Genomic DNA, 115,343 nt, shown 5'->3' on the forward strand with positions numbered 1-115,343 from the left:
CAAATGACCAGTGCCCTGAATCAAGCTATCCAATGACCTTGCTATGGGTGGTGCGAGCACGTGTAATAACCAGAGAAAAGTAATGAGAGACCGAATTCAATCAACCTCCGCCTTCCTGATGCTGTTTGCATTGACGATGTTAAGCGCTTTACTGAGCTTCTCAGTTCAGGCAAGTGTCGAAACTGGCTGGATGAGCAGCCCAGAACATCCCCCCGTGCGTACTCGGTTTGTGATCACAGGACAGGTCGATGAAACCAAACAACAGGTTGAGGGATTCCTTGAAGTCGAGCTGAGTGATGGTTGGAAAACCTACTGGCGCAGTCCTGGTGAAGGAGGTGTTGCTCCCAGTATTGACTGGCATGATTCAGAGAACTTAGGCAACGTTGATTGGCATTGGCCTTACCCTCAGCAATTTGATCTACTTGGCATCCATACCCTGGGTTACCAAGGGGACACCGTGATCCCGATGACCTTGACGATTGAGGATTGGTCACAGCCCGTTGACCTAAAGGCGACTCTACGACTCTCTTCCTGCACCACCATTTGTGTATTGACCGACTATCCATTCGAGCTTTCATTTCGCCCAGAACAGCTCACTTTGTCCGAAGACGCGGTGTATCAGTACGCGCAAGCCATCAGTAGGGTACCTAAAGCCTCTCCTTTGATTCAAAGCACTCAAGCCACTTGGGACCGAGATCAGCAGCGATTGGAGGTTCGAGTTGCCAAGTCGTTAGGTTGGCATCTGCCTGAGATGGTCGTAGATGGGGCGACTGAGTCATCTCAAGAGTACGGATTTAAACCTCTTGGTTTGGTCGTCGAGCAGAATACGGCCGTTGCAACATTTGTGGTAAAAAGCTGGTTGGGGGAGGTACATCTTGACGGTCGCGAGTTACGTATCTCCATGAAAGACGAGCATTTTTTAGCCGAGCAGTCGGTCATCGCAAGGAGCGGGCGGGTTGAACAAAGTGCCTCAGTCGTTGCGATGCTCGGTTTCGCGTTTTTAGGCGGTTTGATACTCAATATCATGCCTTGCGTGTTACCAGTACTTGGTATGAAGTTGAGTAGCGTATTGTCCACTCAAGGTTTGCAGCGTCGTGAGGTAAGGCGCCAATTCTTAGCTTCTTCTGCGGGGATCTTGGTTTCATTTTGGCTACTGGCTGCGATGTTAGTGGGGTTGAAACTGACAGGCAGTGTGGTCGGGTGGGGCATTCAATTTCAGAGTCCATGGTTTATCGGCTTGATGGTATTGGTGACTTTGCTGTTTGGTAGCAATATGTTGGGCTTATTTGAGATTCGTCTTTCCGCCAATACCACCACTTGGCTTGCGACCAGAGGAGGCGGTCGTTACTGGGGGCACTTTAGCCAAGGTGCATTTGCAACCTTACTGGCAACCCCGTGCTCCGCGCCTTTTTTGGGGACAGCCGTGGCTTTCGCCTTAGCAGCCAGCAACGTGGAACTATTGGTGATATTTACCGCGTTGGCGGCGGGTATGGCGATGCCTTGGCTTTTGGTCGCAATGTGGCCAAACCTCGCTCGAGCGCTGCCAAAGCCGGGCCGCTGGATGAATAAAGTCAGAGCGCTGTTTGGGCTTATGCTACTGGCGACGAGTTGTTGGTTACTCTACTTACTTGCCAACCATTTACCCATATTCTGGATTATCTTATTGGCAGTGACTGCCATCGTGGTGTTGCTCGCACGCATCAAACGCGTATATGGAGACAAAGCCATGGCGCTCTCCGGCGCTATTTTGCTGTTTTCACTTGCGGGCTCGCTGCTGGTTGCCAGTGTGACGACGGAGCATTGGGCTACACCATTACCCCAAGATCCAAACTGGAAGCCGCTTTCTAATCGCCTGATTGAACAGTCGGTTGCACAGGGTAAAACCGTGTTTGTCAACGTTACCGCAGATTGGTGTATCACCTGCCAAGCCAACAAAATTGGTGTCATCTTACAAGATCCTGTCTATTCAACGCTGTTGGCAGAAAACGTGGTCACTATTCAAGGCGATTGGACTCACCCAGACAGTGCAGTGACGGACTATTTGCGTGCCAATGGTCGCTACGGAGTGCCATTTAACATCGTTTATGGCCCTTATGCCCCCGATGGCATTCCACTGCCTGTTATCTTGACCGAGCAAGTGGTTATGGATGCGTTGAACATGGCAAGCAAAGGAGTACGGTAATGAAAAAACGCCTATTAGGTTGGAGTAAAGACCTCGCTATCTATGGAGCGCTGGCAATTGTGATTGCCGTTTCCGTTGATTGGTATCGCACTAAAGATCTGCCAAGAGATAATGCCCCGAACATTACCGGAGAGCTGATCAGTGGAGAATACTTTGATGTGGTTGCTCAAAGTCATCAGCAGCCTGTTGTGGTCTACTTTTGGGCGACATGGTGTGGCGCTTGTCGATTTGTCACACCGACGATTGATTGGCTAAGTGAGTACTATCCGGTTGTGGCTGTGTCTGGAGCCTCAGGTGCTGATGGGCGTGTTCAACGCTACATGGCACACAGAGAATATCAATTTGATAATCTTAATGATCCAAAAAGTGACATTTTCCGCAGTTGGGGAATATCGGTCACGCCCACCATCGCAATCGTCAAAAATGGGCAAGTGGTATCAATGACCACAGGTATTACGACGCCGCCCGGTTTGTTGGCGAGAGTCATGTTTCACCAATAGTAAAAAGCCTCCCGAGATGGGAGGCTTGGTTTATTTAGAGCGTGTGTTGGTGCTCGGCGATAAGCATGTCCATCGCAAGGTCTGCTTTTTCGTAGGCTTGCTCAAAAGACTCTTGGCTCGAGAACTCTTCCACCACTTCGTAGTAACACTTAAGTTTTGGCTCGGTTCCTGAAGGTCGAACAATCACTCGAGCACCGCCAGAAAGATGGTAGATAAGCACGTCACTGGCGGGTAAATCGATGCTCTCAACCGTGCAGTCTGAGTGAGTACGGGTTAGTGTTTTAAGATCTTCTAATACTTCGACCTGTCGACCGGCAATTTGAGTCGGTTGATTGGCGCGCAGTTTGTCGCCCACTGGCGGCGCTTTCGGATCTAAAGCGGCGCTGTGCTGGGCATTGATGACCATACCATGTTGACGATAAATCGACTCTAGCTGATCCCAAATCGTTTTGCCTTGCGCTTTTAGTTCCGCTGTCAGTTGAGCAAACGCCACTAAAGCAGAAAGACCATCTTTATCCCAAACCTTGTTACCCACGGTATAGCCCAATGCTTCCTCATAGGCGAACAAGAACTGCTTGTCTTGTGTTTGCTTTTGCATCGCGATATTGGTCAGCCATTTAAAGCCAGTGAGCGTTTGATAGTATTCGGCGCCAAAAGAGTGAGCGATCTTTTGCAAAAGTGTTGATGAAACAATCGTGTTGCCCACCAGTTGCCCGCTTGCCTCTGTTTTAGACAGCAAGTAGTGGCCGAACAGTGAACCGACTTGATCGCCTGTCAGCATTTGATACTCGCCATTTGGCTTTTTCACCGAGACAGCAAAGCGGTCCGCATCAGGGTCGTTGGCGCAGGCAATATCGGCATCGTTGGCTTTTGCCAGCGCGACAACCATGTCCATTGCACCGGCTTCCTCTGGGTTCGGAAAGTTGACCGTTGGGAAAGAACCGTCCGGTTCACGTTGCTCTTTTACACTGTAAACCTTGGTGAAGCCTGCATCAGCGAGCAGTGTTTCTGCCATCTCAGCACCGACGCCATGCATCGCAGTATAAGCGATACCGACTGCTTCAGGGGCATTGTGGTTAGACAGCAGTGCATTGCTGTTCATGGTCTGGCGATAGGTTTGGTAGTATTCCTCTTTGAGCCAAACGAGCAGTTGATGCGCTTGTGCATCGTCAAGACTCATCAGAGGCACGGGTTTTGTCGCGGCAATATCAATCTCTTTTGCGATACCAGAGTCGTGAGGCGGAATAATCTGCGCGCCATTCTCCCAGTAAACCTTAAAGCCGTTGTACTCAGGAGGGTTGTGACTGGCCGTTACCACCACGGCCGCTGCCGCGTTAAAGTGACGAACGCCAAATGCAACGATAGGGGTAGCGGCAACATCGTGAGTCAAGTAAACCTTGATACCTAGCGAGGTCAAAACGGCAGCGGTATCATGAGAAAACTGTTTTGAGTCAGGGCGACCGTCGTAACCGATCACAACGCCGCGCTCCTTTGCATTCTCAACTTGTTCAATCAAGTAATGACCAAGTCCGGTTGCAGTTTCTTGAATGACTAAGCGGTTCATCCGATTTGGTCCACACCCGACTTTGCCGCGTAGACCTGCCGTTCCGAACTCTAAACGTTGGCTGAAGCGATCATCAAGCTCATCAAACTGCTTTTCATCAATCAGGAGTTGAAGCTCTTCTCGGGTACGAGGATCAGGATCTTTTTCTAACCAATGCGTGACTTGTTCCATCATAGTTTCTTTACCTTTCTTAATCGTTATCCCAAGTGTATGACATTTGGGAGATTATGAGTGATAACGATTATCATTTGTGATAGCGCAATCGCTAAACTGCACAGAAGTCCTATTAAAAGGGATTAGCACTTTCTTGCACAATCGAAAAACGCCAACTAGCTTTTATTAACATAAATATAACAAATTACGTCAATTTTGCTGTTTAAACGGAATTTTCAAAGCCCGCAGGCTCAGTTGGACTTTTTTGCTACGGAGCCTCAAAGCAGCCATCTAACGGGTGGTTAAGGCAGAGGAGAGGTCTTTTGAAAGGAATACAGGTTACAGTGTGGCGATTGTGCAAATCGGTCTGTATTGGCCTTGCTACATACATGAGCTTCGTGGCAACGACCCTGGCTGAAGAAAACACCTTCAACATGACGCAAGGTGTGACGGACATTAGCGGCCAAGTTTACGATTTGCATATGCTGATTTTTTACATCTGCGTTGCGATTGCTGTCGTTGTGTTTGGCGTTATGTTCTATTCCATGTATCACCATCGTAAATCGAAAGGAGCGGTGGCGGCTAATTTCCATGAAAGCACCAAGGTGGAAGTGATTTGGACGGTGATTCCGATCATCATTTTGGTCCTGATGGCTATCCCCGCAACGAAGACTCTCGTTGCGATGGAAGATACCTCGCAATCGGACCTAACGGTGAAGATTACCGGCTCACAATGGAAGTGGCATTACAGCTACTTTAATGAAGATGTCGAATTTTTTAGCCTGTTGGCAACCAGTCAAAAGTCGATCGACGGACTCGAAGAGAAGGGCGCCCATTACCTTCTGGAAGTCGATAACCCCTTAGTCCTCCCTATCAATCGTAAAGTCCGTTTTTTGATGACGTCGGACGATGTTATCCACTCTTGGTGGGTGCCCGATTTCGCAGTCAAAAAAGACACCATTCCCGGTTTTATTAATGAAGCATGGACGCGAATTGATGAGCCCGGCATTTATCGGGGCCAGTGCGCAGAGCTTTGTGGTCGAGCGCATGGCTTTATGCCCATCGTGGTGCACGCTATGGAAGAAACGCAGTACGACCAATGGCTTGCAGATAAGAAAGCGCAAATCGAACAAGCGAAACAAGAGGCTGCGGCGTCATTGACCGCGACGCTCTCAAAGCAAGAACTGATCGACATTGGTATGCAGGTCTATCTTGACCGTTGTGCTGTGTGTCACCAAGCAGATGGTGCAGGCATTCCGGGCGCGTTTCCTGCGATTACCGGCAGTGCAGTCGCTACTGGAGACATCAGCGAACACATTGATGTGATTGTTAATGGCCGCGCAGGCACGGCGATGCAGGCGTTTGCCAATCAGTTGACGGACAAAGAAATCGCTGCGGTTGTTACTTACCAAAGAAACGGTTTGGGTAACGACACAGGTGATGTGGTTCAAGCTGCTGACGTAAACGCATTCAAAGCGGCGCAATCTGGCGCATCTGAGGAGGCACAATGAAAACGCCCAAACCTGAGTTATCAGAACAGATCAAATCTGCTCCAGCAGCCGACGCGGAGATCAGCCGAGCGAACAGTGCGATTGTCGTTGAAGAGCATGATCATCATGGGCCTGCGAAAGGGATAACGCGCTGGCTCTATTCCACAAACCACAAAGACATCGGGACGCTTTACCTGTGGTTTAGCTTCATCATGTTTTTGACCGGAGGCGCGATGGCGATGATCATTCGTGCCGAACTGTTCCAGCCGGGCTTGCAATTGGTGGATCCTCAGTTCTTCAATCAGATGACGACCGTTCACGGCCTAATCATGGTATTTGGTGCCGTTATGCCTGCGTTTACTGGTTTGGCAAACTGGATGATTCCAATGATGATTGGGGCGCCAGATATGGCACTGCCTCGCATGAACAACCTCAGCTTTTGGATTCTTCCCTTTGCGTTTTTGATTCTTATTGCCTCGCTGTTTACCGAAGGCGGAGGTCCTGATTTTGGTTGGACTTTCTATGCGCCACTGTCCACCACGTATGGTCCAGACAGCACCGCACTATTTGTATTCTCGGTACACATCATGGGGATCAGCTCGATTATGGGGGCGATTAATGTGATTGTTACCATCGTCAACATGCGCGCCCCTGGGATGACTTGGTTCAAAATGCCAATGTTCGTTTGGACTTGGCTGATCACCGCGTTTTTGCTTATTGCGGTGATGCCCGTGCTCGCAGGCGCAGTGACCATGGTATTGACCGACAAATACTTCGGCACTTCGTTTTTTGATGCGGCTGGCGGGGGCGATCCTGTGATGTTCCAGCACATTTTCTGGTTCTTCGGTCATCCTGAGGTTTACATCATGATCTTGCCATCGTTTGGCATTATCTCCGCGATTATTCCTGCATTTAGCGGCAAAAAATTGTTTGGCTATCATTCGATGGTCTACGCGACTTGCAGCATCGCGCTGCTCTCTTTCTTAGTCTGGGCGCACCATATGTTTACCACGGGTATGCCGGTGTTTGCAGAGCTGTTCTTTATGTACTGCACCATGTTGATTGCGGTGCCGACAGGCGTGAAAGTGTTCAACTGGGTGGCCACCATGTGGCGAGGGGCGATGACGTTTGAGACCCCGATGCTGTTTGCCATTGCGTTCATTATCTTGTTTACCATCGGTGGATTCTCTGGGCTTATGTTGGCGATTGTCCCTGCGGACTTCCAATACCACGATACCTATTTTGTGGTGGCCCATTTCCATTATGTGTTGGTCTCTGGGGCTGTATTCTCGATTATGGCGGCCGCTTACTACTGGTTGCCAAAGTGGACCGGACACATGTATGACCATAAGCTGAGTTTGTGGCATTTCTGGTGCTCGGTTATTTCGGTCAATGTGCTGTTTTTCCCGATGCATTTCTTGGGTTTGGCGGGGATGCCACGGCGAATTCCGGACTATGCGATTCAGTTCGCTGACGTAAACCAGATTGTCTCCATCGGCGGTTTTGCTTTTGGTCTATCGCAGTTGATCTTCCTCTGGTTGGTGATCAAATGCATTCGCGGCGGAGAAAAAGCGCCGGCTAAAGTGTGGGAAAGGGCGGAAGGACTTGAATGGACTGTGCCAAGCCCTGCGCCTCATCATACCTTTGATACGCCACCAAAAGTGGATTAGGGGGGCGTTATGAGCCAAGCAAAGTCGAATCAGAAACTGACGCTGAAGCTGCTCGTGGCAACCATGGCGATGTTTGGCTTCGGCTTTGCGCTGGTGCCTCTTTATGATGTGATGTGTGATGCGCTTGGCATCAACGGCAAAACCAACACAGAATCTGTTCTTCAGCCTCAAGGGATGGTTGCGGATACCTCTCGTGTTGTCCGCGTGGAGTTTATGGCTCATTTAAATCAAGGGATCCCATGGCAGTTTGGGCCAAAGCAAGCCTACATGGATGTCCACCCTGGTGAAGTCATACAAACAGCGTTTGTGGCAAAAAATCTCGCCGCGAAAGAGATTGTTGGCCAAGCGGTACCTTCCGTGTCCCCAGGGTTAGGCGCAACCTATTTCAATAAGATCGAGTGTTTTTGTTTTAATCAGCAACCACTGGCAAGTCAAGACAGCGCCGAAATGCCACTGATCTTTTATATCGAGCCTGATATTCCCGATTCGATCCACACCCTTACTCTCTCTTATACCTTGTATGACATTACTCAGTCTGTAGACGCTTCGTTAGAAGTGGCGTCATTAACTGACACGTCCTCAATACCTTCAAGACCAAAGCAAGGAGCAGCCCAATGAGCTCAAAACATCAACCTTACTATGTTCCCGCTCAGAGTAGTTGGCCCATTGTCGGCGCGGTTGCCCTATTTCTAATCGCGGTTGGGGCGGGGCTAACGGTGCAAAACATGGCCGAGGGTGGCGATGGCAGCGTGTTTGGCAAACTTATCTTGTTGGCGGGATTTCTTTTCTTGCTGTACATGTTTGCGGGCTGGTTTAGCAATGTGATTACCGAGTCGATGAGCGGTCAATACTCAGAGCAAATCTCGCGCTCATTTCGACAAGGCATGAGCTGGTTTATTTTCTCTGAGATTATGTTCTTTGGGGCATTTTTTGGTGCTTTGTTGTATGCCCGCGTGATAGCCGTCCCGTGGTTAGGTGGTGCCAGTAACAATGCGATGACCCATGAAGTGCTTTGGCCAACCTTTGAAGCGCTTTGGCCATTAACGACAACGCCAGGGGGCACCGAAACGCAGGCCATGGGCTGGCAAGGGATCCCTCTTATTAATACGCTAATTCTGCTGACTTCTTCGATTACCCTGCACCTTGCGCATACCAGCTTGGAGCAAAATAAACGGATGGCGCTGATTGTGTGGCTTGAGATCACCATAGTGTTGGCGTGCTTCTTTTTGTATTACCAAGGTGTCGAATATGCTCATGCCTATCAAGATCTAGGTCTCACGCTTCAATCGGGGATCTACGGTAATACCTTTTTCTTGCTGACGGGTTTTCATGGCATGCACGTGCTGCTTGGTACCACCTTCCTTATTGTTTTACTTGCTCGGATTGCGAAAGACCACTTTACGCCGAAAGATCACTTTGCGTTCCAAGCGGGCAGCTGGTACTGGCACTTTGTTGATGTGGTTTGGTTATGCCTGTTTGTCTTTGTTTACGTGCTGTAGACCGCTAGTAGGGGCGCACGTTTGGGTCGATAAAACCGCTAAGCAATGCGGCAACCATAAGGACGACGGCCAATGCAGAAAGAAACACACGACGACCAAGGTAGAAGCTCATTGGTTTGTCGGGCTGCTGATTATCTTCGTCGTCTTGTTGTGGTCCTTTGACCATCTCGATCATTGCGCGAGCTAGGTTGAAAATAATGAACAGCAATAACACCACAAGCAGCAATTTGAAAAGAAATACCATGAGGTTGTCCTTAGGCTTTTTAGTAAAGAGACCAACTTTTTGGTTAGCTTTGATATTAACTTTGGTTGTCTTTTCGCTATTGATCAACTTGGGTTTGTGGCAGTTAGGGCGAGCAGACGAGAAACTGGCGATGGAGCAATACCTTAGCAGCCGAGAATTTTCTCAGCCGATATCGATGAGTGAGTTGGAATCCCAGACGAAGGGGTATTTGACTGGCGTTAAGGTCAAGGCTCGTCTTACGCCAGTGAGCGGGAAGTATCTGCTACTGGATAACCAAACCTATCAGGGACAAGTTGGCTATCTGGCGATGCAGTTGATGATAAATGAGCAGGGGAAAGGGGTGTTACTCGAACGAGGATTTGTACCAGCAGCGGAGCGCCGCTCAGTGTTGCCTAGGGTTGAATGGTTAAATCAGCCCATAGAGGTGGTAGGACGCTTATATCAACGTTCGAACAACCCTTTGAGTGACCACCTGCTTGCTGAGTCAGGACCAGTGATAAGGATTCAAAATCTCAACTTGGCACGATTGGCCGAAGAGTGGCAGCAGCCGTTAGAGCCTTATGTATTTCAGCCCCAAGTTGAAGATTGGACGTATCCTCAACCATGGCAGCCCGTACCAATGACATCATCAAAGCACATTGGCTATGCAGTGCAGTGGTTTGCGATGGCAGCGGCACTGCTTGGGTTAAGTGGTTGGGTGTTCGTGAGAGCGATAAACAAAGGAGTGGCGCATGAGTAATCCAGTGTGGCGAGGAAGAATCATATTTCTCACATTAGTGCTGATGTTCGCATTGCCTGCAATTTTGGCCAAGACAGTGTTAACCAATCATTGGTATCAGTCTGGGGTGACCAATCGAGGCGTGTTGATTGAGCCAAGTGTCAGTTACCAAACTCTCGGCATCGACAACCCCTATGCTGGAAGTCAGTGGCAGTTGGCCTATGTGATGCCGAGTCGCTGTGAGGCATTTTGCCAGCAGCAACTCTATCTATTGGGGCAAAGTCATACCGCGCTTGGCAAGTACCAAGGTCGGGTTTCTCCAGTATTGCTGGTTCGCTCGGACAATGAGGTGATGCCAAAGGTAGCCGAGCAATTTAGCGTGGTTAATGTAAGCGGTAATTTGGACCACTTGGTCTCAGGATTCGAGGTCGTGATTGTTGATCCTCTAGGGCAGTTAGTCATGCGTTATCCAAAAGTGAAAACAGAAAGTGACTTGGTCCAACAAAGCAAGGATGTGTTGGCCGATTTACGCAAGCTACTCAAACTATCGCGAGTAGGGTAAGCGTTCACACGGTTTAAGACAGGGAGCACGTTGATGAAATTGATAAATTTAGTGCGGCTTAGTTTGGCGTTAACCTTTGTCGTGATTATGCTTGGCGCCTATACAAGACTCGCAGATGCTGGATTGGGCTGTCCAGATTGGCCCGGTTGCTATGGTCACTTGACTGTGCCGAATGAGCACCATGAGATCGCATTGGCCAAAACTTTGTACCCCTCACTGACCATTGAAGCCAACAAGGCTTGGCTTGAGATGATTCACCGCTATTTTGCAGGCACGCTTGGGTTGATCATTTTCCTCATTTCGTTTCGGTGTATTCGAGAAAAGAGTTTAGGGATTGGCTTGCCACTGACGCTCTCGTTGGTCGTGGTATTTCAGGCATTGCTCGGTATGTGGACAGTGACTATGAAGTTGATGCCCATTGTTGTGATGGGACACTTGCTTGGCGGTTTCTCGTTATTTTGTTTGCTGGCGATACTCTATTGGCGGCTCAAAGATAAATCGACACCGTCGGCAGCGGTTTTGTCTGTTCCAAAAGGCGCGAAGGGACTGGCAGCACTCGCCCTAGTCGTTGTGGTTTTGCAAATCGCTTTGGGAGGGTGGACGTCGTCAAACTATGCCGCCTTGATGTGTACCAGCTTGCCGATTTGTCAGGGGGACTGGACAAGCTATCTCGATTTCTCTACCGCGTTTGAGCTGATTCAACCCCAACACGAAAGCTACGAGTTTGGCACCCTTGATTACGGAGCCAGAATGACAATTCATGTGACCCATCGATTTGGCGCAATACTGACGACGCTTGTGGTGATTGCCTTGGCGTTTCAACTGCTATCAGCAAAAAGCAAAGTATTGGTTAGAACTGCAGTTTGGCTGGTGGCATTGCTTACGCTGCAACTGCTTCTTGGTATTAGCAACGTGGTGTTTAGCCTGCCGTTGGTCGTGGCTGTTGGGCACAACTTGGGGGCGGCGCTGCTGCTAGTTGCAGTGCTAAGAGCCAACTATGTGTTGTTTGACCGTTCGACCAGTCGAGTGACCCACTCTGAATTGTTAGATAAGGAAGGTGTACGATGAGTAAAACGATTCACTACACACGAGCGTCGTCTCGCGCCAACTGGCATGTGTATCTTACTCTAACTAAACCCAAAGTGGTTGCACTCATGCTTTTGACAACATTGGTTGGAATGTGCCTCGCGGTGCCGGATGCATTGCCTCTTCAACAAGCCTCATTTGGACTGATCGGAATTGCGTTGATGGCGGGGTCAGCCGCCGCCTATAACCATCTCATCGACCGACGAATCGACTCAATCATGGCACGGACCTATAAGCGCCCGTTGCCGTCTGGTGACATCAAAGCCAGTCATGTGATGATGTTTGCAACCAGTATTGGCTTGATTGGCTTCGTGATTCTTTATGCGTTGGTCAATCCACTGACCGCTTGGCTGACGTTTGCCAGTTTGGTTGGCTATGCGGTGATCTATACCATGTACCTAAAAAGAGCGACGCCACAAAATATTGTCATCGCAGGTATTGCCGGTGCGATGCCTCCACTATTGGGCTGGACTGCCGTCACCGGAGAGTTACATGCTCACGCTTGGTTACTGGTGATGATTATTTTCATTTGGACTCCTCCTCACTTTTGGGCGCTCGCCGTTCACCGCAAAGAGGACTATGCAAAAGCTGATATTCCAATGCTGCCAGTCACCCATGGTGTGGAGTACACGAAAACGTCTATCTTGCTGTATACCATTCTTCTGGCGTTGGTCTGTTTGATGCCTGCCTTGGTAGGAATGAGCGGCACGATTTACTGGATAGGATCGGTTTTTCTTAGCCTAGGGTTTATTGGTTACGCTTGGAAACTAAAATTTAACCCGAATGAAGGTTCAGCTATCGAAACTTTCAAATTCTCGATCTACCATTTAATGACACTGTTTGTCTTACTGTTATTTGACCATTATTTAACCTAACTGACTGTTCACACGGTACAACATAGGTTAACCTTTGCTGCCCTTTAGGAGTTGAGTTGAAATCTATGTTGTCGTTGTCAGATTTGTTTGGGAAAAGATTGCTACTGTGGGTAGCGTTAGTCGCTATCGGTGGTTCTGCATCCTTGGCCAAATCGTTTGATATTTACGGTCACATTGTTACTGGTATGGAAACACTGGTGGGCGGCGATTGGGCAATGCACCTTATCGTAGCCACAACGCTGGGCTTTTTTGCATCTTGGGCAACCCCAAAAAGCTTCTATCAATACTCAAGCGTTCCAATCTCACCTTGGGTCGGGTTGCTGCTTATTGCCGTCACGATCGATGAGTTTTCGCAGATGTATTTCCCGCTTCGACAGTTTTCTTATAGTGATTTGGCGATCAATATCAGTGGTGTCACGATTGGTAGCCTTACCTATCTTTGTTACATGAGCTTCCGTTACCCTGCTTACTTGCGCTGATGGCGCAGAATATGACTTTCTAGCTTTTTAAAGAGCATGGAAAGGGCTAAGCAAATCGTCAAATACGTTAGGCCGACAATCAACCAAATTTCAAAAATTAACCCAGACGAGTTCGCCATCTCGGTGCCGACAAACGTCATTTCTTGAATCGAAATCAGGGACACAATCGACGTGTCTTTAATCAGCGAAATCGCCTGTCCTGCCAATGCTGGCGTTATCGTGACAAGCACTTGCGGCGCAATCACATAGCGATACTTCACCCAAGTGGATAAACTCAGTGAGTCTGCGGCCTCCCATTGACCTTTTTCAACGCTGGCTAAACCTGAGCGGACGATCTCTGCGACGTAAGCTGAAGACAGAATACCAATGCAAAGCACGCCAGAAAGCAAGTTTTCCCACAGCGCTGCGGGACCAAACAACAGAGATTGCAGTGAGGTAATGTCACCGGAATGGTTTCTGAGTATTTCTCCTAGACCTAATAAAGGGATTAATTGGTTTGAGATAAAGAAATAGAAAATAAACACAAACACCAATGGCGGAATGTTGCGAACTAACTGGATGAAAATATTGATAGGCTGACGGATGAGGGTAAACCGCGATTGCCTACCGATACCAAGTAATGTCCCTAGGGTGAAGGCGAGTACACCTCCCCAAATACTTAGGCGCAGTGTCGCGACCAAACCTTGAAAAAAGTAGGGCAGTGAGCCATCGGACCGCGCGGTAAAAATGAGGTCAAAGGCTTGTTGCCATCGCCAATGGTAGTTAACGCCAATTGAAGAGCGGTAGTAGAGCCAGCCGACAAGAAGCGCCAAGCCAAACAATAGAGTGACGTCTAGCTTATTGAACTTGAATTTGCTTTCTGCAACAACGGGTGCAGATGCGGATTGTACATTACTCACTTTACTACCACTTCGTTATGTTTATTGACCGTTTGCGACCTGATTTTGCCAATCTAGTGTGGAGAACCAGTACTCATAGCGCTCGCTTAACCAACCATCTTGAGTTCTGGCGTTGATCCACTCATCGAAAAAGGCTTTTTTATCCTCTTCCCCTAAACGAACCGCAAAGGCTTCATTGCCTTTAGACAAACGCTCTGAGAAAGGAATAAACAGTTTATCGGCATGTTTGACCGCTTCATGCTCTGGTTTCGGACTCGAGGCGATTACCGCGTGTGCGTTGCCATTGAGGACTTCTTGGAATGCTTGCGCGTCGTCATCAAATTGAAGGATTTTTGCTTTCGGGAACGTCTCACGAGCCACTTGAACGGTAAATGCTCCGCGTCTGGCGGCTATTTTTACGCGGCGAGAGTCGAAGTCACTGAACTCTGAAAATCCAGCTGCGAGCTCTGTGTTCGCGGCTACTTGAACCCCTGAGTGCGAGTATGGCGTCGAAAACAACACGCTTTTAGAGCGCTCTGGCGTGACGCTCATTCCGCCGATGATGACATCGAATTTCTGTGCCAATAGCGCGGGAATAATGCCATCCCACGCAGTGGGTACGAACTCGACTTTCCAGCCAGAGTCTGCGGCAAGGCGCTTGGCAACATCGATTTCAAAGCCAATCAACTCACCTTGAGTGTTGCGCATAGCCCAAGGGACAAACGTTGACATACCAACGCGCAATGTACCGCGCTCATTGATTTTATTGATGTTGGGCGTGTCACTCGCCATAGAAGGCAGTGCAATCGCCAATCCAAGTAGTGCGGTAATGGCACGCTTGAAGCTCTTTTTCGATACGAACTTTCCTAATGTTTTCATGGTTGTTCCTTATTGTGTTCGCCAACTAGCGCCCAATTTGTGCTCAAGGAGAGCAGACAAAGCGGACAATGACAGGGTGAGCAGCAGATAAATTGCTGCGACGCTGAACCAGATTTCGAATGGCATCGCAGTTTCAGCGACGATATTTCTCCCCTCCGTAGTGAGGTCAAAAATCGCCATCACAGATACAATGGAGGAATTTTTGACCAACGATACCACTTCGTTGGTCAAAGGCGGCAGCGTCCTTTGCAGCAACTGAGGCAAGATAACATCATAGTAGGTATAAAACGGATTGAGCCCCAATGACTTGGCCGCCTCAAACTGGCCTTTCGATATACTATTCAAGCCACCGCGGAAAATCTCGGCCGTGTAAGCACCTTGAAAGAGGGACAAAGCGAGTACCGCTGTTGCAAAGCGGTCTAAGCCAATCACAGGACCAAAGACAAAATAGAGCAGATAGATCTGCACCAGCAACGGAGTGTTGCGGATCAGTTCAATGTAGCCAGTCGCTAGCGCACGCCCGACAACCGAGTTGGACAGTTTTAGCAAAGCGGTGGTTAACCCAATCACTAAGGTAAAGAGTAGGCTGATTAACGATATTTTTATCGTGACAAACAGGCCTTCAATAAGCTCAGCAGGCCACCATTCTCCCTCTTCATAAAAGGCGATGTAGTCAGGTACTCGGTCCCATTGCCATTGGTAGCCCATCGTCTTGGCACCTGAATCCAACAGCCACCATAGCCCCGCAGCGAGCAGCAATATCTGAAAAATGGCGGAAAAAACGGGTTTAAGTATGTTAACCATGATTAATGACTGAGTATTTGGGTGAGAAACTGCTTTGTTCGTGGATGAGACGGCGCGGTGAACAACTGCTCAGGAGGAGCGCTTTCTAGTACTTCACCTTTGTCCATAAAGATCACTCGATGGGCGACTTTTCTCGCGAAACCCATCTCGTGGGTCACGCACATCATTGTGATGCCGTCGTTGGCAAGGTCGATCATTACATCAAGAACTTCCTGAATCGTTTCTGGGTCTAGGGCTGATGTTGGTTCATCGAATAGTAAAATTTCTGGTTGCATGCACAAAGACCGAGCGATAGCGACACGCTGTTGTTGCCCCCCTGAAAGTTGGATTGGGTATTTAGATGCTTGCTCAGCGATGTTGACCCGCTCCAAGTAATGCATTGCTCGTTGTTGGGCTTCGAGCTTAGAGAGCTTGAGAGTTCGAACAGGGGCCAGTGTTAAGTTTTCTAACACAGTTAAATGAGGAAAGAGATTAAAGTGTTGGAACACCATACCCACTTTTCCAGGTGGGACTTGATCAATGGATGAACCAAGAACAGAGATCTCGCCTTCCGATACGCTTTCTAGTCCATTGACTGTTCGTATCAGGGTGGACTTACCCGATCCAGAAGGGCCACAGATGACCAGAATCTCTCCCTTGGATACCGAGAGTTGGATGTTATTTAGGGCTTGGAATTGCCCATACCATTTGCTGACATTCGAAAAATTAATCGCGGTCATGATGATACTGCGTTGTTTTTATAGTGGTATTACCATAGCAATATCAATCGGATATTGCATCACACATAGCGAATATCTGCCGCTAAATCGCGGATTTTAACCGCAAATTACCGGGTGTAATTTTATTTTTACACAAATCGTAAAGTGTAAAATTGGTGGAAATATTGCCTTTTGGTAAAAATAGTGGTTGCAACCTTGGTTTTTGATAGATAAGTTACAAGGAACAGGAAAAACACGTTGAGCAATTATGCATCAACCCGTTGGATGCTGGCGCTCACGCCAAGAGAAATAGGAAGTAGTAGCAATGTTCCAGACAGATGATGTACGAATCAGCAAAGTAAAAGAATTATTACCACCAGTTGCTGTTTTAGAGAAGTTTCCAGCAACAGAAACCGCCTCTTCAACCACGTTTCGCTCCCGCCAAGCGATTTCAAATATTTTAAAAGGTGAGGATGACCGCTTACTCGTTATCGTTGGTCCGTGCTCTATCCACGATCCAGAAGCCGCGATTGAATACGGCAAGCGTTTAAAGGTGCTACGCGATGAATTGGGCGACCGACTTGAAGTTGTAATGCGTGTGTATTTCGAAAAACCACGTACGACAGTGGGCTGGAAAGGGCTCATCAACGACCCTTACCTAAACGATACATTTAAGATCAACGACGGTCTGCGTATGGGCCGTAAGCTGCTTCTCGATTTGACGGATATGGGGCTCCCAACTGCAAGTGAATTTCTCGACATGATCACACCACAGTATGTGGCAGACCTAATCAGTTGGGGGGCAATCGGTGCTCGTACCACAGAATCACAAGTGCACCGTGAACTGGCTTCTGGTATTTCATGCCCAGTGGGTTTCAAAAATGGTACTGACGGTAATATTAAGATTGCCTCGGACGCGATTCGCAGCGCAAGTGCATCTCACCATTTCTTATCTGTTACCAAGTATGGTCACTCTGCGATTGTAGAAACCGCAGGTAACCCAGATTGCCACATTATCCTTCGTGGCGGTAAAGAGCCTAACTACAGTGCAGATCATGTTGGTTCGATCAAGGCTGAGCTTGAAGCTTCTGGCCTGCCTCAAAAAGTGATGATCGACTTTAGCCATGCAAACAGCTCTAAGCAGTACCAACGCCAAATGGTTGTGAGTGATGATGTCGCAGGTCAAATTGCCGGTGGTGAAGAGGCGATCTTTGGCGTGATGATTGAATCTCACTTGGTTGAAGGGCGACAAGACCTAGTGGACGGCGTTGCGCCTAACTACGGTCAATCGATCACTGACGCATGTATTGGCTGGGAAGACACTGAGAAAGTGTTGCGCCAATTGGCCGATTCGGTCCAAGCTCGCCGAGACAATAAGTAAGCCAACCTTTTAGCGATACAAAAGCTCCTTCGGGAGCTTTTTTGCTTTTTATAGGTGTATGGTTATACTGCGCCAGTTAATCATAGAAGGAATGAATTATGTTGATTAGAGTGAGTCTGTTGCTCTTGCTGTCGTTCTCTTCGCTGAGCTGGGCGAACAGTCAAACGTCGCCGCTATTTCTCTACTCGCTGAATAATCCGGTCGAAGAAGATCTTCATCAACCTGAAAAGAGTTATTCAGATGAAATACTCGCAAAAGATGAGACTCTGCCAATCGAATACCGACAGCCGTGTGACGTCAAATGTGGGGTAAGAAACACGAGTTTGTTCGTGCTTCAAATGGTCGCGGAAGCAAAAGCGGATCAGGAATATCGAACCCGTTTGATTTTGCCAAACGACCAACCTTAAAAAACGAGCTCATTTGAGCTCGTTTTCTATTTAGATTATTTTCCCAAGTAACCCACTACGACTTTATCGTTGCCAAGGGTACGAGAAAATACATAGGCGGACTCATTCGGGATGAGCTTGTGTTGACCGGCACCAATGGCAGGGTGTCGTTGTCTAAACTGGCCGAGAGTTTGCCAATGTTCTAAGAGGGCTTTGCGCTCGGTGTCGAGTTTCCACAGCATGTCTGAGCGAGTGCCTTGATGGAAATCATCGGCGTATGGGCCAAGCTCACGAGCGATTTCATCCCCGTAGTACACTTGAACAGCGCCTGGACTTAGCATGAGCGCATTGGCGGCGTTGCGCTGCATTTCAAACGACTTGAAACGGTCGAAAAATAGCTCTGTGTCATGAGATGACATGTAGCTTACCGGAGTAAAATCAGGCGTTTCTTGCATTGAATCAGCATAATTTTGATAGGTATCCTGCATTTGGCTAAAACATGCGGCACCTTTATCCAGTTTTTTCTGCATATCAAAGTTGATCAATGCATCAAAGCCGTCATCCACATAAGGCGAACGATACGCCGAATGGCCCCACACTTCTCCCATCATCCAGAAAGGCTCGCCTTGTTTACCGTTTTCTCTGCGCCACTGTTCAAGGCTCTGGGAGGCGGACGCTTTGAGTCTGCGCCACACATCTCCTTCAACATGCTTGACGGTGTCTACGCGAAAACCGTCAATACCAAAGCGTTTGACCCAGTCAGATTGCCAACTGATTAAGTAATCAGAGACGGTAAAATTGTCTCTTTTGGTGACTCGTGTTCCTGGATTATCGAGTAACCACTGAGGCGGCGTGACGGGCTGGTCGGCTTCGGTGAGAAAGTCGGGTAGGCCTGCTAATGTCATGGTGATGTCACTTGAGCCCGGTTTCGAGTAGCCAGGCAGACCAGTTCGAACCCAATCCGGCCCCCACCAGTTTACCCAATTGTCGCTTTGATAGTTGATCGCTTGGTGGTAACTATGCCAGTTCTCATTGCCATTTGGAGACCATTGTGCCCATTTGCTTGGCAGTGATTGCGGGTTAACAACATCAATGTTGTCGAACTGGAGATCCGCTAATGTGGAATATCCAGAGTGGTTGATCACTGCATCGAGGAAAACTTTTATGCCTCGCTTGTGAGCTTCGTTGACCAAGATTTCTAAATCATTATCGTTGCCAAAGTTTTCATCTATCTTGGTGAAGTCTCGCGTCCAGTAACCGTGGTAGGCATAAAATGGGAAGCTGCCTTTTTCTCCGCCCCCCACGAACCCATGAACTTGCTCAACAATCGGCGACAGCCAGATCACATCGGTCCCTAAGCTTTTTATGTAGTCTAGTTTTGCCGTTACGCCTTTAAGGTCACCACCGTGGAATGTGCCCACCTCTTGTTTACCATCTTTCTGTCGGCCATAGCTTTGGTCGTTGGATGAGTCAGCATTATTAAATCTATCCACCATCACAAAGTAGATATTGGCGTTGCTGTAACTAAATGGAAAGGCGTTAGGTTGGCTTTCTATCGGTTCAAGGAGAACCAGCCCCCCGCTTGTTTGTGCTGGGCTAAGTGTGACCTTCCCATCTTCAACCGTGACAACTTGTCCGCTGAATGCCTCTTTTAACTTCGTGCCATCTGGATAAGTTTCGGCGAGATCCAACGTTGCAGGGTCGGTTGACAATTGTTCACACTGCACATTGGGAATCGGGCGTTTAAATACGGTTTGCTTACTTTTTTTGGCTTCCCTTGCGATTGCGATTGTTTTGTTTTCTTCATCGTAAGAAAAGGAGTAATCACCAGCGAAGCGAACGTTGAGGTCAAGCAGTGTTTCTTTACCGCAGTTCAACTGTAAAGGGCGGCGAAACTTCACTTTTTGTTCGGCAGGCGCCTCGCATTCCCCCTCAACATCTGAGATTTTTAGTTGGTAGAGTTGTTTGGTGAGTGGCAGAACGAGGGGTTCTGAAGCGGTCAAAGGAAAGTCTCTGCTCGTGGTGGTAGTGCTAACCGATAAGCTAGGCGCAGCAAAGGCCGAAGTGCTTGTCGCGAGCAATATACTCGCCGTGATGAGAGTATGGCAATGTTTCACGTAATAGTCCTTATTTTTATGATAGCTAGCTAATCATAAAAGGAACCGATAAGTGCGACATCATTCTCCCCATCTACGCCCTAAAATGGGCGATAGATCACCCATCTTTCACAGAGCAGGAAGCCATATTGAGAGGGGAAATCAGGTAAGGCTGTTCGGGTTAGCCATCCGCGTTCCACCTAGGAACAGGCTGAGCTTGTATGTGTGCGGTGTCGCTCATTTGGTAGAACACTGCAAAGTCTTCAGGCTTAATCGGTCTGGCGTAGTAAAAACCTTGGATGTATTTAACGCCAAGTTGCTCGAGTTGTTCGATTTGATATTCGGTTTCCACGCCTTCCGCAATCACTCTCATCCCCAAGTCTGTCGCGAGTTGAATCATCGATTTCAAAACCGGCTTAATATTGGAATCTGAATGCAAACTTTTGATAAACACTTGGTCGATTTTGACCACATCAAATTTCATTTGCCTAATGAGGTTTAATCCCGAGTAACCAGTGCCAAAATCATCAATGGCAATTTCAAAACCGAGTGATTGGATTTGTGTTAAATGGGTGAGTGCTAAATCAAGTTGCTCGGAAGTGAGATCAACGTTCTCTGTGAGCTCCAACAGTATTCTTGAGACCAGTTTTGGATGGCGCTTGGCGTAGTTTGTCAGATATTCGACGAACTCAGGTTTGACGATTTGGTAACGACTAATGTTGATGCTGATGTAGTTGTGTTCACAATAGTCTGGATTGCGTTTAAGAAAACGTGTGACCTCTCTAAACGCGTATTCTGTTACGCGATCAATGATCCCTAGCTTTTCTGCGAGAGGGATAAATTGCTCCGGAGAAATCTGCCCTTGTACCGGATGGTTCCAACGCACTAGAGCTTCACTTCCCACCACTTTTCTGGAGTGAATATCAACGATAGGTTGCAGGTAGAGTTCGATTTGTTCTTGGTGGATTGCATTAACGAGTGAGTATTCAACGGATCTTTTTACTAATGTTTGGTATCGGATCATCAAGTAGAGCAATGATAAGACTAGGGCGATAGAGACGGTCTCACCCACATGCGACAAATAGTGATTTTGGTATGACTCGCTGGTCAGATAAACGCTGATAGATAAAGGGTAAAGCGAGGACGAAAAACTGTAGAGTTTTAAGCCGGGCTGTGTTTGATTGCTTTGGATGACTTCGTTGAGCACATGAACTTGGTATCCATACTTACGTTCTTCAAACACTGGTGAAATGAGTTCCAAAAACTGCTGAGGATGAAGAAGTGCGTTGATGCCTCGTTTCTTATTTGAAGATGAGTAAATAAAAAAGGTTTTTAGTTTGCTTTTCGATTCGGTAAGAGAAATGGTGATGTGTTTGGGGGAGGCGTCAATACGTTGCAAGGTTGAGTTAAAGAGCCGAATTTGTGATGGGCCTTCATTGCTCGTGCAGTAAACGATGCCATCTTTATACAGGCCGATTTCTTTCAACATTCTCGAGTTGAAAACCTTTGCCCTTAGCGCCAGTTTGTCTTGTTCGCTGCAATCATCCCCAACCTTGATGGCGAGCGTCTGCAAATCATCCGCCATGGTATCGATATAACGTTCTAGTTTATTGATCGAATCGCTTCCATCGTTCAGCGCATGTTTGCGTAATTGGTGGTGATTGAAGATGGCCGCGAGTAAGAAAACGCCCACAAATATCGATGTGACCGGCAATAGCACCGGGAAATGACTCCAAATCTCTTTGAATCTATTTTCAACAATAAAATTGCGTTTTTTCATATCGCGCTCAATCGCTAAATCGATGTAAGTACTATAGGTTTTAATTTTCTTCAGATGTACGAATATTTGCTTTCAATCAGCCAATTTCTTCGATTCTGCTTGTTTTTGTAGTCTAAATTCTCATTTTTGATACGCGTGGTTCAGCGGATGATTTTTGTCAATAACTCAATAAGTTAGAGAAGCTAAAAGAAATATGTCACTGGCTATACTCAAATCAGCCGTTTGATAGTTCTCATATCAGGTTAAATGAGTCGCAAAAATGTCGAAATTTGTTACTTTGGGTGAATGAGTTTATAAAACAAATAATAAACATCGATCGAGTCGCATCGACTAGAAGGTCGGGGGAGAAGGTATGGATATTGAGGTATTGCGCCAAGCTGCTGTTGTAAAAGAAGTTAACGGTGACGTTGTGATTGTGAACGCCGATGGGGATGCCAGAAAGGCAAAAGTCGGCGATACTATTGCAGTCAACGACATCGTATTAACGGCTAGTCACGCCTCTATTGTTTTGGACACCGTATATGTCCCTGATAATTGCCTTGCCTGCTCTGATAATTCTGGCGGTTGGGTAACCGCGGATATTGATGGAGATGTCTCAATTGATGTCGAGCAGATGGAAGAAGCTTCCTTTTCCGGTCTCGATATTGATGCCATACAAGAAGCCATTTTAGCTGGCGCCGATCCAACTGAAATATTGGAAGCGACGGCAGCCGGTGGCGGTGCAGGTTCTGCTAACGCTGGTTTTGTTACGATCGAATACAATGGTGCTGAGGTACTCGCGAGTACGTTTTTCGAAACGAATGGGATTTCAGGAGAAGCGGACGTTGTCGATGAGGAGCAAGCTAGGCCATTGGTATTTGCAGCCGGGGGAAATAATCTTTCAGAAACCTTGGTCGAAGGCTCAATATCTCTTAGTACCTACCCTCAGTCTATAACGTCTTCCGCGACGATTTTTGCTGGCGATTTACCGTTAGACTCTAACACTTTTGTGCCGACGGCGGCCTCGCTTTCAGAACTATTGGCTGAACTTAACAGTGATATCACCTCTGGAGGTCAGGCCGTCTCTTTCAGATATGATTCAGCTTCAAATGCCATTATTGGTGAGCTCGGTGGCCTTGAGGTCGTGAACATCGATATTGATGCGACCAACATTGGTAAAGACGTTAATCTTCAGCTGACAACTACGATATACCAACCCATCGATCATGTGCCGAGTATTGCGGGGGGCTTGGTGTCTATCGCTGATGATCAGGTATCCATCTCAATCGAAATTAGTGGTAGTGATACTGGGGGTAACCCAATTCAGCTTCCCGTATCCGCTCAAGTTACAATCGCTGACGGTGATAATCCTGCTATCGAATCTGTTCCTCAGGTTCAAGTAAGCGAGTCAGCTTTGACTGATGGGGCGATAGCATCAACCAGTGCCGTCGAATCGCAGGGGCAGGTTACCTTTAGCGAAGGTAGCGACACTATCACTAAGTTTGTCGTTGATGTCGATACGTTTAATACTTCGGCAAATTTAACGTCACAGGGATATTCGATTGAACTTCGAGAAGATCCGGCAGATTCGGGGACCTATTTGGGTGTTTATACTGATTCTACGGGTAGTGAAGTTACGGTTTTCACGTTTAGTTTCGATACCAATACCAAAGGCTCCTATACGTTTGCGTTGAGCGAAGCTCTGGATCATCCCGATGGGCAAAATAACAATGAACTGATTTTTTCATTGCCGATTTTCGCGATTGATTCCGACAATGATCGAACACCAACGACCTCTTTAAACGTTGTGGTCACTGACGATGTTCAGCTGATGCAAAATGGCAGTTGGACCATTACGGAGCCGAATCAAGGCGAAAACCCAACCACCGCGACCATCGATGTCATGCCTTCACACAGTGCCGACGGCGCCACCATCATCGAGTTTAAGCTTGGTGACAACCCAACGCAGCAGCTTGACCAGACTGTTACTGGTGAGCAGAAATTTGATTACCCTGAAGGCTCGCTTTATATCACGCTTGACGGTGAGATGCGCTTTGAGCCCAATCGCGATTTAGACCATGAAAATGGCGATATCGTGAAAGACATCGTCGTTACTTCGGGCGATTTCGACAAAGACAGTGTCAGCGCAACGGTTACTTTAACCATTCAAGATGGCGACGATCCGGTGATCAATACTGTTCCGTCGGTGAATCTATCCGAGTCTCAATTAGCCGATGGCTCGGCGCCAAACGGTAGTGCGGTGCAAGCGACGGGCACAATTAGCTACACCGAAGGCAGCGACAACCTAAGTCACTTCCGCCTTGAGCCAACTGAGTTCAATACCGACGGCTCACTCAAGTCGAATGGGCTTGTGGTCGAGCTTCGAGAAGAGCCCGCTGACTCCGGGCAATATATCGGCTTTACCACCGCGACGAATGGCGCAGAGACAATCGTCTTTACCCTTGATTTTAGTAATGCCGATTACACCTTCACACTGATTGAAGCGTTCGACCACGCCAATGCGGATGGCAATAACGACCTGAGTTTTGCGCTGCCCGTTTACATGGTCGACAGCGATGGCGATAACTCCGCCAAAGCCGATTTGGATATCACTATCACCGACGATGTGCAGTTAATGCGAAACGGCAGCTGGACCATCACGGAGCCGAATCAAGGCGAAAACCCAACCACTGCGACCATCGATGTCATGCCTTCGCACAGTGCTGATGGCGCCACCATCACCGAGTTTAAGTTTGGTGATAACCCAGTGCAGCAGCTTGACCAAAACGTCACTGGTGAGCAGAAGTTCGATTACCCAGAAGGCTCGCTCTATATCACGCTTGACGGCGAAATGCGCTTTGAACCTAATCGCGATTTAGACCATGAGAATGGCGATATTGTGAAAGACATCGTGGTGACGTCGGGTGATTTCGACAAAGACACTGTCAGCGCAACGGTCACCTTAACCATTCAAGATGGCGACGATCCGGTTATCAACACTATTCCGTCGGTGACTTTAGCAGAGTCTCAGCTATCGGATGGCTCTATGCCAAGCAGCAGTGCGGTGCAAGCCACGGGCACGATTAGCTATACCGAAGGTAGCGACAATTTAAGTCACTTCCGCCTTGAGCCAACTGAGTTCAATACTGACAGCTCGCTCAAATCGAATGGGCTAGTGGTTGAGCTGCGAGAAGAGCCTGCTGATTCTGGTCAGTACATTGGCTTTACCACGGGGGCGAACGGCGCAGAGACAACCGTCTTTACGCTCAACTTCGATAGCACCAACACAGGCGATTACACCTTCACGCTGATTGAAGCGATCGACCATGCCAATGCGGACGGTAATAACGACCTGAGTTTTGCGCTGCCCGTTTATATGGTCGACAGTGACGGTGATAACTCCGCTAAAGCCAACTTGGATATCACCATCGCCGACGATGTGCAGTTAATGCAAAATGGCAGCTGGACCATCACTGAGCCGAATCAAGGCGAAAACCCAACCACCGCGACCTTCGATGTGATGCCAGCACACAGTGCCGACGGCGCCACCATCGCTGAGTTTAAGTTTGGTGATAACCCCACGCAGCAACTTGACCAGACTGTCACCGGTGAGCAGAAATTCGATTACCCTGAAGGCTCTCTTTATATCACTCTTGACGGTAAGATGCGCTTTGAGCCTAATCGCGATTTAGATCATGAGAATGGCGATATCGTGAAAGACATCGTCGTGACGTCGGGTGATTTCGACAAAGACAGTGTCAGCGCAACGGTCACTTTAACTATTCAAGATGGCGACGATCCGGTGATCAATACAGTGCCATCGGTAAGTCTATCCGAGTCTCAATTAGCCGATGGCTCTGCGCCAAGCGGCAGTGCGGTGCAAGCCACGGGTACAATCAGTTATACCGAAGGCAGCGACAACTTAAGTCATTTCCGCCTTGAGCCAAGTGAGTTCAATTCTGATGGCTCGCTTAAATCGAATGGGCTTGTAATAGAGCTTCGAGAAGATCCCGCAGATTCTGGACAATATATCGGCTTTACTACTGCGGCAAACGGCGCGGAGACAACTGTCTTTACCCTTGATTTTAATAATGCCGATTACACCTTCACGCTAATTGAAGCCATCGACCATGCCAATGCGGACGGGAATAACGATCTCAGTTTTGCGCTGCCCGTTTATATGGTCGACAGCGACGGTGATAATTCCGCCAAAGCCAACTTGGATATCACCATCACCGACGATGTCCAGTTAATGCAAAACGGTGCTTGGATCATTACCGAGCCGAATCAAGGTGAAAACCCAACCACCGCGACCATCGATGTGATGCCAGCGCACAGTGCTGATGGTGCCACCATCACCGAGTTTAAGTTTGGTGATAACCCAACGCAACAGCTTGACCAGACTGTCACTGGTGAGCAGAAGTTTGATTACCCAGAAGGCTCGCTCTATATCACTCTTGATGGTGAGATGCGCTTTGAGCCCAATCGAGATCTAGACCATGAGAATGGCGATATTGTGAAAGACATCGTCGTGACGTCGGGTGATTTCGACAAAGACAGTGTCAGTGCCACGGTCACCTTAACCATCCAAGATGGCGATGATCCGGTGATCAACGCTGTGCCATCGGTAAGTCTATCCGAAGCTCAATTAGCCGATGGCTCTGCGCCAAGCGGCAGTGCGGTGCAAGCCACGGGCACAATTAGTTATACCGAAGGCAGCGACAACTTAAGTCACTTCCGTCTTGAGCCAAGTCAGTTCAATACTGACGGCTCGCTCAAATCGAATGGGCTAGAGGTAGAGCTTCGAGAAGAGCCTGCTGATTCTGGTCAGTACATTGGCTTTACCACGGGGGCGAACGGCGCAGAGACAACCGTCTTTACGCTCAACTTCGATGGCACCAACACAGGCGATTACACCTTTACATTGATTGAAGCGCTCGATCACGCCAATGCGGATGGTAACAACGATCTCAGCTTTACGCTGCCCGTGTATATGGTTGACAGCGATGGCGATAACTCCGCCAAAGCCGATCTCGATATCACCATCACTGATGATGTCCAGTTAATGCAAAACGGCAGTTGGACCATCACTGAGCCGAATCAAGGTGGAAATCCAACCACAGCGACCATCGATGTCATGCCTGCGCACAGTGCCGATGGTGCCACTATCACCGAGTTTAAGTTTGGTGATAACCCGGCGCAGCAGCTTGACGAGACTGTCACTGGCGAGCAGAAGTTTGATTACCCAGAAGGCTCGCTCTACATCACTCTTGACGGTGAGATGCGCTTTGAGCCCAATCGCGATCTAGACCATGAGAATGGCGATATCGTGAAAGACATCGTGGTGACGTCGGGTGACTTTGACAAAGACAGTGTCAGCGCAACGGTCACTCTAACCATTCAAGATGGCGACGATCCGGTGATCAACGCTGTGCCATCATTGAGTCTATCTGAATCTCAGCTAACAGATGGCTCAGTGCCAAGCGGCATTGCAATTCAAGCCACGGGCACGATCAACTACACCGAAGGCAGCGATAACCTAAGTCACTTCCGCCTTGAGCCAAGTGAGTTCAATACTGACGGCTCGCTCAAATCGAATGGGCTAGTAGTAGAGCTGCGAGAAGAGCCCGCAGATTCTGGGCAATATATCGGCTTTACCACCACGGCGAACGGCGTAGAGACCACCGTCTTTACGCTCAACTTCGATGGTACCAACAAAGGCGATTACACCTTTACACTGATTGAAGCGATCGACCATGCCAATGCGGATGGTAATAACGACCTAAGCTTTGTGCTGCCCGTTTATATGGTTGACAGTGACGGTGATAACTCCGCTAAAGCCAACTTGGATATCACCATCGCCGACGATGTCCAGTTAATGCAAAATGGCAGTTGGATCATCACGGAGCCAAACGTCGGAGAGACGCCAACCACAGCGACCATCGATGTGATGCCAGCGCACAGTGCCGATGGCGCGACCATCACCGAATTTAAGTTTGGTGATAACCCAGCGCAGCTGCTTGATCAAAACATCACTGGTGAGCAGAAATTCGATTACCCTGAAGGCTCGCTCTATATCACTCTTGATGGTGAGATGCGCTTTGAGCCTAATCGCGATCTAGACCACTCTGCAGGCGATATCGTGAAAGACATCGTGGTGACCTCGGGCGATTTCGACAAAGACGTTGTCAGCGCAACGGTCACTTTAACCATTCAAGATGGCGACGATCCGGTGATCAATACTGTCCCATCAGTCAGTCTATCCGAAACTCAATTAGCCGATGGCTCAGCGCCAAGCGGCAGTGCGGTGCAAGCCACAGGCACAATCAGTTATACCGAAGGCAGCGACAACTTAAGTCACTTCCGCCTTGAGCCAAGTGAGTTCAATACTGACGGCTCTCTCAAATCGAATGGGCTTGCAATAGAGCTTCGAGAAGATCCCGCAGATTCTGGGCAATATATCGGCTTTACCACCACGGCGAACGATGCGGAGACAACTGTCTTTACCCTTGATTTTAATAATGCCGATTACACCTTTACACTGATTGAAGCGCTCGACCATGCCAATGCGAATGGTAATAACGACCTGAGTTTTGCGCTGCCCGTTTACATGGTTGACAGCGATGGCGATAACTCCGCTAAAGCCGATTTGGATATCACCATCACCGACGATGTCCAACTGATGCAAAACGGCAGCTGGACCATCACGGAGCCAAATTTCGGAGAGACGCCAACCACTGCGACTATCGATGTGATGCCTGCGCACAGTGCTGATGGTGCCACCATCACCGAGTTTAAGTTTGGTGACAACCCTACGCAGCAGCTTGACCAGACTGTAACTGGCGAGCAGAAATTCGATTACCCAGAAGGCTCGCTCTATATCACACTTGGTGGTGAGATGAGCTTTGAGCCCAATCGTGATTTAGACCATAAGAATGGCGATATCGTGACAGACATCGTGGTGACGTCGGGTGATTTCGACAAAGACGGTGTCAGCGCAACGGTCACCTTAACCATTCAAGATGGCGACGATCCGGTGATCAATACTGTTCCGTCGGTGAGTCTATCTGAATCTCAACTAACCGATGGCTCAGCGCCAAGCGGCAGTGCAGTGCAAGCTATAGGCACAATCAGCTACACCGAAGGTAGCGACAACCTAAGTCATTTCCGCCTTGAGCCAAGTGAGTTCAATTCTGATGGCTCGCTCAAATCGAATGGGCTAATGGTAGAGCTTCGAGAAGAGCCCGCTGACTCTGGGCAATATATCGGCTTTACCACGGCGACGAACGGTGTGGAGACCACCGTCTTTACGCTCAACTTCGATGGTACCAACAAAGGCGATTACACCTTCACATTGATTGATGCGTTCGATCACGCCAATGCGGATGGTAACAACGATCTCAGCTTTACGCTGCCCATCTATATGGTTGACAGCGATGGCGACAACTCCGCCAAAGCCGATCTCGATATCACCATCACCGACGATGTCCAACTCATGCAAAACGGCAGCTGGACTATTACCGAGCCGAATCAAGGCGAAAATCCAACCACCGCGACCATCGATGTGATGCCTGCACACAGTGCCGATGGCGCCACCATCACCGAGTTTAAGTTTGGTGATAACCCCACGCAACAGCTTGACCAGACTGTCACTGGCGAGCAGAAATTTGATTACCCAGAAGGCTCGCTTTATATCACTCTTGGTGGTGAGATGCGCTTTGAGCCTAATCGCGATTTAGATCATGAGAATGGCGATATTGTGAAAGATATCGTGGTGGTGTCGGGTGACTTTGACAAAGACAGTGTCAGCGCCACAGTCACCTTAACCATTCAAGATGGTGATGACCCGGTGATTAACGCTGTGCCATCGGTGAGTCTATCCGAGTCTCAATTAATCGATGGCTCTACGCCAAGCGGCAGTGCGGTGCAAGCCACAGGCACAATCAGTTATACCGAAGGCAGCGACAACTTAAGTCACTTCCGCCTTGAGCCAACTGAGTTCAATACCGACGGCTCGCTCAAATCGAATGGGTTAGTGGTCGAGCTTCGAGAAGAGCCTGCAGATTCTGGTCAGTACATTGGCTTTACCACGGCGGCAAACGGAGTGGAGACCACTGTCTTTACCCTTAATTTTAGTAATGCCGATTACACCTTCACATTGGTTGAAGCGATCGACCATGCCAATGCGGACGGTAATAACAATCTTAGCTTTGCGCTGCCCGTGTATATGGTTGACACTGACGGCGATAACTCCGCTAAAGCCGATTTGGATATCACCATCACTGACGATGTCCAGTTAATGCAGAACGGCAGTTGGACCATTACGGAGCCGAATCAAGGCGAAAACCCAACCACCGCGACCTTCGATGTGATGCCTGCACACAGTGCCGATGGCGCCACCATCACCGAGTTTAAGTTTGGTGACAACCCCACGCAGCAGCTTGACCAATCGATAACTGGTGAGCAGAAGTTCGATTACCCAGAAGGCTCGCTTTATATCACCCTTGATGGTGAGATTCGCTTTGAGCCGAATCGCGATTTGGACCATGAAAATGGGGATATTGTGAAAGACATCGTCGTTACTTCGGGTGATTTCGACAAAGACGGTGTCAGCGCCACGGTTACTTTAACCATCCAAGATGGCGACGATCCGGTGATCAATATTGTTCCGTCGGTGAGTCTATCTGAATCTCAACTAACGGATGGCTCAGCGCCAAGCGGCAGTGCGGTGCAAGCCACGGGCACGATCAGTTATACCGAAGGCAGCGACAACCTAAGTCATTTCCGCCTTGAACCAACTGGGTTCAATACTGACGGCTCGCTAAAATCGAATGGGCTTGTCATAGAGCTTCGAGAAGAGCCCGCAGACTCTGGACAATATATCGGCTTTACCACGGCGGCAAACGGCGCAGAGACCATTGTCTTTACCCTTGATTTTAATAGTGCCGATTACACTTTCACACTGATTGAAGCCATCGATCATGCCAATGCGGACGGGAATAACGATCTCAGTTTTGCGCTGCCCGTCTACATGGTTGACAGCGACGGTGATAACTCTGTCCAAGCCGATCTCGATATCACCATCACTGATGATGTCCAGTTAATGCAAAATGGCAGCTGGACCATCACTGAGCCGAATCAAGGCGAAAACCCCACCACCGCGACCATCGATGTGATGCCTGGACACAGTGCCGATGGCGCCACCATCACCGAATTTAAGTTTGGTGATAACCCAACGCAGCAGCTTGACCAAAACGTCACTGGTGAGCAGAAGTTTGACTACCAAGAAGGCTCGCTCTATATCACGCTTGACGGTGAGATGCGTTTTGAGCCTAATCGCGATTTAGACCATGAGAATGGCGACATTGTGAAAAACATCGTCGTGACGTCGGGTGATTTCGACAAAGACAGTGTCAGCGCAACGGTCACTTTAACCATCCAAGATGGCGACGATCCGGTGATCAATACAGTGCCATCGGTGAGTCTATCCGAATCTCAATTAGCCGATGGCTCAGCGCCAAGCGGCAGTGCGGTGCAAGCCACGGGTACAATCAGCTACACCGAAGGCAGCGACAACCTAAGTCACTTCCGTCTTGAGCCAAGTGAGTTCAATACCGATGGCTCACTCAAATCGAATGGGCTTGTGGTTGAGCTGCGAGAAGAGCCTGCAGATTCTGGCCAGTACATCGGCTTTACCACGGCGGCGAACGGTGCGGAGACCACCGTCTTTACACTCAACTTCGATGCCAGCAATAAAGGCGATTATACCTTTACGCTGATTGAAGCGCTCGATCATGCTCTATCTGGAGCAAAAGATGATGTATTGAGCTTTAACTTGCCTGTTTATGCGGTTGATAGTGACAATGACGACTCAGTGATGAAACCTATGGTGGTAACGATTGCGGATGATCTCCCTACCATAGACAGTACTGCCGCTGGAAGCCGTTTCAGTGTCGATGAAAATGATCTCTCCTCTAGCTCGGTCGCGACCGGACAGTTTGAAGTCACGGCAGGTGCCGACGATATTGTCCACTTCGAGCTTGGGAATATCGACAACGCACTGTCAGGTCTTCATTCCGGTGGAGTCGAGTTAACACTCGAAAAATATGACGGTGCAGCGAATACCACGAGTTATCAAGCGGTTGCAGGTAATACGGTCGTGTTTACCCTTGAACTAGGCGACGATGGTTCGTATCGCTTTGAGTTGTTACAACCGTTAGATCATGCCTCTGATTCCGACTCTCTGACTATTCCCTTTGATGTTGTCGCGATAGATGGAGATGGGGATACGTCACCTGCGTACCCGTTGCCTATTTCAGTAGCAGACGACGAGCCGATCATTACAGGTACTCAAGGCGAAACGCGAGTTGATGAGGATGATCTGGTTGGTATTGGGTCCGATCAAACAGAGGATACCCAAATCCACGGCCAGTTTGTGGTTGACGAAGGCGCCGATGGCGTTACCGAGTACCAGCTCATTGCGCCTGCCGATAGCCTCGTTGGTTTGCAAAGTGGGGGCGAGAGCCTCGAGTGGAGAACCGTTGCCGAGAACGGGACGACGTTTACTTATATTGCACAGACGTCTGGCAGTCAGCAAGCTGTGTTCTCCTTGACTTTTGATACCTCTGACAACAGTTACACCTTTAATTTATTGCAGCCGGTCGAACATCCGGATGCCAATGAGCAGAATCAAGTACAAATCGATTTCAACATTCAGGCGCTTGATTTTGATGGTGACAAATCCAACCCAATTAGCCTACCTATTACTATTGTGGATGATGTTCCGACATTAACCCAGCAGGAGATCAGTCGTGTTGAGGGGCAAGGCTTCAATCGGTCGATGGTCAATATGTTTGACAGTGCGACCGACAAAGGCGCAGATGGCGCAGAGCTAACCCGAATTGAAGGGACAACGTCCAGTGGTTCGGACATTCTGTTCAAGCAGGGTGGCAGCTATGTGGATGGTGTCGACCTGAGCTCTGGAAGCCAACGCATTGTCGTGGCGCAGGAGTATCAAGACAGCAATGGCAATACCGCTGTGCGTGATTTGGGCGAGTTAAGAATTAACTCTAACGGAGAAGTTGAATTTAGGGCGTTCGACAACCTCGAACATGACGGTGATAACTTTGTGTTTACCGTAAATCTGACCGCCACCGACGGAGATAAAGATACCTCTGTGGCGCCGCTTGAAATCACCATTGAAGATCGAAGAGCCTCTGCGATCCCTCTTAAAGTGGTCTCGTTTGAAGACTCGGGTAGAGCGCCATCAATTGATTATAGTGCCGCGAATCCTACACCTTTGGAGACAGCCAACTCACAAGACAATCAAGCGGACATTCCGGGTGTTGGCGTTCCTACACAGGTTAAGTTGCAAGCCAACCTATACGATGCCGACAATAACGAATCGATTGGCGGCATGACAATCAAAGCAGGGCAACATCATGGTAAATTCTTCTATTTTGATGGGTCAGAGTATGTAGAGCTCACGGCTGATAATTCAGGCAAAATTTACTTTGCAGGCTCATTGATAGACCAGAGTTCGATTGTGAATGGTAATGGCGATCAGATAACTACAATCAACAACTTGTATTTTGTGCCAGACAGAAACTACTCCACGACTGATCGCGGTTTTCAAATTAAATATCAACTTGAGATCCACAATGATGGTGCGTTAGATCATCGACTCAACTCGCAGTTCACCATGGAAGTGGAAAGCGTGGCGGATATTGCGACATGGGACGATAGCAATAGCACGTATCATTACGTGTTAGATGAAGATTCATCTAATGCAACCCTGAATCTACAGGCGCTGACTCAAGACACGCTCAACCCGGAAACGATAACTTATCAATTAACCGTTTCGCAGGGTGATGGCCACTTCGAGTTACTTGACAAAAACGGCTCACCATTAGTGCCAAACGCAGACGGGAATTTCATTGTTTCATCTGCTGATATCAATACGATTCAAGTCAACCCGAATGAGAACTTCTCCGGCACGATACAGATTGATGCGGTTGCCATTACAACCGAGTCAACCAATGCTGTGACCGACAAGGGGAGTGCCCAGTCTGATGTAAAAGCGCTCATTTTCGATGTTCGACCGGATGCGGATCTTGGCAGTTTTAGTGTCAATCGGATTGCTATTTTCGAAGACAATGCGGCGACCCAAAATACGGTTGATCCCGCGACAGACAAAGACCCGTTTACTTTGGACGAAGTGATTCAAATGTCACCTTCAGTGGACACCGATGGCTCTGAAGTGCTGTTCGTTAGAATCTCAAACATTACAGAGGGCGCTACGCTTTCTTGGCAAGGCGCTGCGCCTAGTCAACTGACAACGGTAACGATCAATGGCGTCGTCTATCAAGAAGTCCCTTATGATCAGATACATAACGTAGAAGTGATACCAGAGTTACACAGCAACGCGGACTTCAAGTTTGATGTGACAGGGGTAGTGAAAGATAGCGCAAGCCTGTCGACGACAACGTTAGTTGACGAAGCGATCATGGGCACGAAAACAGTCAATGTCAGTGTCAAAGGGGTGGCGGATGTTCCTCAGGGCGTTGTTGCCGGAAGCCAGTGGAGCGAGTTTACGGATGGCGCAGTTTCAGGCGTAGAGACAACCATCAATGAGAGTCAAAATGGTGATAGCTTTGCGGTACTTGATTTCTCGATCATCTCTGGCGAGCGCGAAAACAAACCGCTGGACGGTTCAGAGTCGTTAACTGTACTGCTCTCAAATATTCCGCAAGGTGTTGTCATTGAGGACAGTGATGGAACGCAGATTGATCTCAACTTTGTCGGCTATGATGGCAGCGGTCAGCCGATCTATGAAGCCAATATAACGGGTTTAAACACCACGTCAGGCATTATTGTTCGACCGGTTGATTCATCAACGGAGAATATTCACATCAAAGGTACCGTCATCGTGACGGAAAATGATGGACACAGTCGCGAGTTTGAACAAGAGATTCGCATTAAGGTTGCACCCGTTATTGACGCCTCAGCGACTTATACCAATCAGTCTGTTGGCGATGAAGACACACCAATCAACATCAATTGGCACCCTGAAGGGACAGATTACATTGATGATGACGAACACTTTACTTCCATTACGATTACTGGAATTCCAAATGGTGCCGCGGTCAATGTAAACAGTAGCGACGTTGTCGCGGTGTATGACGCGGCATCGGGGACGTTAACCATTACCCCAGGGGCAACCCAATCCGCACAGTCATTCACCCAAGATGCTTTGGCAAATAACTTTATTCAAATTACTCCGCCCAAAGACTCCAGTACGGATTTCAAATTGAATACCGTTGTGGAAGTGGAAGAGCGAGATCATGAATACACGAGTGACTCAATTGTCGGCGAAGGTGGTCGGGTAACCGCTACCATCACGGGCGAACTGACCGTTGTGGTGCGCCCAATCGTTGAGCCACAAGACAGCAACAATACCTTGATCGTGACGGATGAGTCTGGTGCCAGCGTTGTCAATGCAATTACGGCTAACGCGCAAGGGGGGATTCGTTTTACCACTAATGCTGATAACACCGCGACCGACGGAACAGGTGCCGAAGTGTGGGATGGCGAATATGTGGTGAAATATCAAGAAACCGATTTGTCATCACAAGAAGTGGTCAGCGACGTTATTGTTACCCTTACTCACCTTGATGGAAGTGCGTTGAGTGAGGATATTCTCGACCAACTGCTGGTGACAGGTGCCGCTTATGAGGGCAATGGGCGCTGGGTCATTACCAATGAGGATGCGTTCAGTATTCGTGCGCCTTATGGTTTGGATCTGACGCCGAATAGCAGTTCTGATGACGATCCTCTGGCGTTCAACAGTATCAAGATGAACATTCAAACCTTAGTCATTGACCAAGGTGAAGATAGCAATGAAAACTCCAAATCTACGCTTCGCGAAACGACGTTGGATCTCTCCTTCCCTGAAGAGGTAGTGGTAGGCAATGAGGTCGCTGCTGTGGCCAGCATTACACCAGATAGTGTGATTACCGCTACTGAAGACAATCAAGTCGACCTAGGTAAACAGCTGGATTCAGTGATCAGCTTTACCAACCAAGACGGCAGCGCTGACGAAGTGACCATTATCATTGGCAATACCGTGACCGTTGGCGGCGTGACTTATCCGATTTCGATATCCGGTGGCGAGGTCGATTTTGTCAACGGTCAGTTCGTGTTCCAAACGGGTATTTCAGCCTCTGGACAAGTGGAAAGTTTTGATGGTCTGATGCTCAACTTACCTGATGATTATTCAGGAGATTTCAGGTTGCCAATTACCGTCATTACCAAAGATACGACATCCGGTGATGAGAAAGTGGAAAACGGCAATGTGATCGTCAAAGTTGACCCGATTGCGGACGTCACTGGCAGTGAACCGGACATTAGCTTAACGGTGAAAGGCTCGTTAGATGACAACCAAGTGCCAATTGATCAGGACGGCATCGCTGGGCAAGACCTGGTGGGCTATGAAGATAGCTACATTCAACTTGGGTTTGGCTACCAAATCGCAGACCAAGTGACGGGAATTGAAGGTGGCAATGAAGTGCTTTCCTCCATCACCCTAAGTTTGGCGGATCCTTCGGTCGGGGAGTTCTACCAGCTTGTTGATAATGGTGATGGGACGTTCTCGTATCAGGCGCTTGGTTCTACAGTCACCTTCAGCCAAGCGGAGATTGCAGCGGGAGCACTCGATAATGTGCTCTTCAAGCCGCAAGCAAACTACCCAACAGGTAACGACGACAATACTGTGCAAGTCAATGTGACTGGCTCTGTAACGGATACCGCAACGTTTAACGAGCTTGCTCCAACGCAAACCGCGACAGACAGTGGAAGCTTCTCAACGAGTGTGAGCTTTGATGTTGTCCCTGTGGTTGATCCTGTGCTTGTTACAGGTCCAGGTGTGGACCCTAGCCAAACACTTGAAGTGACGGGGGTGGAAGACACAGAAATCTCATTGGCAAGTTCCGGAGACGTATCGATTTCACTAACTGATCTCGATGGCTCTGAGCAATTTGTTTCCATCAAGTTCACTGATGTGCCGGAAGGTTTTCTTTTAACGGCTGATCCGTCAAGCGGTTACACAGTGAAAAACAATGGTGGGGGAGAATGGAGTGTTCAGCTACCTTCTGGCGCGGGAGACTCTCTCAACTTAGGAGCTCTATCTGTTCTACCTCCTAAGCATTTTAGTGGCAGCGCGGAATTTGGTTTGACGGTATTTACCCAAGAATCGCTGCTGGGTGTGCCGACGCAAGCGGCGAATCTCCCTAACTTCAAAATCAACGTGACGCCACAGGGAGACGTGATTGATGTTGATGCAACGAGTGCCATCAGTGGCGTTGAGGGAGAATACATAGATATTGCGATCAATGCGTCTGTCGTGGATAAAGCGCTTTCGGCAACAGGCAATGGAGTCTACAGCGAAAACGCTCCAGAGACTGTCCGTGTTGAAATTCGCGATGTTCCAAGCGATGCAACTATCTATGATGCTGATGGCAATCTAGGTCAATATGATGCAGTGAACAATGTCTGGATTGTTAACGTTGCTGCGCAACAACTTGACAAAATCGTGTTTAATTCTGGTCAGCACAATAGTGATGTGGGCAACGCTTTGGGCATTGACGCGCCTCTCACAATCAGCGTTCAGTCAGTCGATAAAGATGCCTCTGGCAATGAATATCTTGGACCTGCGGTGAGCTTTGAGGTGGCATTGAGCATCGACCCAATTAATGACCGTCCTACCTTTGTTAATGTCACTGATTTAGAGACACAAGAAGACACGGCGATTGCGATTGATAATTTCCAAATCGCGGACATTGATGCTCAATATGATGACCCCAACGCGGTTTATACACTCACATTGAGTCTCGATAAAGGGGAGCTTATTTTCGATCCGAATACGGCTACTCTCTTTGATCTAAGTTTGAACTACGACGCCAATCAGAATTTGGTCATTTCAGGTACTGTCTCCAACATCAATGCGGCGTTGTCTGCAGGCAACATATCGTTTAATCCTGATCTCGACAGCAACGATCTGAATTCAGGTGGGGCGGTAACCGTGACAGCAAGTGTGGATGATGGCGGCAACAATGGCGCAATCATCTCGGGAGACGCCTCGACGTCATCAACCAATCAAACAACCTTCGAGATTCAGGTGACAGAGGTCAATGATGCGCCAAATGCTGCGGATGTTAATTTGGCTCCGATGTTGGAAGAAGGTCAGATTATCATCACCGCCCAGCAGTTGATCGACGCGTCAAGCGATCCAGAAAATCACACACTCACGGTGACGGACCTAACGGTAGCCGAGGGGCAAGGCAGCTTGACGCTCAATCCAGATGGTGTGTCTTGGACGTTTACCGCGGCGCAAGACTTCAATGGCGAGGTGAAACTTGACTACACCATCGAAGACAATGGCACGACGAATGGTGCGAATGACTTTAAGCAAGATGCTGCCAGCGTGCGCTTTGAGGTACAAGGAGTCAATGACAAACCCGAGTTGGACTTGAGCAGTGCGACTGCATTGATCGATGAAGCGGCAGGGCAGTTGATTCGTGGTATTTCCGTGTCGGATGTGGATTACGTTGGCACTAATAGCAACGATCTTATGTCGGTCGAGCTCAGTGTTGACTACGGTACGCTCAGCGTTGTTTTGCCTACGGGTTCTGGGGTTGTCGTCAACCCGCCTACAGGCGCATCCATCACGCTAACGGGCACTATCACAGAACTAAATGCATTGCTGGATAGCCCTGCGAGCGGCAATGGTGTGTTGCTTGATTCAAGTTTTGCCCCAACGGATACCATCAGTTTAACGGTCGTTGCGACTGATTCAGGTAACCCGTCTGGAATGGTGATGCAGGAGACGACTCAACATACGATTACCGTCATGCCTGTCGCCAACTCACCGACGTTAACCATCGACCCTCAGTACAATTATGTGAAAAACATCAGCGCGACCCAGACGGCAAGCTCAAATGGTATCGCATTAGTCGGGATAGTAGCCGCATTGGTTGATAGCAACGAGACTCTGTTCTTGCAGGTTTCTGGCGTACCAGCAGAGGCGACGCTAACCAGTGATGTTGGCACCGTGACACTATCGTCTGGTGTTTGGACGGTGTCTGCCGACGCGATCAGTAGCTTGAAGTTAGAGGGCGCAGATGTGGGGAACCACACGCTCACCGTAACGGCGATATCGCAAGAGTCCAACGGGGATACCGCGAGCTCAACCTCGTTAGACTTAAACTTGGATGTGGTAATTGACGGCTCGACGATAGACCAGTCCACGCAAGCCCAAGATGTCCAGCTTATTGGAGACGGTGGAAACACAGAGCTCCATTCCGGCAGCGGTGATGATTTGCTGCAAGGTGGCTCGGGTAATGACCATCTGATTGGAGGGTCTGGAGACGATCACCTTCAAGGAGGAGAAGGCGATGATATTCTCGAAGGTGGGCTTGGCTCAGACATCCTCACTGGCGGAGGGGGCATGGATACCTTTGTCTGGTTGGATATTGATGACGGCGCGACGGACACCATCACAGATTTTAGTATCGCAGAAGGAGATAAAATCGATCTTCGAGAAGTGCTTCCTGAGCTTAAACAAGCGTCGATAGACATGGATGTTTTGCTCGATCATATTGACGCCAAAGTGATAGATGGGGCAGATATCGAGCTGACACTTCATCCAGGAGGCGGGCAAGGGCAACAGACCATTTTAGTTCAGGATCTGGCGCCGCAGCTGTCGCTTGATGGTATGAGCTCATTGGACATTGTCTCTTCGTTGCTTGATCACGATGTCATTATTCATCATCAATAATCGAAGGTAATGAATATCGGCCCGAATTAGGGCCGAATCAATAAAAACGAGTGAATGTCTTGATTGAGTAGACCAAGGTAACTAGACTGCATGCCATTAAATGGCTGCACAACGGCGTAATCGTCATTAATTATTTGTAAAATTAGTCAGATAGCACCCTTCATAGTCTAATAAAAATGAAGTTGAGCTTACTCTTATGCGGTTTCGTTTGGTCTCATGACGTCGATTGATAAAAATAGAAAGAGAATTCAAATGTTTAATAGAGTTTATTGTCAGCTAAAACTCCTATTCACAGAGTTTAGAGATGATCAGCGTGGAGTGACTGCGATCGAATACGTCCTCATCTTGAGTGTGGTCGCAATCATGATTATAAGCATCTTCGTTACAGACACTGAACTACAATCTTCGCTGATTAACCTGTTCAAACGCCTGACAGATACTATCGATTCAGTCTAAGAGCTGCATTTGATCTCCAAATCTATCGGCCAGTGACGTTAACTCTTTGTTTGATAGGTCGAAACGAACATCTGCGCAGCCGTGTCGACAGCAACTATGAGCTGATCTTGGGTGGCAGGCGGTTGATGAGCCAGTAACTGAGGCCAGAATACAATCGCCTTAATGCTACCAATATACTGCTCCACCGCGAGTGGAATGTTGTCTACCTCGATGGCTTCAGCGGCGACCGCTTGTTTAATCCACTCATGCAAACCATACGAATCGCCAATCGCCTCAAATTTACTCATTAAGAGTTTTGACGTCTCCGGGCAACGAATGCATTCCGCCATCACTAGCCTTGCGGTTACTTGAAAATCTTCCGTGTTGATGTAGCACATTTGCTTAAGTGTCAGCGCCTTCAATTGTTCAAACACTGAGACAGACGGCTCATATCTGAGCTCACAACGGTCATCAAAGCGACATATCAATTTGTCTACGATGACTTCGAACAGCGCGTCTTTGTTCGGGTAGTACTTATACAAAGTGCGTTTAGACACGCCTGCATGCTTGGAAATGCCTTCCATACTCGCTTGTTCAAGCCCTTTTTGAGAAAAAACCTCTATCGCAGATTGGATGATATCTTCTTGTTTTATATCACTTCTTTTGAGCATGAATAGAACCTGTACCGATTTAAAGTTAACGGGCGAGTTAACCTTCAAGAATTTCTATGCCCAAAGTATACATCATCGTTTACTTTCTTGGGTAGTTGCAAATGGCTCTGCGAACATAAGCGAAATGAAGAGTACGGTTGATCACGCCTGCATAGTGTGGAGAGTAGGCGCTCAAAAACGAGATATACGCAACTTTTTAGTGGGAAATTCAAGATAAAATGCTAGAAAACGTACAAGTAAAATTTCAAAAACCACTTATTAAGTAATTAAAATAATTGATAATTTTAACTTGTTACTCGTATTTTCTAGATGTTTGCATGCTAGGGCAAATAACGCTTTTGTTTTTATAAAACCTCCTTATACTCGATCACAATAGTGCAACAATATTGAGTTCAAAGGAGTGCGTATGGAACAAGAACAAAGCCTGTTTCAGTGGGAGCGAGTAAAACGATTTAATCTTCCTGTCTGGACTGTACTCGTGGGCGTTCTTATCGCACGTACAAGCTACTTTATGGCCTGGCCATTCTTGATTGTTTTTCTCTATCAAGATTACGGAGCATCGGCGGTGGAAGTGGGGGGAATGCTTGCACTCTCAGCGGTAACGGGATCGCTCACCGGATTATACTCTGGCTACCTGTCAGACAAGTTCGGGCGCAAATGGCTCATGGTCGCAGGGTGTTTGATAGCGTTCATCGCCTACACGGGGATTGGCTTAGCGACTCAGGTTTGGCACTTTTATGCCTTAATCCTATTGGCTGGATTTATGCGCCCGTTGATCGATGGCCCTGCCAAGGCGGTGATCGGCGATGCATTGAGTGATCTTAAAGATCGGGAACTAGCGCTCAACATTCGCTACTTTTTGTTGAATATTGGCGCTGCGGTCGGTCCACTTATCGGCGTGACACTCGCTTTGGCCCAGCCTCAGTTTCTATTTATTGTTACTGGTGTCACTCACTTGCTCTACAGCGGGTGGATCTTGTTTGGCATTGAACGCAAAGGCAGTTTTACCAAGCCTGACCTCTCTTTACTGCCTAACTTTCGTCAAACGGTCAAAGTGATCAGCAGGGATCGCGTCTTTGTATTACTTTTACTTGCCAACGTGCTTTTGATGTTTGTCTACGCTCAATTGGAATCCTCGGTCCCGCAAGTCATTGTTCGCAGTGGTATTGAAGATGCGGCAAAACTGATTGCGCTCTTGATGATGGTCAATGCGGTGACGATTGTATTGTTGCAGTTTCCGGTGCTTAAGGTAATGGAAAAACTGCCACTGTTTACTCGGACACGAATCGGGATGAGTGCCATCGCACTTGGACAGCTGGCGTTCATTTTTACCCCGGAGCAATCGGCGATTGGATGGGCTGTTGCCTGTTTTATCGTTAGTTTAGGAGAAGTGATCACTTTCCCGACGCTTAACGTGCAAATCGACCGCTTGGCTCCCGCGCATTTACGGGGTTCCTATTTTGGTGCGACAGCTCTGTACTCACTGGGTTTTGCCATTGGACCAGCGTTGGGCGGCGCAATGGTCGAGTGGTTGGGGGCACAATGGCTATTTGGACTCTGCTTTGTTGTCAGCGTGACCATGATTTGGCTTTACTGGATTGCTCAGCACACTGACGATCAAGTGGAGCGCGAGGTGGCTGTCTCAAATACTTGATCTCAAGATTGGGGATTTGAAAAGGCTAGCGTTTTGCTAGCCTTTGTTTTATTTGCTAAACGGGTTCGCCTTGCATCTCGTTGTTTTGTGCGTCCAACTTAATGGTTTGAGTTGGGTAGGCGATATCCGCGCCATTTTGATGGACGATTGCCAATATCTTCAGTAATACGTCTTGCTTAACTTTATGAAATCTCACCCAGTTGACGGTTTTAGTAAAGGTGTAGACCATGATGTCCAGTGATGATGGTCCAAAGCCGTTGAAGTTGACGATCAACGTCTGTTTAGCGTCGATGTCCGGATGGGTTTTCAGCATCGCCTTTATCTCTTCAACGATGGTTTCAACCTGAGTGCTGTCGTCATATCGGACACCAATCGTCTCATTGATGCGTCTGTTTTGCATGCGTGAAGGGTTTTCTACCACAATACTGCTGAAGACGGAGTTAGGGACATACAGCGGTCGTTTGTCAAAGGTGCGGATGATGGTCATGCGCCAGCCAATACGTTCTACGGTACCCTCTATTTGTCTGTCTGGGGAGCGAATCCAGTCGCCGACTTTGAACGGACGATCAAAGTAAATCATCATTCCGCCAAAGAAGTTAGACAACAAGTCCTTAGCAGCCAGACCGACAATTAAACCACCAACACCACCGAAGGTGAGCAAACCGGAAAGGCTTAAACCGAAGGCTTGCATGACCGTCATCCCACCAATGACAATGAAGAACAAACGCGAAACCTTGGCTACCGCTTGTACGGTGGTCTCGTCTCGGTTCGTTTGGTCAAGAACATACTCTTCGATGTTGTTAATTAAGCGTATGGTAATCCAGACGAAGATAGCGATAACGAGCAGGAGCTTGACGGTGCTTAGCCAGTTGAGCTTATCACCCATATGATCTTGGAGTAGAAAGCCAAGTGAAACGGTCGCTGGCCAACACCAAATCAAAGTGCTGACGGGCGTTTTCAACGCAGCAAGTGTGAGATCATCCCAGTGAAAGCGGGTTTTTTCCGCTAGGATCTCCAATCGTCCATAAACGATTCTCCAGATAACCCAAGCAAAAAAGCTGGCAATAGTGATGAGTATGACGTTGGTATCCCATTGCTCTAACAAGCCGGCTATTGAAGGCGGTAAGTAGGAAAGTAGCTGATCCATATAAACGATTCTTATTATGGTGGAGGAGGAGCGATTATAAGCAATCCTCTGTAGTGATACTAGGTCGGGTGATGGAGTGGCGAGTGGTTGTTTCTGTATTGAAACGTCAAGGTGAGGAAACGGTTGGTTTGAACAATAAGCCGAAATAGAGAGCGATCCTATTTGTTACCAAAATGCTCTGACAGTGCAGCGCGTCTTTTGCTTGCGCCACCCCCACCCTCCATATCGACAGTGTCTTCATAACCTGCTTTGACGAAGCGTTGACTCGGGATGCTTGGCTGAAGACGACGCAATTGCGGAGAATTAAACGTTCCTGCAATCTGATAGATGGTGGTACCACTGCCTGTTTCGATAAAGACTTGCTCTCCATCAAACTCAAAGCTGGTGGCTATAAGGCGATTATTACGGAATACCCCCTGTTCGTTCAGGGTAAGCGTCTCGGTGCTGTAAGAGGGGGCTCCGACTTCTATCCAAGTACCGTATACGTGTTTGGGGTGAATATAGTCGTTGTAGCTAAAATAGAGTAGCGATGAAAAGCCAGCCGCCAAAGATAGGAATATGGCAACAAACAACAATTTGATAATTTTGGCTTGGATCATAACAACCTTTGAAGCAATGGATGTGAACTGCCATTCCTAGTGGAACTCGTCAACCAAAGTCAGCTTGAAAGAAATGAATATTTAAATCAATTACCTGACCAAGAAATTTGATATTTACCCCAAATCCATTGAGTGCTCAACGTCGCTAACTCAATGAGAAAACAGAGTAAACTGTCACTGGTTATTGTAAGACTAGCAGTCAACGGTAATGAGATCTTCTTCAACAGCATGAAATCTATGTAGGCACGCTTTGATTTAGACACATACGCTGTCGATATTGGTTAGATTTCAGCATTTTAGATTGCTGTGACCGACAATATCGATTAAAACGTGACAACAATAAATTGATTAAACAGGTTCATGAGGGACATATGATTACAGTAAACAGCTATTTCGATGATGGTGTAAAGTCGTTGGGCTTTACGCAGGGCGAAGAGAACTCGAGTGTTGGAGTCATGCTTGCTGGTGAATATACCTTTGGTACCGCGGCGCCAGAAAAAATGACGGTTGTAAAAGGTGAAATGGCGGTTAAGCGAGATGGTGAAAGCCATTGGAACACTTACAAGGCAGGTGAGTCTTTCGATGTGTCTGGAGACTCTTCATTTGACGTCAAAATACTGGTAACGACTGCTTACCTGTGTGAATACCTCTAAGCAAATCGCTCTATAAATCAAAACGCCGCTAATCAGCGGCGTTTTGTTTTGTCATACTCAGTTAGGGTCAAAGTGCGCTCGTTTACTCCAAGCGCCGATTCGATTTTGCCGAACTGTCCTTCAGTTATTATCAAAGTTATCAAGATAAACCTAGGCTATACTTCTATTATGAGAAATTGTAACTAGGAGGTGAACATGGCTGTTGTCCCCAAGCATAAAGATTCTCACCAACGGTATGACCCGAGCCAAGATTTGACTCAGGACCAGTTGCATCGTTTCGGGAAAGTCGCGTCTTCTGCTCAAAAGAGACGAGAAAAGCTATCGACTCGACAATCTGTGTTGGCAGACGCTAAGGACGCTGCATTCAAGCCAATAATTCAACCTAAGAAGAACAAACCTAATACAGTAAGATATGCCGTTTGGATGATTGTGGTTATGGCAGTCAGCTTATGGTTAATGTATATGTCGGGCTAAACTCTTTTTTGAGTAATAGGTGTTACATTATCTTGCTTCTTTGGCTGTTCTCCCCGATCTTTTCGATAGTAGTGAAACTTATTCTTACCACTGTGTTTAGCTGAATACATCGCTTTATCTGCGCAGCGGGTGAGCTCGGCTAAGGTGTCAGCATCTTCAGGAAACAGTGCAACTCCGAGGCTCACGTTTACTTTGCCGATTTCTTCTTTTCCCTGATAGCAGTCCTCAAATAAGTGCAGGATGCGATTGAGTATGCCTTCAAGATCTGAGCGACTTTTGACACCGTAGAGCAGGAGAACAAACTCATCGCCAGCAAATCGAGCGATGGAATAATCATGCTTGTCGGTTTTCCTGTCTTTGTTTCGGATATTATTCTTCAGCCTGCGTGAAAAGTGCTGCAACACGCGATCACCGACATCGTGCCCATAACAATCATTAATTGCTTTGAAATCATCAATATCTAAAAAAATCATTGCGGTGAGCGTGTTGCTGTGCCTCTCTTCTTCCAACTTCTCTATAGCCCAGTTCTCGAAGCTCCAGCGATTGGCAAGCCCGGTAAGTTGGTCAAAGTAGGCGAGGTCTTCAATCCCCTCACGGTACAAAGATTGGATATAAGAAACGGCTTTGTCATAAAAATAGGACGAAGTGTTACAAAGCAAGCAGAGGGCAAACAAGCTGATCACAAACCGATCAGCTGACAGTGTTTGCAGAGAGACAGAATCTCCAAGTAACGTAACAGCCGCTACAAGTAGACAGAATGTGCTGCTTAGAGTCACCCCGATTTTAAATTCATTAGCAAATATGACCGAGGCAAGAATTGGATATAACCAGACAAGCGTTCCTGGTCCGTGTTCACCATAGAGCAATAAGGTGGTGCCTTGAAGAAGCAAGACCCCGCTCAGGACTATATCGTTAAAGCGTGCTTGTTGATGACGCCCAAACCAAAGGTTGATGAGCAGGACGAAAGCGCACCCAATATCGAAAACAGCAAAGAGCAATGAGCCACTAAGAAAGTGTACGGTACTATAGATTAGCAATATCGCGGTGGAGACGACCGAACATATCTGCACCACCTTATACTTTCTCGATGAGCGCAGGTCTGCCATTTCTTCTAAGTGCCGACCGACAAAATTACCCATTCACCGCAAGTCCTATCTTTGGTATTCCTTGCATAAATTCTAGAAGTAAAATGTGATTTTGCTTCAGTATTGATAGTTGTCTGATTAACGAATACTCTTAATCAATATGAGCGTAGTTTAGTATTTTTGTTCAAGGGGCTCGGTGGAGGTAAAATTGGCGCTTAGGTAACACATTGTATATTAGTAGGATTTTTAGCTTGTGCTAATTTGTTGACGTTTATAAGTCGCTGAATTGAAATCGAAAAATACCGCTATTTATAACTCTATATAATAAAATGGTCTAACGGTACTCTTCGTTTTGTGCATTCCCTCAACAGTTTAGAGTGCGCTACTTCTTCTCTAAACCGTATGGAAGGCGAGAAAAAACCCGTGGATGCTGCTCTATTGTCGGGGCTTTGTTAACGTTTTGCCAATCTAGCAGCATGATTGCTAAAACGTTTCTGTGTTCACCGTAAGCCAAATCAAAATCCCCTGAAACAGATGGAATCATCCCCTTGTCTTTATCAATCGACTTGCGTATTGCGTCGCGTGTCTTTGCCACAACAGGGTCGTCTTCTAGACCTGCCAGCAAAAAGCTGATGCCCACTTCGGCGATGATATCCTCTTTCGCTCTAAGGAGGATAGTGTCGATATTGGCGCGAAAATAGTCATAAATCCATTGGTACTGCTTTTCGCTCACAAGACGTTGGTAATACTGCGAATCGGCGAAGATTATATGCGTCAGACCGTAAAGCTTGTTGCCATACTGCTGTTTGGACAATTTTTTGTCTTCGTTGTCTGGATAAGTGGCTTTAAAGGACTCAATAAACGCTTGGGTGACATCTTGCTCGCCCAGTTGCTTTAGCCAAAAGACTTGGTTTGCGAGCTGAGCTGCCCACGCTCGGATCATTTCTGGATCTGTGGCGTATTTGTTGAAGTTGTAGCGGCGAATCACTTGGCGCAGTTTCGCGTCTTCTTTGTGCTTTAAGCCATATTCATTGGCTCGCGCCATCGCGCCTAGCAAGTCCACACCTAAGTAGAGGTATTCAGGCATGTGTTTTGTCACGGTGTAGCGACGCACGCTGCGTTCGTCTGTCTCGTCTTGATAGCCAGCAATACGCTTCTCTGAGTAGAGCAAGATTTGCTCCGGTGTGTTCACTTCTGCCGCGAAACGATTGAGCCGACTTGCTACACGCGCCATGTCACTCCAAACCGCAGCTGCGTATTTGTCATCTAGCGTTTGTCGGTACATACGCAGCCCGTAATGTCCTTCTTTGAACGCTGGTAAAGTGAACAGTTGGCTTTCGTATGTCTGCTTGATGATGTCTGCTGATTCTTCGTTTAAGTCGGTAGCGTAAACTGTAGGCAGTAGAGCGAGCCCTAAGCAAAGGGCGAGTATTCGTTGGCGCATAAAAATACCATTACCTATCGAAGCCTATCTTGTTGGGTAGGCGAACCATTCCTTGGTGGGGAAGTGATTGAGTTTGAATTGGTGATACAATATCAATTATTGCTTTGCTGGATGTAAAGGGCTTGTCAGATAGCTGCAAAATATTGACTGAATATGAGATGAAAAAATATCCAAATCAATGCGCCTTTTTGTATAATTGATAGAAATGACAAAAAATACAGCACCGAAGAAGTGCTAGAAAAATCAACTAGGCTTTTAGCGCTTTTTAGTTTTGGGGAAGAAATGCAGGATCGCATAAACAGGCGTTGGTCTGTCTACATATTTATTCTCTTGATCAGTAGCTTCGCAATTGGATTGGTCGAAGTCATGGATCGTAGTCAGAAAAATTTTTTGCGAGATAGCTTGCTGGGGCGAGCTAAAGAAGAACTCTCGATTATTCGTTCTGAACTGGAAGCGGCGATTGTTTCAGATATTTTTGCTGCAAACAGTATATCTGTGTTGCTTGCTGCTAACCCTGAATTTGAATTTAATGGCTGGGGGCTTATCGCCTCAAGTATCATGCGCAAAAGTAGCCATATCAAAATCATCGGCCTTGCGCCTAACGATGTCATCAAATACATCTACCCCATTCAAGGCAATGAGGCTGCTTTGGGCTTAGACTATAAGACCGTTCCAAGCCAGTGGCGCACTGTTCGCAAAGCCAATGAAATCCAAGACATTTTCATAGCTGGTCCCGTCAATTTAGTTCAAGGCGGCAAAGGTTTGATTGCCCGTGTTCCCATATATGAAGATCCGCCTTATAACAGCCGCTATTGGGGCGTGTGCAGTGTCGTGCTCGATTTAAACTCTCTGTTTCACGATGTGGGCATCGAAAAGTTTGAGCACAAATACAATATTGCGATGCGTGGGCTAGACAGCACTGGTGCGGACGGAGAGCACTTTTACGGTGATCCCAACGTATTTGACAAAGCTTTTGCCAAAGAAAACGTCTATTTTCCTTATGGTAGCTGGCATATTGCCGCAAGCACAAAGGAAGACCTTTTAAGCAAGAGCGAATGGTATCGTGTCCATGCGGTCAGGCTTATAGGCTATCCGCTGTTAGTGCTACTGGCGCTGGCATTTGTGTTGGTTTATCGGTTGTATTCTGTTGCCAAAAAACGCTCCCTTCAAGATGCTCTTACTCGTTTGCCAAACCGACGTTATTTTTTGTACACCATAGAAAATCAGTTCGATGCTGCTAAAAAACGCGGGGCTGAAGAAGGCTTTGCCATTCTAAACATCGATCTTGATAAATTTAAGGCAATCAATGACAGTTACGGTCATGTTGCTGGCGATAAAGTACTCATTGCAACGGCAGAAAGAATCAAGGGAGTGCTGCGATCCTCGGATGTTGTTGCCCGCATTGGCGGAGACGAGTTTTTAGTGCTGTTGCCACGAGTGACCAAGTCTGAAGACATTGACCACATTAACCTCGAGCTTCAGCGAGCAATTTGTCACAGTCCAGTGATTTACGATCAGCAACTCATCAATATTCACGTCAGTGTTGGTTACGCATTGTACCATCCGGATTTTACGACCATAGAAGATATGCTTAAGCTGGCGGACGAGAGAATGTATTTAGAGAAGCGGCGTCAGTCACAAAGAAATGATGTTAACTCATTGAGCTAGTGGGCAAATACTCTCAAACCATGCTATAGACAATATAAAGAGTCGGTTGTGAGGTCAGTATGCGCAGTTTAGCTCAGTGGTTAGCGGATTACGGCGAGAGCCATCAGCATCCAATCAATCAGAAAATTCATCAAGTCGCGGTACCCGGTATTTTTCTTTCGGTTGTCGGTTTGGTTTGGTCTATTCCGTCGATTAACTTGCTTGGCACAACCGTTAACTGGGTCTGGGTTGCCGCGATGCCGATCTGGGTATTCTACTTTCGGCTTTCGTTGAGTGTCTTTCTTATGATGCTCGGATTCACGTTAGCCTGCATCTCATTGATTTGGTCCCTCGACTTGATGCAGCTTCCCGTCTTCCTTATCTCTTTGACCGGCTTTGCGAGTTTGTGGTTACTGCAGTTTATTGGCCACAAAATAGAAGGGAAAAGACCTTCATTTCTTGACGATCTGGTTTACCTATTGATTGGTCCTATTTGGGTATTTAGGAAGAAGTAACGCAAGTAGTCAACCAGGATTTTGCATTTTGCAAAGATTGTGATTTTTGCATTATGCGAAACTTATCATTTCGAGATTGCTTTATGAGCCTTGTTTTTAAGAAACAGTTTATTAAGTGAACAAAATCAACGATTTTTATTGATAGAAAAAGTTGGCACGTATCATGCTTTAGTTGTAACGACCCTTATTAAGCCGAGGGTCACCTAGCCAACTGACGTTGTTAGTGAACCGAAATTTGTTCACAATCAAATACAGCCAATCACGATTATTGTGATTGGCTTTTTTTCTTTTTGGGCTAGGCGTCTTGGCATCCGCTGTAGCAGCTTGGTTTTCTTGGACAAACTGCACCACGGGAACAAATCACTCGTGCATCCGTTTCAATTCCACGCTCTATCCAATTGATGTTGAGAATCTTCGCGATGGTCGTGAACTCCTTTTGAATATGTCTTGGAATGGGCGCAGAACCACCTTGGCTGACACACAAGGATTTGAGCTCTTCCGCAATGTTTCTCGAGTCACCACCTTGGGCATCGATCGCCGGATTTAAATCAATGCCAGCACAGAGAACGCGATTGTTGCCCGCAGGATCAGTCATATTAATGGACTCGCAGCAGTAAATTCTTGGTTCGTCGCCCACATTCAAAATAGAGATCTGCGCTGAACTGCCACTGCGAGGCTCAGAAAGACGTCTAAACACCGCCCAGTGTTGGCATGGGTCGTTAACTTGTCGCATGTTGCCCCAAGGGAGCGGTATACCATTTCCCCGATAGACTGCTTTAAGTTTGTTCTGCCCATACGCATCAAAGTAGTGCCAGTGCGGATAAGGGGAGACAACGGTCATGCGCCTCATCGCAACTGATGGGGAGACGCCTGCCTTAGCATGAACATCGATCTCGTAGCCATTTCTATCAAGCAACTGACGAAATGGCACCTTAGGACAGAGCAATGCGCCAGCAAAGAAGCTGGACTCAAAGTCTCGCCAGGCTTGGAGTATGTCTTGCGAGTTCAACTCAGACGTTGGGTTCACTTGCTGAGTGTTGTCTTCCCAGCTATTGGCGTGACCGACAGAGAGAACGCTCTTTAGCCCTTCTTTGTTGTGTAACACACAGTGACCTAGATAGACCGCAAGGTCATATTTAAGGCGCGTAGGGTACTGCTTGAGTATTTCATTCAAGTAGATAAAGCCGGGTGGCTCGAAAAAGGAAGTAACGACTTGCTTAGCACTAACGCCAAGTTCATCGACAATGTCTTGTGGCGGGCGAGATGTCCAACGGATGGTAAGCCCCATACTGCGCGCGATATCCATTAAGTCTTCCGCAGAGAGGTTAAGGCGCTTCAGTCCAATCTCTTCGGCTGCGCGTTCCAGATCAGGAAAGTGATTTTGGTTGTTTTCCTGATGTGCTCGAATAAGCAAATGCGCGAACTGGCGTCCGGTGATTCCCGTTTGCGAGAGCATCTCAGGGATCGCGATTTGAAGAATATCGTTAGAGAATAGGAAACTTGGTTCAAGCGCCATACCACTGATCCCGCCACGATTCCCCTTGTCTGGAGTGATGTCCGTTTGCTCTGGCTCATCATCTAGAAACCACGCGGGATCTTTTTGGAACACTTCCGCAATGACTTCTAGCATATCGATACTTGGGACTCGTTTGCCCCGCTCAATCATTGACAGATAAGAAACCGACGGTGCGTATTCTGGATTCACTCGAATGCAACGTGCAGAGAGATCTTCCATGGTTAAGTGGTTGCGTTTTCTAAGATTTCTGATCTTCGTCCCTAAAAAATGGGACTGACGTATAAGACTTTTCGACAGCATAATTTTGTAAAATTCACATTGTAAAATTTTTGTTGTGAAATTGTAGTCAAAAAATCACTAGTATAGAAAGTAAGCAAAGTCACAAAACTTAAAACAACTGAACGCAAGTTTGAAATCTTTGCTCTAGGACATAAAAGTTGTGAAATATCCGCGAGGGAAACGCTATGAACATGCTTACAATCGATAAAACAGACATCCAAAAACAAGACAAGCCATTTATCGCTGAAGCAGTCTTCGCGGTAGAGAAAACAAACTCGAAGCAATCTTCTGAGAAGCAAACAAAAGCAAAACAGCTACTGGATCGTATGTTTCCATTAGAAAATGGCTCTCACCAAGAAGTAACGGCATACATGGTTGATTACCGCCACCTTGTAGCGTATTTCAAAGATGGGTCTCACAGTGGTTTGAAAAGCAACAAGCACTTTGTCGCTTACAGCGGTGAAAAGGAAACGCCAACGTCGATTTTATTCCGTGATGGTAACGGTAGCCACGTTGAGCTGACATTTGGTCGCCATAAAGGGACTGGCTGCGTTGAGCTGATTGAAATTGATGATATCCAACTGGAAACATGCACCATGTTCCCTCAAGAAAGCTCTGAAATTTCAGCAATGCGTCACTGGATTAGTTTGGTTCGAGGCGATGAGAAGGGTAAACCTAAAGCGTGCACAGAATCAAAAGCCTACACAGCTAAAAGCGGTGAGGACTACGACTTGGAATGCTGTTACACCATGAATAAATAGCGCGATTCAGCAGAAACAAAAAAGGATACGCATGCGTATCCTTTTTTTGATCTCTGTTATCGAGCTAGAAATGCAATTGAATGACCGATGTCACTACTGCGCCTGGGCGTCGAACACCGTCGATTTCAACTTTAATTTCGCGCTCAATCTCTAACCCTTTGCGAATAGGCGTTACCTTTGACAAAGTGCTCACTGCGCGAATGCGGTTGTCTGATTTTACTGGGTAAGGAAAACGAACTTGGTTGAGACCGATGTTGACTACCATTTTCGCGGTTGGAAACAGGTTTTGGTCAGGGTCGACGCTGTCTGTTAGTTTTGGCAATAGAGCCAAAGTCAAAAAACCGTGTGCAATCGTTGTCTTGAAAGGCGATTCAGCCGCCGCACGTTCAGGATCGGTATGGATCCACTGCATGTCTTCGGTAACGGCACCAAATTGATTAATTCGCTCTTGCGAGACATCCAGCCAATCACCCACATGAATGACTTCACCAATTTTTGCCTGAAGCTCTTCATACAAGGCTTGGGCTTCTGGCTTGAGTTCGATCGTTTTAGGCTGCTCAGTCGTAATTGGAGCAGGAGACTCAACTTCGTCATTAACAGCAGGTTGTTGAAGATCGCGTAGACGTGTAAAAAGGTGGCGATTGTTTGCCTTCGTCAAAAACTCTCCCCAGTACTCACGCACAGTTGGAGACATCCACTGCATGAATTCTGAATGATGTTTTGAGTGGGATTCACCACGATGTTTAAACAGGTCAGCGACTTTCATAAAAACCTCTGAAATATACAATTTGGTTCGATTAACTCAGTAAGTTTGAATTACTTCACAATATTGTGCAATGACTTTCGAGCGTACATCTGTTGCTTGAAAGTGATTAAATTCAATAAATTCATTGATTTATAAATAAAACACTATTTTATTACAATCTAAAGATTAGAGTTTTTGTACAACAAAAATCGTACACAACAGCGTTATTCCATCTGACTAGAGTTTAGTCAGGTGTGTGAAAACTCACCACTTGAACACGTTGCCTCAAATTATTGCTTTACAAGAGTTGTGCCAAAACCTACTATACATCCCGCAACGGAGAGATGGCTGAGTGGTTGAAAGCACCGGTCTTGAAAACCGGCATACGTTAATAGCGTATCTAGGGTTCAAATCCCTATCTCTCCGCCACATTCAAGAAAAGCCCGCTAATTAGTTAGCGGGCTTTTTCGTTTCTACTTCACTTTCTTTTCTCAATTTCTCTTCTCCTACATAATGTCATATTTCGGTTAATATAGAATTTCGTACCATTTACACAAGACCTCGCCTGTTTACAAGTAAGCAACTGTAAGCACTTAAATTAATTGAAGTTTCATTCCTGATATTAAACGCATGTAATTACGCTTCATTTTTCCAATGTATAGTCATGAGGTTGTCTATAACGGAGAGTAATAATGAAGCTAAAAATAATGGCTCTGCTGTTTCTATCGAGTGGTGCTTTGGCGGCTGAAAATCAGTTGTCCAATATTTCTACCGTCGCGGGCGAGTCGCTGTTGATATCGTCAGAATTCTACGGCTACACACTAAATCAAGGTGATTCTCGCTATGCCGATGTCGTTGATCTCGATGGCTTGGATTGGGCGTTTTGGTACGGTGAACATCGTTTTACTGCGAAACAAGGTGTCGATCTGATCAGTGATGTTCAGATGATTGGTGAATACGAATTAAAGAACGAAAAGCCAGCCCATGGTAACGAGTACTATTGGGAAGGCGGAAGCGCTAAAGACTACTTCGATGAGTCGAATCACGCCATTTATGCCAAGCCGGGTGGTGGTTTTTCTTTTCAGGTTAAGCCAGGTAAATCAGGTGACTTTAGGCTTGATTTGTATACTCACAACTGGTTGTCTGCTTCAGAGTTTACTGCTTGCCTAAACGAAGAGTGCGTCACTATTGATAACTTCTATCCGACCAGCATCGCGACGACCCAAAATAGTGTGCAGTTCACTACCGAATCTGATGCAGACATTTTAACGATTCAACTTGCATTTAAGCCTGATCAATTTGGTTGGTCACAAAACGACGGCTATTTGAGCTTGGAAGCGATCAACCTAAGTGAGGGCAAATAAATGAACAAGTTACTTATTGCTACCGCAGTGTTGGCGTCATTTTCGGCCAACGCAGGCTTAGGTCGTGCTGATCGCTCCGTTCAGCAGCATAAAGAGTTTGCTTTGCAGAGCAAGTTTGACTTCGCTTGTCACATGAACGCGGGCAGCGCGACACTTATCGACCCATTCTGGGTTATTACAGCGGATCATGTGAGTGGCGCAAAATCTGAAAACTATCAAAACCGAGTTACGTGCTCATCGTTCGAAAAAGATGAGGATGGTGTGTTCCATCAGGTAAAAAGCGTCAGTGCGATTACCGATCCGAATGGGGAGTATGGGGAATACGAGTTTACGTCTCCTGATGGTAGAGACTTCGCACTGGTTCGATTGGATACACCGATCACTGGGATTAAGCCTGCCAAGTTGCCAGTTGAAGGTATGTTTGATCCAAAAGAGCACTATAAAGTTAATCAGATTGGCTACGGAAACTATAACGGTCGAAATGGCGGGACAAAATACGTTTACCTTGATCGCCACAACCGTTGGGTGACGCCATTGGTTTTTGACGACGCCTACACCCCGCAAACCGATCTGCAGTGGCATTCGATTCTTGGGGATTCAGGGTCTGGTATCACGGTTGAAAAGGATGGTGAGTTTTACCTTTTGGGCGAGATTGGGATACAGATAGGCGCGCGCTACTGGTTTGACACGTTTGAAAACACGCTCACTCGCCTTGATTTCATCAAACAAACGATGCAGACGCATGGCTTCAGTTATGTAGAGGAAGTAAAACTTGATGAAGTGAAATGGACGCCAGCATCGCCAGAAAATAGCGAGGACTATCATGCGTACTTCAGCTACTGGAAGGCGGAGAGCTTTGATTTCAATGGAACTGGTTGGTATGACAATGGTGGAATCTATGCCACGGCTTATGCCACGCCGGGCGAACGTTATTCGATAGAGTTTGTGGTTCCCAAGCAAGCTGAGATTCCTGCCTTTGACTTGATTGTGGACGGCCGCATCGTCGCTGCGAATGTCGATGTGAACTCATTTGATAGTGATGCGATTAAGGTGACGGTTAACGAATTTGAGTTAAAGGGAGATGCGATCAAAGTGGAAATGCAACCTGTCGGAAACCTAGAAGGCAAAGGGCGCATAGCGCTAGACTACTTTGCGATTAAGTAAGGTATTGTTGGTCAACTAGATTGAGCTTAATAGCGTATTTCAAGTAGTTGGCCACATGGCTCAATCTTCTTTAAGGACGGTTTTTATAAACCGTCCTTTTTGGTTTTGGCAAACAGTGCTTTCAATAATGGGCGATTGTTGGCTACTTTAAAGGAGTACTCTCTTATTCATCCGTGCAAGCGGAAATCACAGTTAACTCATGACCTGGGAAAAGGGTTAGGCAAGCGTGCTTAATCAAGATTCATTAGGTCCACGAAATGGAATTTGTTGATGTCTTCAGAAACAATTGCGCTGACTCTGGCCAGTATTGGATTGTTGGGGTTGTGCTGTCAGTGGGTTGCTTGGCATTTTAAACTGCCAGCGATTCTATTCTTGTTAGTCACAGGGCTCATTGTTGGACCTATCTTAGGTGTACTCCAACCTCAAGATACCTTGGGTGAGCTTTACTTCCCGTTTATCTCCCTTGCCGTTGCTGTGATCCTGTTTGAAGGCAGCCTGACACTGAATTTCAAGCAGATAAGAGGAATAAGCAAAAGCGTTTGGAGTATTGTGACCCTTGGGGCCATCATCTCTTGGGCAATGACATCAGCGGCTACCCACTATCTATTAGGGTTTGATTGGGCCCTCTCTTTACTGTTCGGTAGTTTGACCGTTGTGACGGGGCCTACGGTGATTGTGCCTTTGCTTCGCACCGTGCGACCCAGCAGCAAATTGTCAAACATTCTGCGTTGGGAAGGGATACTGATTGATCCGTTGGGCGCTCTGTTTGTTGTTATGGTCTACGAGTTCATTGTTTCGCAAAGCCAAGTGAACAGTCTGATTGTGTTTGGACTCATACTGCTGATTGGCTTTGCGCTTGGTATTGCGGCAGGCGCTTTAGTCGCAGCAATCATAAGGCGGCATTGGCTACCAGAGTATCTGCAGCCTTTTGCCGTTCTTGTCATATTACTTGGGGTATTTACCGCCTCAAATTATTTAGAGCACGAATCAGGCTTATTGACGGTCACCGTGATGGGGGTGTGGTTAGCCAATGCCAAGGGCGTCAACATCAGTCATATTCTTCATTTTAAAGAGAACTTAACCATCCTGTTTATTTCTGGTTTGTTTATTTTGCTCGCAGCCAGTGTTGAGCTCAGTGATTTTGAACAGCTAGGTCTATCCGCGTTGGTGTTGTTTGCCTTCATCCAGCTTGTATCGCGTCCGGTATCCATTTTTCTCTCAACCCTCAAAAGTAGCCTAGAGCTTCAAGAGAAAGCCTTTCTCGCTTGGGTTGCTCCACGTGGTATTGTAGCCGCCGCGGTGTCCTCGTTGTTTGCCCTAAAATTAACGCACTTAGAAGTTTCACAGGCGAATTTGCTGGTACCTCTGATCTTTATGGTGATCATCGGGACAGTCGTACTGCAGAGTGCAACAGCGCGTCCCGTTGCAAGGTTGCTTGGGGTTGCGGAACCGTCTCCGCGAGGTTTCCTCATTGTTGGCGCAAATGATGTGGCTCGAACGATTGGTACCGCAATAAAAAACTACGATTGCCGTGTACTGATGTCGGATACCAACTGGGATTACGTTAGTAAGGCGCGCATGGCGGGTTTTGAAAGTTATTATGGGAATCCAACGTCGAGCCATGCGGATGAGTATTTAGACTTGATCGGTATAGGGCAGGTGATATCTGTTACTCCCGACCAGCACTTAAACTCTGTGGCGGGCGTGCACTTTTCTCATGAATTTGGCGCCAGAAAAGTGTTTAGCTTGCAAGATAAAAAGAACCAAGATTCATTAGACAAGCTTTCTCATAATGGAGAGCATTCCTACTCGTTGTTGCTTGGAGGAACCATTGGCTATAAACAAATTGCCAGCTTGATCGCTCAGGGGGCGGAGGTTAAGCACACTCGAATAAGCGATAGTTTCACCTTTGAGGATTACCAACTGCAATACCAATCGGCGACGGTGGTGCCTCTATTTGTTGTCAGTACCGCTCAGCATATCAATCTGATCACCCAGCCAGAGAGTTTTAAGCCTGAAAGTGGCGAGATCATGGTCGCGCTAGTGAAAAACGCACCTGAGTAAAAAAAAGCAAAAAAACACTTTACCTAAACCTAACTTGAGGTTTTAGCATGGTCTCCGTTGGCTAAGAAATCAAAGGAGAAAACCATGATTCAACTAGAGCATGTGAACTTAGTAGTAAAAGATATCCCAGAAATGTTGAAGTTCTATCAAGCGGCGTTCCCGCATTGGTATGTTCGCGATGAAGGTCAGGGCGAGTGGAGTGGAAAGCCGAGAAACTGGTTACATTTTGGTGATGAGTATCAATATATTGCGCTGAGTGACCACGGGGAAGGAGAGAACCGTGATTTACCCGGCCATCAGGTTGGATTAGCGCATTTTGCCTATGTCACCAACAATATTGATGCTGTGATCGGCCGCCTACAAGACGCAGGTTTTTCTATCGCCAAACCTGGCGCTGAAGAACCGTATCGTAAGAACATCTATTTTGTTGACCCTGCGGGTTTTGAGGTAGAGTTTGTCGAATATCTTACCGACGATCCAAAGCTGCGTAATCTATCGAGTTAGTGACAGGCAAGCGCAGAGAGTAACTGGTCCTCTCTGCGCGAAATCGGCTCAGTCATAAATGCAACCTTTGGATTCAGATGGTTTAGTCTTGGCTAGGTTGCTACAATCTTGCACCGACGTAACGATAACGTCTCTTTGAGAAACTGTTGGATTGAGATTATGGCTCGCCCGAAAATACACCGAAAAGTCTGCACGCGCGCAGCTTATGCTTTTTACAAACCTAATGGCGTTAGAATGGACGAGCTGCAAGTTGTCGAACTGCTGCCAGATGAGTTAGAAGCGCTGAGGCTCGCCGATCAAGAAGGGCTCAATCAGATTGATGCTGCGGTGCAGATGCAGGTGTCACGTCAAACGTTTGGCAATATCATCAAACGAGCGAGGCAAAAGGTTGCGAGCAGCATCATCCAAGGTCACGCTCTAAAACTTCAATAGCAGGCGCTTAATCAGGCTCTTTAATTTGATAAAGCGTGCGCTTTGTTCCTTCGCAAGTGTCTTTGCAATTACACTCCCGAGCAATACTTAGCTTAGATAGACCGCCACAACTGCCTTGAATCGGTCGGCGAGAGAACATGACCCCAATCGCCATGAGGCTGATAAAACTCACAAATATAAGTACAGTAAGCAGTAATGTCATCGTCTAACCCTCCGGATTGAGTGCCAGCCTGACTGCGGCGGTGCCAAAGAGAGGGCGGCATTCTTGCTGTTGCCACAGGTCTTTTTCTTTGGTGATACACGGCCGTAGTCCAAACTCTCCACTGGCATAAGCTCGGCAAAATGGATGTTGCGTATATCTTGCCTCGTTTTTGCAGCTAGCACCTTAACTTGAGACTGAAACAGTCCCTTGAGCATATTTTGGCCAATGTTCCTCACCACAACAACGTCTACTTTGTAACCAGCTATAACCTGTTGCCACTTTCTCTTTACGCTACAACAAGATGTATCGGGCGCGATAGACAGGTATTGAGTCTGATGAGTGGTTGAATCGATGATGGCGATTTGCTCGCAACGAGAGAAGTGGTTACTGATCAATGTGCTATTGCACGGCACAGCGTAAATCATGCTGACTCCTAGCTTTTTCTGAATTGAACAGTATGACTATATGCTTATTAATAGCATATGCTATTAATAAATTTGAACTCTTAGATATCGAAGATCGAGGGGTAGGAAGGTTGTGTCTGAAATCGTGAGTAAAAAAGCCGCTAGTGTTCAGCGGCTTTTGAATGACTAGCTTTCAAATGAAAGTTTCTCGCCGAACGTCTCTTTCCAGTCTTTATCGAACTGTTCAACCGCCGGTTTTACTGCTGGATGTGCGAACATTTGTGCCGCCACATCAGTTGGTAATGTAATGGCTTCGATACCCAGTTTCATCACCTCCATCGCTTGTTGAGTGTTCTTGAAGCTGGCTGCCAAAATCTTCGCTGGTAATTGGTTTTGATCGAGCAACAATTGAAGATCCGCGACCACTTCAACACCGTTGCCGTTCATCGCATCAATGCGGTTTACGTAAGGTGCTAGGTAGTCTGCACCGCACAGCGCTGCAAGGAAGCCTTGTTGAGCTGAATAGATAGCGGTAGCAAGAACCTGAATTCCCTCTTTTTTCATTAGCTTAATTGCCGCTAAGCCGGTTTCTGTTGCTGGCACTTTTACCACCATATCGTAAGGCAATTCATTCAGTTGGCGCGCTTCTGCCAGCATACCTTCGACGGTTGAACTCACGACTTGAGCGTGAAAGCGAGGTGTACCGCCAAGTGCTTCTTGCATGCCTGCTAGGGTTTCATTTAGTCCCTGTTTTGACTTCGCCAAAATGCTTGGGTTTGTCGTCACGCCTTTTAGCGGTAGGCACTGGTTAAAGCGTTTTACTTCTGCCACATCAGCAGTATCTAAATAAAGTTCAATCATGGTTTCTACCTTAAACAAAATCTTCGTTTTGATGATGGGATCACTATAGATCTGACAATCGAACGAGATCTTGATTTTGATCAATTGAAATTTCATTTGAAACTATAATAATTTCATTAAATGAAAGTTAAGTGAAATTTGTAAACGCTCAAATGAAGCTTTCAGTTCGAACAAAGAAAAGCCGCTCATAAGACTTAACCAGCAAGAAACGGATTAAGTACACAGCGGTAGCACAGACCAAGAGGCAAGCAGAGATGTATTTCAATATTCAACGATTCTCTACCCATGATGGCGATGGCATTCGTTCCATTCTTTTTCTTAAAGGATGCAGCTTGTCTTGCCCTTGGTGTCAAAACCCAGAAAGCCGCAGCGAAAAGCATTCACTCTTATTTGATCAGCGAAGCTGTATGGAAGGTTGCCAGCTGTGCGTTTCTGCGTATCAAGCCACAACTCAATCCACAGCGGGTATTGAAACGGTGGGTGATGGTATTCAACGCATCGACAACCAGATCATCATCAATCGCAAAGCTATCAAAGAAGACCAACTGATCGCGCTGCGAAACGTCTGTCCTACGCAAGCACTGACCGTCTGCGGTGAAGAGGCGAAATCAGACATGCTGTTCGACACCTTGATGAAAGACAAACCTTTCTACGACCAAAGCCAAGGTGGCGTGACCTTCTCCGGTGGTGAGCCACTCATGCAAGCGGATTTGGTGGCAGAACTCGCGCAGCGTCTGCATGACAACCAAGTCTCTACCGCTATTGAATCGTGCATGCATGTGCCGTGGAAGAACGTTGAAAAAGCCGCGCCGTATATTGATTGCTGGTTGGCGGATTTAAAACACACCGATGAAGAGAAGTTTCTTAGCTGGGCGAAAGGTTCACTAAAACGCATCAAAGACAATTTTCGAAAACTGGCACCTATCGCGAAGCGCATTGTGATTCGCGTTCCCGTTGTGCCGGGGTTCAATGACACCATCGAAGAGTTGCAAGACATCATCGATTTTGCGGCTTCACTAGAAAGCTGCCAAGAACTTCACTTGCTGCCGTACCACACGCTCGGCATCAATAAATACCGTTTGCTCGATATGCCTTACGAGTGTTCTGACAAGCCATTAAACAAACCAGAACTGCTAGAAAGCGCCATGCAATACGCAAGCGAAAACACCCAACTTAACGTGATTGTAAGAGGTTAACTATGGACCTGAATTACCTTCCTGAGCGTATCAAAGCGCACAAATTGGCACTGGTAAATATCGTAACGCCACCTGTCTGTACCGAGCGTGCAGAGGCATACACTCGTGCTTATCAAGCAAACGAAGACAAACCTGTGATTGTCCAACGTGCGCTAGCACTGCAAGAGCACTTACGCACTCGTACGATTTGGATTAAACACGATGAGTTGATTGTCGGTAACCAAGCGAGCAAAGTGCGCGCTGCGCCTATTTTCCCAGAATACACTGTACGTTGGATTGAAGCGGAAATTGATGAGCTAGCTGACCGTCCTGGTGCAGGCTTTGCGGTCACTGAAGAAGATAAGCAAAGCATCCACAGCATCACACCGTACTGGCGCGGTAAAACCGTTCAAGACCGTTGTTATGGCTTGTTCACTGATGAGCAGCAAGAAATCTTAGCCAGCTCCATCATTAAAGCTGAAGGCAACATGACTTCGGGTGACGCGCACCTTGCGGTGGATAACGAAAAAATCTTGAAGCTAGGCATGAACGGCTTGCTAGAGGATGTTCGTCAGCACCGTGCTAACAATGATGTTTCGACCTTTGAAGGCTTGAAGAAAGAGCAGTTCTATAAATCAGTCGAAATCGTACTGCTTGCGATTCAAGATCACATGGTGAGCTACGCTGAATTGGCGGCAAAAATGGCGTTAGAAGAGACGCGCCCGCTGCGCAAAGCTGAGTTAGAAAGCGTTGCGGCAAACTGTCGTCATGTCGCGAGTGATGCGCCGGAAAACTTCTGGCAAGCACTGCAATTGAGCTACTTCGTTCAATTGATGCTACAAATCGAATCGAACGGTCACTCGGTTTCTTTCGGTCGTATGGACCAATTCCTCAACGAATTTTATGTTCGCGATATCGAAAACGGCACGATTGAGAAAGACTTCGCACTAGAGCTTTTACAAAGCTGCTGGTTGAAGTTGCTTGAAGTAAACAAGATTCGCTCTGGTGCACACTCAAAAGCATCGGCAGGTTCTCCGCTGTATCAAAACGTGTGTATCGGCGGTCAGAAGTTGAATGAAAAGGGTGAGCCTGAAGATGCAGTGAATCCCCTTTCTTGGGCGATTCTGGAATCTTGTGGTCAGTTACGTTCGACGCAACCTAACTTGAGTGTGCGTTACCATGAAGGTTTAAACCAAGAGTTCTTAATGGGCTGTATTGAAGTGATTAAATGCGGCTTCGGTATGCCAGCGTTCAACAACGATGAGATTGTCATCCCTGAATTCATCAAGCTTGGTGTAGAGAAAGAAGACGCTTACAACTACGCATCTATCGGCTGTATCGAGACGGCGGTTCCGGGCAAATGGGGTTACCGTTGTACGGGCATGAGCTTCATTAACTTCGCTCGTATCCTGCTCGCTTCATTGAACGAAGGTGTGGATGCAACAACGGGTAAAGCCTTCTTGCCGCACGATAAGTCATTAGCGAAAGGTAACTTTGAGAACTTTGAGCAAGTGACGGCTTCTTGGGCAGAGCAAATCCGCTACTATACCCGTAAATCGATTGAGATTGATACGGTAGTCGACAGCGTGCTTGAACAGCAGGCACAAGACATCTTCTGTTCAACGCTGGTGGATGACTGTTTGGCTCGCGGTAAAACCGTGAAAGAAGGCGGCGCGAAATACGATTGGGTATCTGGCTTGCAAGTCGGTATCGCAAACTTGGGTAACAGCCTAGCAGCCATCAAGCACCTTGTTTTCGATGACGCGCAAATCACTCAGCCAGAGCTGGCAAAAGCATTGGCAGAAGATTTCGACGGCATGGAGAACGAACAGCTTCGCCAACGTCTTATCAACTTTGCACCAAAATACGGTAACGATGATGATGCAGTAGACCAACTACTGGCAGACGCTTACCAAGTGTACATTGATGAGCTAGGGCAGTTTGTAAATACGCGTCATGGGCGTGGTCCAATTGGCGGTGGTTACTACGCAGGTACATCAAGTATCTCGGCAAACGTCCCATTCGGTGCTTCAACCATGGCAACGCCAGATGGTCGTAAAGCGAAAACGCCATTGGCAGAAGGTGCAAGCCCGTCATCTGGCTCAGACCGTTTAGGTCCAACGGCTGTGTACAACTCGGTCGGTAAGATCCAAGCGAACAAGATCCTTGGTGGCGTGCTGCTTAATCAGAAGTTAAGCCCAGCAGCGGTTGAGTCTGAAGGGGATAAGCTCAAGCTTTCTATGTTGATTCGCACCTTCTTCAACCACCACAAAGGTTGGCACGTGCAGTACAACATAGTCTCTCGTGAGACCTTGCTAGCTGCGAAGAAGAACCCTGAACAATATCGTGATCTTGTTGTGCGAGTTGCAGGCTACTCAGCCTTCTTCACCGCGCTATCACCAGACGCGCAAGACGACATCATCGCACGTACTGAGCACGAGCTGTAACTGAAGTTTCACTTTAGTTTCAAATGAAAGTAAGAGGCACTATAATAGTGCCTCTTACTTTATTGAGCCAGTACGATGAACCCAAGACAAAATGAAATTCTGCAACTCGTCAATGATCGAAAACGTATACAAGTGACTGAATTGGTAGAGATAATAGGCGTATCTGGAGTAACTATTCGTCAAGACCTGAATTTCTTAGAGCATGAAGGTTACTTGAAGCGTGTTCATGGTGCGGCGATGGCACTGCAAAGCGACGACATCGATAGTCGGCTCGAAGTACGCTTTGATATTAAACAGGCATTAGCCAATAAAGCGGCTGACCTAGTTGCTCCTAATGAAACGGTGTTGATTGAAGGTGGCAGTGCCAACGCCTTGTTGGCTAGGACGTTAGCGGAGCGAGGTGACGTTACCATTATCACCCCCTCTGCTTACATCGCTCACCTAATTCGCAATACCTCTGCAAACATCATATTGCTCGGTGGTGTGTATCAGCATCAAGGTGAAAGCTTAGTTGGACCTCTTACCAAGCTTTGTATTGAAAACATTCATTTTAGTACTGCATTTTTGGGTATTGATGGTTTCCACCAAGATACGGGCTTCACTAGTCGAGATATGATGCGTGCAGACATTGCCGACACTATTTTGGCTAAACAGCGTCGCAATATTATCCTCACTGATTCAAGCAAGTTTGGTCAAATCTTCCCTTCTACTATCGGTGCGACAGACCAGATCTCAATATTGCTTACTGATAAATCGGCACCAAAAGCTGATATCGACTTTCTTAAACGAAAAGGTGTGACTGTCTACTTTGGTTAGCACTGCATTTGAGTGGCCACGGGTAACGGTTCCGTGGCGCACTTTGTTCGGTTACATTTATTGACTCTGCCAATCTAACCGAGTGCCATCGCTAAGCTCTGCGTAAATCGCAAGCGGGTCAATGTGTTTGTCACCGTATTTGACGCGCTGTTGGGTAAAGTTAGCCACAATAATGCTGCCATCAGAGTAGGTCGCTTTTTGCACCGTACCGAGCGGGTTTAGCCAAACAAAGTCGGTCAGCGCCTTATCCCACAGAGCCTTATGGAGTGGTGAATAGCCGGCTTGATAATGTTGAAGAGCTTTAATTCTTGGACTGTTAACACTCAGTGCCTCGTCTCTTGTTAAATGAACCATTGCTGGAGTGTTGTATAGCATTGCTGTGAGATCTCGGTACGCTTTAACGTCACTGAACTTTAGGCTATCACTATGCCAATGATGGTTGTTGATGACCTCATCATGAAACACCGCTTGATAGAGTGGGAGACGATATTGAGGTGAAAACAGCAAGCTGCGATAAGGCTCTTTTACCTGTGCTGATTTGAAGAAATATTCCGGCTTGTGATTGGGGTACCAGCGACCTAAGTAGTACTTAGATTGTTTATTCTTGGTCATATCCGGGTCTACCCAACCAAAGCCCACTGTCTCCAATCCGTGAGCAAACGTCATACCTGTGCTGGTTAATGCATTCCCATCTTCAGAACCTAATACCAATGATGTTTGCTGGCTGATCCAATTTAAACGTTTGTTGTAAGCAGACAGGACCTCAGTTTGGCTACTGTTATCTCGATAGTCTTCTCGAGCCATTGATGTACCGTCAACATCAAGGAACAAGCTATTGAACCCCCCGTAATGAGCAATATCGAGAATACGTTGCTTAACATAATCTAAGTGGCAATTTGGATTCAGATAGAAGCCTTTACCGCGAAAACCTGTTTTTTTATCCCCATTAGCTTTTTCAATCGCACAGTCATTACGCATCTCGTCAGGGAGCAAGGCAGTGAGCCATCCATCATTCACACCTTGTGCAATCGCCGTGTTGTATGAGTCGTAAACCCCGACAAGGTAGCCAAGTTGTTTGGCTTTATTTACGCTTTCCGGTTGATAGAAACTTGGCATCCAATTATCAAAGCCAAGCCACAAATGGGAAAGACCCGCTTGTTGAAAGGTGTTAAGCATATCGCTAGATAACGCCTGGCCCCACTTTGATGGTTTAACTAAGTATTGGCCCGCTTGTTTAATCAGCCACGATTTACGAGCCTGTGCCATTTGGTACTGAGTTGCTATGGTGTTGTCAATTAAGCTTGGGTGAGGAACTGGGAATTTTTTCGTTAACGAGGATTGTAATTCGTCTAGCAGCAACTGCTTGTGAAATGCGCTAAACCAACCTTGATCTTTGCTCAATGAAGACAGTTCTTTTTCTGCCTCACGAGACAGGATTAACCCTGATCTTTTTGTATACCATTCGTTTAGGCCCCACCAGTTTTTGACATCCTGAATGCTAATAGGGCCAGTGCCAAAGAGATAAACGTGGTTGGCTGCGATCAGTTTTTTTATCTCTGGGTTACGGGCAATTTTCGCGCTTAAGGGATCGGCTAGCCGCTGAGTCTGTCGCCACGTTCGGTACTGCTTTGCGCCGCTCAATATGTCGTCACCTATAGAGATGTTTACTCGCAGCGGCTGATTACGGTTCAAAGGAGTGAAGTGATGGTTTAGCGCCATATCAACTCGACCTTTGTGGTTCGAGAAGCTCAACTGGTTGTTCGTGGGTGACAGCAAATGGTAGTTGATAAAGCGCCCTTGTTGTTCCGCACTCCAGAAGGGCATTTTCAAGCCTTGAGTCGTATTTGAGCCTGAGTATTCATCAGCAAGGAAGTTTGCCCAAGTTGCATGCTTCACTGGAATACGCATTCCCTCGCTAAGAGGCAATAACAAGGTATCGACTTTCTGTTCGTTGAGTTCAAACCAACCAATCACTAACGGATGTTTTCGGTCAATCTTCAGGTTGTTTGGCGGAGTCAAGGTGAGTTGCAAAACCTCGCCCTCCAGCGACGCTTGCAATTGGATACCACTTGGTTGAACTTGCCAGCTCGCATACGTTGCACTTTTCTTTATCAGCCGATAACTGGAGCTGGTTTGCTGATTGATCGATAGGGCATTGTCATTGATGGACAAACCGTTCCAGTCTATCTGTAAGGTTTCCGGAACAATTGAGACGTGTTGTTTATTTGCAGTGAGCTCAATTGGTTGGGCTAACGTGCTGACCGCCAAAGTGCTGCCAACCAGTAGCGTTGTTAAAAAAGGTAGATTTAATTTCATTGTGAGACTCCGACATTAAGTTAGGAGTATTTAACGTGAATCTACCTAGAGTTTTGTCACCCATTTGTCTCCATTCGAGAATGAGTGATGCCTATGATTTTACTGGTATGGAATGGCAATGCGTTGAATGTATTCGATGCGAACTCCATGCTGAAACTCGACTCGTTCGACGCTAGCACTAAGGTGTTTTGCTTGTGTTTGATAAGGGCTGTTGGCTGGTATTGGCTGCGGGTTTTGTTGAAACGCGACTTTGTGACCTAACATTCGATAATCGCTATCAAACCACTGCCAACTTGCCGACACACTCGGGCAACCTGGAAGGGTTTGTGGCAGGTTCAATTCGACGGTTGGGATGGCGCGCTGTTGATTAAAGGCGAGCCATTGCGACTGGTCTTCAATAGCAATGACTAATCCAATGGTTTGCTCGTCAATAACAAGATTGAACACCCCAGAGCGTGGTTTCTGTAACAACTCAATACTTTCAAATTCTTGATAGCTTTGCCCTGCGGCAAATTGCCCTGAGACTAATGGCGAACCATCTGGGGTATATAACGTGACATCCATGGCGCTCGGGCTGTTCTCTGTGGAAATTCGCACCTGATAGCCTTTCGCCGTGGTACCAAATCGCTTCACAAAGCTGAGCCGCAGGTTGTTAGCCGAACTACCTGACAGAGCGCTCCCACAATCGGTCTGGTGGAGGACTTCTTGTTTCACAGGTAACCAAAGCTGGTCGTCAAGTTCGTGCTGACTGAGAGCAAGGGTTAGCTCTTGCCAAGCGAGTTGAGGTTGTCGATTGAGTGTTGCTTGATAAGCCGGTTGCAACGGCGTATCAAGGAATAGCTCACTGTGGCTAGGTGTCGAGGCGACGAGCGCGATCAAAAACGTGGCGCCAAACAATGTGGATTTACTCATTGGTTTGCCTCTCTCAATCGGTAGCCTACGCCTCGGTGGGTTTCAATGTTTAAGCTCGGCAGCTTTTGGCGTAAATGCAAAACGTGATTGTCGACCGTACGCGTGTTTGGAAAGGCTTCATAACCCCAAATTTTATTGAGCAACTCATCGCGATGAAATACTCGACCTTGATTTTGTACCAGCAATAATAAGAGTTGAAACTCTTTGGGTTTGAGTGCGACCGACTGCGGCCCAATGCTTGCTTGGCGTTGACCTATATCTATTTGGATGTCGGCATAATTGAGTTGGCCGCCGCCTAAGGGACGAAGCTGAGAAGTGACACGCGCGAGCAACTCATCGGTAGAGAATGGCTTACTTACATAGTCTTTAGCGCCGGCCATCAAGCCTTCCACGCGCTCTTCAACCGTGACTTTGGCCGTTAACACAATGACTGGGAGTGCCTTAAGCAACATCCAATGTGGGAGATGCTGTAAGCTATCGCCGTCGTCCAACTGTCTGTCGAGAATCACCAAATCTGCTTTATACCAGAGCTTTTGGGCTTGTTCGCTGTTTTGCGCCCATAAGCATCGGTAGTGATTATTTTCAAAGACGCTGACGAGGCCTTGCCCTAGGAGTTGATCGTCTTCAATCAGAAGTATTGTGCTCATACGGCAGCTCCAAAATACATCGAGTTGGTTTACGCAGTAAGATTAGCTTGCCATTAGCGAGCTTTATAAGGTGGGCAACGATGTGTAATCCTATGCCCATGTTATCGCTGGACACCTTTCTTCGCCTAAACATGCGCTGCCAAGCATTTGGGAAATGCCCTTGATCTTGAACTTCAATGGTCAGTGTTTTGCCAAGGTGCGCGCTGACATAGACTTCGCCTTGACCGTGTTGTTTCGCATTTTTGATCAAGTTGTCTAAACAAACAGAAAGCCAGTAATAGGGTAGCGTTATCTCTTTATCTTGATTAAGTGAAAACTCGACCTGATGTTTGTCACAGCAATGGGTAAGCCAATCATGTACCGAGGCCGTTTGGGATAGCAGTGCGGTTCCCTTGTTGGCATTTAGGTAGACTTTGCTGTTCTCTGTCAGTTGCGACAGTCTTTGGTAATCGGACAGCAAACGCCAAAACGCTTGCTGAGTCTCTGAATCAAACTGATCGAATTGATCACGAAACAGCTCGATGGTGAGCCCTAAGCTGGTGATAGGCGTTCTCAACTCGTGAGTTAATAATTGTAGAACAAAGCGCTTTTCTCGCTGCTGTTTGTGTTTGAGTACGCTAAGCCGAGCGATAAACACAGCAACTAAAGTGCCGAAAAGCAACAACAACTGCTGCTGACTGAGCCAAGTCGTGTCAGTATGGCTAATACATAAGTTACTGTAAGTTAAGCCGCAACTGTTTCCTGTTAGGGTGATGTTGTAGTGTTTCGCAAGTGGCTGCCAGACATTTTCCGTTACTCGTTTCCAGCCAGACTCTCCACTTAGCCATAAGGCATCACCTTCTAACCAAGCTCGGTAACCGTTAATCAAGGCTTGTTTACCTTCTGCAGAAAGCGTGGAGACTTGTGAATAGAGTGGGTTATTCGGGTTGGATAAGCTGGTGAAGGCAAGAAGCTCGGGTGAGAATACTTGGTTATGCGCTCTACCTTGTTCCAAATAGCGATCTGCGTAGCTGCCACCCGCGGGATGCAACAATGTGTGATTGGCAAACCAAGCGGGATCAAGCGCTTTGTTTTGGCATAACGCCAGCTCAAATTCGATTGCGTCTGAGATTCGCTGCGGTGCATTCGCAGTTGCTCGGCAGAAGGTGGCAACTTGCTCCAGTGTGCGTAAGTCTTGCCAGCTAAAGCGCTCGAAATTTGGGTACTGACTGCTTGATAGCCACAGTGCTTTTGGAAACTGAGCAATATGAGATTGCTTAACGGTGACCTCTGTCTGTTGCCACGCTTCTTGGTACAATGCTTGCCATTGATGTTGTAAATCTTGGCCAAATGCCGCGCAAGAGAAAAGGTAAACCAGCGAGATGAGGTACAAGCGCCCAAGCATCAGAGAGTCCAAAATCAAAACAGTGAACAGATTTTAGAACGAATCAGCAGGGTTTTGTAATCTATCTGTCAACATTTGTCGAAGCGGGATCAGGTATCCCACTTCGAATGAAATAGACAACTCAAAAGAGTGAGTGATATTGGGCCTGCTTGACGTCAAATACAAATCGCGATTGTACCGGCCACCATAAGTGCAATCATCGCATACCAAAAGTACTGAGAAGTGGTATCCGCGACATTGCCTTTAATGTAGTTAATCTCTTCGTTTGCGGTAATTACAAACTCATTGTAGTCGATGTTTAGCTCCGCCTTATTGTTAGACAGCTCTTGCTGTAACTTGCTAAATGCCTGATCAACAAATGTTTTAATGTCATTGACGGTATCATTCGTGAAGTTAAGGTTGTTCCAGATCGCCATACGAGATTGGTATTCACTTTCACCGACGAGGTTAAGAACGCGCAGATCATATTCACGCTTGATACGTTCTTTTCCGATGCGATTCTGGCTGATGCCTTTAAGTTTGTTCACAACGAGTACTCCAATAAAGTCATGTAGATAGTTGAGAGCGTTTACATGTGCTCAAAAGGTTAATAGAACGAGTTCTTTAAAAGGGGGCTATCTAGGGGGAGCGTTGTTGGGTCAACCAGATAGTTTGGTTGCATCGAAGAGTCATCAATATTAAAGAGCATAATAGGCCCACAGCGCTAGGGACGGGCGCAGTGTAGTGACTAGGTGTGAGAGCAGCAACTGATGGATTTTATCTAGACGACAAACGATTTTGTTTGAGAGTAAGAGGCCAGAGCGTAGGCCTCTTGACGTGATGTCTATTGGCTATTGGGGGAGCGGTGTAATGTCACTTTGAGCCGCAAGATGGCGAACGTGTTGAATAATGGCATCCAGCCCTTGTGTTCTTCCCGGAGTAAGGTGAGATTTTAACTCTAGCGAATCAAACCAAGCATGAACGTCAAAGCGCTTCGCGTGCTCGACACTTTGCTTATCGTAGGCAATCGAAATCAACGACAATAACCCCTTAACGATGGAAGAATCGCTGGTGGCGCGTAAAGTGAGAATTCCTTGCTTTGAGCATTGAATATCGACCCAAACCTGACTTTGGCAGCCAGCTACGAGGTAGTCAGCTCGCTGTTTATCCAACGGGTAGGCGGGTAAGCGTTCACCGAGTTCGATGAGATAAAGATATCGCTCTTCCCAATCGGCGCAGCGGCTAAAGTTTTTGAGTACTTTTTCTGGTGTCATGATTAATCACCTTAACAACTGGCTGATTCGTTGCAACGCCTGACACAAGTTGTCGATATCGTTTGAACTGGTGTACAGTCCTATAGACGCGCGACAGACAGAGCTTTGGCCGAGCTTTTTTACCAGTGGCATGGCGCAGTGGTGGCCAGTTCGAATTGCGATCCCGTACCTGTCTAGAAATGCGCCCACGTCAAACGCGTGATGGCCTTTGAGGTTAAATGAGATCAAGCCGCTGCGATTTTTGCTCTCTCCATAGATTTCGATTCCAGCCACGTTGGCTAAAGACTTTTCCATGTAGTGCATAAGCTTGGCTTCGTGAGCCGCGATTGCGTTCAGGCCGATGTTTTCAACATACTCAATCGCAGCCCCTAAACCTAATATACCCGCGATGTTGGGCGTCCCAGCTTCAAACTTCCACGGCGCTTGGCCATAAGATGTGCCGATGGGAAGCGTCACCTGATCGATCATCGCGCCGCCCCCTTCCCATGGCACCATGCTAGTCAAGTGCTCGGTTTTGGCGTAGAGCACCCCAGTACCTGTTGGGCCATAGAGTTTGTGGGCAGAGAAGGTATAAAAGTCGCAGTCTAACTCGCTGACATCCACTTGCTGATGCATAACCGCTTGAGCACCATCGATCAATACCGGCACGTTTGCTTGGTGCGCCAGTTTGACTATATTCTTCACCGGATTTACCTGTCCCAGTACATTGGAAACATGTGTCAACGCGACTAAGCGCGTTTTGTTGTTGAGCAGTTTTTGCAGCTCTGCCACATCGAGTTGGCCTTGGCTGTTCACTTCCCAGACGCGAATCTTTACACCGCAAAGGTCGGATAACAGTTGCCACGGGACAAGGTTGGCATGATGTTCCATCTCAGTGACGATGATTTCGTCTTCTGGTTTTACTTTTGGTCGAAGGTAACTATTGGCCACTAAGTTGATGGCTTCAGTGGTGCCTTTGGTGAACACAATATTGCTGGCTTCGTCGGCATTGATGAAATCAGCAACTTGAGTTCGTACCAGCTCCATGTCTTCGGTCGCCTTGGCGCTGAGATAGTGTGCGCCACGATGAACGCTAGCGTAGTCGCGCTGGTAAAATTGCGTCATTCTCTCGATCACTGGAGTAGGCGTCTGAGCGGTGGCGGCCGTATCAAGATAAACCAGCGGTTTACCATAGACTTGCGTACCTAGCGCTGGAAAGTCCTTTGCCCACGGGCTTACAATGGGAGGTAAATCAGCCATGGTTAACCTCTTTGTGTAACGAGTCTGCAAGTCTGGTATTCACGTAACTTCGCAGGCTTGGATGGCGGATTTTGTCGGCAACCTCGCAAACGAACGCGGACAACAGCATCTGTTCGGCTTGTTGTCGGTTTATTCCTCTGGCACGCATATAGTCAATTTGATTGTTATCCAGTTGCCCCGTGGTTGCGCCGTGGCTACATTTCACATCATCGGCGTAAATTTCTAACTGAGGCTTACAGTTTATTTGTGCATGGTCACTGAGCAATAAGCTATGGGTGTCCATTTGGCCATCAGTTTTCAGGGCGACCGGATCAACGTAAATCATGCCATCGAATACCGCGTTGCCTTTGTCTCGACCGATAATCTTATGCATTTGCTCGCTGCGGCAGTGTGGAGCATTGTGCTTAAGATACGTTCGGCTATCAAACGTCTGCTCATCTCTCGGCATGGCGACGCTGTTCATCGCCAACTCTCCATTATCGCCGCTCAGTTCTGAGCTGGTTTGATGACGCACCAACAGGCCTGATAACAGCACGGCCGTCGAATTCGCTTTGGCATCTCTTTGCAAGCGAATATCGTTGTGGCCAAAGTGATGTTGCTGGTTTGATTCTTCGATCAACTTGGTGTGCTGGTAGTTAGCACCTTCACCAATATAGCTTGTTAATCGTGACAACGTCACTCCACCTCCTTGCTCAAGTGAGATGTGGTGCTCGATCACTTCGAGTTCCGATAGGGGAGCCATCTCAATATGATGGCGATAGCTACACACTTCGCCATTTTGACCCGAGCTGATATGCAGCAGATAAATGGGTTTGGTGACTCGCGTATTGGGCTCGACTTCAATCAGCACGCCCCCTGACGCTGTCGCATCATTTAGGTAGGTAAACGCATCGGCTCGCACTGAGCGCGAGAGCTCATTGGTTTCGACTGCGTTTAACACGTTGAGCGGAGTGACCCGCACTTTAGGAATCCAATCGGAACATCTTGCTGAAAAGTGACCATCAAAGAAAACGAGTCGATAGGCATCGATACCTAGGCTGAGCCCTTCATAGGAGATATTTTCCGCTGACTGCAAGGCCGCAGGTTGCAGTGGCAGAGAATAGAACTGTTCGAGAGGCGTGTACTTCCACCCCTCTTCTTTAGCGCTAGGTAAACCCACAGATTTTGCTTTAACAAATTGATTTTGTTGCCAGTCTTGGCCCTGTACTAGGTGCTGTAAGGTATCCACTGAAGGACAGTTACTCTTCACCAGTAATCCACCCATAGCCTTTCTCCTCTAGCTCGTGTGCCAGTGTGTGATCGCCTGATCGCACGATTTTTCCTTTGTACAAGACATGCACATAATCTGGTTTGATGTAATTCAGAATTCGTTGGTAGTGTGTGACAAGAATGAAGGCTCGCTGACCATCTTGCAGAGCGTTAACGCCAGAAGAGACGGCTTTTAAAGCATCTATGTCTAGACCAGAGTCCGTTTCATCAAGAATGCATAGATCGGGTGATAACACTGCCATCTGCAAAATGTCGTTGCGCTTTTTCTCGCCGCCGGAAAACCCTTCATTCACTGAACGATTGAGCAGGGTGGTTGGCATCTTGAGTAGATTTGCTTTCTCTTCCAATAGATCTTCAAAATCAAAGCGATCTAACGGTTCTTGGCCACGATAATTACGAATTTCATTTAATGCGGTATTGAGAAAAAGCTTGTTGCTGACACCCGGAATCTCAACTGGGTATTGGAATGCAAGGAAGACACCTTCACCCGCCCGTTCTTCTGGATCGAGTTCGGTTAGGTCTTTACCTTTAAACAATATCTCACCCGCATCAATGTCGTAGTCGTCTTTGCCGGCGAGTGTCGCAGAAAGGGTACTTTTACCTGAGCCATTCGGCCCCATGATCGCGTGAACTTCACCCGGATTCACCGTCAGGCTGATGCCTTTAAGTATTGGATTGTCTTCTACACTCACGTGCAGGTCATTAATTTCTAGCATTGATTTATCCCACGCTATGCTCAAGGCTGATTGAAAGCAGTTTTTGGGCTTCTACAGCAAACTCAAGCGGTAATTCTGAAAATACGTCTTTGCAAAACCCGTTTACAATCATAGAAATAGCATCATCCTCACTGATGCCGCGTTGCACACAGTAAAACAGTTGGTCTTCACCGATCCGAGAGGTGGTTGCCTCATGCTCCACTTGAGCCGTTGGGTTTTTCACTTCGATGTAAGGGAAGGTATGTGCGCCACATTGAGTGCCGATCAACATGGAGTCGCATTGGGTGAAATTACGCGCCCCTTCTGCGTTGGGCAGTATCTTGACTAGGCCGCGATAACTGTTTTCACTCTTACCCGCGGAGATACCTTTGGAGATGATGGTAGAACGCGTGTGCTTGCCGATATGAATCATTTTTGTCCCTGTATCGGCTTGTTGAACGCCATTAGTCAGCGCCACCGAGAAGAATTCCCCAACAGAATAGTCACCCTTGAGTATGACACTTGGGTATTTCCAGGTAATAGCAGAACCCGTTTCAGATTGAGTCCATGACATCTTACTGTGGTCGCCTTCGCATACGGCTCTTTTGGTAACAAAGTTTAAGATGCCGCCTTGGCTATCCTCTTCGCCAGAGAACCAGTTTTGAACGGTCGAGTATTTTACTTCTGCACGATCATGAATAATGACTTCCACAACCGCGGCGTGCAGTTGGTAGCTATCGCGCATGGGGGCTGAGCAACCTTCGATGTAGCTGACATAAGACTCTTCGTCAGCGATCAATATGGTGCGTTCAAACTGGCCCGTCTTCGCTTGATTGATGCGGAAATAGGTCGACAACTCCCTAGGACATCGAACACCTTTAGGGATGTATACAAAGGTGCCGTCGGAGGCGACAGCTGCATTCAACGCGGCAAAAAAATTGTCTTCAGGCGGAACGACGGTACCTAGATACTGCTGTACCAGTTCGGGGTGCTCTTGGATCGCTTCACTAAACGAACAAAAGATGATTCCCAACTCTTGCAGTTCATTCTTGTAGGTTGTGGTAACCGAAACGGAATCAAAAATGGCATCAACGGCCACCTCCGCACCTTCACGAACTGGCACACCGAGTTGCTCAAAAGCGGTTTCAACTTCTTTGGTCAAATATTCATTGGAACCATCATCTGAGCAGCCTGTGTCACAACTTGCGCAGCTTGGTGCAGAGTAGTAGCTGTAGTCCTGATAATCCAGCTCGGGATACTCGGCTTTGAGCCAGTGCGGCTCCTCCATCTGCTGCCATTTCCTGAAGGCATCTAACCTAAATTGCAGCATCCATTCTGGCTCACTGCGTTTTGCTGAGATAGCACGAACAACGTCTTCGTTGATGCCTTTGGAGAGAGTGTCAGAAGAAAGTTGGGTATAGAAACCCTCTTTGTAATGACTGGTTTGGAATAGTTCTTCGACTTCGGGCTGTGTTTCAACTGCACACATGATCAAACTCCAAAGCTTTCGCCGCAACCGCAAAGGTTTTTCACATTGGGATTGTTGTAGACGAAATGACTGTTAAGGCCCTGGCGGACGAAATCCAGTTCAGTACCGTCAAGCATCGGCATGGCGCTCAACGAGACATAGAAAGGGGTGTTGTGTGACTCAAATCGCAAATCATCCTCTGCGATGGTGTCGACTAGCGTGACTTCATAGGCAAACCCAGTGCAGCCAGAAGGGCGGACACTAAGGTGAAAATACTGTCCTTGTTTGGTTAGCCCCGCGACGCGTTTTGCCGCGCTCTCAGAGAGACGGACTCCTTGCCACTCCATATCGTGAATAGAGATTTGAGTTGAATCTGAACTTGGAATACTCATTTAAAATTCCTAAATTCCTATTGTTCGCAAATGCATGAGAATGATATTGATTATCATTTATTTATCAACCATGAGTTTAGTGAGGGTAATGCAGTTGGTTTCTATATATTGACAAATAGTTACCTAGCAATACTATATGTAGATTCAATTGATAATAATTATCATTATGTTTTAATCCGAGAGGTATTTCTTTATGGACATCGTCGTATATTCCAAGCCCCAATGCGTTCAGTGCACCGCGACAGTAAAAGCACTTAAAGCCAAAGGCATCGCACACAAAGTGATTGATCTGACGCTCGATAACTCGGCGATGCAATCTGTTCAATCGATGGGTTATCGGCAAGCGCCCGTTGTTGTGGCGGGAGCGAAACATTGGTCTGGTTTTCGTCCAGATATGATCAGTCAGCTCCCCTAATGATTGTTTATTACTCCAGCGCGTCGGGAAATACTCAGCGGTTCGTTGAAAGATTGGAGGTAGATTCAATTCGACTTCCGATAAACGCCGACGAGCCTATGCCGATTCTAGTTAAGCCTTATGTTTTGGTTTGTCCCACCTATGCGGATGGAGAAGGGCGCGGCGCGGTACCGAAATCAGTGATCAAAGTTCTCAACCATGCAGAAAACCGCGCGCACCTCAAAGGGGTGATCGCCTCGGGAAATCGTAACTTTGGTGAACTGTTCGCCCAAGCTGGAAATATTATTGCGCATAAATGCCAGGTCCCTGTGCTTTATCGCTTCGAACTTTCAGGAACCCAGCACGATATTCAAGCCGTGCAGCAGGGACTCGAACAATTTTGGAAACAACATGGATAACCAACTTAGCACCGAGCCGCTCGATTATCACGCGCTCAATGCGATGCTTAACTTGCTTGATGAAAAGGGCAATATCCAGCTAGATGCTGACCGACAAGCCGCGCGTCAATTCTTCTTACAGCACGTTAACCAGAATACGTTTTTTTTCCACAACTTGGCGGAAAAACTCGATTACTTGGTAAACGAAGGCTATTACGAAAAAGAAGTTTTAGAACAATATGATAGAGAGTTTCTCCAACTGATTTGGGATCGCGCTTATCAAGTCAAATTCCGTTTTAGAACCTTTCTTGGAGCGTACAAGTTTTTTACCTCTTATGCACTGAAAACCCGCGACGGAAAGCGCTATTTGGAGCGCTTCGAAGACCGCGTTGTGATGACGGCACTAACCCTTGCGCGTGGTGACAAAGCGTTTGCTCTGGATCTCATGCAAGAGATCATTTCTCAACGTTTTCAGCCTGCCACACCAACGTTTATCAACTCGGGGAAGAAGAGTCGCGGAGAGCTGATCTCGTGTTTTTTGCTGCGTATTGAAGACAACATGGAGAGTATTGGTCGGGCAATTAACTCATCGTTACAGCTCTCTCGTCGAGGGGGTGGGGTTGCCCTTCTTTTAAGTAACCTGCGTGAACAAGGCGCGCCGATTAAAGGGATACTCAACCAAAGTTCAGGTGTCGTGCCTGTCATGAAGCTGCTTGAAGACAGCTTTTCTTATGCGAATCAGTTAGGTGCTCGTCAGGGGGCTGGCGCAGTGTATTTGAACGCGCATCATCCGGACATTATGCAGTTTCTTGATACCAAGCGGGAAAATGCCGATGAGAAGATTCGCATCAAAACCTTGAGCTTGGGCGTTGTGATTCCCGATATTACCTTAGAGCTCGCCAAGCAGAACAAAGACATGTATTTGTTCTCGCCTCATGATGTGGAGCGGGTCTACGGTGTGCCTTTCTCTGAAATCAGCGTGAGTGAGAAGTACTATGAAATGGTTGATGACCCGCGTATTCGCAAGAGTAAAATTTCGGCGCGTGGATTGTTCCAAACCCTTGCAGAGATTCAGTTTGAGTCCGGTTATCCTTACCTTATGTTTGAGGATACGGTGAATGCAGCCAATCCAATAAAGGGAAGAATTAACATGTCAAATCTTTGCTCCGAGATTTTGCAGGTTAATGATGCCTCTCACTTTAATGACGACTTGAGCTATGCCCACCTGGGGCGTGATATCTCGTGCAATTTGGGTTCAATCAACATCGCGAAGGCGCTAGATGGCGGCCACTTAGCCCATACTGTCGAGGTGTCGATTCGCGCGCTCAACGCCGTGTCTGAAATGAGTGCAATAGACAGCGTTCCGTCGATACGTAGAGGCAATGATGAAAGCCACGCCATTGGATTAGGCCAGATGAATCTGCACGGATTTTTAGCTCGCGAGCAAATTCACTATGACAGCGAAGAGGCCGTCGATTTTACTCGTGCTTACTTTGCCACGACCTTATATCACTGCTTAACCGCTTCAAACAAATTAGCTCAGGAGAAGCAGCAGGTCTTTGTTGGTTTCGAACACTCTCAGTACGCCACTGGCGAGTTCTTCGCCAAATACTTGCAGCAAGACTACTCGCCTCGTACGGGTATTGTCGCGGCACTGTTTGAACGATTGGATATGCAGGTGCCGTCGATTGATGATTGGCAGCAGCTTCAGTCTAAAGTGATGGAGTCTGGTTTGTACAACCGCAACCTGCAAGCGATTCCGCCGACAGGCTCGATCAGTTACATCAATGACGCGACGGCTTCTATCCACCCAGTCACCGCAAAAGTCGAAATTCGTAAAGAGGGCAAGATTGGACGGGTTTACTTCCCTGCGCCATACCTGAGTAATGACAATCTCGAGTACTTCAAAGATGCCTATGACATTGGCCCTAAAGCCATTATTGACGTCTATGCAGCAGCGACAGAGCACGTCGACCAAGGCTTATCCCTGACGCTGTTTTTTAGTGATGAAGTGACCACTCGTGATATCAACAAAGCCCAAATCTATGCATGGAAAAAGAAGATCAAAACGCTCTATTACATTCGCATGCGCCAAAAAGCCCTTGAAGGTACGCAAGTTGAAGGCTGCGTCTCTTGCTCGTTGTAAACAAGGAACCCCATTATGAGTCACCCACATACTGAACCGGTTCGAGCGATCAACTGGAACCGAATGCAAGATGATAAAGATCTCGAGATCTGGAACCGCTTAACGGTGAATTTTTGGTTGCCCGAGAAGGTGCCACTGTCCAATGACATTCAAACTTGGAAGCAACTGACGCAAGAAGAGCAAACCCTGACGATACGAGTTTTTACCGGCTTGACTTTGCTTGATACCATTCAAAATACCGTTGGCGCGCCTGCCTTAATGGCTGATGCTCGCACTCCTCACGAAGAAGCGGTGTTGACCAACATCGCCTTTATGGAAGCGGTACACGCACGCAGTTATTCGTCTGTATTCTCGACCTTGTGCACCACGCCACAAATTGATGAAGCATTTCGTTGGGCTGAAGAGAATCCGCTGCTACAAAAGAAAGCTCAGTTAGTACTGGAAGATTACCTAGCACAAGACGACCCGCTCAAGAAAAAAGTGGCTAGTGTTTTCCTTGAAAGCTTTTTGTTCTATTCCGGTTTTTACCTGCCCATGCACTGGTCGAGTCGAGCAAAGCTGACCAACACCGCAGACTTGATTCGACTGATCATTCGAGACGAAGCGATTCATGGCTACTACATTGGCTATAAGTTTCAACTGGCGTTTAACGAACTGTCACAACAAGAGCAAGCTAAGGTTAAGGATGAGGCTTACTCACTGATGTTCTCTTTGTATGAAATTGAAAGCCAATACACAGAATCGTTGTACGACCAAGTGGGTCTGACAGAAGACGTGAAGCACTTCCTACACTACAACGCGAATAAAGCGCTGATGAATCTTGGATTCGAACCTCTGTTTCCTGATGAGTTGTGTCAGGTTAACCCAGCCATTATGGCGGCGCTGTCGCCAAATGCCGATGAGAACCACGATTTCTTCTCGGGTTCTGGTTCGTCTTATGTCATTGGTAAAGCGGTTGCCACCGAAGATGAGGACTGGGATTTTTAGCTCAAGCCAACTTTTCGGCTAAAGCAAAAGGGTAGGGCACTCGGAGCAAGCTTTATCAGTTCCGAGTGCCGCTTTATTACTTAGTTAAATGGCAAACGATGCGTTGATGGTTAAAGGGGAGTAAGAATAGGTTAGCGCCATTGCACCTCGAAGGGCATTTACGTAGAATCGCCGCTCCTTGATTCAATCTGTATTTTAAGGAAATACCGATGAACGCCACACAAGCTGTAGCGGCGCATTCCGCGGAGCACATGACGTCTAGAAAGCGTGATGTTGCACTCCGCGAACTGATGTCGCTGGCAAAAATGGCCGCAATGATTGCGGTGCCTGCTTTGCTGATTGCCCTGGCTTGGATTTAAACCAGAGCACACTGCACAAGGATGTGTGCTTTTTACTGCGCAACCCCACCTTTTGTTAGCTGAGTTGGATCGAGTAAACGTTCTAATGTCGCTCTATCCAGATCGGTCTCTTCTTCTGCCACCTCAATTATGGCTCGGCCCTGTTTATAGGCTTTCTTCGCAATATCCGCCGCTTTGAGATAACCAATTACTGGGTTGAGTGCAGTGACCAAAATTGGGTTACGTGACAGCGCAACTTGCAAGTTGCCTTCGCGCACGTTGAAGGTTGCGATGGCTTTGTCTGCTAGTGCAATCGCTGAGTTAGACAGCAGCTCGATGCTTTCAATTACGTTGTGAGCAATAACCGGTAGCATGACGTTAAGCTGGAAGTTGCCTGATTGGCCGGCAAGGGTAATGGTGGCATCGTTACCAATCACTTGCGCAGACGCCATAGCCGCCGCTTCTGGAATCACAGGGTTGACTTTACCTGGCATGATTGAAGAACCCGGTTGAAGGCCTTGCAATTCGATTTCGCCAAGACCCGCAAGAGGACCAGAGTTCATCCAGCGGAGGTCATTCGCGATTTTCATGGTGGCGACTGCGGCTGTTTTCAGTTGTCCAGACAGCGCGACAATCGCGTCTTGCGAACTTAGGTTGTAGAAGAAGTTGCTGCTGGCAGTGAACTGGATACGCGTCGCTTGCGATAGGTTATCGGCAAATGCAGAAGCGAATCTAGGATCGGCATTGATGCCTGTACCTACCGCTGTACCGCCTTGAGCCAACGCTTTAACCGCCGTCAAGCTATGAACAATGCCGGTGCGAGCTTGCTCGATTTGGTATTGCCAACCACCAAGCTCTTGATCGAATGTTACTGGCATCGCATCCATTAAATGGGTACGGCCGGTTTTGACAACTTGCCCCACTTCTTCTCGTTTCGCTTTAAGCGCGTTAATCAGATGATCAAGAGCAGGAAGAAGCTGTTTCTCAATTGAAATTGCGCTGCTGACTTGGATGGCGGTTGGTACAACGTCGTTACTACTTTGGCCCATGTTGACATGGTCATTAGGGCTCACGTCTGCACCAAGAACATCGCTTGCTAACGTAGCTATCACTTCATTTGCATTCATGTTTGAACTGGTGCCTGAGCCAGTTTGGAAGACATCGATTGGAAAGTGTTCTAAGTGCTCTCCGTCGATGATTGGCTGAGCGGCGTCAGCAATTGCATTGGCAATGTCACCTTCGAGTAAACCAAGCTGAGCATTTGTTAGCGCTGCGGTTTGCTTAACATAAGCGAGTGCTTGGATGAAAGCGACCGGCATCTTGTGGCGGCTAAAATGGAAATTGTCGACCGCACGTTGAGTTTGAGCTTGGTAAAGCGCATTTTCAGGTACTTGCACTTCTCCCATGCTGTCCTTTTCAACACGAAATGATTGCGAGTTTGAAGGTTGAGTCATTTTTATTCCTTACGTTATCAGTCTAAAGGCGCTTGAATGCGCTGTAGTTGTTGTTGTAATTGAAGAAATCGAATATCACCGTCATCCCAGTGGTAATAAAACCGCTTGAGACAGAGTAGGGGCGTGTGAATGGAATCGAGGCAGACACGACGAAATATTCGGCTGCGAATTGGGTCTTGGATGGCGTCCAACAAGTCGAAATAGAGCCGTCTTAGGAAGAGCTCACACAGTAGTGTGTTTTCATTAGTCGCTCCGGGTTCATAAAACGACGACAGGTTCATTGCGCTGTGGATGTAGTCTTGAATAACGTCGGGTTCAAAACCACCAGACGTGAGTTTATTGTTAAAGCGGTCCTGTGCTTTAAAGAAACACAAATACAAGGGTTGCTGGCAATGCATGATTCGCCTCGATCTTTTAATCTTAATGATAATTATTATCAAATAAGATCTTTTTATCAACCCTGCTTTCGGTATGGAAAAAGAAAACCGGCTAGCGAAGGGGGGAAGCTAGCCATTAGAAACATGCTGCTGTTTATCCAAAAGTGCAGACTGCATTTCAATGATTTCTTCAGGAAGTGCAGGGCGAGCAAAGTAGTAGCCCTGAATTTGTTCACATCCCATCGCGTAAAGCTTGTCTAGCGCTTGTTGGTCTTCAACCCCTTCAGCGACTAAGCTCACTTGAAGTCTATTCGCTAGCTGGATGATGAGCCAAACCACACTTTCAGACGTCTCGTTGGTTAACATATTGCGAATAAACGTCGCGTCGATCTTGATGCAGTCTATTGGGTAGCTGTGAATGTAGTTTAAACTCGAATAGCCAGTACCAAAGTCATCGAGAGCCACGGTAAAACCAAGTAATCTGAGTTTATCTAAGATAATTTTCACTTCTTTGGTGCGTGAAAGGAGCACGGTTTCAGTGAGCTCGATGGTGAACTCTTCCGGTTTAAATCCGTAGTGCTCAATGGTTTCTAGCAAGTGTTCTAAATACCGTTTGGCATTGGTTATTTCATAGGCAGAGCAGTTCAGCGCGAGCTTTACTTTATGCCCCAATCCTTTTTCAAGTTTCTGTTTAGCGGCGCAGGCCAATTCAACAATTCGCTCACCAAGCTCAATGATCAGTCCTGATTGCTCCGCAGCTTCGATAAACTCCAGGGGAGAAATCGCACCAAGCGCTTGGCTATTCCAACGAGCAAGCACTTCGAAGTAGTTCCATTGTTCAGAGTGGCGACTGACAATTGGCTGAGTCACCACGTAGATCTCGTTTTCTCTGGTCGTGGGGTCTAACTCGTTTCTTAACGCATCAATGATCATTGCTCTTCGATAGTATTGTGAGCTCAAGTGGGTGTCATAGCATTGAATGGATAGGTGTCGAGACTGGCATTTAACATGATTTGATCTGCATTTAAGCTATGAGCACTGTAGCGAGCTAAGCCGATGCTGACTTTCACTCGAATGGTGTGGGCTGGGTCTTGATACCCTTGTTCAAGTCTATCGATGATACGATTACACACTTCAAACGGGTCGCCAGATAGTGAAATAAAGGCGAACTCATCCCCCGCTATACGAAAGGCCAGCTGTTTGTCGTGGACTGTTTCTTCAATCGTCTTGGCGACGAACTTGATGATCTGGTCGCCAATGTAATTGCCATACAGGTCATTGATTGACTTGAAGTTATCGATATCGATATAGGCGAGTGTAAACGGAGTTGTCCCGATTTCGGTCAACCGTTCGAGCTTATCCGCCAAAAAGCTTCGATTGAGTAGGCCAGTCAAATTGTCGTGGGAAACCTCGAAACTCAGTTGATTGACCAAGCTGTCTGAGCGAGCTGAAAGCCATTTAGCACGTAGGCTGTGAACCACAACATGGGCGAACAGCTTATGGTGATAAATCATCTCTTCGACATCATGTAACTCTCGGGTGAAACTGGAGAGAAGCACGCCCAACACTTCGCCCGTTTCTGAACGAAGTGGTACACCTAAATAGGACTTGATGCCATTTTCTTTGAGGTACACATCGTGAGGGAAGCGTTTTACAACTTCGTTTTCATACAGGACGTGGTCAAGTTCTGTGTTGGTGACCGTTGCACAGGGTGTTGCCGTTAACGCATAGTCGAAAGGGGGTTGCAACTGATTCTCGCACGCGAAAGACAAGGTGGTAGCTTTGGTTTTGAAGCGATCAACCTCTATCAAGCATGTGCAAAAACTTGAATAATTCTGATGCAACACGAGGGTTACGTTGTTGAGCAGTTCCGCGCCATCTAAACTCAGTGTTTTATTGATTACATCCAAATCAATAGACGGAGCGATCATTGTATTCCTAGCCATAGTAGAACCCATATTGAGTGACTTGAGTCACATGTTGTTAGTATTGGTTCACATTAAATATGGTATAGGTCGCATATTATCGCAAGTGAGATTGTCGATTTATCCCTTCGACTTTAGTCCGATCGCTCTTTGGCTAGGCGCTCTTTTAAATAGTCCAAAAACAGTTTGGTGCGCGTGTGTTGGTAGTCCAATTTAGGGTAATAGGCGTACACGGTCGCTTCATCTGCCGTGATGTTTGGTAAGATGCGTCGAAGCGTGCCGTTATTGAGATCGTCTTTGATCATCACATCGTTTGTGACCAAGATTCCCATGCTGTTTTTCGCGGCATAGAACATTGCCTCTGGGTTGGTTGTTGCAAAATTGCCAGACAGCATGATGCGTTTTCCCTGCGTTAGTGTGATCTCTCTTTGCGGTCTCTCCCCCCATATCAGGGCATTGTGCGAGGTCAATTCTTCGATTGTTTTCGGTTCTCCGTGAGTCTCTATATAGCTTGGTGAGGCATAGAAGCCCGCTTTATGCTCGAAGAGTGGTGTCGCTTTGAAGCTAAGTGAGTTGAGTTGCTCCAACTCGCGACTGATAAAAAGATCCAAACTCAGCTCTGGCAGTTGCCCTGGTGTCGTTGTGATTAGCTGAATGCGAATATCGGGATACATGCGAAGAAAATCATTCAAGTATTGGACGAGAAATTTCGATCCTACCGCTAGCGTGGCACCAATTTTTAGTAACCCCGCAGGACTTTGGCTCACCGAGCGAGTCTCATCGACAATGGATTGCCACTCCTCCAGTTGCATTTTGGCTCGTTCGTAAAAAAGAGCCCCGGCCTCGGTCTGTGTTACTGTCCGGGTGGTGCGCTTTAAGAGTTGTACGCCAATTCGCTCTTCTAACCAGTGGACTCGTTTGGAAATAGCAGAGCTGGTGGTGTTCATTTTCCGCGCTGCGCCATTGAAGCTCCCTTCATCAACCACACGAATATAACTGTGAACGCTTTGAATCCAATCCATACCATTGCCTTATTGATTCTTGTTTGGAACTAATCAGTTTCCAACGAAGTGTATTATCTTTATCCAGTACCTAATTTACACTGAAATGAAATCGGTGCAACTAAGGGGGGAGAATGAGGAAAACACCTATTTTGTTGGCAATGATGATCATTGCGACGGGTCAAGTTGGTGTCAGTATTTATCTGCCGTCTTTACCCCTAATTAGCCAAGACTTGGCTGCCAGCCATGCCGATGTTCAATTGTTAGTGACCCTTTTCTTGGTCGGATTTGGCGCTTCCCAGCTGTTTTATGGACCTTTGTCTGATTCCATCGGGCGACGCCCCGTGTTTTTGTTGGGCCAGGGCGTGTATTTACTGGGGACGGTGATTTGCGTTGCATTTTCGAGTGACCTTTCAACCTTGATTCTCGGGCGTTTACTACAAGGTTTAGGTGCGGGAAGCGCATCTGTTCTTGGGCGGAGTGTGCTTAGAGATAGTTACGACGGCCCACAATTGACCAAGGCGCTCTCTTACATCTCGGTGACGGCTTCAATCATGCCTATTGTTGCGCCAGTGTTTGGCGGTTGGATGGCTTTTTATCTTGGGTGGCAGTCGGTGTTTTTGTTTGTGCTCATCTACTTGGCGGCGATTTTTACCTTGGGTTATTTCGTCCTGCCAGAGACAAACAACAGCGGCAAGCATCGATTCAACGTTGTCGAGGTGGTAAAAAACTATGGGCGTTTGCTTGGCAACCGACAAGTTATCTCGAGTGCCAGCTATAACTGGATTAGTTACTTAACCAGCCTAGTGTCGCTCTCGGTGATGCCGTTTTTGCTGCAACATCAAATCGGATTAACGGCGGCAGAGTATGGCTCTGTAATGATCATCCCTTCAGCGGGGCTGATGTTGGGTAGCTTAACTCTCAATGTCCTCAACCGTTATCTATCTACTGCTCAGCTTTTAGTCTTATCCATTTCGATTATGGGGTCGGCTGGTGTTTGGTTGTTGGTCACTCAAACCACGCTGTTTAATCTGATTTGGGCGTTTACTTGGCTGACGATTGCTCAGGGAATGTCATTTCCTTTGTCGATCAGCATGCTGTTGGAGCCGCATAAAAAACAAGCCGGAGCGGTGTCCGCTTTATCGGGTTCTATTCAAATGTGTCTAGCAGGATTATTTGGTGGCTACCTTGTTGAGCATTGGGTTCAAGGCCAAACTTCGTTGGGGTGGGGATACATTATCGCCGCAACCATTATGGCGAGCGTGACCTACATGACGTTTCGTCGACCTATTATTAAGCAAGAGTTTGCTTGAATGGGCACAAACGACTGTTACAATGCGCGCAGCAAAATTAAATGCACCAAATAGGTAGAAAGCATGGAACACAAAGAGTTTGAACAGTTGGTGAAAGCCCTGTGCGAAAAAGAGAATTTGCCCCAAGCGCTGGAAGTACTAAAAGCGTCAGACGACCCTGAAGTGGCAGAAGCGGCACAATCTTTGGTTGGTCAGTTTGCCTTGGCGGAAGTGGAAGGCGAGAAGCGAATTTACCATGTTACGATCCAAGAAAATGAGCAAGGTGAAGAGCAAGAGTTTATCGAGCATGTGATGAACGAAGGCGATAATGTCATAGTGTTCGTTGCTTGGTTCTTTGATGCCATGTTTGAAGTGAAACGCAAAGAGACTTACCAAGCGGCAGGCAAAACGTATCACCAACCAAAACGCGCAAAATAATGTGATTTAGATCTTGTTTTTGTTTCAATTGTGATTAAAATCACGCTCCTTACTGTCGAGGAGATACACATGAATCACGAATTAGGCAATGCATATCTAGGTCAAATGATCGCAAAGCAAGCAATGCACGAAGCATTGTACGGAAAGCCTAAGGCGAAGAAAGCTTCTTTCATCAAACGCATGATGAAGAAAATGAGCAAGTAAACGCTTAGAGTGAAATGGAATTTAAAAAGCCGGAAATCATCGCTGATTTCCGGCTTTTGCTTTTCTGGGTAACGTTGAGAGTTATCCGACTGAGCTTTGATTCTCGTCCAGAGTCACCACATTATCAGGTACATTGCTCAAGCCTTTTTCATCCAACCAAGCGGCAAGGTTATCTGAACCTCCCACATAGTGACCATCCATCCAGATTTGTGGCACAGTCACAGGGGTTTTCTCACCGATAATGGCTTTGACCTCTGGAATCATTCGGTACAAAGCGGCACTCTCTTTCACGACATCGTGATATTGGTATTCAATGCCAGCATCGTCGAGCATTTTCTTCGCTTTAACACAGTAAGGGCAGGTCGCTTTGCCATAGACAATGTTACCTTTCAGGGTGTCGCGCGTTGTCCATTCTTTGATCACAGATTGCACTAATACACCGCGGTTTAGTGCTTCACCTTGGCTGATGACTTTGCCTTCAACCATCAGGATTGGGGCATGCCAAGCACCAACTTTCAATGGTTCCCACCAATGAGAGAGCCAATCTTTTACTTCGAGCTCTATTGGCACGTCAGCAAGTTCGTTTTCAAACGTATCTTTGAGGATGTCTTTTGTTAGAGTACATTCACCGCAAGGAATCTTGACACTGAATGGTCCCCAACTGCCTCCCCAGCGATACAGTGTAATTTTAATTGGCTTTGTCATTGAGCTCTCTCCCGTAAACCTTTACCTAATAGAAAGGAACTAGGCGGATTTAATTTCAGCTTGGCGCGATTTTTTTGATTCCCACTGGGTGATGAATGCCACTGACGCGATAATGATTGCAGCTCCCAGCCACAGCCTTCCTGGTGGTACCCAGCCAAACACCATCCATCCAGCAAGTACGTTCAAAGGCAGTTTTGCGTGGTCAAAAGGCTGCACAAAAGAGGCGTCAGCAACGGAATATGCTTTAACAATAGCCCATTGCGCTAAGGCCGTCATGGCGCCAGCGGCAAGAAGCACCAACCAGATCGTTCCACCCGTCGGCATTTGCCAGTCGGGTAGTGCCAATAAGATATTAAAGGGCGTAATCAGCACCAGCAGGTATACCACCATGGTCGAAGGAGAGTCATCTGACGAAAGCTTCTTCACCATCAATGAATAACATGCCCAGAAGAAGGCGGCGCCAACGGGCAGCAAGGATGCCCAGTTAAAGTTATCTGCCCATGGCTCTAAAATGATCATCGCGCCAACAAAACCGGTGAGGGTGGCAAACCAACGGGCAAGTCCCACTTTTTCTTTTAAGATTAGCCCAGAGCCGACCGTCGCAAACAGAGGCGATGTCATGAGCAGTGCAATGCCTTGCCAAATCGGTACCGGATAAGCTAACGCCCAAAGCCAAAGTTGAATACCGATAACAGAGAGAAACACACGAAACACATGCAGACCAAGGTGTTGTGTTTTCAGCGATTGTCTAATGCCAAGCGTTTTTAGATAAGGAAGAATGACCACTAAAGCGATGGCATATTGTATTAGTGCCACCGTTGTGGACGAGAGGCCAAAGTTGATGCTGGCGACTTGCGCAAGGCTATTGACGATGGCGAAAGCAAGACCGGCTGTCAGCATCCAGCTTGCGCCTTGAATAGGGTGGTGGGCTCTAGAATTCATAATCTTGTAAAGATGAAAAAGGGTTGCTGAATCATACGTGTTTATCCCTCTTGCGTCACCACTCTATCTCGTTGTTGATGTTCAAATTTATCGAGGGTTAATCCCTTATTTTACTAGGGTTTACGCCGATTCATCGTGACCACAGAGAAAACGACCAGCGTCATTCCAATCGCGTGCCAGAGCGTAAAGGTCTCGCCAAGGAGAAACACGGCGGCGATGGCCGTAATTGCTGGACCTATATTGCTCGTTAAACTCAGTTGTGTAGGGGAGAGTCGCGCCATCGCTGCGGCAATAAGATAAGAAGGCAGAACGGTACAAAAAATACCGAGTAGCACACCAATAACAATCAGCTCTTGGCTCCATTGTGTTATGTGTGCACCACTGCTGAGCAGATGAAGTAAGATGGCGCACCCAGCACTGCCCATTCCTATGCTGGTAAATAGCGCACTACCAAGATGGGAGATGAGTGGTTTACTCCAAACCAAATAGAACGCAAACACCAGTGCGGAGGCCATAGCCAACAGGCTGCCTTTAACAATGGATTTGCCAAGTAGCTGAAAGTCATGGATAAAAATAAAGGCGATGCCTAAGTAACCAATCAGCGCCGATAGCATGACCTGCTTGGTCGGAATTTGTTTGTAGAGCGCCCAGCTAATCAGAACCACAAATGTTGGGAACAAAAATATCAGCAGACGCTCAAGTTGAGCCGAGATAAAAGCCAGTGATGCAATATCAAGATAGCTGGCACAGTAGTAACCCAAGATGCCTATCACCACCGCTTTTAGCCCATGATCTCTGACTTTGTTTCGATTGTCTGCGCGACGACAAAGGTAAAAAAACATCGCGATATAGAGAGGCAGAGAGCTAAACGCGCGCAGCGCCATTATCGAGGTTGCATCGCCGCCGGCTTGATAGGCAATTTTTATTAAAACGGGTTTCAGTGAAAAGAGAATACACCCTGCTAGAGCCAGCAAGATGCCGATCTGTGTTGCAGATGCTGCGGTTGAGGGTATGGGTTGAGAGTCTTCGGTCATAGTCTCGTATCCTTGAAAGTGAAGATAAGGCGACGAGAGAGTGGGCGACTGGCTACGTTCTCTCGTAGCCAGGCACACAATTACCTACCAGCTACGGGCATTAAGCAGAAGGAGCCAAAGGTAGGTAAACGTGCAGTGCATAATCATAATCCTGTTTGATGATTTTTTAGCCTAACGTGATAGTAAGTGCTATGCAACCTCTTTATCCGCCGACTGCTGTTCCAATTGAACCAGGGCTCTTTGATACATCCACCATGCGCAGCCACCTGCAAGGAAATTACCCACTAATGAGCCCCAAAATAGTCCTTCAATCCCGGCTATTTGAGCACCAACCCAAAGACATGGCAAGAAGAACGCAAACAACCGCAGCGCTGAAATCGTCAACGCCGTGTAGGATTTTCCAAGTGCGTTTGCGACAGACACCATCAACATACAGATACCTAAGGCGCCCAAGCTAAATGGGACGATCAGCAGGTGATAATGGAGAATATCGCTCACGTTGGTTTCGCTGGTCATCAGCGTTGAAAGTGGCTCAGCGCCTAGCCAAGTAATCAAGGCAATAAGCAGCTGAAATCCTAGGACATAACGACAGGCGATGCTCACCAACTGGCGAATGTCATCTAACTTATTGGCGCCAAGCAGTCGCCCTATCATTGGAGGCATCGACATGGTTAGAGCCAACACGGATACGATGGCGAAAAACTCATATCGAGATCCGAGCGCCCAAGCAGCGACAGCCGCCGTGCCAAAACTGGCAAGCAGTTTCGTGGCTAACATGGAAGATAAAGGAGGCAGCAGTTGGCTAATCATGGCAGGTCCCATGATGTTGGCAATTGAACGAACACTTTGGCTGACATCAAGGTCTGCCCATTGGTAACAAAGCCATTTTTTTCGGCTAACTTTGGGTGCAACGACAAGAATCCCGATACCAAATGCCAAGATCGTTGCAATAGCAGCGCCATTGATACCCAGATCAAAGGTAAAAATGAAAATCGGGTCCAATGCGAGGTTGAGTAAACTCGTCACCATCATCATGGTGCCTGGTAGCATGGTGTTACCATTTGCACGACATATACTGTAAAAGAAGTATAAAAGGGCGCCTGTCCACGCACTAACAAGCCAAACTATCCAGTAGCTATCAATGATCGGGAGTACCGATTCAGGCGCGCTAAGTAGCGCCAAGATAGGGCCACGCAGCAGATAAATGAACAGCGAGATGAGGGCGACGCCGACACTGCCCATCACAATGATCAAGCCTCCTAGCTGCTGCGCATAACGTTCTTGTTTTGCGCCCAGTGCTCTGGAAATGACTGCCGTTGTCGCGATACCTAAACCGACTTGGATGCCAATAATGATCATCTGTATTGGCAACGTAAAACCTTGTGCGGCCAGCGGTAGAACGCCCAACTGACCAATAAAAGCACTGTCAATCAGTTGGAAGCTCATAAGCGACAAGACACCAAATAGCATTGGCCAAGTCATATTAAAAAGTTGTCGTGCCAAAGAAGGCGATGTATTGAGCGTATTTGAAGCCATAATCTCTCTATTTTAGTGAAGGCGGTTCTTTAGAAAGCAAAGCCGAGGCATGACCTCGGCACTTGGAAAACTGTTCTTGCGGGTTAGTCGTCAAGATCGTCTGCGTACCCTTTTGGCGGTGGTGTCCAGCCTCGTTCGTCTGCTGCATGTTTGTCGGATCGATCTCGCGTCATTTCAAGTTTGATCTGCTCTTCAAGATGCATAAACAGTTTACGGTAATTATTGTCAAACCGCTCTCCGCTCGAATCTTCTTCCCAAGCTTGATACAAACTGTCTGACTTGCGATTTTCGACCCGCTGATAAGCCGCTTTTTGCTGCTCTACAAAGAATGGATGGTGCCCGAGGCCACGCATCGCATGCGCGCCCAGTTCTAATGCTGAGTGGTAAGTTTCTAGTTCGATCACATCAGCCCCCGCTTGGCGAAGAAGGTAGCCATGACCACGGTCAAAGGCACGTGCAAGGACTTTGACATGCGGGTAGGTGTGTTTGACGTACTTAGTGAGTTCAACGCTGCTTTCGCGATTATCGATAGCGATGACCAACATCTCTGCTTCTTCAATCCCCGCCGTGTGAAGCATATCCGGTCGGGTGGCGTCGCCGAAATAGGCTTCAGTGTTGATTTGGCGAACGACGTCAATCTGGTCAGCCTGATGGTCAAGAACCACGGTTTTTATTCCATTAGACACAAGTAGTCGATTCACAATCTGACCGAAGCGACCAATTCCTGCAATGATCACGCTGCCATGTTCTTCTATCGTATCAGCGACCTGATCATTGGACTGATGCTGGTAGCGAGGAAGAATGACTTTATCAAAGAAGATGAATAAGCCTGGTGTTAAAAACATCGATAGGGCGACGACGAGAGAGAGTGTTTGCGCAAGCTCAACAGGAATCACGTGGTTTTGCACTGTGAAGCTCAGCAATACGAAACCAAATTCACCAGCCTGGGCAAGGCTCAGTGTAAACAACCATCGATTGCTGCTCTTGATACGAAAAGCAAAGGCTAATACGAAAAGAATCAGCGCTTTGAGCAGCATGACCCCAAGCGTTAGACCAACGATAACGAAGAACTGGTTGAACAGGATGGCAAAGTTGATCCCCGCCCCGACGGTGATAAAAAATAGACCGAGCAATAAGCCTTTAAATGGGTCGATGTTTGACTCCAGTTCATGGCGAAACTCACTGTTTGCCAATACGACACCAGCCAAAAACGCGCCTAATGCAGGAGATAGCCCAACCAAACTCATCAACGCGGCAATGCCAACGACCAACATCAACGCCGTGGCAGTGAAGATCTCACGTAGGCCAGAACTGGCGACAAATCGGAACAGTGGGCGGCTCAAGTAGTGCCCACCAACCACTAAGCCTGCTATCGAGACCACAATCACGATCGCGTAGGCCCAGCCAGGTAATCCGGCGACTAAGCTCAGTTCCTCATGGTGTGCCGCCGCCGCTGCAGCGCCAGACTGTGCTTTCTCGACCAATTCGGGCAAAGCAAGCAAGGGGATAAACGCCAGCATTGGGATAACAGCGATGTCTTGAAACAGCAAAACCGAAAAGGCATTTTGGCCGCCTTCTGTTTTACTGAGCCCTTTTTCGTTAAAGGTTTGCAGTACGATCGCAGTTGATGAAAGCGCAAAAATAAGGCCGATTGCTAAGGCTATTGTCCACGGTTGATTAAAGTAGTGAGCTATCGCCATGATCAGAGCAGCAGTACCGACGACTTGCAGACCGCCAAGGCCCAGAAGTCGATTTCGCATTGACCAGAGCATTTTCGGTTCTAGCTCTAAACCGACCAGAAATAGCATCATGACAACGCCAAACTCGGCAAAGTGTTGAATGGTGGTGGTTTCTTCGCCAACCAAACCGATTATTGGGCCAATGACTACCCCGGCAATCAAATAGCCGAGTACCGAACCAAGGCCAAGTCGCTTTGCAATGGGGACAGCAATAACGGCCGCGACAAGGTAGATAAATGCTTGGAGAAAGTAACCTGTCATGCCTTGTCCTCAGTTTTGATACTCGCTAAACAATGAGTCAGTTTTTCTGCTTTTGCTGCCTGTTTGAAATTCAAGCGCCCATCCACAAGCGCTTGAAGGAGCGTTTTCCACTCTTCAACGTGCTGTTTAATTCGCCCTTCTTCTTTTGCTGTTCTTGCGCCAAACAGGGCAAAAGGCGCGAGGTATCTCATCCCCGTAAGTGATGCCATTTGCTCAAGCGGGTAGAGCAGTTTTCGAATTGTAAAATGGTTATAGCCATCACTTTGATAAGCGTCTTCTTTACCGCCAGCGGTGAGGGCGCAGAAAAACTTCTTGCCGTGGAGGGCATTACCTTCGCTGCCGTACGCGAAACCGTACTCCAGCACAAGATCTTGCCATTCCTTCAAGATGGATGGCGTGGAATACCAATAAAGCGGAAATTGGAAAATGATGATGTCGTGATCGCGCAACCGCTGTTGTTCGAGGTCTATATTGATGTTGTAAGTTGGGTACTCGTAATAGAGATCGACCGCGGTGACACCTTCGATCGCCTTTGCCGCGCGGAACAAAGGTTGATTCACTTCTGAACGTCTCGGTGACGGATGAGCATAGAGAACAAGGACGTTGTTGGTTGGCATAGCAAACAAAGACTCACGGTTTTATATAATGAGGTTATTGTTGCACAGAGATACCGTTTTAACCATTTGTAACCTTTACTAAATGACAGAAACAGTTTCAAAAATTCGTGGACAATCCATGTATGAGTTTGTCGGAGGGAGCCTCGTGCTAACGACTGCCGCGGCTGATGGCGTCAATGATGTCGTCGAGGTACTCAACCACTAACGAGGCGTGGTCTGCAAATTGCGCTCTTTGTCCATGAGTCACCAAGCATGAGGGCATATTGGCGTTATAAGCCGCTTGTAAATCATATAGGTAGTCGCCGACATAGAGAATTTGATGCGCTCGGAGTGACCATTCTTTGGCAAGAGCGAGTAAGGAGTCTGGGGCGGGTTTTGGCGGATAGTGCTCGCGACTGATTATGCGCGAAATATCCAGTTGATTGTGAACGACTTTTTGTTTGGCAGCTTGTTCGCAGTTGCGAGTGATGATGGCGGTTTGCAATTGATTGGCGTTGATGAAGTCGAGCAGTTTCATGCAACCCGGCATCGGCGTTGAGTGCTGAGCATCGTCGAGTTCGTGTTGGAGAATCATTGCGTTAGCCTGCTCGGTTTCAACAGGGCAGTTGAGCGTGTCGACAAATGAGAGCAAATCACTGTCCAAAGGGCAGCCGATTTGCTCTCTTAACCATTTAAAGTCCATGTTTGAACTGACTAAGGTATTGTCTAGGTCGAATACAATTGCTTTGATGGAGGTAGTATCAAGTTGAATTGCGGGCATAGACTGTACCTTATGTTTAAATGGGTATTAGGCGAACTCTTTCTCCAGATAAGTGACGATGTCTGAAGATTCGTACATCCACTCTACCTGACCATCTTTTTCAATGCGAAGACATGGCACTTTAATACGGCCGCCACCCGCTTCAAGATCAGCGCGATGGGTGGGATCATTTTTAGCATCTCTGAGCTCAATATTCACTGACTGACGCTTCATTGCACGACGAACTTTCACACAAAATGGACACGCTTCAAATTGATACAGGGCCATGGATTGCGCTTTGGTATCGGCCTCTTTTTGCGCATCTGGTGAACGTTTGACTCCTCTTGGGGAGAAAACAAAGTTGAGCAACAAAATAACGCGGCCCAAAAACCAACGAATAAATTTCATACTATTCCCTTTAGTGTAGCTGGAGGTTGACTTAATAGTGGATGGGTTAGGTAGCCCGTCCCATCCTTATGCGGCCTATTGTAACCAAGTTGTAATCAAGAGGATACTGGCTTAGTTGAGTTCTATTTGGTGTTTTTTGGTGACATTTATGCCTAAGCGTTTCGCTAAGCGAGTCAGGTTAGCTCGGTCGGTTTTAAGTTCCCGCGCTGCTTGAGCCCAGTTGAAATTGGCTTCGGTGAGGGCGGCCATGATGATGGTTCGTTGATAGGATTCCGTCGTTTCACGAAGCCCTTTCGACCAGTCAATATCATGAGTCAATGTGGCTGGAGCCGAGGACGCTTGGGCGGTTAACCCTGATACGGAATGCAGATCGCCAATATCTTCAAGAGTCACCGTGATAAGGTGGCCAATTCGCACTCTTGCCCGTGCTTTAAGCGCCGCACGATTAATAACGTGTTCGAGCTCTCGAACGTTTCCTGGCCAATTATACTTGGCCAGAGCCAGTCGAGCTTCTTTACCCAACTTGATTTGTACAATGCCAAGTTTACGTCTCGCTTGTTCTAAGAAGTACCCTGCTAGCAGAATTATATCCCCGTCGCGTTCGCGAAGCGGCGGAACCTGAATAGGGTAAACGCTCAATCTATGGTAGAGGTCAGAGCGAAAGCGGCCGTCAGCGACTTCCTTTTTGAGGTCACGGTTAGTGGCGGCAAGTACCCGCACGTCAATGGTTTCAACCTTGTCTTGACCAACAGGCTGAATTTCGTTGTTTTGCAGTGCTCGTAATATTTTGCTTTGCGCGGCAAGCGGGAGTTCACCAATTTCATCGAGAAAGAGCGTACCGCCGTTAGCCAGAGCAAATTTGCCCATACGGGATTTATCGGCTCCAGTAAACGCCCCTTTTACATGACCAAACAGCTCACTCTCGACCAAGTTTTCTGGAATCGCAGCACAGTTTACATAGACCAAGGGTTGTTTTTTTCGTGCCGACAAGTGATGAAGGCTGCGGGCGACCAACTCTTTGCCTACGCCGGTTTCACCGTGAATCAGTATGTTGAAATTTGATGGAGCCACCACCTCAATATCCGACTTGAGCAATTGCATCGAATCACTGGCGCCAATGATCTCTCCGCCATCTCGCTCCCATGCCTCCTCATTAAGTTCTTCAAAACGTTGTTGAGTCTGCTTCGCTTGCTGCTCTAATTGGCTAACGGTGAGTGCGACCTTAAGGCTTGATGCAGCAAGGGCAGAGAGAGCGTCTAAACTACGAGTAGGAATCTGGTCAAATACATTCGGTGTCAGGCTATCTAGGGTGAGAATACCAATGAGCGTCTCCGCGTAAACCAGCGGCAGTCCCATGCAGGCATGCATTGGCAGGTCGCCTTCATAATCCAGTAGTAGGTTGTCAAAAGGATCGGGAAGTTCGCAGTCGGCGTCAAAACGGATGGCACTTTTGGACTCACAGATTTTTTTAAACCTTGGGTGCTCGTCTACTTTAAATCGACGTCCTAGTGTGTCTCGAGTCAGCCCCTGAATGGCTAAAGGAACGAGAGTATCACCTTGAAGTGAGAGTAGTGCGACGCAATCACATTGAATCGCCTTACGGATGGCATCGAGTAATTTGTTGAATCTATCGTGGTCATTGTCACCGGCAGCAAGGCTGATGGTCATATCGATCAACGTGGAAACAGAGATATCTTGCATAATGATCCAAGTACTTGTTTTAAATAGGTTGTTTTGCACTCACTTAGTGTGAGTGATTAATGCATTGTAGAGTCAAATAGACATGAAATCAAAAGGTCATTTTGACCTAGATTCTCTTGTTTTATTACCATGAACCATAGCGCTATCGGTAAACAAGAAGTTGGCACCATTTGTGCTCTAGGCTGGGTAGTAAAGTTGTAAACATAACGTATAAATAAAACCCCATTGAGGAGAACTTCATGCTTAACAACCAGCATATTGACATTGTAAAGAGCACTATTCCATTACTTGAAAGTGCCGGCCCTGCGCTTACGGCCCACTTTTATCAGCGTATGTTTGCGCATAATCCTGAGCTCAAAGACATTTTCAATATGACGCACCAAAAAACAGGACGCCAAAGTGTCGCATTATTTGAGGCGGTAGCAGCGTATGCAAAGAACATTGAGAACCTTGCAGCTCTGACATCTGCGGTAGAGCGCATTGCTCACAAACATACCAGTTTCAATATTCAAGCAGAGCATTACCACATTGTCGGTCACCATTTGATTGAGACCCTACGTGAACTTGCGCCAGACGCATTTACAGCAGAAGTGGAAGAAGCCTGGACAGCGGCTTATTTGTTTTTAGCGCAGATTTTCATTGATCGTGAAGGTGATTTGTATCAGCAGCGCAGCCAAGCCAAAGGCGGTTGGGAGAACGCGCGCGAATTCAAAGTTACGCAAAAAATCCGCGAGTCTGAGTTTGTCACCAGCTTTGTCCTCGCTCCCGTTGATGGTGGCGCAGTACTTGATTATCAACCCGGGCAATACTTAGGTATTGAGGTGAAGCCAACAGGTTCAGAACATGTTGAGATCAGGCAGTACTCGTTATCGCACAAACCAAATGGCAAAGACTATCGTATCTCTGTTAAGCGCGAAGTGGGTGAGCACAAGGGCTTGGTGTCGAATCACATGCATGATGCTGTCAAAGTGGGTGATGTGGTTCGCTTATACGCACCAGCAGGCGACTTTTACTATCAAGAAAAGAACGTGCCTGTAGTGTTAATTTCTGCGGGTGTTGGGGCGACGCCAATGCAGTCTATGCTTCATAGTCTCGCGGATGCGGGTAAGCAAGATGTGAGCTACTTGTACGCGTGTAATGGGCCGGAGCAGCACACGTTCAAGCAAGAAACGGCACAATTAATTGAGCAGCAAGGGTGGAAGCAGTTTGCGTGGTATCTAAACGCAGAAGCGGATTTCTCTGGCCAAATGGATCTTTGTCTTGTGAGTGAAGTTTTGCCTATGACTGAGGCGGATTTTTATATTTGTGGTCCGGTGCTGTTTATGGAGAACATTGTTAAGCAGCTTGCATCACTTGGCGTATCACGCGATCGCATTCATTACGAGGTGTTTGGCCCACACACTTACCTGTAAATGGGGTGCGCATTTTATTGCAAAAGGCCTTCAATCGAAGGCCTTAATTTATGGTTTTGGACTAAACAGCTTAGTAATCAACGACCAGAACCAATGTCGTTTTTGAACGAGTGGCGAGTGTTGATCGCCCAAATAAAAGCTTTCGAGAAACTCTGTGCGCAGGTCTTGGCTATCTCTGGGCGTAACCGCTGTGATAGTGAGCGCTGTTTGCTCGGCATGATCATTGGCCAGACTAAAGTCCATCTTTAAGTAACCCTGCAGGTATATCCACATGTGGGTGACAAACTCGAGTTGCAGCAAGCTTTGGTTGTTAAACTTTTTGGCTTCCTCATCCCCTAAATGGCTAGACATGGTTTGCTGCATCGCTTGAATCGCCTGCTTGTGATTTTCGATGGTTGCTTGAGCCTCGATATGCGCTTTGGTCAAAATACCCAACAGGTGATGAGTAAAATCAACATCGGGCTTTTTCTTACTCACTTGCACAAATAAGCGTTCATGCTGTTCACAAAACAGCTGCCACTGCCGTTCTTGCTGCGGTGTTTTTAACAGGACGTCAGCGTTAATCTCTTGCAGCGACTTCTCAAGCTCACTCATTGCTGTAGAGGGTCTCTAACTGTACTTCAAAAGAGCCTTGAGGGACGTCGACAAACAGACTATCGCCGGTAATCATCACCGAGATATCCATGCCTCGCTCGACAACTTCTGATAACGCTTCGATTGCATCCCAGTTAAAGCGGTAAAAGCTCGCGTTGTATTGATGCGCTTTGTTTTTGGTTTGTTCCCACCAGACATCAGATTTGCTGTTGAAGCTAAACACATCCACACGAGGTGATAATCGCGTCGCTTTTTTGATTCGATCTAATGAAGGCTCGCCAATTTCAACCCAGTACTGAATCTGATCATCAAGTGATTTTACCCATAGGTCCGGCTCTTCAATGGTGGACAAGCCTTTGGTAAAGACCAAGTCCGGTTGGTACTTGGCACAAAAGGCAAGGACACGAGCCATCATTCTCGGGATGGTTTCAGATGGGTGTTGCGCGATCGTCAGTTGCGCTGAATCGTACACATCTCTATTCGTGTCAGAGAGCGAAAGACGGAATTTATAGATAGTGGGTTTGAGTGCCATAGTAATACTTAAAAAAATAGCCAGCGATAGTGCTGGCTATTGTATGCTGTAAGTGGTTGTGATTAAACCGCTTTGATGTTTTCTGCTTGAGGGCCTTTTTGACCTTGAGTAATTACGAACTCAACTTTTTGACCTTCAGCAAGAGTGCGGAAACCGTCACCTGTGATTGCTGAGAAGTGAGCGAAAACGTCTGGACCATTTTCTTGCTTAATAAAACCAAAACCCTTTGTTTCGTTAAACCATTTAACTGTACCAGTTACAGTGTTAGACATAGTGTATATCCTTGATAAATCTTGCAAAAGCCATGACGGCACCGATAGCGTGGAAAAGGAGATTGCTATTGAGCACGACGTTACGGCGGACAGTCATAAATCCAACGAAACGGCGGGGTAAACAAGAACCGTTTTCTAGCTGAAATCCAGTGTAGGCTGAAGTGCAACTAAGTCAATAAGATTTCGGGGCAAATCTCAGTTGTCACAAGCTTTTTCATTCAAAGTTTGCGCTAGGTAAAAGATTTAAATTTATACAGTTTTGATTATTATTGGTGTAACATTCGTCTGCTTTGGTTGCTGAGTAAATTCTCTTTAGTGACCAATGAAAATCCAAAATCAAAGGAGCTAGATATGGCTAAAAATAAACCTCAGAAGATGAGGAAAGAGCGCTCGTTGCAACACGAATTAGAAGTGGGACGCGGCGAAATCAAAGATAACGCTTTGAAAGCGGTTGTTACCAGTGAATTGTTTAAAGTGAGAGTGGAAAAAGCGAAAAAAGGCAAAGGCAGTTTCAGCCGCAAAATGAAACACAGAGGGAAAGAGCCCTACTCAAAAGCTGCCTAACAGCGTCTTTCGAATAGGGCTTTTTACATAGTTAGGCCGCTAAGCTAGCTTTGTCACTGGGTTGGTCCCATTTTAAGGAGCTAGTGAAGCAACGTGATGAGACGTGGGGGCAGAGTTGGAGTTCTTCGTTTAGCGAGGTAATCGAGTCCCAATCCGCTTTTTCGTAGGATTCAACCAGTCGCAAAACCGTTCCGAGTACGCCTTTATGTTCGAGAATCGCTTCAGTAACAAGATCGCTGACTTTGACGGATTGAAAAATCGTGTCGTAACTCACTTTGAATATTGAATCTAACAGCGAAAACAATCCCACTATATAAGCATCCGAACGAGCCAAATTGAGCTCTTTTGCAATGAGAGAGCAGAAATAGGCTCTCTGGATAGCCATATGATAGATCGGCTTTGGCCCTGACTCACTGTCTGACGATAGGGCAACGAGGGAGACAAACAACCTGATTTTGTTTTCACCAAGATAGGCTAAGGCTTGTCTGAATGAGCGTATTGGAGCGCTGAGGTTTGATGAATTCACATAGCGAAACAACTTATAAGACAGCGCCACATCCGTCGCGAATAAGGCTTCCAATCGCTTGATTTGAATTTCTTCCTTCGCCACTTCTTGGCACAGTTTGATCACTGACAACTGGGAAGCTGAGATCGCCTTCTGCTCAATAATTTCAGGTTTGGCAAAGTAGTAGCCTTGAAAGTAGTGAAATCCCAACTCTTTGCACTGCAAAAACTGCTCCCGAGTTTCGACTCGTTCAGCGACAAAGGAAATTCGTTCGCCAAGTTTTTTAATGAGATTTGCCGCTTTGTTGAGTGGTATGACACTGATATCAAACTTGATGATGTCGATAAAACGAAGGAAACGCTTCCATTCAGGGGTTGGGACAAAATCATCCAAAGCGATGGTATAGCCAAGGCTTTTCAAGTGTTTGATTGCCACCAGCAGTTCATCGGTCGGTTTACAGTCTTCGAGCACTTCGATCACGATTTTCTCTTTTGGAAGCAGAGCAGGCACAAGTGTGACTAGGCTTTGGTAGGGGAAGTTGACGTAACCTACCTTGTCCTGAATGACATGTTCGTAGCTATCACTTTTGAAGTACACATTTGAGAGCACTTTTGACGTGGCTCGCACTGGGTCAATGTCTGGAAATGCGTTGTTGAGTCCCTCTCTGAAAAGGAGTTCGTAGCCAATTAATTTTTCCTCTCTATCTAAAATTGGCTGTCTTGCGACAAATGACTTATCCATTGTGATTCTGTTACCTTTGGCATTATTAAATTGGCAATTTCAACTGATGATTTATAATTTTTATTGATATTTATAATTATTATCATCTGTTCAAATGATATTTTCACTCGAAAATTAACATTTGGTAACAGTTTTTCTTAGTATGCCTTGTTCAGTTTACCAACAACCTTCCGAGGTTGGGGCCTAGATAGTTGGTAGAGAGCGAGGAGTGAATATAGAGCGTTGCCGTATTAGCTAGTCTCGCAATAACGATCATTATGATCGATTACTGCGAGGCTTGGCTGTAAAGTCTAGCGCCTTTAACGCTCTATTTTCGGGGAGTAGATGGAGTACGCGGTGATTTGTCCTGCGACGATGGCTGAAAACATAAATAGGGCGGAGAGACCAATACTTGGGATCGGAAGAATGGATTGCTCAAACACCGACTGGCTCGCGCTAACCAATACACGGCTTCCCGGTACTAAAATGATGATACCTTGAACGATGTATATCGATCCGGTGAGATCGAGTTTTTTAGCTACCCAAGTACCATAAAGCGTAATCAATACCGTAGTCACCCAAGTGCCAACGACCCAACCACTTTCAAAGCCTAAGTAAAACGGTCCCCACATCCCCAGCATCGCAACAGGTAGGCCGAGTAGAATGTCCTTTGGTCTGGCGTTAAAGATAATGCCCAATGAAATTGAGATAAGGAACAGGCCAAAAATATGCAATGCGGTAGGCACTTCATTGATGTAACTCAGCGGCTCTGCTTGTCCCCAAATAGATTCGCCAATATTCAACCCCATAACAATGCCAACAAACAGTTTTATCAAGGTTAATGCACTTTGACCGAGCAAACTGGTCCCCGACACTAAGTCATTGAATGCAAGACACTCCAAAGAGTTGGCGATGGAAAGTCCCGGAACAAACAGGACGATCGCAGCGATGCAGAGTGCCCAAACAGGGATTTCAGCGCCGGTACTGGCGAAGAATGCAACCAATATGCCCGTCAATAAGGCAGCAATGAACTCAACGGCGATCGAGCGCCTAGCTTTGCACACTTGTTGTGCTGACCACACCATAAACCCCAAGAACACAGAAAGATATATCGCGTCCATGGTTGAGCCCACCAACATGAGATAGGCCGGTGGGATCCCCATATTGGCGAGTGCAATAACCCATTTAGGATAACCAACCGGCTCTGGAACCGGCTCTTGGCTTGGTTGGTTAATGCGAATGATGGTGTTCGCCAACAAACTTAAGTTGATGGATGCAGGCTGATGTCGCTTCATGATGACGGCATTATTGTCATCAGGGAACTGATAGTTGACGGTAGTCGGGGTCGCTTGAATCATCACATCGACACCATGTTTTCGTGCGTAAAACTGTGTGTATTTTTCCAGTTTGTAGGGCGCGCATCCACAACGATGGAGAGTATCGCCTATCTCGACGATTTTACGGATTCTGTACTCTGAAGGCATGGTATGTAGTACGTAAAAATATGTGACGCAAAGGTACCAGAGCTCTGTTTGCTAAACGAGTCAAAGGCGCGTGAACAGTGGCTAAGCTCACACTAAATAAATAGAACAATCAGTAAAGGAAGGGGGGGAATTTGAAATCTTAGGTTTCATTGTGTCTTCTGGCGGATTTACCCTCCACTTTAAAAGGTTGTTTGTCACAAAAAACAAAAGTTTTAAAATATTTCAAATGTTATCTAACTGTAACATTTGAAAGCTGAACTCTGCGAAAAAATCGTAAAGTTAGAATCGGCAAAGGTTCTTATAAAACTGGATGTTAACAAAGGTTTTACATTTGTTGTTTGATTTAGTTTTGTACAAAAAAGATACAATTTGGCCCCTTGATCTTTTTCTTAGATGGGCGAAAATATACGCAAAATGAGTTTGCAAAAATGAAAGGAAGCTTTTTCTAGTTTAAAAGCGAGGTGTCGTATGAAGTTGTTTATCCTGTTTATCATTTCCGTGACTGCTGGTGTCGCATCTGCTGAACACCTTCATTCGTTTCTATTAGGCCTATACATTGCAACTCTTGCTGTTGGCGCGTGCTACTGGTTCGCATTCAGAAGCAGCCGCTTTCCTCAGTTAGCACTTGTATTACTGATCTGTGGCTTCCTAGCCAAAATATCAATCACGGTTGGTGGCGTGGTTTGGGGCTTTAGCCAAGGGCTTGTAACGTCTCCGTTTGTGTTCTCGCTGTCGTACTTGTTCTTCTCAATTGTGGCGACTTACTTGTGGTTCAAAGTGAAAGACCGCGCAGTGAACAAGAGCTTGAAAGCAAAAGCCGCTTAATCAGTTTGTTGTAAGTAAAAACTGAAAGCCAGCGCTTAGGTCGCTGGCTTTTTTGTGCCCAAAATTGGGTTCGATTTCGCAATAATTTCGATAAATCGCGATTAAAGGTAACGATTGATTACAAAGCTGCTGCGTGCATGACCACGTTGTTTATACTCAAACCGTTCCCTAATTTCATTTGGATTATAGAGCGTCACTATGAGAAAAACGTTTTTCACTTCCACACTCGTCTCTTTGTTTTCTTTTAGCGTTGTAGCTGCTCCCACCATCATCCCTGATCCTCCAGTGATCGGCGCGAAGGGCTATATCTTATTGGACTATCACACTGGCGCCGTTCTGGTTGAAAAAAATGCGGATGCTCAGCTTAACCCTGCGAGTCTCACCAAGTTGATGACGGCTTATGTTGCAGGGCAAGAAATTCGAAATGGCAATATTTCATTAGAAGACCAAGTCACGATCAGCCAACGCGCTTGGGCGAAAAACTTTCCTGATTCGTCAAAGATGTTTATTGAAGTCGGTACTGAAGTCTCGTTGCACGATTTGTATCGTGGTTTGATTGTTCAATCGGGGAACGATGCAAGTGTTGCCATCGCAGAGCATGTCGCTGGCAGCGAAGGGGCTTTTGTCAGTCTGATGAATAGCTGGGCGACTAAGCTAGGGCTTGCAAATACCTCGTTTTCAAATCCGCATGGCCTCGACAGTGATGAACTGTATTCCACGCCGCATGATATCGCTAAGCTAAGCCAAGCAATCATCCGAGATTTACCATCAATTTATCCCCTCTACAGTGAGCGTGCCTTTACTTATAACGGCATTACCCAATACAACCGAAACGGCTTGCTCCGAGACCGCAGTTTGAACGTTGACGGAATGAAAACCGGATACACCAGCGGCGCAGGTTATAGCTTAGCGACTTCTGCGACGAGCGGTAATATGCGATTAATCAGTGTTGTTATGGGGTCAAACAGTACGAAAAGCCGAGAGTCGGAAAGTAAGCAGCTACTTAGCTATGGGTTCCGATTCTTTGATACCGTTTCTCCTGCAAAGGCGGGGGAATCATTAAGTGAAGTGAAAGTGTGGATGGGAGACAAAGACTCACTTAACGTTGGAGTGAGCCAGGACAGCTACTTGACGCTTAACAAAGCCGATGCGGCAAAGCTATCCGCGGAAATCGAAACTAACGGTGAGCTTACTGCTCCTATCTCACAAGGAGACAAAGTAGGTTATGTGATTTATAACGTCGAAGGGCAAGAAGTTGCGCGAGCGGACTTAGTGGCCTTAGAAGATGTTGAGCAAGGAAGCCTGTTTAAACGTTTGATGGACTGGATAAAGCGAACTATCTCAAGCTTCTTTTAGCTGAGATAGCCCTGACGTTGTAATCAGCGAGTCAATAGACTCGCTGATTCTTAATTAGAATTTGTAAGTTGAACCAATGTAGAACGAACCTACAAACTGGCTGTAGTCTTCAAGGCCAACGTCCATTACGTAGAAATCCGCTTCGTAACCTGCGCGAATAGCGAAGCCGTTAAATGACGCTGGAGCGTATTCAATACCCAAACCTGAACGTACTGCACCGCCATTGTCGTCAAAATCCCAACCTTGTGCTGCGCCTGCGCCAGTCTCTTTGTAGTTAATTGAACCTAGGCCAATAGTACCGAAAGGACGTAGACCGTTGTCAAATGTGTAACCTAGGTTAGCGGCTACAGTGAAGCTGCTGTGCTCAAGTTTGCCCAGTTTAGAGCCAGATAGCTTAACATCAGTATCACCGTAGTTTGTGTATTGTGCTTCGATACCAACGATACGGTTAATTTGGTAACCAGCGATTAGCTTAACTGAAGTACCACTTGAGTCGGTAGACAGGTGACCTTGGCTACCTAACGCGTAGTTTGCATCGCTCACTAGGCCGCCGTCTTCAAAATTTGTGCTACCAAGACCTGCACCAAGGTAAAAGCCATCGAAATCTTGTGCTGAAGCAAAGCTTGAAACTAGTGCAGTAAGCAGCAGAACTTTTTTCATGTTGTGTTTTCTCATTAATATTCGAACGGAAAAATTGAGCTGCAAACCTTATTCAGTTTTCATTCAAGTAACTAAACCGAAACCAAATAAAAAACACATTTATGTTTTATTCAGTTGTGAGTGGATTGCACTATGGTTGTGATTAAGCTTCTGATAGTTAAGAGTTTAAATTGTTGGTAACTGTTTCTGTTGACACAAAATTTATAAAAAGTTGTTGGGCTCTTTGTTTTTGAGGTTTGGAGAGCAAGTCTTTTTTCAACAGATAGATAGTGGTGGTTGTCATGGAAAGTAAAGCTTTGACTAAGAGTGATCAAAGCGAGTAGTCAATACTACTCGCATCGACTTAAGTTAGAACTTATAAGTTGTGCCTAAATACCAAGAGCCCATAGATTGGTCGTAATCGCGGTTGGCCCACTTATCCTCTAATACAAAGTAGTCAGCTTCATAGCTTGCTCGTATCGTAAAGCCCTTAACTACATAAGGTGTATATTCTAGACCAGCACCTAACCGAACAGTGCTACCAGATTCATCTCTTGATTCTTGAGGGTAGATTCTGTTCTTAAGTGTGTATTCAATAGAGCCTATACCCAGTGTCGCGAATGGGCGCACGCCATTGTCGAATGAATGACCAAGGCTTGCGCTAATAGTAAAGGAACGATGTTTGATATCGGCTGCTTTTTGCTCGGCTATTTGAACGCTTGTTTCACCGTATCTAGTGTATTGAGCTTCTACACCTAAAACGCGGTTGATCTGATAGCCTGCGATTAACTTGACTGTACTTCCCTTTGTATCAGTGGAGAGGGGGAGCTCATCATCGTTGAAGACGCCTCCGTCATCAAAGTCCGTACTACCAAGACCAGCACCTAAGTAAAACCCATCAAAACCATGTGCTGAAGCAAAGCCAGAAAACAAGGCGGTAAGTAAGAGAGCTTTTCCCATTTTGTAATTTCTCATTTAGTCAGTGAACGAATGAATTTGGCCGCGCACTTTACAAATTTGTGATCTCGGTAACTAAACTGAAAGCACACGAAATCGACATTTATATTTTGTCTCAATAGTGAGAAATTACTTGGTTTTGATTGGCTGTGTTCGCTATTTTACTGTTAAGTAAAGGTTTATTTTTAAATAACCATTTCTGTGGATTGTTGATTTATAAAAACTTATCGGTAGACTGTCGCTTTCTCAAAATTTGGACCGGAGTACCTCTTCGTAGGCTATCTCTACTTTTCAGCTCATGTTTTCTGAGCTAGATAAGTTGCCCTCTAAACAAATTGAATGAAGTAATGCAAGCGATTCAGTTTTCGAACTTAACTTTAGAATGTGCAACAAGGACGTTACGCAATCAAAATGGTAATAAAATAGTATTACGACCTCTACCTTATGAGGTCCTGCTGCTGTTACTGCAAGCCAAAGAACCCGTCTCACGGGAAGAACTTTTTGCCCAGTGTTGGGAAGGTACGATTGTCACCGATCAGGCTTTGACGAATGTTATTTGTGGCCTGCGTAGGAATTTATTGTCTCTTAAAGCGAAAGGGACTGAGATTACGACGATTAGCAAAGTAGGTTACTACTTACAAACTGATGCTATCGATATTCAATGCTTGGATGAACGCGTAGAAGATTCTCTAAACATAGAAGAGACTACAGATATAAAATCAAAGGCCTCTTCATTGCCATTTTGGAAGCAAAAGGTGATACAACCTTACATTTTAGGGGCTGTGTTTATGCTGACGACGCTGGTGACTTTGCTGTTACTCTTTTACTCTAAACCTTTGGTCACCAAGCCTTCTTACATTAAAAAACATAACTATGAGCATTTCTCAAATGGTGACACAAACTACTACCTCCATGATATGACAGATGGATTTATCGGTGTGTTTGAGTTAAAGCAACAACTAGCAGCCTTGGTACCTACTATATGTGGTGCTGATGTTTATATAAGGCTATACCCTTCGCTCTATGAGCCAGACCAAGTCACATTGACGGTTTGGCTACAGCAAGCCACAGGCAAGCGTAATCACATGTTCCACTTCTTCCATGTCGATAAGCATCAACTGGCGAGAAACATCGCAGGCTCTTTGGATAACAAGGAGGTTAGATGCGAGTTGCATTAACTCTTTTGTTTGGTGTTTTAACGGGGTTTGGTCTTTATTACTACTCTTTGAGTGATGTTGAATTTAGCGGCACGCGTTGGCATTGCTCGGAAACCAAAGCAGGCTTCAGCTCTGAAGCATACAAGCAGTATGCGAAGGTGGACGAACTTACCACCATGTATTTCCCAACCAACAATAGCGTGCTCTATTACCAATCAGGGGCTTTGCATCATAAGTCTGGGCTAGTTGAACCTTATGAGGTTGTTTTAATGGCCAACAACAAAGTGACGGGGCAAAGAATGGAGCAGAGGTTTACGGGGGTGGACTGGAATCTAAAACCAGAGCAGTCGCCGACATTTGTTCGAGATAAAAACAGTCTAACGAGCTTCGAATCTGACTTACATATCTATATCGAAGGTAAGAAACTGTTCTTCTATGGTAAAAGCGGAAGCGAAGACCTCAATATCGCGTGCCATCAGATCTAAAAAGGGGCGACGTCGCCCCTTGTAACATGGTTATTTCAGTTTGTCCCAAGCCGACTCCCAATGTGAACCGACTCCCGGTTCATAGTGGTTGGCTGATGGCGACCACTGCACGCAGTATCCTGAGTACGGGAATGCTTTGCATTGATAGATGTTGCCATCATTCGCGAGTACTTTGGTTCCCGCCGCGTAGCTTTCCATGCCGTTAGGGAAAACATAGTCATAGTCTCCTGATGGCGGTGGTGTTTGCTCTTCTACTAAATGGAAGTCTAAAGTCTCTTGTTCTACCAGTGTGCCTTTGTCATCTTTGGTAACAACAACAAGCATGTGATGGCCAGGCTCTGATTTCGATAAAGCTAGTTCTATTGACTGAGCCGCCCCGTCTTCTAACTTGCCCGAGTACGAAGCCAATGACTCCTTGTGATGGTTGTACACCGTCAGTTCAGCGTTGAGATCACCTGTCGCCAAGAGTTCAAGGTTAAGCACGGTGGCATCTTCGGTCACAGTGTACTCATCTTGCAAGCCCTCAACACTCAAATCGAGCTCTGGTTCAGGCGTTACAATGTCATAGCCTATTTCAACACGCTCAAGTGAAGAGCCCGTTTTTAGGTAAATCGGGTTTGAACCATACACTGGGGCAAAAGCGCCATCTTCTTTGCGTTCACCAGAGCGGATGAGACTTTGCTCTTGATTGATTTTGTCTGCGAGAGCAAAAGACCACTGATTCGCTTTGCCTTGTTCTTCACTATCAATGACGATCTGCGTTCGGTAACTGATGTTTTCGCCACTTTGGTCAAATACGCGTGTAAAAACGGTATCACCGACGTTCAGATCCATGGTTGGATTGATCTGTCCACCTTGGCGCCAATCAGGATCAACAGGCAAATCCCCATCAAATTTCACATCAATAACGTTGTAAAAAGAGGCCGCCGTATCACCAACATCCCACACCGCAAGAATTACGTGGTAGCCCTCACGTGTTGGGACATCACATAGATGGCTGACACGTTTTGGTGGTTGCACCATATTGCCATCGACCACACAGAAAGGCTGTAAATCAAATGATTGACGAGCAAGCGGCTGATTTGGATTCCAATCTGCCTTGGTGATGTAGTATTTCCAGTCTTTTGTTACATGGTTGGCGGTAAACGTCCACTCAAAGAACTGTTGACCGGATTGAATAGGGCGCTTCACCCAGCGGCTGGCGGTTTGTTCATCTAATGCGGCGGCGAGAGAGGTTTCTGCGCTCGCAATTTTGCCATCACGGGGACCAGCTTCTGGGAAGCCGTCAGGCCCTTCGACACTTTGCGGTTCATACTGAATGGCACCGCATTGCGCATTCTTTTCGTTGGTGTCGCTGGTTGGGAATTTACATAGTGCAGCGCGGCTTGCAGCTACGCCGTTTTCATATGCCGAAACATAGCCGTGGCCAATGGCCGTTCCACTGACAGTGACTAGACTTAAAGCAATGAGCGTTTTTTGAGGGAGTTGATTCATCATCTATCCTTATACATTCGCTGAATAAAAAGATGACACCTTGGCATGATGGCACCCGACTTGGGTGGCGGTCCCGCTATCATAGACTTGAGTGAGTCGACAGACCGGAGACTTTGCGTCCTAACTTTTCAGATAGTTTGCCAGAAGTGCAGTTGAGCACGCGAAATGTAGTGATAGTTTTGTTTAAAAGCGACGATCTGATTGCGTTTGTGGAAGGGCAATCTCGCTTTGAAATTTCTGACATGAATTAACTTGATTATTTTTCAATGATAAGCTGAATAAAATATTGATAATCAATACTTTATTTCTCATTTATATTTGATCTGTGAATGATTTTCCCCGCTTTTATTCGTCGCGAATCCATGCCTGTTTTCTTCAATATCAACCAAACCTTTAAGCTCCGTTAACGCTGACCTGACATCCACTTGGATAAAAGTGCCGACAATTTATTGATGCTACCAATACAGGGAACAACAATGGAATTCACCGAACAAGACCGAGAAGCGCTTTACCAAACGTGGATGTCACAGAAATCGAAAATGCGCTTAACCCAAATGGAATTTGCCAAAAAACTGGGTATGAATCAGTTGACGTTCTCACAAGTTCTTCGTGGTGAGCGTCCGATGACGATGTCTTTTGTCAGCCATTTTTGTCGTCATCTGCATCTAGAGCCCAAACATACCTTCCCATCGCTAAAAGAGCACCGTGAAGCAGGCCCGAGAGTGGTTTACTTGAAAAGCAGAATGACCGTGGATGGTGAAATACAAAATGCCTACATCGAAGGTAATCAGGTTGTCGTGGAATACGCGCACACAGTGCATGATGCCTAGCCTGTGAAATAGGCTTTATCACGTCACACATTAGAGAGTGGCAGATGAACATGCTATGCTTGGCCAACTTAAATGAACCAGACTGTTTGTCATGCTCGAAAAAGAAAATTTGCTCAAATTAGCCAGAGTGCAAATGCCATTTGGGAAATACGCTGGGCGTGTCTTGATTGATTTGCCTGAAGAGTATTTGCTTTGGTTTGATAAGAAAGGCTTCCCTCAAGGGGAGCTTGGTGACCTCCTTAAGCTATGCCTAGCGCTAAAAATAGAAGGCTTAGATACCGTTGTTAAGCCTTTAAAGCACATGTAACCTACCAAAAAACTCTCCACTTAGAACGACTATATTGACTATGAATTTTGACATCGATGCATTGAGGCATCACCAACTGGTTGAGGATGGCCAACTTGAGGGGTGCTATATCCATCAGCCAGCAAAAAGTAGCCAACAAGATGATAAAGCTGTGTTAGCAGAGCGCCACGCGTTGGAAAAAATGGGGTATAGGGTTGTGCAAGTTAAAGCGAAAGGCAAAACAACAACGTTCGCTGAAGCAATGCAAAAACTCGCTAAAAACAGTGGGCATCACTTCAACTAATCAACATGTGGAATTAGCTTTAGCATCGTTACACACCCCAAGAACACTCCTATTAAAAAGAGTCCGACCGTTAAGGCTGACTCTTTTTTCCGCCAAATTAGCGGTTGAAATATCACATCAAACCTGCGAAAAATACCCAGCGTGAAGTGTCATATGGCCAACATTCACAAGAGGTTGGTTGTGAGCCCGTTGGTTAATCAAGGAGAGGTGAATGTCAGAGTGTGAGCAGGTGATTCAGGTACTGAAAAAGCAATTAAAATCGCACGGTGTGAATTACCAAGATGTCGCCAAAGCGCTGGATTTGAGTGAAGGTTCGGTGAAGCGCCTTTTCTCTAACGGTGGCAGCATGAGCCTTGAGCGTTTGTCTGCGGTGTGTGGCTTGATTGACCTGGAAATGACAGCGCTGTTTAAACTTGCCGAAGAAGAGAGTCAAAACCTTTCTTCATTGACTTGGGAGCAGGAAAAACAGTTAGTGGTGGATAAGGCGCTACTGCTGGTCGCCGTTTGTATCACCAATGGTTATCGCTTTGAACAAATCCTAACTCAATACAACCTCAGTGAGCCTCAGTTGATTCAAAAACTGGCGCACCTTGATCGCCTCAAAGTGATTGAGTTGATGCCGAGTAATCGCATCAAACTCAAGATCTCCTCCTCGTTTTCGTGGATTGCAGGGGGGCCTATTCAGCAGTTCTTCCAGCAGCAGGTCGTAAACACCTTCTTCCACACGCACTTTTCCAAAAATGACGAAAAACTGGTGATGGCGACAGGGTTGATGTCGTTACCTACCAATCACAAGCTCCAACAGCGGATTCAACGATTAGTGAAAGAGTTTTATGAATCGTGCAATAGCGACAACGAGTTAGCTATGGAGCAGCGACATGGCACCTCTATGGTGATTGCCATGCGTCGCTGGAGCTTCCCCTTGTTTGATGAGTTCGAAATAAAAGACGACGCGGAGAAAAGTCGTATCGGATAACACCTGCGGTAATAATATTTGCTACTTTGTTCGCTGATCTTTGTTGCTGCCTCTCCTTCGTGCAACCTACTGAACAGCCAGAGAAAGACTCTCTGATGACAGAAGATAACGGAGGCAACAATGTTGAACCGACTGAAAATGATTTCACAAACCGCCATCTGGAGCGTTTTGTTTATCGCTGTACTTATCGCTACGTTTTCATCAAAAGCGCTAGCTGCTGGATTACTCAAGCCCGTTGGCAGCCAATATAAAGATCTTCAGATCGAATCCCATCATGTTGATGTCGCAATTCAGGACGGATACGCAACCACGTCTATAGAACAAACCTTCTTCAATCCCAATGACTCTGAACTGGAAGCCTTGTACTCATTCCCTGTTCCGCAAAACGCCGTTGTGGGCGAGTTTATTTATTGGATCAATGGCTCACCAGTCATTGCCGAGGCGGTCCCTAAAGAAAAAGCCCGTAAGATTTACGACGACCAAAAAGCGCAAGGCAACGCCACAGCACTGACTGAAAAAGACGAATATAAAACCTTTGATATTCGAGTGTATCCAGTTCAGCCGCAGCAGAGCGTGAAGGTAAAACTCGTCTATATGCAAGATGCCTTGTTGGACCATGGTATCGGACGTTATGTCTACCCACTAGAAGAGGGCGGAGTGGATGTCGCTAAAAACAGCTTTTGGACCCGAAACGACAAAGTTGAGCAAGATTTTTCATTCAACGTGACATTACGCTCCGCTTATCCGGTGGATGATGTCAGGCTGCCAGCGCACCCAGCGGCAGTGATCTCCCAGCAAGCGGATGGCGAGCACACCACGTGGAAGGCAAACGTCAGCAACCACATCGCCGATGCTGTGCAAGAGGGTGAGTCTATGCAAACCGCTCAGGCTTCAATGAGGCTCGATCAGGACGTCGTTTTCTACTGGCGATTGCAAGATGGCTTGCCGGGGCGAGTGGATATGGTGGCGTACCGTGACCCAGAGTCATCTAAGCGCGGCACGGTCAAACTGACTTTTACTCCCGGTGATGATCTGACTCGCGTAACACAAGGACGCGACTGGGTGTTCGTGCTTGATAAGTCAGGTTCCATGTCTGGCAAATACTCGACGCTTGTGGAAGGCGTGCGCCAAGGCTTGGGTAAGTTGCCTTCAGAAGACAGATTCCGCGTTGTGATGTTCGACAGTAATACTTATGACTTAACGGGTGGATTTGTGGCGGTCAATCAGTCCAATATCAGCAAAGCGCTGCAAGCTGTCGAGCAGGTAGAGCCGAGTAATGGTACCAACCTTTACGAAGGAATGGCTGCTGCGATTCGTAAACTCGATGATGATCGTCCTACTGGCATTGTCTTAGTGACCGATGGTGTCGCAAACGTGGGGGTAACCGAAAAACGCCGTTTCTTTGAATTGATGGAAAAACACGATGTGCGACTGTTTACTTTCATCATGGGTAACAGTGCTAACACGCCGCTCCTCGTGCCAATGACCAAGTTGTCGAACGGTGTTGCGACCTCCGTATCTAACGCGGACGACATTATCGGTCACCTGATGAGCATGACCAGCAAACTGACACATCAAGCATACCGAAACATCCAGCTTGATATCGATGGCGTGAAAATTAAAGACTTGACGCCGGAGCAGATCAGCAGTCTATACCGTGGTGAACAATTGACGGTGTTCGGTCACTACTTCCAAGGCGGAGAAGCGGACATCAAGCTGACTATGGATATTGGTGGGGAATCGCGCGAGTACCGTACTAAAGTGATGCTGCCGGATACCGCAACTGAACATCCTGAACTTGAAAGAATGTGGGCGCTTTCAGCGATTCGTGACCTACAGGAGCAAATGGACTATCTGGAACAAAAAGATCGCGACAAAGAGCAGGCGATTGAAGATATTGCCTTGGAATATGGACTGTTAACAGATTACACATCGCTGCTTGTGGTAGAAGAAGAGATGTTCCAGCAACTGGGTATGGAGCGCAAAAACCAAGCGAGAGTACTAAAAGAACAAAGTGCTCGTGAGGTTAAAAAGAACAATCCAGTGAAACCAACCCGCGCTGACAAGAATCAGCCGACATTTAATCAACCGACACCCAGTTACTCCGGCGGTGGCAGTGGCGGCGGTGGTGGCAGTATAAACCTTGTTGTATTGCTGAGCATGATATTTTTGGTGGCCGGCCGAGGGGTAATAGCTAAAAAGCCGCGCTAATAAACACAGTTCAAACCGGATAGAGGCTGCGTAATTGCAGCCTCTTGCTTACAGTTTTTTGTTGTGAGGCTACGCAATGAGTTCGCGACTCTTAGGATTGTGAGTAGTTTGAGCCTCTTGTCCCTGATGCATCTACTGAAGCCAATCTTTCACTGATTATTGACGTAACTTGTTACATATCGCTGTAGAAATGGGCGGATTTACGCATGGATTTAATGCGATTTATTGCGTAACTCACTGAATGAGAACAAATGTCATTCACCTAATGAGTGGTTACAATTGCGTGCTAGAAAAAAGTCACTTCCATTGGCTAATATTTAATCAACAAGGAGGTGTGTATGAGACGATTCGAGAACATACTTTTTGCCACACAGGGATTGCCGGGGCACAGCGAAGCATTGGGTCAAGCGATCAGTATAGCCGCCAGTAATCGCGTTCCGGTTTCAGGACTTATCGCCTGTCCCGATTTTCCAAATACGCTTTTTCAGTACCAACAAAGCTATGAACACTCTCTGCACGAATCACTTCAGCAGAGCGTGAAAAATCTGCGAGAGCACTACAACATTTCACCAGAACAGGTTCCATTTCCATTGCGAGTGAAAGGAAGTGAACAACCAGCGGTTTGCATTATCCAAGAGGCGATTGCTCACCACCATGACCTGATCATCAAAGAGGCGGAACCACTCAGTGAAGGGGCTGAAGGTTTTAAAGCGATCGACATGACGCTACTGCGCA

The 115,343-nt window shown here is 46.9% G+C and carries 98 protein-coding genes, 1 tRNA gene, 1 pseudogene and 1 riboswitch (1 of these 101 running past the window's edge); of the genes and pseudogenes, 50 read left to right on the top strand and 50 right to left on the bottom strand.

Going from position 1 to position 115,343, the window contains the following annotated elements; translation table 11 throughout:
• Positions 1-82: 82 nt before the first annotated feature.
• Positions 83-2,182 carry a cytochrome c biogenesis protein CcdA gene (locus U9J37_RS19245; RefSeq protein WP_043886572.1) on the top strand — a complete coding sequence of 700 codons (2,100 nt, stop codon included), beginning with the start codon at positions 83-85 and terminating at the stop codon, positions 2,180-2,182.
• Positions 2,182-2,682, top strand: a complete 501-nt coding sequence (locus U9J37_RS19250) for a protein disulfide oxidoreductase (protein WP_005470230.1) — start codon at positions 2,182-2,184, stop codon at positions 2,680-2,682. Before U9J37_RS19245 ends, U9J37_RS19250 begins: the two co-directional genes overlap by 1 nt.
• 34 nt (positions 2,683-2,716) lie before the next feature.
• Here U9J37_RS19250 and U9J37_RS19255 read toward each other — a convergent pair whose 3' ends face one another.
• Positions 2,717-4,420, bottom strand: a complete 1,704-nt coding sequence (locus tag U9J37_RS19255) for a phospho-sugar mutase (RefSeq protein ID WP_005470110.1) — start codon at positions 4,418-4,420, stop codon at positions 2,717-2,719.
• 368 nt (positions 4,421-4,788) lie between these two features.
• Here U9J37_RS19255 and coxB point away from each other — a divergent pair, with 368 nt between their 5' ends.
• Genes coxB through U9J37_RS19275 form a run of 4 tightly spaced genes read left to right on the top strand, consistent with a single transcriptional unit; the run spans position 4,789 to position 9,058 of the window.
• Positions 4,789-5,910 carry a cytochrome c oxidase subunit II gene (gene coxB / locus U9J37_RS19260; RefSeq protein ID WP_005470254.1) on the top strand — a complete coding sequence of 374 codons (1,122 nt, stop codon included), beginning with the start codon at positions 4,789-4,791 and terminating at the stop codon, positions 5,908-5,910.
• Positions 5,907-7,559 carry a cytochrome c oxidase subunit I gene (gene ctaD / locus U9J37_RS19265; RefSeq protein ID WP_005469993.1) on the top strand — a complete coding sequence of 551 codons (1,653 nt, stop codon included), beginning with the start codon at positions 5,907-5,909 and terminating at the stop codon, positions 7,557-7,559. The genes coxB and ctaD overlap by 4 nt, the downstream gene beginning before the upstream one ends.
• A gap of 9 nt (positions 7,560-7,568) precedes the next feature.
• Entirely contained in the window at positions 7,569-8,177 is a 609-nt protein-coding gene (locus U9J37_RS19270) for a cytochrome c oxidase assembly protein (protein WP_005470092.1), read from the top strand.
• A complete protein-coding gene (locus tag U9J37_RS19275) occupies positions 8,174-9,058 on the top strand; it encodes a cytochrome c oxidase subunit 3 (RefSeq protein ID WP_005469963.1) in 885 nt (294 codons plus the stop codon). Before U9J37_RS19270 ends, U9J37_RS19275 begins: the two co-directional genes overlap by 4 nt.
• Before the next feature lie 4 nt (positions 9,059-9,062).
• Here the strand turns inward: U9J37_RS19275 and U9J37_RS19280 are convergent, their stop codons facing one another.
• On the bottom strand, positions 9,063-9,302 hold the full coding sequence (locus U9J37_RS19280; RefSeq protein ID WP_005469923.1) for a DUF2909 domain-containing protein: 240 nt from the start codon (positions 9,300-9,302) through the stop codon (positions 9,063-9,065).
• A gap of 49 nt (positions 9,303-9,351) precedes the next feature.
• Here U9J37_RS19280 and U9J37_RS19285 point away from each other — a divergent pair, with 49 nt between their 5' ends.
• The 5 genes from U9J37_RS19285 to U9J37_RS19305 all read left to right on the top strand — a co-directional run bounded on the left by U9J37_RS19285 (position 9,352) and on the right by U9J37_RS19305 (position 13,022).
• Positions 9,352-10,041, top strand: a complete 690-nt coding sequence (locus U9J37_RS19285; RefSeq protein WP_322414054.1) for an SURF1 family protein — start codon at positions 9,352-9,354, stop codon at positions 10,039-10,041.
• Positions 10,034-10,582: a redox-active disulfide-containing membrane protein gene (locus tag U9J37_RS19290; protein ID WP_039474744.1), complete on the top strand. Its 549-nt coding sequence runs from the start codon at positions 10,034-10,036 to the stop codon at positions 10,580-10,582. Before U9J37_RS19285 ends, U9J37_RS19290 begins: the two co-directional genes overlap by 8 nt.
• A gap of 33 nt (positions 10,583-10,615) precedes the next feature.
• Positions 10,616-11,650 carry a COX15/CtaA family protein gene (locus U9J37_RS19295; protein ID WP_043886569.1) on the top strand — a complete coding sequence of 345 codons (1,035 nt, stop codon included), beginning with the start codon at positions 10,616-10,618 and terminating at the stop codon, positions 11,648-11,650.
• On the top strand, positions 11,647-12,543 hold the full coding sequence (gene cyoE, locus U9J37_RS19300; RefSeq protein WP_005470292.1) for a heme o synthase: 897 nt from the start codon (positions 11,647-11,649) through the stop codon (positions 12,541-12,543). The genes U9J37_RS19295 and cyoE overlap by 4 nt, the downstream gene beginning before the upstream one ends.
• 98 nt (positions 12,544-12,641) lie before the next feature.
• Positions 12,642-13,022 carry a VanZ family protein gene (locus U9J37_RS19305; RefSeq protein ID WP_322414055.1) on the top strand — a complete coding sequence of 127 codons (381 nt, stop codon included), beginning with the start codon at positions 12,642-12,644 and terminating at the stop codon, positions 13,020-13,022.
• On the opposite strand, the gene U9J37_RS19310 is transcribed toward U9J37_RS19305, so the two are convergent.
• From U9J37_RS19310 to U9J37_RS19325, 4 genes are read right to left on the bottom strand one after another with little or no spacing between them, the layout of a single operon-like run.
• Complete coding sequence (locus tag U9J37_RS19310; RefSeq protein ID WP_005470269.1) at positions 13,010-13,921, bottom strand: amino acid ABC transporter permease; 912 nt, start codon at positions 13,919-13,921, stop codon at positions 13,010-13,012. The genes U9J37_RS19305 and U9J37_RS19310 overlap by 13 nt on opposite strands.
• Positions 13,922-13,942: 21 nt before the next feature.
• A complete protein-coding gene (locus tag U9J37_RS19315; protein ID WP_005470291.1) occupies positions 13,943-14,779 on the bottom strand; it encodes a transporter substrate-binding domain-containing protein in 837 nt (278 codons plus the stop codon).
• 9 nt (positions 14,780-14,788) lie between these two features.
• Positions 14,789-15,583, bottom strand: coding sequence for an amino acid ABC transporter permease (locus U9J37_RS19320; RefSeq protein ID WP_005469980.1), 795 nt, complete (start codon positions 15,581-15,583; stop codon positions 14,789-14,791).
• 2 nt (positions 15,584-15,585) lie between these two features.
• On the bottom strand, positions 15,586-16,302 hold the full coding sequence (locus U9J37_RS19325; RefSeq protein ID WP_005469910.1) for an amino acid ABC transporter ATP-binding protein: 717 nt from the start codon (positions 16,300-16,302) through the stop codon (positions 15,586-15,588).
• A 304-nt stretch (positions 16,303-16,606) separates the two neighbouring features.
• Here U9J37_RS19325 and aroG point away from each other — a divergent pair, with 304 nt between their 5' ends.
• Positions 16,607-17,662, top strand: coding sequence for a 3-deoxy-7-phosphoheptulonate synthase AroG (aroG, locus tag U9J37_RS19330; RefSeq protein WP_005470060.1), 1,056 nt, complete (start codon positions 16,607-16,609; stop codon positions 17,660-17,662).
• 98 nt (positions 17,663-17,760) lie between these two features.
• Entirely contained in the window at positions 17,761-18,069 is a 309-nt protein-coding gene (locus U9J37_RS19335; protein WP_005470104.1) for a hypothetical protein, read from the top strand.
• A gap of 35 nt (positions 18,070-18,104) precedes the next feature.
• On the opposite strand, the gene U9J37_RS19340 is transcribed toward U9J37_RS19335, so the two are convergent.
• Both U9J37_RS19340 and U9J37_RS19345 read right to left on the bottom strand, forming a co-directional pair.
• Positions 18,105-20,165 carry an alpha-amylase gene (locus U9J37_RS19340; protein WP_043886566.1) on the bottom strand — a complete coding sequence of 687 codons (2,061 nt, stop codon included), beginning with the start codon at positions 20,163-20,165 and terminating at the stop codon, positions 18,105-18,107.
• A 160-nt stretch (positions 20,166-20,325) separates the two neighbouring features.
• Positions 20,326-21,924, bottom strand: a complete 1,599-nt coding sequence (locus U9J37_RS19345) for an EAL domain-containing protein (protein ID WP_005470251.1) — start codon at positions 21,922-21,924, stop codon at positions 20,326-20,328.
• A 352-nt stretch (positions 21,925-22,276) separates the two neighbouring features.
• On the opposite strand from U9J37_RS19345, the gene U9J37_RS19350 reads away from it, so the two are divergent.
• Together U9J37_RS19350 and U9J37_RS19355 are read left to right on the top strand one after the other, a co-directional pair.
• Positions 22,277-39,736, top strand: a complete 17,460-nt coding sequence (locus U9J37_RS19350; RefSeq protein WP_005469931.1) for a retention module-containing protein — start codon at positions 22,277-22,279, stop codon at positions 39,734-39,736.
• Between the two features lie 252 nt (positions 39,737-39,988).
• Entirely contained in the window at positions 39,989-40,192 is a 204-nt protein-coding gene (locus U9J37_RS19355) for a Flp family type IVb pilin (RefSeq protein ID WP_043886565.1), read from the top strand.
• Positions 40,193-40,230: 38 nt separating this feature from the next.
• Here U9J37_RS19355 and U9J37_RS19360 read toward each other — a convergent pair whose 3' ends face one another.
• Positions 40,231-40,842, bottom strand: coding sequence for a TetR/AcrR family transcriptional regulator (locus U9J37_RS19360; protein ID WP_005470083.1), 612 nt, complete (start codon positions 40,840-40,842; stop codon positions 40,231-40,233).
• A 406-nt stretch (positions 40,843-41,248) separates the two neighbouring features.
• Between U9J37_RS19360 and U9J37_RS19365 the strand changes: the two genes are divergently transcribed.
• A complete protein-coding gene (locus tag U9J37_RS19365) occupies positions 41,249-42,496 on the top strand; it encodes an MDR family MFS transporter (RefSeq protein WP_005470160.1) in 1,248 nt (415 codons plus the stop codon).
• Positions 42,497-42,551: 55 nt separating this feature from the next.
• Here U9J37_RS19365 and U9J37_RS19370 read toward each other — a convergent pair whose 3' ends face one another.
• Positions 42,552-43,643, bottom strand: a complete 1,092-nt coding sequence (locus tag U9J37_RS19370; RefSeq protein ID WP_005470162.1) for a mechanosensitive ion channel family protein — start codon at positions 43,641-43,643, stop codon at positions 42,552-42,554.
• A 158-nt stretch (positions 43,644-43,801) separates the two neighbouring features.
• Complete coding sequence (locus U9J37_RS19375; protein WP_005470106.1) at positions 43,802-44,242, bottom strand: DUF2850 domain-containing protein; 441 nt, start codon at positions 44,240-44,242, stop codon at positions 43,802-43,804.
• Between the two features lie 371 nt (positions 44,243-44,613).
• Here U9J37_RS19375 and U9J37_RS19380 point away from each other — a divergent pair, with 371 nt between their 5' ends.
• Positions 44,614-44,895, top strand: a complete 282-nt coding sequence (locus U9J37_RS19380; RefSeq protein WP_005470007.1) for a pyrimidine/purine nucleoside phosphorylase — start codon at positions 44,614-44,616, stop codon at positions 44,893-44,895.
• Positions 44,896-45,090: 195 nt separating this feature from the next.
• Positions 45,091-45,369, top strand: coding sequence for a hypothetical protein (locus tag U9J37_RS19385; protein WP_043886564.1), 279 nt, complete (start codon positions 45,091-45,093; stop codon positions 45,367-45,369).
• Here the strand turns inward: U9J37_RS19385 and U9J37_RS19390 are convergent.
• Complete coding sequence (locus U9J37_RS19390) at positions 45,366-46,508, bottom strand: GGDEF domain-containing protein (protein ID WP_043886563.1); 1,143 nt, start codon at positions 46,506-46,508, stop codon at positions 45,366-45,368. The two genes, U9J37_RS19385 and U9J37_RS19390, sit on opposite strands and share 4 nt — an antisense overlap.
• Positions 46,509-46,836: 328 nt before the next feature.
• Positions 46,837-47,898 (bottom strand): DUF3541 domain-containing protein, encoded by a 1,062-nt coding sequence (locus tag U9J37_RS19395; protein WP_005470259.1) that lies wholly within the window; start codon positions 47,896-47,898, stop codon positions 46,837-46,839.
• A gap of 282 nt (positions 47,899-48,180) precedes the next feature.
• On the opposite strand from U9J37_RS19395, the gene U9J37_RS19400 reads away from it, so the two are divergent.
• Complete coding sequence (locus U9J37_RS19400; RefSeq protein ID WP_043886562.1) at positions 48,181-49,566, top strand: diguanylate cyclase; 1,386 nt, start codon at positions 48,181-48,183, stop codon at positions 49,564-49,566.
• Between the two features lie 59 nt (positions 49,567-49,625).
• The gene (locus U9J37_RS19405; protein ID WP_005470096.1) at positions 49,626-50,060 is read left to right on the top strand and encodes an Mpo1 family 2-hydroxy fatty acid dioxygenase; all 435 of its coding nucleotides are present in this window, start codon (positions 49,626-49,628) and stop codon (positions 50,058-50,060) included.
• 295 nt (positions 50,061-50,355) lie between these two features.
• Here the strand turns inward: U9J37_RS19405 and U9J37_RS19410 are convergent, their stop codons facing one another.
• Complete coding sequence (locus tag U9J37_RS19410; protein WP_072016629.1) at positions 50,356-51,879, bottom strand: DUF3612 domain-containing protein; 1,524 nt, start codon at positions 51,877-51,879, stop codon at positions 50,356-50,358.
• 161 nt (positions 51,880-52,040) lie between these two features.
• Between U9J37_RS19410 and U9J37_RS19415 the strand changes: the two genes are divergently transcribed.
• Positions 52,041-52,616 (top strand): aldolase/citrate lyase/malate synthase family protein, encoded by a 576-nt coding sequence (locus U9J37_RS19415; protein WP_005470108.1) that lies wholly within the window; start codon positions 52,041-52,043, stop codon positions 52,614-52,616.
• A gap of 64 nt (positions 52,617-52,680) precedes the next feature.
• On the opposite strand, the gene U9J37_RS19420 is transcribed toward U9J37_RS19415, so the two are convergent.
• Entirely contained in the window at positions 52,681-53,382 is a 702-nt protein-coding gene (locus U9J37_RS19420; protein ID WP_005470247.1) for a MaoC family dehydratase, read from the bottom strand.
• A gap of 317 nt (positions 53,383-53,699) precedes the next feature.
• Here U9J37_RS19420 and U9J37_RS19425 point away from each other — a divergent pair.
• From U9J37_RS19425 to U9J37_RS19450, 6 genes are all read left to right on the top strand, one after another.
• Positions 53,700-53,790 (top strand) — tRNA-Ser (locus U9J37_RS19425).
• 263 nt (positions 53,791-54,053) lie between these two features.
• Positions 54,054-54,725 carry a hypothetical protein gene (locus tag U9J37_RS19430; protein WP_005469951.1) on the top strand — a complete coding sequence of 224 codons (672 nt, stop codon included), beginning with the start codon at positions 54,054-54,056 and terminating at the stop codon, positions 54,723-54,725.
• Positions 54,726-55,889 carry a trypsin-like serine peptidase gene (locus U9J37_RS19435; protein WP_322414056.1) on the top strand — a complete coding sequence of 388 codons (1,164 nt, stop codon included), beginning with the start codon at positions 54,726-54,728 and terminating at the stop codon, positions 55,887-55,889.
• Between the two features lie 270 nt (positions 55,890-56,159).
• Positions 56,160-57,953, top strand: a complete 1,794-nt coding sequence (locus U9J37_RS19440) for a cation:proton antiporter (RefSeq protein ID WP_005469929.1) — start codon at positions 56,160-56,162, stop codon at positions 57,951-57,953.
• Between the two features lie 84 nt (positions 57,954-58,037).
• Positions 58,038-58,457 carry a VOC family protein gene (locus U9J37_RS19445; RefSeq protein WP_005470294.1) on the top strand — a complete coding sequence of 140 codons (420 nt, stop codon included), beginning with the start codon at positions 58,038-58,040 and terminating at the stop codon, positions 58,455-58,457.
• A 159-nt stretch (positions 58,458-58,616) separates the two neighbouring features.
• Positions 58,617-58,889, top strand: a complete 273-nt coding sequence (locus U9J37_RS19450) for a DUF134 domain-containing protein (RefSeq protein WP_043886561.1) — start codon at positions 58,617-58,619, stop codon at positions 58,887-58,889.
• 7 nt (positions 58,890-58,896) lie between these two features.
• On the opposite strand, the gene nqrM is transcribed toward U9J37_RS19450, so the two are convergent.
• The 3 genes from nqrM to U9J37_RS19465 all read right to left on the bottom strand — a co-directional run bounded on the left by nqrM (position 58,897) and on the right by U9J37_RS19465 (position 60,356).
• Positions 58,897-59,091 (bottom strand): (Na+)-NQR maturation NqrM, encoded by a 195-nt coding sequence (gene nqrM / locus U9J37_RS19455; RefSeq protein ID WP_043886560.1) that lies wholly within the window; start codon positions 59,089-59,091, stop codon positions 58,897-58,899.
• Positions 59,088-59,516, bottom strand: coding sequence for a NifB/NifX family molybdenum-iron cluster-binding protein (locus U9J37_RS19460; RefSeq protein WP_005470227.1), 429 nt, complete (start codon positions 59,514-59,516; stop codon positions 59,088-59,090). The genes nqrM and U9J37_RS19460 overlap by 4 nt, the downstream gene beginning before the upstream one ends.
• Positions 59,517-59,681: 165 nt before the next feature.
• Positions 59,682-60,356: a fructose-6-phosphate aldolase gene (locus U9J37_RS19465; protein ID WP_009706445.1), complete on the bottom strand. Its 675-nt coding sequence runs from the start codon at positions 60,354-60,356 to the stop codon at positions 59,682-59,684.
• A 254-nt stretch (positions 60,357-60,610) separates the two neighbouring features.
• Between U9J37_RS19465 and U9J37_RS19470 the strand changes: the two genes are divergently transcribed.
• The 3 genes from U9J37_RS19470 to U9J37_RS19480 all read left to right on the top strand — a co-directional run bounded on the left by U9J37_RS19470 (position 60,611) and on the right by U9J37_RS19480 (position 64,794).
• Positions 60,611-61,552, top strand: a complete 942-nt coding sequence (locus U9J37_RS19470; protein ID WP_005470264.1) for a glycyl-radical enzyme activating protein — start codon at positions 60,611-60,613, stop codon at positions 61,550-61,552.
• 2 nt (positions 61,553-61,554) lie between these two features.
• Entirely contained in the window at positions 61,555-63,978 is a 2,424-nt protein-coding gene (locus tag U9J37_RS19475; protein ID WP_005469935.1) for a formate C-acetyltransferase/glycerol dehydratase family glycyl radical enzyme, read from the top strand.
• A gap of 75 nt (positions 63,979-64,053) precedes the next feature.
• Entirely contained in the window at positions 64,054-64,794 is a 741-nt protein-coding gene (locus tag U9J37_RS19480; protein WP_005470013.1) for a DeoR/GlpR family DNA-binding transcription regulator, read from the top strand.
• 57 nt (positions 64,795-64,851) lie between these two features.
• Here U9J37_RS19480 and U9J37_RS19485 read toward each other — a convergent pair whose 3' ends face one another.
• The 11 genes from U9J37_RS19485 to U9J37_RS19535 form a co-directional block, all read right to left on the bottom strand.
• Entirely contained in the window at positions 64,852-67,110 is a 2,259-nt protein-coding gene (locus tag U9J37_RS19485; RefSeq protein WP_005470158.1) for a glycoside hydrolase, read from the bottom strand.
• A 99-nt stretch (positions 67,111-67,209) separates the two neighbouring features.
• Positions 67,210-68,022 (bottom strand): DUF2861 family protein, encoded by an 813-nt coding sequence (locus U9J37_RS19490; protein ID WP_043886559.1) that lies wholly within the window; start codon positions 68,020-68,022, stop codon positions 67,210-67,212.
• Complete coding sequence (locus tag U9J37_RS19495; RefSeq protein WP_005470031.1) at positions 68,019-68,669, bottom strand: response regulator transcription factor; 651 nt, start codon at positions 68,667-68,669, stop codon at positions 68,019-68,021. The genes U9J37_RS19490 and U9J37_RS19495 overlap by 4 nt, the downstream gene beginning before the upstream one ends.
• Positions 68,647-70,053 carry an ATP-binding protein gene (locus tag U9J37_RS19500; protein ID WP_005470186.1) on the bottom strand — a complete coding sequence of 469 codons (1,407 nt, stop codon included), beginning with the start codon at positions 70,051-70,053 and terminating at the stop codon, positions 68,647-68,649. Before U9J37_RS19500 ends, U9J37_RS19495 begins: the two co-directional genes overlap by 23 nt.
• Positions 70,054-70,208: 155 nt before the next feature.
• Positions 70,209-70,547, bottom strand: a complete 339-nt coding sequence (locus U9J37_RS19505; RefSeq protein WP_198135478.1) for a thiamine-phosphate diphosphorylase — start codon at positions 70,545-70,547, stop codon at positions 70,209-70,211.
• Between the two features lie 336 nt (positions 70,548-70,883).
• Complete coding sequence (locus U9J37_RS19510) at positions 70,884-71,306, bottom strand: SufE family protein (RefSeq protein ID WP_005470212.1); 423 nt, start codon at positions 71,304-71,306, stop codon at positions 70,884-70,886.
• A 6-nt stretch (positions 71,307-71,312) separates the two neighbouring features.
• Entirely contained in the window at positions 71,313-72,545 is a 1,233-nt protein-coding gene (locus U9J37_RS19515) for an aminotransferase class V-fold PLP-dependent enzyme (RefSeq protein WP_043886557.1), read from the bottom strand.
• Positions 72,538-73,809 (bottom strand): Fe-S cluster assembly protein SufD, encoded by a 1,272-nt coding sequence (sufD, locus tag U9J37_RS19520; RefSeq protein WP_043886555.1) that lies wholly within the window; start codon positions 73,807-73,809, stop codon positions 72,538-72,540. Before sufD ends, U9J37_RS19515 begins: the two co-directional genes overlap by 8 nt.
• Complete coding sequence (sufC, locus tag U9J37_RS19525) at positions 73,784-74,530, bottom strand: Fe-S cluster assembly ATPase SufC (RefSeq protein ID WP_005470249.1); 747 nt, start codon at positions 74,528-74,530, stop codon at positions 73,784-73,786. Before sufC ends, sufD begins: the two co-directional genes overlap by 26 nt.
• Positions 74,531-74,534: 4 nt before the next feature.
• Positions 74,535-75,998: a Fe-S cluster assembly protein SufB gene (sufB, locus tag U9J37_RS19530; protein ID WP_005470293.1), complete on the bottom strand. Its 1,464-nt coding sequence runs from the start codon at positions 75,996-75,998 to the stop codon at positions 74,535-74,537.
• A gap of 2 nt (positions 75,999-76,000) precedes the next feature.
• Complete coding sequence (locus U9J37_RS19535) at positions 76,001-76,369, bottom strand: HesB/IscA family protein (protein ID WP_005469967.1); 369 nt, start codon at positions 76,367-76,369, stop codon at positions 76,001-76,003.
• A gap of 193 nt (positions 76,370-76,562) precedes the next feature.
• Between U9J37_RS19535 and nrdH the strand changes: the two genes are divergently transcribed.
• The 5 genes from nrdH to U9J37_RS19560 all read left to right on the top strand — a co-directional run bounded on the left by nrdH (position 76,563) and on the right by U9J37_RS19560 (position 80,653).
• Positions 76,563-76,784 (top strand): glutaredoxin-like protein NrdH, encoded by a 222-nt coding sequence (gene nrdH / locus U9J37_RS19540; RefSeq protein ID WP_005470289.1) that lies wholly within the window; start codon positions 76,563-76,565, stop codon positions 76,782-76,784.
• Positions 76,784-77,182 carry a class Ib ribonucleoside-diphosphate reductase assembly flavoprotein NrdI gene (gene nrdI / locus U9J37_RS19545; RefSeq protein ID WP_043886553.1) on the top strand — a complete coding sequence of 133 codons (399 nt, stop codon included), beginning with the start codon at positions 76,784-76,786 and terminating at the stop codon, positions 77,180-77,182. The genes nrdH and nrdI overlap by 1 nt, the downstream gene beginning before the upstream one ends.
• A complete protein-coding gene (gene nrdE, locus U9J37_RS19550; RefSeq protein ID WP_005470075.1) occupies positions 77,175-79,307 on the top strand; it encodes a class 1b ribonucleoside-diphosphate reductase subunit alpha in 2,133 nt (710 codons plus the stop codon). The genes nrdI and nrdE overlap by 8 nt, the downstream gene beginning before the upstream one ends.
• Before the next feature lie 15 nt (positions 79,308-79,322).
• Positions 79,323-80,294 carry a class 1b ribonucleoside-diphosphate reductase subunit beta gene (nrdF, locus tag U9J37_RS19555; protein ID WP_005470164.1) on the top strand — a complete coding sequence of 324 codons (972 nt, stop codon included), beginning with the start codon at positions 79,323-79,325 and terminating at the stop codon, positions 80,292-80,294.
• Positions 80,295-80,503: 209 nt separating this feature from the next.
• Positions 80,504-80,653 carry a hypothetical protein gene (locus U9J37_RS19560; protein ID WP_005470038.1) on the top strand — a complete coding sequence of 50 codons (150 nt, stop codon included), beginning with the start codon at positions 80,504-80,506 and terminating at the stop codon, positions 80,651-80,653.
• A 32-nt stretch (positions 80,654-80,685) separates the two neighbouring features.
• On the opposite strand, the gene U9J37_RS19565 is transcribed toward U9J37_RS19560, so the two are convergent.
• The 4 genes and pseudogenes from U9J37_RS19565 to U9J37_RS19580 all read right to left on the bottom strand — a co-directional run bounded on the left by U9J37_RS19565 (position 80,686) and on the right by U9J37_RS19580 (position 85,410).
• Positions 80,686-82,086 carry a class II fumarate hydratase gene (locus U9J37_RS19565; protein WP_005470261.1) on the bottom strand — a complete coding sequence of 467 codons (1,401 nt, stop codon included), beginning with the start codon at positions 82,084-82,086 and terminating at the stop codon, positions 80,686-80,688.
• A 17-nt stretch (positions 82,087-82,103) separates the two neighbouring features.
• Positions 82,104-82,484 carry a hypothetical protein gene (locus tag U9J37_RS19570; protein ID WP_005470085.1) on the bottom strand — a complete coding sequence of 127 codons (381 nt, stop codon included), beginning with the start codon at positions 82,482-82,484 and terminating at the stop codon, positions 82,104-82,106.
• A 108-nt stretch (positions 82,485-82,592) separates the two neighbouring features.
• Positions 82,593-84,409: pseudogene (locus tag U9J37_RS19575) on the bottom strand (putative bifunctional diguanylate cyclase/phosphodiesterase).
• Between the two features lie 113 nt (positions 84,410-84,522).
• Positions 84,523-85,410 (bottom strand): LysR family transcriptional regulator, encoded by an 888-nt coding sequence (locus U9J37_RS19580; RefSeq protein ID WP_005469978.1) that lies wholly within the window; start codon positions 85,408-85,410, stop codon positions 84,523-84,525.
• A gap of 113 nt (positions 85,411-85,523) precedes the next feature.
• On the opposite strand from U9J37_RS19580, the gene U9J37_RS19585 reads away from it, so the two are divergent.
• The 3 genes from U9J37_RS19585 to U9J37_RS19595 all read left to right on the top strand — a co-directional run bounded on the left by U9J37_RS19585 (position 85,524) and on the right by U9J37_RS19595 (position 87,323).
• Complete coding sequence (locus tag U9J37_RS19585) at positions 85,524-86,702, top strand: multidrug effflux MFS transporter (RefSeq protein WP_005469943.1); 1,179 nt, start codon at positions 85,524-85,526, stop codon at positions 86,700-86,702.
• A 63-nt stretch (positions 86,703-86,765) separates the two neighbouring features.
• Positions 86,766-87,119 carry a hypothetical protein gene (locus U9J37_RS19590; RefSeq protein WP_005469919.1) on the top strand — a complete coding sequence of 118 codons (354 nt, stop codon included), beginning with the start codon at positions 86,766-86,768 and terminating at the stop codon, positions 87,117-87,119.
• 69 nt (positions 87,120-87,188) lie between these two features.
• Positions 87,189-87,323 carry a hypothetical protein gene (locus tag U9J37_RS19595; protein WP_005469995.1) on the top strand — a complete coding sequence of 45 codons (135 nt, stop codon included), beginning with the start codon at positions 87,189-87,191 and terminating at the stop codon, positions 87,321-87,323.
• A gap of 81 nt (positions 87,324-87,404) precedes the next feature.
• Here the strand turns inward: U9J37_RS19595 and U9J37_RS19600 are convergent, their stop codons facing one another.
• The 9 genes from U9J37_RS19600 to norR form a co-directional block, all read right to left on the bottom strand.
• Complete coding sequence (locus U9J37_RS19600; RefSeq protein WP_005470234.1) at positions 87,405-88,028, bottom strand: glutaredoxin domain-containing protein; 624 nt, start codon at positions 88,026-88,028, stop codon at positions 87,405-87,407.
• A gap of 39 nt (positions 88,029-88,067) precedes the next feature.
• Positions 88,068-88,970, bottom strand: coding sequence for a DMT family transporter (locus U9J37_RS19605; protein WP_038136254.1), 903 nt, complete (start codon positions 88,968-88,970; stop codon positions 88,068-88,070).
• A gap of 113 nt (positions 88,971-89,083) precedes the next feature.
• Positions 89,084-90,004: a DMT family transporter gene (locus tag U9J37_RS19610; RefSeq protein ID WP_005470072.1), complete on the bottom strand. Its 921-nt coding sequence runs from the start codon at positions 90,002-90,004 to the stop codon at positions 89,084-89,086.
• A gap of 189 nt (positions 90,005-90,193) precedes the next feature.
• Positions 90,194-91,540, bottom strand: a complete 1,347-nt coding sequence (locus tag U9J37_RS19615) for an MATE family efflux transporter (protein ID WP_043886549.1) — start codon at positions 91,538-91,540, stop codon at positions 90,194-90,196.
• Positions 91,541-91,623: 83 nt separating this feature from the next.
• Entirely contained in the window at positions 91,624-93,540 is a 1,917-nt protein-coding gene (locus U9J37_RS19620; RefSeq protein ID WP_005469945.1) for a monovalent cation:proton antiporter-2 (CPA2) family protein, read from the bottom strand.
• Positions 93,537-94,157, bottom strand: coding sequence for an NAD(P)H-dependent oxidoreductase (locus U9J37_RS19625; protein WP_005470226.1), 621 nt, complete (start codon positions 94,155-94,157; stop codon positions 93,537-93,539). Before U9J37_RS19625 ends, U9J37_RS19620 begins: the two co-directional genes overlap by 4 nt.
• Before the next feature lie 148 nt (positions 94,158-94,305).
• Positions 94,306-94,917: an HAD family hydrolase gene (locus tag U9J37_RS19630; protein WP_005470015.1), complete on the bottom strand. Its 612-nt coding sequence runs from the start codon at positions 94,915-94,917 to the stop codon at positions 94,306-94,308.
• A gap of 27 nt (positions 94,918-94,944) precedes the next feature.
• Positions 94,945-95,304: a glutaredoxin family protein gene (locus U9J37_RS19635; RefSeq protein ID WP_005470036.1), complete on the bottom strand. Its 360-nt coding sequence runs from the start codon at positions 95,302-95,304 to the stop codon at positions 94,945-94,947.
• Positions 95,305-95,415: 111 nt separating this feature from the next.
• The gene (norR, locus tag U9J37_RS19640; protein ID WP_005469990.1) at positions 95,416-97,005 is read right to left on the bottom strand and encodes a nitric oxide reductase transcriptional regulator NorR; all 1,590 of its coding nucleotides are present in this window, start codon (positions 97,003-97,005) and stop codon (positions 95,416-95,418) included.
• Between the two features lie 239 nt (positions 97,006-97,244).
• On the opposite strand from norR, the gene hmpA reads away from it, so the two are divergent.
• Positions 97,245-98,417 (top strand): NO-inducible flavohemoprotein, encoded by a 1,173-nt coding sequence (gene hmpA / locus U9J37_RS19645; RefSeq protein ID WP_005470046.1) that lies wholly within the window; start codon positions 97,245-97,247, stop codon positions 98,415-98,417.
• A 48-nt stretch (positions 98,418-98,465) separates the two neighbouring features.
• Here hmpA and U9J37_RS19650 read toward each other — a convergent pair whose 3' ends face one another.
• The 3 genes from U9J37_RS19650 to U9J37_RS19660 form a co-directional block, all read right to left on the bottom strand.
• Positions 98,466-99,011, bottom strand: coding sequence for a hypothetical protein (locus U9J37_RS19650; protein ID WP_005470121.1), 546 nt, complete (start codon positions 99,009-99,011; stop codon positions 98,466-98,468).
• Positions 99,004-99,543 (bottom strand): YaeQ family protein, encoded by a 540-nt coding sequence (locus U9J37_RS19655; protein ID WP_005470198.1) that lies wholly within the window; start codon positions 99,541-99,543, stop codon positions 99,004-99,006. Before U9J37_RS19655 ends, U9J37_RS19650 begins: the two co-directional genes overlap by 8 nt.
• Positions 99,544-99,605: 62 nt before the next feature.
• The gene (locus U9J37_RS19660) at positions 99,606-99,815 is read right to left on the bottom strand and encodes a cold-shock protein (protein ID WP_005470115.1); all 210 of its coding nucleotides are present in this window, start codon (positions 99,813-99,815) and stop codon (positions 99,606-99,608) included.
• 351 nt (positions 99,816-100,166) lie between these two features.
• Between U9J37_RS19660 and arfA the strand changes: the two genes are divergently transcribed.
• Positions 100,167-100,379, top strand: a complete 213-nt coding sequence (gene arfA, locus U9J37_RS19665; RefSeq protein WP_039473564.1) for a ribosome alternative rescue factor ArfA — start codon at positions 100,167-100,169, stop codon at positions 100,377-100,379.
• 31 nt (positions 100,380-100,410) lie between these two features.
• On the opposite strand, the gene U9J37_RS19670 is transcribed toward arfA, so the two are convergent.
• Together U9J37_RS19670 and U9J37_RS19675 are read right to left on the bottom strand one after the other, a co-directional pair.
• On the bottom strand, positions 100,411-101,625 hold the full coding sequence (locus U9J37_RS19670) for an EAL and HDOD domain-containing protein (RefSeq protein WP_322414057.1): 1,215 nt from the start codon (positions 101,623-101,625) through the stop codon (positions 100,411-100,413).
• Between the two features lie 299 nt (positions 101,626-101,924).
• Positions 101,925-103,088, bottom strand: coding sequence for a threonine/serine exporter family protein (locus U9J37_RS19675; RefSeq protein WP_005470145.1), 1,164 nt, complete (start codon positions 103,086-103,088; stop codon positions 101,925-101,927).
• 468 nt (positions 103,089-103,556) lie between these two features.
• Between U9J37_RS19675 and U9J37_RS19680 the strand changes: the two genes are divergently transcribed.
• Together U9J37_RS19680 and U9J37_RS19685 are read left to right on the top strand one after the other, a co-directional pair.
• Positions 103,557-103,913, top strand: coding sequence for a hypothetical protein (locus U9J37_RS19680; protein ID WP_038136275.1), 357 nt, complete (start codon positions 103,557-103,559; stop codon positions 103,911-103,913).
• A gap of 198 nt (positions 103,914-104,111) precedes the next feature.
• Positions 104,112-105,269 (top strand): D-alanyl-D-alanine carboxypeptidase family protein, encoded by a 1,158-nt coding sequence (locus tag U9J37_RS19685; protein WP_322414058.1) that lies wholly within the window; start codon positions 104,112-104,114, stop codon positions 105,267-105,269.
• A gap of 54 nt (positions 105,270-105,323) precedes the next feature.
• Here the strand turns inward: U9J37_RS19685 and U9J37_RS19690 are convergent, their stop codons facing one another.
• Positions 105,324-105,929 carry a porin family protein gene (locus tag U9J37_RS19690; RefSeq protein WP_322414059.1) on the bottom strand — a complete coding sequence of 202 codons (606 nt, stop codon included), beginning with the start codon at positions 105,927-105,929 and terminating at the stop codon, positions 105,324-105,326.
• A 348-nt stretch (positions 105,930-106,277) separates the two neighbouring features.
• On the bottom strand, positions 106,278-106,868 hold the full coding sequence (locus U9J37_RS19695; protein ID WP_322414060.1) for a porin family protein: 591 nt from the start codon (positions 106,866-106,868) through the stop codon (positions 106,278-106,280).
• 344 nt (positions 106,869-107,212) lie between these two features.
• On the opposite strand from U9J37_RS19695, the gene U9J37_RS19700 reads away from it, so the two are divergent.
• Both U9J37_RS19700 and U9J37_RS19705 read left to right on the top strand, forming a co-directional pair.
• The gene (locus U9J37_RS19700) at positions 107,213-108,043 is read left to right on the top strand and encodes a winged helix-turn-helix domain-containing protein (RefSeq protein ID WP_005474613.1); all 831 of its coding nucleotides are present in this window, start codon (positions 107,213-107,215) and stop codon (positions 108,041-108,043) included.
• The gene (locus U9J37_RS19705; protein ID WP_043887224.1) at positions 108,028-108,507 is read left to right on the top strand and encodes a hypothetical protein; all 480 of its coding nucleotides are present in this window, start codon (positions 108,028-108,030) and stop codon (positions 108,505-108,507) included. Before U9J37_RS19700 ends, U9J37_RS19705 begins: the two co-directional genes overlap by 16 nt.
• 30 nt (positions 108,508-108,537) lie before the next feature.
• On the opposite strand, the gene gbpA is transcribed toward U9J37_RS19705, so the two are convergent.
• The gene (gbpA, locus tag U9J37_RS19710) at positions 108,538-110,001 is read right to left on the bottom strand and encodes an N-acetylglucosamine-binding protein GbpA (protein WP_043887226.1); all 1,464 of its coding nucleotides are present in this window, start codon (positions 109,999-110,001) and stop codon (positions 108,538-108,540) included.
• Positions 110,002-110,064: 63 nt separating this feature from the next.
• Positions 110,065-110,153: riboswitch (cyclic di-GMP riboswitch) on the bottom strand.
• 324 nt (positions 110,154-110,477) lie between these two features.
• On the opposite strand from gbpA, the gene U9J37_RS19715 reads away from it, so the two are divergent.
• The 6 genes from U9J37_RS19715 to U9J37_RS19740 all read left to right on the top strand — a co-directional run.
• A complete protein-coding gene (locus U9J37_RS19715) occupies positions 110,478-110,831 on the top strand; it encodes a helix-turn-helix domain-containing protein (protein ID WP_005474660.1) in 354 nt (117 codons plus the stop codon).
• A 91-nt stretch (positions 110,832-110,922) separates the two neighbouring features.
• The gene (locus U9J37_RS19720) at positions 110,923-111,138 is read left to right on the top strand and encodes a DUF3820 family protein (RefSeq protein WP_005474634.1); all 216 of its coding nucleotides are present in this window, start codon (positions 110,923-110,925) and stop codon (positions 111,136-111,138) included.
• A 40-nt stretch (positions 111,139-111,178) separates the two neighbouring features.
• The gene (locus U9J37_RS19725; protein WP_005474598.1) at positions 111,179-111,421 is read left to right on the top strand and encodes a hypothetical protein; all 243 of its coding nucleotides are present in this window, start codon (positions 111,179-111,181) and stop codon (positions 111,419-111,421) included.
• A 211-nt stretch (positions 111,422-111,632) separates the two neighbouring features.
• Positions 111,633-112,397: a helix-turn-helix domain-containing protein gene (locus U9J37_RS19730; RefSeq protein WP_005474663.1), complete on the top strand. Its 765-nt coding sequence runs from the start codon at positions 111,633-111,635 to the stop codon at positions 112,395-112,397.
• 120 nt (positions 112,398-112,517) lie between these two features.
• On the top strand, positions 112,518-114,608 hold the full coding sequence (locus U9J37_RS19735) for a VIT and vWA domain-containing protein (RefSeq protein ID WP_005474672.1): 2,091 nt from the start codon (positions 112,518-112,520) through the stop codon (positions 114,606-114,608).
• A 338-nt stretch (positions 114,609-114,946) separates the two neighbouring features.
• On the top strand, positions 114,947-115,343 hold the beginning of the coding sequence (locus U9J37_RS19740; protein ID WP_005474689.1) for a universal stress protein. It continues 539 nt past the right edge of the window; 397 of the gene's 936 nt are visible here — the first part of the coding sequence; it begins with the start codon at positions 114,947-114,949; its stop codon lies beyond the right edge, outside the window.

The organism is Vibrio sp. 16 (genome assembly GCF_963681195.1).
In the GTDB taxonomy this organism is placed as follows: domain Bacteria; phylum Pseudomonadota; class Gammaproteobacteria; order Enterobacterales; family Vibrionaceae; genus Vibrio; species Vibrio sinaloensis_D.

Coding starts and splice junctions, on each gene's coding strand:
- U9J37_RS19620 (WP_005469945.1), bottom strand. CDS start 93,540: ATGACAGGTTACTTTCTCCAAGCATTTATCTACCTTGTCGCGGCCGTT.
- U9J37_RS19250 (WP_005470230.1), top strand. CDS start 2,182: ATGAAAAAACGCCTATTAGGTTGGAGTAAAGACCTCGCTATCTATGGA.
- U9J37_RS19475 (WP_005469935.1), top strand. CDS start 61,555: ATGGACCTGAATTACCTTCCTGAGCGTATCAAAGCGCACAAATTGGCA.
- U9J37_RS19355 (WP_043886565.1), top strand. CDS start 39,989: ATGTTTAATAGAGTTTATTGTCAGCTAAAACTCCTATTCACAGAGTTT.
- arfA (WP_039473564.1), top strand. CDS start 100,167: ATGGCTAAAAATAAACCTCAGAAGATGAGGAAAGAGCGCTCGTTGCAA.
- U9J37_RS19580 (WP_005469978.1), bottom strand. CDS start 85,410: ATGGATTGGATTCAAAGCGTTCACAGTTATATTCGTGTGGTTGATGAA.
- U9J37_RS19280 (WP_005469923.1), bottom strand. CDS start 9,302: ATGGTATTTCTTTTCAAATTGCTGCTTGTGGTGTTATTGCTGTTCATT.
- U9J37_RS19385 (WP_043886564.1), top strand. CDS start 45,091: ATGGCTGTTGTCCCCAAGCATAAAGATTCTCACCAACGGTATGACCCG.
- U9J37_RS19360 (WP_005470083.1), bottom strand. CDS start 40,842: ATGCTCAAAAGAAGTGATATAAAACAAGAAGATATCATCCAATCTGCG.
- U9J37_RS19465 (WP_009706445.1), bottom strand. CDS start 60,356: ATGATTGAACTTTATTTAGATACTGCTGATGTGGCAGAAGTAAAACGC.
- gbpA (WP_043887226.1), bottom strand. CDS start 110,001: ATGAATCAACTCCCTCAAAAAACGCTCATTGCTTTAAGTCTAGTCACT.
- U9J37_RS19335 (WP_005470104.1), top strand. CDS start 17,761: ATGTTGATTAGAGTGAGTCTGTTGCTCTTGCTGTCGTTCTCTTCGCTG.
- U9J37_RS19685 (WP_322414058.1), top strand. CDS start 104,112: ATGAGAAAAACGTTTTTCACTTCCACACTCGTCTCTTTGTTTTCTTTT.
- sufC (WP_005470249.1), bottom strand. CDS start 74,530: ATGCTAGAAATTAATGACCTGCACGTGAGTGTAGAAGACAATCCAATA.
- U9J37_RS19270 (WP_005470092.1), top strand. CDS start 7,569: ATGAGCCAAGCAAAGTCGAATCAGAAACTGACGCTGAAGCTGCTCGTG.
- U9J37_RS19655 (WP_005470198.1), bottom strand. CDS start 99,543: ATGGCACTCAAACCCACTATCTATAAATTCCGTCTTTCGCTCTCTGAC.
- U9J37_RS19675 (WP_005470145.1), bottom strand. CDS start 103,088: ATGCCTTCAGAGTACAGAATCCGTAAAATCGTCGAGATAGGCGATACT.
- nrdF (WP_005470164.1), top strand. CDS start 79,323: ATGAGTCACCCACATACTGAACCGGTTCGAGCGATCAACTGGAACCGA.
- U9J37_RS19400 (WP_043886562.1), top strand. CDS start 48,181: ATGCAGGATCGCATAAACAGGCGTTGGTCTGTCTACATATTTATTCTC.
- cyoE (WP_005470292.1), top strand. CDS start 11,647: ATGAGTAAAACGATTCACTACACACGAGCGTCGTCTCGCGCCAACTGG.
- U9J37_RS19590 (WP_005469919.1), top strand. CDS start 86,766: ATGGAACACAAAGAGTTTGAACAGTTGGTGAAAGCCCTGTGCGAAAAA.
- U9J37_RS19295 (WP_043886569.1), top strand. CDS start 10,616: ATGAAATTGATAAATTTAGTGCGGCTTAGTTTGGCGTTAACCTTTGTC.
- U9J37_RS19315 (WP_005470291.1), bottom strand. CDS start 14,779: ATGAAAACATTAGGAAAGTTCGTATCGAAAAAGAGCTTCAAGCGTGCC.
- U9J37_RS19570 (WP_005470085.1), bottom strand. CDS start 82,484: ATGCATTGCCAGCAACCCTTGTATTTGTGTTTCTTTAAAGCACAGGAC.
- U9J37_RS19460 (WP_005470227.1), bottom strand. CDS start 59,516: ATGATTTACGCTGTGCCGTGCAATAGCACATTGATCAGTAACCACTTC.
- U9J37_RS19610 (WP_005470072.1), bottom strand. CDS start 90,004: ATGACCGAAGACTCTCAACCCATACCCTCAACCGCAGCATCTGCAACA.
- U9J37_RS19380 (WP_005470007.1), top strand. CDS start 44,614: ATGATTACAGTAAACAGCTATTTCGATGATGGTGTAAAGTCGTTGGGC.
- U9J37_RS19470 (WP_005470264.1), top strand. CDS start 60,611: ATGTATTTCAATATTCAACGATTCTCTACCCATGATGGCGATGGCATT.
- U9J37_RS19660 (WP_005470115.1), bottom strand. CDS start 99,815: ATGTCTAACACTGTAACTGGTACAGTTAAATGGTTTAACGAAACAAAG.
- U9J37_RS19725 (WP_005474598.1), top strand. CDS start 111,179: ATGAATTTTGACATCGATGCATTGAGGCATCACCAACTGGTTGAGGAT.
- U9J37_RS19630 (WP_005470015.1), bottom strand. CDS start 94,917: ATGCCCGCAATTCAACTTGATACTACCTCCATCAAAGCAATTGTATTC.
- U9J37_RS19375 (WP_005470106.1), bottom strand. CDS start 44,242: ATGATCCAAGCCAAAATTATCAAATTGTTGTTTGTTGCCATATTCCTA.
- sufB (WP_005470293.1), bottom strand. CDS start 75,998: ATGTGTGCAGTTGAAACACAGCCCGAAGTCGAAGAACTATTCCAAACC.
- nrdH (WP_005470289.1), top strand. CDS start 76,563: ATGGACATCGTCGTATATTCCAAGCCCCAATGCGTTCAGTGCACCGCG.
- U9J37_RS19625 (WP_005470226.1), bottom strand. CDS start 94,157: ATGCCAACCAACAACGTCCTTGTTCTCTATGCTCATCCGTCACCGAGA.
- sufD (WP_043886555.1), bottom strand. CDS start 73,809: ATGGGTGGATTACTGGTGAAGAGTAACTGTCCTTCAGTGGATACCTTA.
- nrdE (WP_005470075.1), top strand. CDS start 77,175: ATGGATAACCAACTTAGCACCGAGCCGCTCGATTATCACGCGCTCAAT.
- U9J37_RS19600 (WP_005470234.1), bottom strand. CDS start 88,028: ATGACAAAGCCAATTAAAATTACACTGTATCGCTGGGGAGGCAGTTGG.
- U9J37_RS19680 (WP_038136275.1), top strand. CDS start 103,557: ATGAAGTTGTTTATCCTGTTTATCATTTCCGTGACTGCTGGTGTCGCA.
- U9J37_RS19490 (WP_043886559.1), bottom strand. CDS start 68,022: ATGAGTAAATCCACATTGTTTGGCGCCACGTTTTTGATCGCGCTCGTC.
- nrdI (WP_043886553.1), top strand. CDS start 76,784: ATGATTGTTTATTACTCCAGCGCGTCGGGAAATACTCAGCGGTTCGTT.
- U9J37_RS19730 (WP_005474663.1), top strand. CDS start 111,633: ATGTCAGAGTGTGAGCAGGTGATTCAGGTACTGAAAAAGCAATTAAAA.
- U9J37_RS19450 (WP_043886561.1), top strand. CDS start 58,617: ATGGCTCGCCCGAAAATACACCGAAAAGTCTGCACGCGCGCAGCTTAT.
- nqrM (WP_043886560.1), bottom strand. CDS start 59,091: ATGACATTACTGCTTACTGTACTTATATTTGTGAGTTTTATCAGCCTC.
- U9J37_RS19510 (WP_005470212.1), bottom strand. CDS start 71,306: ATGACACCAGAAAAAGTACTCAAAAACTTTAGCCGCTGCGCCGATTGG.
- U9J37_RS19650 (WP_005470121.1), bottom strand. CDS start 99,011: ATGAGTGAGCTTGAGAAGTCGCTGCAAGAGATTAACGCTGACGTCCTG.
- U9J37_RS19365 (WP_005470160.1), top strand. CDS start 41,249: ATGGAACAAGAACAAAGCCTGTTTCAGTGGGAGCGAGTAAAACGATTT.
- U9J37_RS19595 (WP_005469995.1), top strand. CDS start 87,189: ATGAATCACGAATTAGGCAATGCATATCTAGGTCAAATGATCGCAAAG.
- U9J37_RS19415 (WP_005470108.1), top strand. CDS start 52,041: ATGAACATGCTTACAATCGATAAAACAGACATCCAAAAACAAGACAAG.
- U9J37_RS19605 (WP_038136254.1), bottom strand. CDS start 88,970: ATGAATTCTAGAGCCCACCACCCTATTCAAGGCGCAAGCTGGATGCTG.
- U9J37_RS19690 (WP_322414059.1), bottom strand. CDS start 105,929: ATGAAAAAAGTTCTGCTGCTTACTGCACTAGTTTCAAGCTTTGCTTCA.
- U9J37_RS19635 (WP_005470036.1), bottom strand. CDS start 95,304: ATGAAATTTATTCGTTGGTTTTTGGGCCGCGTTATTTTGTTGCTCAAC.
- U9J37_RS19430 (WP_005469951.1), top strand. CDS start 54,054: ATGAAGCTAAAAATAATGGCTCTGCTGTTTCTATCGAGTGGTGCTTTG.
- U9J37_RS19255 (WP_005470110.1), bottom strand. CDS start 4,420: ATGATGGAACAAGTCACGCATTGGTTAGAAAAAGATCCTGATCCTCGT.
- U9J37_RS19515 (WP_043886557.1), bottom strand. CDS start 72,545: ATGGCTGATTTACCTCCCATTGTAAGCCCGTGGGCAAAGGACTTTCCA.
- U9J37_RS19700 (WP_005474613.1), top strand. CDS start 107,213: ATGCAAGCGATTCAGTTTTCGAACTTAACTTTAGAATGTGCAACAAGG.
- U9J37_RS19350 (WP_005469931.1), top strand. CDS start 22,277: ATGGATATTGAGGTATTGCGCCAAGCTGCTGTTGTAAAAGAAGTTAAC.
- hmpA (WP_005470046.1), top strand. CDS start 97,245: ATGCTTAACAACCAGCATATTGACATTGTAAAGAGCACTATTCCATTA.
- U9J37_RS19565 (WP_005470261.1), bottom strand. CDS start 82,086: ATGACTCAACCTTCAAACTCGCAATCATTTCGTGTTGAAAAGGACAGC.
- U9J37_RS19705 (WP_043887224.1), top strand. CDS start 108,028: ATGCGAGTTGCATTAACTCTTTTGTTTGGTGTTTTAACGGGGTTTGGT.
- U9J37_RS19245 (WP_043886572.1), top strand. CDS start 83: ATGAGAGACCGAATTCAATCAACCTCCGCCTTCCTGATGCTGTTTGCA.
- U9J37_RS19420 (WP_005470247.1), bottom strand. CDS start 53,382: ATGAAAGTCGCTGACCTGTTTAAACATCGTGGTGAATCCCACTCAAAA.
- U9J37_RS19480 (WP_005470013.1), top strand. CDS start 64,054: ATGAACCCAAGACAAAATGAAATTCTGCAACTCGTCAATGATCGAAAA.
- U9J37_RS19275 (WP_005469963.1), top strand. CDS start 8,174: ATGAGCTCAAAACATCAACCTTACTATGTTCCCGCTCAGAGTAGTTGG.
- aroG (WP_005470060.1), top strand. CDS start 16,607: ATGTTCCAGACAGATGATGTACGAATCAGCAAAGTAAAAGAATTATTA.
- U9J37_RS19695 (WP_322414060.1), bottom strand. CDS start 106,868: ATGGGAAAAGCTCTCTTACTTACCGCCTTGTTTTCTGGCTTTGCTTCA.
- ctaD (WP_005469993.1), top strand. CDS start 5,907: ATGAAAACGCCCAAACCTGAGTTATCAGAACAGATCAAATCTGCTCCA.
- U9J37_RS19535 (WP_005469967.1), bottom strand. CDS start 76,369: ATGAGTATTCCAAGTTCAGATTCAACTCAAATCTCTATTCACGATATG.
- U9J37_RS19440 (WP_005469929.1), top strand. CDS start 56,160: ATGTCTTCAGAAACAATTGCGCTGACTCTGGCCAGTATTGGATTGTTG.
- U9J37_RS19390 (WP_043886563.1), bottom strand. CDS start 46,508: ATGGGTAATTTTGTCGGTCGGCACTTAGAAGAAATGGCAGACCTGCGC.
- U9J37_RS19560 (WP_005470038.1), top strand. CDS start 80,504: ATGAACGCCACACAAGCTGTAGCGGCGCATTCCGCGGAGCACATGACG.
- U9J37_RS19370 (WP_005470162.1), bottom strand. CDS start 43,643: ATGGATCAGCTACTTTCCTACTTACCGCCTTCAATAGCCGGCTTGTTA.
- U9J37_RS19445 (WP_005470294.1), top strand. CDS start 58,038: ATGATTCAACTAGAGCATGTGAACTTAGTAGTAAAAGATATCCCAGAA.
- U9J37_RS19670 (WP_322414057.1), bottom strand. CDS start 101,625: ATGGATAAGTCATTTGTCGCAAGACAGCCAATTTTAGATAGAGAGGAA.
- U9J37_RS19405 (WP_005470096.1), top strand. CDS start 49,626: ATGCGCAGTTTAGCTCAGTGGTTAGCGGATTACGGCGAGAGCCATCAG.
- U9J37_RS19500 (WP_005470186.1), bottom strand. CDS start 70,053: ATGCTTGGGCGCTTGTACCTCATCTCGCTGGTTTACCTTTTCTCTTGC.
- U9J37_RS19435 (WP_322414056.1), top strand. CDS start 54,726: ATGAACAAGTTACTTATTGCTACCGCAGTGTTGGCGTCATTTTCGGCC.
- coxB (WP_005470254.1), top strand. CDS start 4,789: ATGAGCTTCGTGGCAACGACCCTGGCTGAAGAAAACACCTTCAACATG.
- U9J37_RS19585 (WP_005469943.1), top strand. CDS start 85,524: ATGAGGAAAACACCTATTTTGTTGGCAATGATGATCATTGCGACGGGT.
- norR (WP_005469990.1), bottom strand. CDS start 97,005: ATGCAAGATATCTCTGTTTCCACGTTGATCGATATGACCATCAGCCTT.
- U9J37_RS19320 (WP_005469980.1), bottom strand. CDS start 15,583: ATGGTTAACATACTTAAACCCGTTTTTTCCGCCATTTTTCAGATATTG.
- U9J37_RS19735 (WP_005474672.1), top strand. CDS start 112,518: ATGTTGAACCGACTGAAAATGATTTCACAAACCGCCATCTGGAGCGTT.
- U9J37_RS19485 (WP_005470158.1), bottom strand. CDS start 67,110: ATGAAATTAAATCTACCTTTTTTAACAACGCTACTGGTTGGCAGCACT.
- U9J37_RS19290 (WP_039474744.1), top strand. CDS start 10,034: ATGAGTAATCCAGTGTGGCGAGGAAGAATCATATTTCTCACATTAGTG.
- U9J37_RS19495 (WP_005470031.1), bottom strand. CDS start 68,669: ATGAGCACAATACTTCTGATTGAAGACGATCAACTCCTAGGGCAAGGC.
- U9J37_RS19325 (WP_005469910.1), bottom strand. CDS start 16,302: ATGACCGCGATTAATTTTTCGAATGTCAGCAAATGGTATGGGCAATTC.
- U9J37_RS19395 (WP_005470259.1), bottom strand. CDS start 47,898: ATGCGCCAACGAATACTCGCCCTTTGCTTAGGGCTCGCTCTACTGCCT.
- U9J37_RS19345 (WP_005470251.1), bottom strand. CDS start 21,924: ATGAAAAAACGCAATTTTATTGTTGAAAATAGATTCAAAGAGATTTGG.
- U9J37_RS19720 (WP_005474634.1), top strand. CDS start 110,923: ATGCTCGAAAAAGAAAATTTGCTCAAATTAGCCAGAGTGCAAATGCCA.
- U9J37_RS19615 (WP_043886549.1), bottom strand. CDS start 91,540: ATGGCTTCAAATACGCTCAATACATCGCCTTCTTTGGCACGACAACTT.
- U9J37_RS19715 (WP_005474660.1), top strand. CDS start 110,478: ATGGAATTCACCGAACAAGACCGAGAAGCGCTTTACCAAACGTGGATG.